131 protein-coding genes (1 of these 131 running past the window's edge) are annotated in these 106,937 nt (G+C 69.8%); 75 read left to right on the plus strand and 56 right to left on the minus strand.

Going from position 1 to position 106,937, the window contains the following annotated elements:
• Positions 1-213: 213 nt before the first annotated feature.
• Positions 214-1,464 (minus strand): M12 family metallopeptidase, encoded by a 1,251-nt coding sequence (locus ACPCHZ_RS18750; protein WP_423486107.1) that lies wholly within the window; start codon positions 1,462-1,464, stop codon positions 214-216.
• A 184-nt stretch (positions 1,465-1,648) separates the two neighbouring features.
• Between ACPCHZ_RS18750 and ACPCHZ_RS18755 the strand changes: the two genes are divergently transcribed.
• A complete protein-coding gene (locus ACPCHZ_RS18755) occupies positions 1,649-2,563 on the plus strand; it encodes an MBL fold metallo-hydrolase (protein ID WP_423486108.1) in 915 nt (304 codons plus the stop codon).
• 41 nt (positions 2,564-2,604) lie between these two features.
• Here the strand turns inward: ACPCHZ_RS18755 and ACPCHZ_RS18760 are convergent, their stop codons facing one another.
• Complete coding sequence (locus tag ACPCHZ_RS18760; protein ID WP_423486109.1) at positions 2,605-3,237, minus strand: TetR/AcrR family transcriptional regulator; 633 nt, start codon at positions 3,235-3,237, stop codon at positions 2,605-2,607.
• 98 nt (positions 3,238-3,335) lie between these two features.
• On the opposite strand from ACPCHZ_RS18760, the gene ACPCHZ_RS18765 reads away from it, so the two are divergent.
• On the plus strand, positions 3,336-4,622 hold the full coding sequence (locus ACPCHZ_RS18765; RefSeq protein ID WP_423486110.1) for an NAD(P)/FAD-dependent oxidoreductase: 1,287 nt from the start codon (positions 3,336-3,338) through the stop codon (positions 4,620-4,622).
• A 78-nt stretch (positions 4,623-4,700) separates the two neighbouring features.
• Here ACPCHZ_RS18765 and ACPCHZ_RS18770 read toward each other — a convergent pair whose 3' ends face one another.
• Positions 4,701-5,543 carry an alpha/beta fold hydrolase gene (locus ACPCHZ_RS18770; protein WP_423486111.1) on the minus strand — a complete coding sequence of 281 codons (843 nt, stop codon included), beginning with the start codon at positions 5,541-5,543 and terminating at the stop codon, positions 4,701-4,703.
• A 78-nt stretch (positions 5,544-5,621) separates the two neighbouring features.
• On the opposite strand from ACPCHZ_RS18770, the gene ACPCHZ_RS18775 reads away from it, so the two are divergent.
• The 5 genes from ACPCHZ_RS18775 (at position 5,622) to ACPCHZ_RS18795 (ending at position 8,876) form a co-directional block, all read left to right on the plus strand.
• The gene (locus ACPCHZ_RS18775; RefSeq protein ID WP_423486112.1) at positions 5,622-6,131 is read left to right on the plus strand and encodes a hypothetical protein; all 510 of its coding nucleotides are present in this window, start codon (positions 5,622-5,624) and stop codon (positions 6,129-6,131) included.
• Positions 6,132-6,277: 146 nt separating this feature from the next.
• Complete coding sequence (locus tag ACPCHZ_RS18780) at positions 6,278-7,135, plus strand: transglutaminase-like domain-containing protein (protein WP_423486113.1); 858 nt, start codon at positions 6,278-6,280, stop codon at positions 7,133-7,135.
• Between the two features lie 87 nt (positions 7,136-7,222).
• Positions 7,223-7,708, plus strand: a complete 486-nt coding sequence (locus ACPCHZ_RS18785) for a carboxymuconolactone decarboxylase family protein (RefSeq protein WP_423486114.1) — start codon at positions 7,223-7,225, stop codon at positions 7,706-7,708.
• Positions 7,709-7,794: 86 nt separating this feature from the next.
• Positions 7,795-8,445 carry an FKBP-type peptidyl-prolyl cis-trans isomerase gene (locus tag ACPCHZ_RS18790; RefSeq protein ID WP_423486115.1) on the plus strand — a complete coding sequence of 217 codons (651 nt, stop codon included), beginning with the start codon at positions 7,795-7,797 and terminating at the stop codon, positions 8,443-8,445.
• 65 nt (positions 8,446-8,510) lie between these two features.
• Complete coding sequence (locus ACPCHZ_RS18795; RefSeq protein WP_364984091.1) at positions 8,511-8,876, plus strand: RNA-binding S4 domain-containing protein; 366 nt, start codon at positions 8,511-8,513, stop codon at positions 8,874-8,876.
• A gap of 41 nt (positions 8,877-8,917) precedes the next feature.
• Here the strand turns inward: ACPCHZ_RS18795 and ACPCHZ_RS18800 are convergent, their stop codons facing one another.
• Positions 8,918-9,364: a hypothetical protein gene (locus ACPCHZ_RS18800; protein ID WP_423486116.1), complete on the minus strand. Its 447-nt coding sequence runs from the start codon at positions 9,362-9,364 to the stop codon at positions 8,918-8,920.
• Between the two features lie 209 nt (positions 9,365-9,573).
• Between ACPCHZ_RS18800 and ACPCHZ_RS18805 the strand changes: the two genes are divergently transcribed.
• The 4 genes from ACPCHZ_RS18805 to ACPCHZ_RS18820 all read left to right on the plus strand — a co-directional run bounded on the left by ACPCHZ_RS18805 (position 9,574) and on the right by ACPCHZ_RS18820 (position 12,168).
• Positions 9,574-9,861: a DUF732 domain-containing protein gene (locus ACPCHZ_RS18805; protein WP_423486117.1), complete on the plus strand. Its 288-nt coding sequence runs from the start codon at positions 9,574-9,576 to the stop codon at positions 9,859-9,861.
• A 26-nt stretch (positions 9,862-9,887) separates the two neighbouring features.
• The gene (locus ACPCHZ_RS18810; protein WP_423486118.1) at positions 9,888-10,694 is read left to right on the plus strand and encodes a DNA-formamidopyrimidine glycosylase family protein; all 807 of its coding nucleotides are present in this window, start codon (positions 9,888-9,890) and stop codon (positions 10,692-10,694) included.
• A 42-nt stretch (positions 10,695-10,736) separates the two neighbouring features.
• The gene (locus ACPCHZ_RS18815; protein ID WP_423486119.1) at positions 10,737-11,279 is read left to right on the plus strand and encodes a hypothetical protein; all 543 of its coding nucleotides are present in this window, start codon (positions 10,737-10,739) and stop codon (positions 11,277-11,279) included.
• Between the two features lie 109 nt (positions 11,280-11,388).
• Positions 11,389-12,168, plus strand: a complete 780-nt coding sequence (locus ACPCHZ_RS18820; RefSeq protein WP_423486120.1) for a DUF6498-containing protein — start codon at positions 11,389-11,391, stop codon at positions 12,166-12,168.
• Here ACPCHZ_RS18820 and ACPCHZ_RS18825 read toward each other — a convergent pair.
• Positions 12,165-12,470 (minus strand): hypothetical protein, encoded by a 306-nt coding sequence (locus ACPCHZ_RS18825; protein WP_423486121.1) that lies wholly within the window; start codon positions 12,468-12,470, stop codon positions 12,165-12,167. The genes ACPCHZ_RS18820 and ACPCHZ_RS18825 overlap by 4 nt on opposite strands.
• 12 nt (positions 12,471-12,482) lie before the next feature.
• Positions 12,483-12,920: a VOC family protein gene (locus ACPCHZ_RS18830; RefSeq protein ID WP_423486122.1), complete on the minus strand. Its 438-nt coding sequence runs from the start codon at positions 12,918-12,920 to the stop codon at positions 12,483-12,485.
• Between the two features lie 103 nt (positions 12,921-13,023).
• Between ACPCHZ_RS18830 and ACPCHZ_RS18835 the strand changes: the two genes are divergently transcribed.
• On the plus strand, positions 13,024-13,431 hold the full coding sequence (locus ACPCHZ_RS18835) for a nuclear transport factor 2 family protein (RefSeq protein ID WP_423486123.1): 408 nt from the start codon (positions 13,024-13,026) through the stop codon (positions 13,429-13,431).
• Here ACPCHZ_RS18835 and ACPCHZ_RS18840 read toward each other — a convergent pair whose 3' ends face one another.
• Positions 13,432-14,544, minus strand: coding sequence for a spore photoproduct lyase family protein (locus ACPCHZ_RS18840; RefSeq protein WP_423486124.1), 1,113 nt, complete (start codon positions 14,542-14,544; stop codon positions 13,432-13,434).
• A 66-nt stretch (positions 14,545-14,610) separates the two neighbouring features.
• On the opposite strand from ACPCHZ_RS18840, the gene ACPCHZ_RS18845 reads away from it, so the two are divergent.
• The 3 genes from ACPCHZ_RS18845 to ACPCHZ_RS18855 are packed head-to-tail and all read left to right on the plus strand — an operon-like array spanning position 14,611 to position 17,388.
• Complete coding sequence (locus ACPCHZ_RS18845; protein WP_423486125.1) at positions 14,611-16,185, plus strand: class I adenylate-forming enzyme family protein; 1,575 nt, start codon at positions 14,611-14,613, stop codon at positions 16,183-16,185.
• A 9-nt stretch (positions 16,186-16,194) separates the two neighbouring features.
• Positions 16,195-16,968, plus strand: coding sequence for an enoyl-CoA hydratase/isomerase family protein (locus ACPCHZ_RS18850; RefSeq protein ID WP_423486126.1), 774 nt, complete (start codon positions 16,195-16,197; stop codon positions 16,966-16,968).
• 45 nt (positions 16,969-17,013) lie between these two features.
• Positions 17,014-17,388, plus strand: coding sequence for a nuclear transport factor 2 family protein (locus tag ACPCHZ_RS18855; RefSeq protein ID WP_364984059.1), 375 nt, complete (start codon positions 17,014-17,016; stop codon positions 17,386-17,388).
• Between the two features lie 10 nt (positions 17,389-17,398).
• Here ACPCHZ_RS18855 and ACPCHZ_RS18860 read toward each other — a convergent pair whose 3' ends face one another.
• Positions 17,399-17,836: an SRPBCC family protein gene (locus ACPCHZ_RS18860; RefSeq protein WP_423486127.1), complete on the minus strand. Its 438-nt coding sequence runs from the start codon at positions 17,834-17,836 to the stop codon at positions 17,399-17,401.
• Complete coding sequence (locus tag ACPCHZ_RS18865) at positions 17,833-18,165, minus strand: ArsR/SmtB family transcription factor (RefSeq protein WP_423486128.1); 333 nt, start codon at positions 18,163-18,165, stop codon at positions 17,833-17,835. The genes ACPCHZ_RS18860 and ACPCHZ_RS18865 overlap by 4 nt, the downstream gene beginning before the upstream one ends.
• A 115-nt stretch (positions 18,166-18,280) precedes the next feature.
• Here ACPCHZ_RS18865 and ACPCHZ_RS18870 point away from each other — a divergent pair, with 115 nt between their 5' ends.
• Genes ACPCHZ_RS18870 through ACPCHZ_RS18880 form a run of 3 tightly spaced genes read left to right on the plus strand, consistent with a single transcriptional unit; the run spans position 18,281 to position 20,522 of the window.
• Positions 18,281-19,072: a DUF899 domain-containing protein gene (locus ACPCHZ_RS18870; protein ID WP_423486129.1), complete on the plus strand. Its 792-nt coding sequence runs from the start codon at positions 18,281-18,283 to the stop codon at positions 19,070-19,072.
• Entirely contained in the window at positions 19,069-19,812 is a 744-nt protein-coding gene (locus tag ACPCHZ_RS18875; RefSeq protein WP_423486130.1) for a DUF899 family protein, read from the plus strand. Before ACPCHZ_RS18870 ends, ACPCHZ_RS18875 begins: the two co-directional genes overlap by 4 nt.
• 50 nt (positions 19,813-19,862) lie before the next feature.
• Entirely contained in the window at positions 19,863-20,522 is a 660-nt protein-coding gene (locus ACPCHZ_RS18880; protein WP_423486131.1) for a sensor domain-containing protein, read from the plus strand.
• Here the strand turns inward: ACPCHZ_RS18880 and ACPCHZ_RS18885 are convergent.
• Positions 20,517-21,086, minus strand: a complete 570-nt coding sequence (locus tag ACPCHZ_RS18885) for a class I SAM-dependent methyltransferase (protein ID WP_423486132.1) — start codon at positions 21,084-21,086, stop codon at positions 20,517-20,519. The two genes, ACPCHZ_RS18880 and ACPCHZ_RS18885, sit on opposite strands and share 6 nt — an antisense overlap.
• A 168-nt stretch (positions 21,087-21,254) precedes the next feature.
• Between ACPCHZ_RS18885 and ACPCHZ_RS18890 the strand changes: the two genes are divergently transcribed.
• Positions 21,255-21,968 carry a lysostaphin resistance A-like protein gene (locus tag ACPCHZ_RS18890; RefSeq protein ID WP_423486400.1) on the plus strand — a complete coding sequence of 238 codons (714 nt, stop codon included), beginning with the start codon at positions 21,255-21,257 and terminating at the stop codon, positions 21,966-21,968.
• 17 nt (positions 21,969-21,985) lie between these two features.
• Entirely contained in the window at positions 21,986-22,711 is a 726-nt protein-coding gene (locus ACPCHZ_RS18895) for a phosphotransferase (RefSeq protein WP_423486133.1), read from the plus strand.
• A 5-nt stretch (positions 22,712-22,716) separates the two neighbouring features.
• On the opposite strand, the gene ripD is transcribed toward ACPCHZ_RS18895, so the two are convergent.
• The 4 genes from ripD to ACPCHZ_RS18915 all read right to left on the minus strand — a co-directional run bounded on the left by ripD (position 22,717) and on the right by ACPCHZ_RS18915 (position 26,752).
• Entirely contained in the window at positions 22,717-23,241 is a 525-nt protein-coding gene (gene ripD / locus ACPCHZ_RS18900; RefSeq protein ID WP_423486134.1) for an NlpC/P60 family peptidoglycan-binding protein RipD, read from the minus strand.
• A 274-nt stretch (positions 23,242-23,515) separates the two neighbouring features.
• Positions 23,516-24,016, minus strand: a complete 501-nt coding sequence (tpx, locus tag ACPCHZ_RS18905) for a thiol peroxidase (RefSeq protein ID WP_423486135.1) — start codon at positions 24,014-24,016, stop codon at positions 23,516-23,518.
• Between the two features lie 61 nt (positions 24,017-24,077).
• Entirely contained in the window at positions 24,078-25,187 is a 1,110-nt protein-coding gene (locus ACPCHZ_RS18910; protein WP_423486136.1) for a spore photoproduct lyase family protein, read from the minus strand.
• 41 nt (positions 25,188-25,228) lie between these two features.
• Positions 25,229-26,752, minus strand: a complete 1,524-nt coding sequence (locus ACPCHZ_RS18915; protein WP_423486137.1) for a hypothetical protein — start codon at positions 26,750-26,752, stop codon at positions 25,229-25,231.
• Positions 26,753-26,850: 98 nt separating this feature from the next.
• Between ACPCHZ_RS18915 and ACPCHZ_RS18920 the strand changes: the two genes are divergently transcribed.
• The 5 genes from ACPCHZ_RS18920 to ACPCHZ_RS18940 are packed head-to-tail and all read left to right on the plus strand — an operon-like array spanning position 26,851 to position 29,821.
• The gene (locus ACPCHZ_RS18920) at positions 26,851-27,144 is read left to right on the plus strand and encodes a hypothetical protein (protein ID WP_364984022.1); all 294 of its coding nucleotides are present in this window, start codon (positions 26,851-26,853) and stop codon (positions 27,142-27,144) included.
• 29 nt (positions 27,145-27,173) lie between these two features.
• Positions 27,174-28,364, plus strand: a complete 1,191-nt coding sequence (locus ACPCHZ_RS18925) for an NAD(P)/FAD-dependent oxidoreductase (RefSeq protein WP_423486138.1) — start codon at positions 27,174-27,176, stop codon at positions 28,362-28,364.
• Between the two features lie 25 nt (positions 28,365-28,389).
• Positions 28,390-28,821 (plus strand): MOSC domain-containing protein, encoded by a 432-nt coding sequence (locus ACPCHZ_RS18930; RefSeq protein ID WP_423486139.1) that lies wholly within the window; start codon positions 28,390-28,392, stop codon positions 28,819-28,821.
• A gap of 41 nt (positions 28,822-28,862) precedes the next feature.
• On the plus strand, positions 28,863-29,558 hold the full coding sequence (tenA, locus tag ACPCHZ_RS18935; protein ID WP_423486140.1) for a thiaminase II: 696 nt from the start codon (positions 28,863-28,865) through the stop codon (positions 29,556-29,558).
• A 47-nt stretch (positions 29,559-29,605) separates the two neighbouring features.
• Positions 29,606-29,821, plus strand: a complete 216-nt coding sequence (locus ACPCHZ_RS18940; protein ID WP_364984013.1) for a hypothetical protein — start codon at positions 29,606-29,608, stop codon at positions 29,819-29,821.
• Position 29,822: 1 nt separating this feature from the next.
• Here ACPCHZ_RS18940 and ACPCHZ_RS18945 read toward each other — a convergent pair whose 3' ends face one another.
• Entirely contained in the window at positions 29,823-31,193 is a 1,371-nt protein-coding gene (locus tag ACPCHZ_RS18945; RefSeq protein WP_423486141.1) for an amino acid permease, read from the minus strand.
• Between the two features lie 90 nt (positions 31,194-31,283).
• Positions 31,284-32,255: an o-succinylbenzoate synthase gene (locus tag ACPCHZ_RS18950; protein ID WP_423486142.1), complete on the minus strand. Its 972-nt coding sequence runs from the start codon at positions 32,253-32,255 to the stop codon at positions 31,284-31,286.
• Positions 32,256-32,278: 23 nt separating this feature from the next.
• Here ACPCHZ_RS18950 and ACPCHZ_RS18955 point away from each other — a divergent pair, with 23 nt between their 5' ends.
• On the plus strand, positions 32,279-33,268 hold the full coding sequence (locus ACPCHZ_RS18955) for a haloalkane dehalogenase (protein WP_423486143.1): 990 nt from the start codon (positions 32,279-32,281) through the stop codon (positions 33,266-33,268).
• A 10-nt stretch (positions 33,269-33,278) separates the two neighbouring features.
• On the opposite strand, the gene ACPCHZ_RS18960 is transcribed toward ACPCHZ_RS18955, so the two are convergent.
• Positions 33,279-34,622: an aldehyde dehydrogenase family protein gene (locus ACPCHZ_RS18960; RefSeq protein ID WP_423486401.1), complete on the minus strand. Its 1,344-nt coding sequence runs from the start codon at positions 34,620-34,622 to the stop codon at positions 33,279-33,281.
• A gap of 61 nt (positions 34,623-34,683) precedes the next feature.
• Complete coding sequence (locus tag ACPCHZ_RS18965) at positions 34,684-35,352, minus strand: M15 family metallopeptidase (protein WP_423486144.1); 669 nt, start codon at positions 35,350-35,352, stop codon at positions 34,684-34,686.
• An 84-nt stretch (positions 35,353-35,436) separates the two neighbouring features.
• Here ACPCHZ_RS18965 and ACPCHZ_RS18970 point away from each other — a divergent pair, with 84 nt between their 5' ends.
• Positions 35,437-35,955: a hypothetical protein gene (locus ACPCHZ_RS18970; RefSeq protein WP_423486145.1), complete on the plus strand. Its 519-nt coding sequence runs from the start codon at positions 35,437-35,439 to the stop codon at positions 35,953-35,955.
• Positions 35,956-35,965: 10 nt separating this feature from the next.
• Here ACPCHZ_RS18970 and ACPCHZ_RS18975 read toward each other — a convergent pair whose 3' ends face one another.
• On the minus strand, positions 35,966-36,670 hold the full coding sequence (locus tag ACPCHZ_RS18975) for an anti-sigma factor family protein (RefSeq protein ID WP_423486146.1): 705 nt from the start codon (positions 36,668-36,670) through the stop codon (positions 35,966-35,968).
• Complete coding sequence (locus tag ACPCHZ_RS18980; protein ID WP_364983993.1) at positions 36,667-37,206, minus strand: sigma-70 family RNA polymerase sigma factor; 540 nt, start codon at positions 37,204-37,206, stop codon at positions 36,667-36,669. Before ACPCHZ_RS18980 ends, ACPCHZ_RS18975 begins: the two co-directional genes overlap by 4 nt.
• 178 nt (positions 37,207-37,384) lie before the next feature.
• Between ACPCHZ_RS18980 and ACPCHZ_RS18985 the strand changes: the two genes are divergently transcribed.
• From ACPCHZ_RS18985 to ACPCHZ_RS18995, 3 genes are all read left to right on the plus strand, one after another.
• Entirely contained in the window at positions 37,385-38,074 is a 690-nt protein-coding gene (locus ACPCHZ_RS18985; protein ID WP_423486147.1) for a hypothetical protein, read from the plus strand.
• Between the two features lie 42 nt (positions 38,075-38,116).
• A complete protein-coding gene (locus ACPCHZ_RS18990; protein ID WP_423486148.1) occupies positions 38,117-39,034 on the plus strand; it encodes a hypothetical protein in 918 nt (305 codons plus the stop codon).
• Positions 39,035-39,203: 169 nt separating this feature from the next.
• Complete coding sequence (locus tag ACPCHZ_RS18995) at positions 39,204-40,133, plus strand: esterase family protein (RefSeq protein WP_423486402.1); 930 nt, start codon at positions 39,204-39,206, stop codon at positions 40,131-40,133.
• A 9-nt stretch (positions 40,134-40,142) separates the two neighbouring features.
• On the opposite strand, the gene ACPCHZ_RS19000 is transcribed toward ACPCHZ_RS18995, so the two are convergent.
• A complete protein-coding gene (locus ACPCHZ_RS19000; protein ID WP_423486149.1) occupies positions 40,143-40,574 on the minus strand; it encodes a PPOX class F420-dependent oxidoreductase in 432 nt (143 codons plus the stop codon).
• 225 nt (positions 40,575-40,799) lie between these two features.
• On the opposite strand from ACPCHZ_RS19000, the gene ACPCHZ_RS19005 reads away from it, so the two are divergent.
• From ACPCHZ_RS19005 to ACPCHZ_RS19015, 3 genes are read left to right on the plus strand one after another with little or no spacing between them, the layout of a single operon-like run.
• Positions 40,800-42,008, plus strand: a complete 1,209-nt coding sequence (locus ACPCHZ_RS19005; RefSeq protein ID WP_423486403.1) for a PP2C family protein-serine/threonine phosphatase — start codon at positions 40,800-40,802, stop codon at positions 42,006-42,008.
• Positions 42,005-43,651, plus strand: coding sequence for a sensor histidine kinase (locus ACPCHZ_RS19010; protein WP_423486150.1), 1,647 nt, complete (start codon positions 42,005-42,007; stop codon positions 43,649-43,651). Before ACPCHZ_RS19005 ends, ACPCHZ_RS19010 begins: the two co-directional genes overlap by 4 nt.
• Positions 43,648-44,088: a response regulator gene (locus ACPCHZ_RS19015; protein WP_364983978.1), complete on the plus strand. Its 441-nt coding sequence runs from the start codon at positions 43,648-43,650 to the stop codon at positions 44,086-44,088. The genes ACPCHZ_RS19010 and ACPCHZ_RS19015 overlap by 4 nt, the downstream gene beginning before the upstream one ends.
• Before the next feature lie 7 nt (positions 44,089-44,095).
• Here the strand turns inward: ACPCHZ_RS19015 and ACPCHZ_RS19020 are convergent, their stop codons facing one another.
• Positions 44,096-44,920 carry a hypothetical protein gene (locus tag ACPCHZ_RS19020; protein ID WP_423486151.1) on the minus strand — a complete coding sequence of 275 codons (825 nt, stop codon included), beginning with the start codon at positions 44,918-44,920 and terminating at the stop codon, positions 44,096-44,098.
• A gap of 79 nt (positions 44,921-44,999) precedes the next feature.
• Here ACPCHZ_RS19020 and ACPCHZ_RS19025 point away from each other — a divergent pair, with 79 nt between their 5' ends.
• The gene (locus ACPCHZ_RS19025) at positions 45,000-45,587 is read left to right on the plus strand and encodes a class I SAM-dependent DNA methyltransferase (RefSeq protein ID WP_423486152.1); all 588 of its coding nucleotides are present in this window, start codon (positions 45,000-45,002) and stop codon (positions 45,585-45,587) included.
• Between the two features lie 38 nt (positions 45,588-45,625).
• On the plus strand, positions 45,626-46,306 hold the full coding sequence (locus ACPCHZ_RS19030; RefSeq protein ID WP_423486153.1) for an alpha/beta hydrolase family protein: 681 nt from the start codon (positions 45,626-45,628) through the stop codon (positions 46,304-46,306).
• 7 nt (positions 46,307-46,313) lie between these two features.
• Here the strand turns inward: ACPCHZ_RS19030 and ACPCHZ_RS19035 are convergent, their stop codons facing one another.
• Positions 46,314-46,745 (minus strand): type II toxin-antitoxin system Rv0910 family toxin, encoded by a 432-nt coding sequence (locus ACPCHZ_RS19035; protein ID WP_423486154.1) that lies wholly within the window; start codon positions 46,743-46,745, stop codon positions 46,314-46,316.
• A gap of 329 nt (positions 46,746-47,074) precedes the next feature.
• Between ACPCHZ_RS19035 and ACPCHZ_RS19040 the strand changes: the two genes are divergently transcribed.
• From ACPCHZ_RS19040 to yaaA, 4 genes are read left to right on the plus strand one after another with little or no spacing between them, the layout of a single operon-like run.
• Positions 47,075-47,671 carry a peptidoglycan endopeptidase gene (locus tag ACPCHZ_RS19040; protein ID WP_423486155.1) on the plus strand — a complete coding sequence of 199 codons (597 nt, stop codon included), beginning with the start codon at positions 47,075-47,077 and terminating at the stop codon, positions 47,669-47,671.
• Between the two features lie 42 nt (positions 47,672-47,713).
• Entirely contained in the window at positions 47,714-48,850 is a 1,137-nt protein-coding gene (locus ACPCHZ_RS19045) for an alkaline phosphatase family protein (protein WP_423486156.1), read from the plus strand.
• A gap of 51 nt (positions 48,851-48,901) precedes the next feature.
• Positions 48,902-49,381 (plus strand): MSMEG_6728 family protein, encoded by a 480-nt coding sequence (locus ACPCHZ_RS19050; protein ID WP_423486157.1) that lies wholly within the window; start codon positions 48,902-48,904, stop codon positions 49,379-49,381.
• A 34-nt stretch (positions 49,382-49,415) separates the two neighbouring features.
• Positions 49,416-50,162: a peroxide stress protein YaaA gene (gene yaaA / locus ACPCHZ_RS19055; protein WP_423486158.1), complete on the plus strand. Its 747-nt coding sequence runs from the start codon at positions 49,416-49,418 to the stop codon at positions 50,160-50,162.
• A 3-nt stretch (positions 50,163-50,165) separates the two neighbouring features.
• Here yaaA and ACPCHZ_RS19060 read toward each other — a convergent pair whose 3' ends face one another.
• Genes ACPCHZ_RS19060 through ACPCHZ_RS19070 form a run of 3 tightly spaced genes read right to left on the minus strand, consistent with a single transcriptional unit; the run spans position 50,166 to position 52,607 of the window.
• Positions 50,166-50,882, minus strand: a complete 717-nt coding sequence (locus ACPCHZ_RS19060; protein ID WP_423486159.1) for a mitomycin antibiotics/polyketide fumonisin biosynthesis protein — start codon at positions 50,880-50,882, stop codon at positions 50,166-50,168.
• 54 nt (positions 50,883-50,936) lie between these two features.
• A complete protein-coding gene (locus tag ACPCHZ_RS19065) occupies positions 50,937-51,299 on the minus strand; it encodes a VOC family protein (RefSeq protein WP_423486160.1) in 363 nt (120 codons plus the stop codon).
• 45 nt (positions 51,300-51,344) lie between these two features.
• A complete protein-coding gene (locus tag ACPCHZ_RS19070; RefSeq protein ID WP_423486161.1) occupies positions 51,345-52,607 on the minus strand; it encodes an amidohydrolase family protein in 1,263 nt (420 codons plus the stop codon).
• Between the two features lie 25 nt (positions 52,608-52,632).
• On the opposite strand from ACPCHZ_RS19070, the gene ACPCHZ_RS19075 reads away from it, so the two are divergent.
• The 3 genes from ACPCHZ_RS19075 to ACPCHZ_RS19085 all read left to right on the plus strand — a co-directional run bounded on the left by ACPCHZ_RS19075 (position 52,633) and on the right by ACPCHZ_RS19085 (position 55,612).
• A complete protein-coding gene (locus tag ACPCHZ_RS19075) occupies positions 52,633-53,475 on the plus strand; it encodes an AraC family transcriptional regulator (RefSeq protein WP_423486162.1) in 843 nt (280 codons plus the stop codon).
• Positions 53,472-54,143 (plus strand): (2Fe-2S)-binding protein, encoded by a 672-nt coding sequence (locus ACPCHZ_RS19080; protein ID WP_423486163.1) that lies wholly within the window; start codon positions 53,472-53,474, stop codon positions 54,141-54,143. Before ACPCHZ_RS19075 ends, ACPCHZ_RS19080 begins: the two co-directional genes overlap by 4 nt.
• A gap of 86 nt (positions 54,144-54,229) precedes the next feature.
• On the plus strand, positions 54,230-55,612 hold the full coding sequence (locus ACPCHZ_RS19085; RefSeq protein WP_423486164.1) for a pyridoxal phosphate-dependent decarboxylase family protein: 1,383 nt from the start codon (positions 54,230-54,232) through the stop codon (positions 55,610-55,612).
• Here the strand turns inward: ACPCHZ_RS19085 and ACPCHZ_RS19090 are convergent.
• Positions 55,609-56,124 (minus strand): hypothetical protein, encoded by a 516-nt coding sequence (locus ACPCHZ_RS19090; RefSeq protein ID WP_423486165.1) that lies wholly within the window; start codon positions 56,122-56,124, stop codon positions 55,609-55,611. The genes ACPCHZ_RS19085 and ACPCHZ_RS19090 overlap by 4 nt on opposite strands.
• Before the next feature lie 184 nt (positions 56,125-56,308).
• Here ACPCHZ_RS19090 and ACPCHZ_RS19095 point away from each other — a divergent pair, with 184 nt between their 5' ends.
• Both ACPCHZ_RS19095 and ACPCHZ_RS19100 read left to right on the plus strand, forming a co-directional pair.
• The gene (locus ACPCHZ_RS19095; RefSeq protein WP_423486166.1) at positions 56,309-57,202 is read left to right on the plus strand and encodes a fructose bisphosphate aldolase; all 894 of its coding nucleotides are present in this window, start codon (positions 56,309-56,311) and stop codon (positions 57,200-57,202) included.
• 131 nt (positions 57,203-57,333) lie between these two features.
• Complete coding sequence (locus tag ACPCHZ_RS19100) at positions 57,334-57,660, plus strand: hypothetical protein (protein ID WP_423486167.1); 327 nt, start codon at positions 57,334-57,336, stop codon at positions 57,658-57,660.
• Positions 57,661-57,673: 13 nt separating this feature from the next.
• Here the strand turns inward: ACPCHZ_RS19100 and ACPCHZ_RS19105 are convergent, their stop codons facing one another.
• Positions 57,674-58,942, minus strand: coding sequence for a competence/damage-inducible protein A (locus ACPCHZ_RS19105; RefSeq protein WP_423486168.1), 1,269 nt, complete (start codon positions 58,940-58,942; stop codon positions 57,674-57,676).
• 62 nt (positions 58,943-59,004) lie between these two features.
• The gene (locus ACPCHZ_RS19110; protein ID WP_364983925.1) at positions 59,005-59,256 is read right to left on the minus strand and encodes a CsbD family protein; all 252 of its coding nucleotides are present in this window, start codon (positions 59,254-59,256) and stop codon (positions 59,005-59,007) included.
• Between the two features lie 191 nt (positions 59,257-59,447).
• Between ACPCHZ_RS19110 and ACPCHZ_RS19115 the strand changes: the two genes are divergently transcribed.
• Positions 59,448-60,107, plus strand: coding sequence for an MBL fold metallo-hydrolase (locus ACPCHZ_RS19115; protein ID WP_423486169.1), 660 nt, complete (start codon positions 59,448-59,450; stop codon positions 60,105-60,107).
• On the opposite strand, the gene ACPCHZ_RS19120 is transcribed toward ACPCHZ_RS19115, so the two are convergent.
• Positions 60,085-60,309 carry a hypothetical protein gene (locus ACPCHZ_RS19120; RefSeq protein WP_423486170.1) on the minus strand — a complete coding sequence of 75 codons (225 nt, stop codon included), beginning with the start codon at positions 60,307-60,309 and terminating at the stop codon, positions 60,085-60,087. The genes ACPCHZ_RS19115 and ACPCHZ_RS19120 overlap by 23 nt on opposite strands.
• A 104-nt stretch (positions 60,310-60,413) precedes the next feature.
• Positions 60,414-61,151 (minus strand): glucose 1-dehydrogenase, encoded by a 738-nt coding sequence (locus ACPCHZ_RS19125; protein WP_423486171.1) that lies wholly within the window; start codon positions 61,149-61,151, stop codon positions 60,414-60,416.
• Positions 61,152-61,226: 75 nt separating this feature from the next.
• On the opposite strand from ACPCHZ_RS19125, the gene ACPCHZ_RS19130 reads away from it, so the two are divergent.
• On the plus strand, positions 61,227-62,303 hold the full coding sequence (locus ACPCHZ_RS19130) for a diacylglycerol kinase (protein ID WP_423486172.1): 1,077 nt from the start codon (positions 61,227-61,229) through the stop codon (positions 62,301-62,303).
• An 11-nt stretch (positions 62,304-62,314) separates the two neighbouring features.
• On the opposite strand, the gene ACPCHZ_RS19135 is transcribed toward ACPCHZ_RS19130, so the two are convergent.
• The 4 genes from ACPCHZ_RS19135 to ACPCHZ_RS19150 form a co-directional block, all read right to left on the minus strand.
• Positions 62,315-62,776, minus strand: coding sequence for an ATP-binding protein (locus ACPCHZ_RS19135; protein ID WP_423486173.1), 462 nt, complete (start codon positions 62,774-62,776; stop codon positions 62,315-62,317).
• A 54-nt stretch (positions 62,777-62,830) separates the two neighbouring features.
• On the minus strand, positions 62,831-63,223 hold the full coding sequence (locus ACPCHZ_RS19140) for an STAS domain-containing protein (protein ID WP_423486174.1): 393 nt from the start codon (positions 63,221-63,223) through the stop codon (positions 62,831-62,833).
• 275 nt (positions 63,224-63,498) lie between these two features.
• Positions 63,499-63,843: an aminopeptidase gene (locus ACPCHZ_RS19145; RefSeq protein ID WP_423486175.1), complete on the minus strand. Its 345-nt coding sequence runs from the start codon at positions 63,841-63,843 to the stop codon at positions 63,499-63,501.
• A gap of 94 nt (positions 63,844-63,937) precedes the next feature.
• Positions 63,938-64,717 (minus strand): HAD family hydrolase, encoded by a 780-nt coding sequence (locus ACPCHZ_RS19150; protein ID WP_423486176.1) that lies wholly within the window; start codon positions 64,715-64,717, stop codon positions 63,938-63,940.
• A gap of 144 nt (positions 64,718-64,861) precedes the next feature.
• Here ACPCHZ_RS19150 and ACPCHZ_RS19155 point away from each other — a divergent pair, with 144 nt between their 5' ends.
• From ACPCHZ_RS19155 to ACPCHZ_RS19170, 4 genes are all read left to right on the plus strand, one after another.
• Positions 64,862-65,995, plus strand: a complete 1,134-nt coding sequence (locus ACPCHZ_RS19155) for a nitronate monooxygenase (protein ID WP_364983903.1) — start codon at positions 64,862-64,864, stop codon at positions 65,993-65,995.
• A 64-nt stretch (positions 65,996-66,059) separates the two neighbouring features.
• The gene (locus ACPCHZ_RS19160; RefSeq protein ID WP_423486177.1) at positions 66,060-66,503 is read left to right on the plus strand and encodes a hypothetical protein; all 444 of its coding nucleotides are present in this window, start codon (positions 66,060-66,062) and stop codon (positions 66,501-66,503) included.
• Positions 66,504-66,604: 101 nt separating this feature from the next.
• Positions 66,605-67,195 (plus strand): TetR/AcrR family transcriptional regulator, encoded by a 591-nt coding sequence (locus ACPCHZ_RS19165; protein ID WP_423486178.1) that lies wholly within the window; start codon positions 66,605-66,607, stop codon positions 67,193-67,195.
• Complete coding sequence (locus tag ACPCHZ_RS19170; RefSeq protein WP_423486179.1) at positions 67,182-69,431, plus strand: molybdopterin-dependent oxidoreductase; 2,250 nt, start codon at positions 67,182-67,184, stop codon at positions 69,429-69,431. The genes ACPCHZ_RS19165 and ACPCHZ_RS19170 overlap by 14 nt, the downstream gene beginning before the upstream one ends.
• Here ACPCHZ_RS19170 and ACPCHZ_RS19175 read toward each other — a convergent pair.
• Positions 69,428-69,883 (minus strand): hypothetical protein, encoded by a 456-nt coding sequence (locus ACPCHZ_RS19175; RefSeq protein ID WP_423486180.1) that lies wholly within the window; start codon positions 69,881-69,883, stop codon positions 69,428-69,430. The genes ACPCHZ_RS19170 and ACPCHZ_RS19175 overlap by 4 nt on opposite strands.
• 228 nt (positions 69,884-70,111) lie before the next feature.
• On the opposite strand from ACPCHZ_RS19175, the gene ACPCHZ_RS19180 reads away from it, so the two are divergent.
• Positions 70,112-71,362, plus strand: coding sequence for a cytochrome P450 (locus tag ACPCHZ_RS19180; RefSeq protein ID WP_423486404.1), 1,251 nt, complete (start codon positions 70,112-70,114; stop codon positions 71,360-71,362).
• Here the strand turns inward: ACPCHZ_RS19180 and ACPCHZ_RS19185 are convergent.
• Positions 71,332-71,670: a hypothetical protein gene (locus ACPCHZ_RS19185; RefSeq protein WP_423486405.1), complete on the minus strand. Its 339-nt coding sequence runs from the start codon at positions 71,668-71,670 to the stop codon at positions 71,332-71,334. The two genes, ACPCHZ_RS19180 and ACPCHZ_RS19185, sit on opposite strands and share 31 nt — an antisense overlap.
• A gap of 123 nt (positions 71,671-71,793) precedes the next feature.
• Here ACPCHZ_RS19185 and ACPCHZ_RS19190 point away from each other — a divergent pair, with 123 nt between their 5' ends.
• From ACPCHZ_RS19190 to ACPCHZ_RS19205, 4 genes are all read left to right on the plus strand, one after another.
• Positions 71,794-72,570 carry a helix-turn-helix domain-containing protein gene (locus tag ACPCHZ_RS19190; RefSeq protein WP_423486181.1) on the plus strand — a complete coding sequence of 259 codons (777 nt, stop codon included), beginning with the start codon at positions 71,794-71,796 and terminating at the stop codon, positions 72,568-72,570.
• Positions 72,571-72,643: 73 nt separating this feature from the next.
• A complete protein-coding gene (locus ACPCHZ_RS19195) occupies positions 72,644-73,060 on the plus strand; it encodes a lipoprotein LpqH (RefSeq protein WP_423486182.1) in 417 nt (138 codons plus the stop codon).
• Between the two features lie 49 nt (positions 73,061-73,109).
• Positions 73,110-73,832, plus strand: a complete 723-nt coding sequence (locus ACPCHZ_RS19200; protein WP_423486183.1) for a FadR/GntR family transcriptional regulator — start codon at positions 73,110-73,112, stop codon at positions 73,830-73,832.
• Positions 73,829-74,518, plus strand: a complete 690-nt coding sequence (locus ACPCHZ_RS19205; RefSeq protein ID WP_423486184.1) for a sterol desaturase family protein — start codon at positions 73,829-73,831, stop codon at positions 74,516-74,518. Before ACPCHZ_RS19200 ends, ACPCHZ_RS19205 begins: the two co-directional genes overlap by 4 nt.
• On the opposite strand, the gene ACPCHZ_RS19210 is transcribed toward ACPCHZ_RS19205, so the two are convergent.
• Both ACPCHZ_RS19210 and ACPCHZ_RS19215 read right to left on the minus strand, forming a co-directional pair.
• Complete coding sequence (locus tag ACPCHZ_RS19210; RefSeq protein ID WP_423486185.1) at positions 74,502-75,254, minus strand: L,D-transpeptidase; 753 nt, start codon at positions 75,252-75,254, stop codon at positions 74,502-74,504. The two genes, ACPCHZ_RS19205 and ACPCHZ_RS19210, sit on opposite strands and share 17 nt — an antisense overlap.
• 126 nt (positions 75,255-75,380) lie before the next feature.
• The gene (locus ACPCHZ_RS19215) at positions 75,381-75,995 is read right to left on the minus strand and encodes a Pr6Pr family membrane protein (protein WP_423486186.1); all 615 of its coding nucleotides are present in this window, start codon (positions 75,993-75,995) and stop codon (positions 75,381-75,383) included.
• A 96-nt stretch (positions 75,996-76,091) separates the two neighbouring features.
• On the opposite strand from ACPCHZ_RS19215, the gene ACPCHZ_RS19220 reads away from it, so the two are divergent.
• Positions 76,092-77,558: a peptide MFS transporter gene (locus tag ACPCHZ_RS19220; protein WP_423486187.1), complete on the plus strand. Its 1,467-nt coding sequence runs from the start codon at positions 76,092-76,094 to the stop codon at positions 77,556-77,558.
• A 3-nt stretch (positions 77,559-77,561) separates the two neighbouring features.
• Here the strand turns inward: ACPCHZ_RS19220 and ACPCHZ_RS19225 are convergent, their stop codons facing one another.
• Positions 77,562-78,512, minus strand: a complete 951-nt coding sequence (locus ACPCHZ_RS19225; RefSeq protein ID WP_423486188.1) for a threonine ammonia-lyase — start codon at positions 78,510-78,512, stop codon at positions 77,562-77,564.
• A 115-nt stretch (positions 78,513-78,627) separates the two neighbouring features.
• On the opposite strand from ACPCHZ_RS19225, the gene ACPCHZ_RS19230 reads away from it, so the two are divergent.
• The 5 genes from ACPCHZ_RS19230 to ACPCHZ_RS19250 all read left to right on the plus strand — a co-directional run bounded on the left by ACPCHZ_RS19230 (position 78,628) and on the right by ACPCHZ_RS19250 (position 82,416).
• Positions 78,628-79,077, plus strand: coding sequence for an acyl-CoA thioesterase (locus ACPCHZ_RS19230; RefSeq protein ID WP_423486189.1), 450 nt, complete (start codon positions 78,628-78,630; stop codon positions 79,075-79,077).
• 66 nt (positions 79,078-79,143) lie between these two features.
• Positions 79,144-80,133, plus strand: a complete 990-nt coding sequence (speB, locus tag ACPCHZ_RS19235) for an agmatinase (protein ID WP_364984191.1) — start codon at positions 79,144-79,146, stop codon at positions 80,131-80,133.
• A 7-nt stretch (positions 80,134-80,140) separates the two neighbouring features.
• Complete coding sequence (locus tag ACPCHZ_RS19240; RefSeq protein WP_423486190.1) at positions 80,141-80,638, plus strand: GNAT family N-acetyltransferase; 498 nt, start codon at positions 80,141-80,143, stop codon at positions 80,636-80,638.
• A gap of 57 nt (positions 80,639-80,695) precedes the next feature.
• Positions 80,696-82,165, plus strand: a complete 1,470-nt coding sequence (locus tag ACPCHZ_RS19245; protein WP_423486191.1) for an MFS transporter — start codon at positions 80,696-80,698, stop codon at positions 82,163-82,165.
• Positions 82,162-82,416: a hypothetical protein gene (locus ACPCHZ_RS19250; RefSeq protein ID WP_423486192.1), complete on the plus strand. Its 255-nt coding sequence runs from the start codon at positions 82,162-82,164 to the stop codon at positions 82,414-82,416. The genes ACPCHZ_RS19245 and ACPCHZ_RS19250 overlap by 4 nt, the downstream gene beginning before the upstream one ends.
• On the opposite strand, the gene ACPCHZ_RS19255 is transcribed toward ACPCHZ_RS19250, so the two are convergent.
• Positions 82,413-83,297, minus strand: a complete 885-nt coding sequence (locus ACPCHZ_RS19255; RefSeq protein WP_423486193.1) for a cyclopropane mycolic acid synthase family methyltransferase — start codon at positions 83,295-83,297, stop codon at positions 82,413-82,415. The genes ACPCHZ_RS19250 and ACPCHZ_RS19255 overlap by 4 nt on opposite strands.
• A 182-nt stretch (positions 83,298-83,479) precedes the next feature.
• On the opposite strand from ACPCHZ_RS19255, the gene ACPCHZ_RS19260 reads away from it, so the two are divergent.
• Positions 83,480-83,683, plus strand: a complete 204-nt coding sequence (locus tag ACPCHZ_RS19260) for a hypothetical protein (RefSeq protein WP_423486194.1) — start codon at positions 83,480-83,482, stop codon at positions 83,681-83,683.
• A 35-nt stretch (positions 83,684-83,718) separates the two neighbouring features.
• Positions 83,719-84,276, plus strand: coding sequence for a chorismate mutase (locus ACPCHZ_RS19265; protein ID WP_423486195.1), 558 nt, complete (start codon positions 83,719-83,721; stop codon positions 84,274-84,276).
• A 15-nt stretch (positions 84,277-84,291) separates the two neighbouring features.
• On the opposite strand, the gene ACPCHZ_RS19270 is transcribed toward ACPCHZ_RS19265, so the two are convergent.
• Positions 84,292-84,579, minus strand: coding sequence for a putative quinol monooxygenase (locus ACPCHZ_RS19270; protein ID WP_423486406.1), 288 nt, complete (start codon positions 84,577-84,579; stop codon positions 84,292-84,294).
• Positions 84,580-84,685: 106 nt separating this feature from the next.
• Here ACPCHZ_RS19270 and ACPCHZ_RS19275 point away from each other — a divergent pair, with 106 nt between their 5' ends.
• Positions 84,686-85,522: an SDR family oxidoreductase gene (locus ACPCHZ_RS19275; RefSeq protein WP_423486196.1), complete on the plus strand. Its 837-nt coding sequence runs from the start codon at positions 84,686-84,688 to the stop codon at positions 85,520-85,522.
• Between the two features lie 5 nt (positions 85,523-85,527).
• A complete protein-coding gene (locus tag ACPCHZ_RS19280) occupies positions 85,528-86,025 on the plus strand; it encodes a DUF6653 family protein (RefSeq protein WP_423486197.1) in 498 nt (165 codons plus the stop codon).
• A gap of 6 nt (positions 86,026-86,031) precedes the next feature.
• Here ACPCHZ_RS19280 and ACPCHZ_RS19285 read toward each other — a convergent pair whose 3' ends face one another.
• The gene (locus tag ACPCHZ_RS19285; RefSeq protein WP_423486407.1) at positions 86,032-86,910 is read right to left on the minus strand and encodes a TIGR03854 family LLM class F420-dependent oxidoreductase; all 879 of its coding nucleotides are present in this window, start codon (positions 86,908-86,910) and stop codon (positions 86,032-86,034) included.
• Between the two features lie 87 nt (positions 86,911-86,997).
• Here ACPCHZ_RS19285 and ACPCHZ_RS19290 point away from each other — a divergent pair, with 87 nt between their 5' ends.
• Genes ACPCHZ_RS19290 through ACPCHZ_RS19300 form a run of 3 tightly spaced genes read left to right on the plus strand, consistent with a single transcriptional unit; the run spans position 86,998 to position 89,292 of the window.
• A complete protein-coding gene (locus tag ACPCHZ_RS19290; RefSeq protein ID WP_423486198.1) occupies positions 86,998-87,459 on the plus strand; it encodes an SRPBCC family protein in 462 nt (153 codons plus the stop codon).
• 53 nt (positions 87,460-87,512) lie between these two features.
• Complete coding sequence (locus ACPCHZ_RS19295) at positions 87,513-87,956, plus strand: hypothetical protein (protein WP_423486199.1); 444 nt, start codon at positions 87,513-87,515, stop codon at positions 87,954-87,956.
• A 37-nt stretch (positions 87,957-87,993) separates the two neighbouring features.
• Complete coding sequence (locus ACPCHZ_RS19300) at positions 87,994-89,292, plus strand: cytochrome P450 (protein ID WP_423486200.1); 1,299 nt, start codon at positions 87,994-87,996, stop codon at positions 89,290-89,292.
• Here ACPCHZ_RS19300 and ACPCHZ_RS19305 read toward each other — a convergent pair.
• Positions 89,190-90,587 carry an FAD-dependent oxidoreductase gene (locus tag ACPCHZ_RS19305; protein ID WP_423486201.1) on the minus strand — a complete coding sequence of 466 codons (1,398 nt, stop codon included), beginning with the start codon at positions 90,585-90,587 and terminating at the stop codon, positions 89,190-89,192. The genes ACPCHZ_RS19300 and ACPCHZ_RS19305 overlap by 103 nt on opposite strands.
• 56 nt (positions 90,588-90,643) lie before the next feature.
• On the opposite strand from ACPCHZ_RS19305, the gene ACPCHZ_RS19310 reads away from it, so the two are divergent.
• A complete protein-coding gene (locus ACPCHZ_RS19310; protein WP_423486202.1) occupies positions 90,644-91,288 on the plus strand; it encodes a TetR/AcrR family transcriptional regulator in 645 nt (214 codons plus the stop codon).
• A 58-nt stretch (positions 91,289-91,346) separates the two neighbouring features.
• Positions 91,347-92,447: a hypothetical protein gene (locus ACPCHZ_RS19315; RefSeq protein ID WP_423486203.1), complete on the plus strand. Its 1,101-nt coding sequence runs from the start codon at positions 91,347-91,349 to the stop codon at positions 92,445-92,447.
• Here ACPCHZ_RS19315 and ACPCHZ_RS19320 read toward each other — a convergent pair.
• The 6 genes from ACPCHZ_RS19320 to ACPCHZ_RS19345 all read right to left on the minus strand — a co-directional run bounded on the left by ACPCHZ_RS19320 (position 92,432) and on the right by ACPCHZ_RS19345 (position 97,019).
• Positions 92,432-93,124: an HAD family hydrolase gene (locus ACPCHZ_RS19320; RefSeq protein WP_423486204.1), complete on the minus strand. Its 693-nt coding sequence runs from the start codon at positions 93,122-93,124 to the stop codon at positions 92,432-92,434. The two genes, ACPCHZ_RS19315 and ACPCHZ_RS19320, sit on opposite strands and share 16 nt — an antisense overlap.
• Positions 93,121-93,639, minus strand: a complete 519-nt coding sequence (locus tag ACPCHZ_RS19325) for a hypothetical protein (RefSeq protein WP_423486205.1) — start codon at positions 93,637-93,639, stop codon at positions 93,121-93,123. Before ACPCHZ_RS19325 ends, ACPCHZ_RS19320 begins: the two co-directional genes overlap by 4 nt.
• Before the next feature lie 101 nt (positions 93,640-93,740).
• Positions 93,741-94,139 carry a cupredoxin domain-containing protein gene (locus ACPCHZ_RS19330; RefSeq protein WP_423486206.1) on the minus strand — a complete coding sequence of 133 codons (399 nt, stop codon included), beginning with the start codon at positions 94,137-94,139 and terminating at the stop codon, positions 93,741-93,743.
• A 67-nt stretch (positions 94,140-94,206) separates the two neighbouring features.
• Positions 94,207-94,890 (minus strand): YoaK family protein, encoded by a 684-nt coding sequence (locus tag ACPCHZ_RS19335; protein ID WP_423486207.1) that lies wholly within the window; start codon positions 94,888-94,890, stop codon positions 94,207-94,209.
• A 29-nt stretch (positions 94,891-94,919) separates the two neighbouring features.
• Entirely contained in the window at positions 94,920-96,026 is a 1,107-nt protein-coding gene (locus tag ACPCHZ_RS19340) for a glycosyltransferase (RefSeq protein WP_423486208.1), read from the minus strand.
• Positions 96,027-96,107: 81 nt separating this feature from the next.
• The gene (locus tag ACPCHZ_RS19345) at positions 96,108-97,019 is read right to left on the minus strand and encodes a dienelactone hydrolase family protein (RefSeq protein ID WP_423486209.1); all 912 of its coding nucleotides are present in this window, start codon (positions 97,017-97,019) and stop codon (positions 96,108-96,110) included.
• Between the two features lie 64 nt (positions 97,020-97,083).
• Between ACPCHZ_RS19345 and ACPCHZ_RS19350 the strand changes: the two genes are divergently transcribed.
• From ACPCHZ_RS19350 to ACPCHZ_RS19360, 3 genes are all read left to right on the plus strand, one after another.
• Positions 97,084-98,028 (plus strand): SDR family oxidoreductase, encoded by a 945-nt coding sequence (locus ACPCHZ_RS19350; RefSeq protein WP_423486210.1) that lies wholly within the window; start codon positions 97,084-97,086, stop codon positions 98,026-98,028.
• 100 nt (positions 98,029-98,128) lie between these two features.
• Positions 98,129-99,916, plus strand: a complete 1,788-nt coding sequence (locus ACPCHZ_RS19355) for an N-acyl-D-amino-acid deacylase family protein (RefSeq protein ID WP_423486408.1) — start codon at positions 98,129-98,131, stop codon at positions 99,914-99,916.
• Positions 99,906-100,349, plus strand: a complete 444-nt coding sequence (locus ACPCHZ_RS19360) for a nuclear transport factor 2 family protein (RefSeq protein WP_423486211.1) — start codon at positions 99,906-99,908, stop codon at positions 100,347-100,349. The genes ACPCHZ_RS19355 and ACPCHZ_RS19360 overlap by 11 nt, the downstream gene beginning before the upstream one ends.
• 3 nt (positions 100,350-100,352) lie before the next feature.
• Here ACPCHZ_RS19360 and ACPCHZ_RS19365 read toward each other — a convergent pair whose 3' ends face one another.
• The 4 genes from ACPCHZ_RS19365 to bfr all read right to left on the minus strand — a co-directional run bounded on the left by ACPCHZ_RS19365 (position 100,353) and on the right by bfr (position 105,021).
• Positions 100,353-101,714, minus strand: a complete 1,362-nt coding sequence (locus tag ACPCHZ_RS19365) for a glutamine synthetase (RefSeq protein WP_423486212.1) — start codon at positions 101,712-101,714, stop codon at positions 100,353-100,355.
• 67 nt (positions 101,715-101,781) lie between these two features.
• A complete protein-coding gene (locus ACPCHZ_RS19370) occupies positions 101,782-102,264 on the minus strand; it encodes a carboxymuconolactone decarboxylase family protein (RefSeq protein WP_423486213.1) in 483 nt (160 codons plus the stop codon).
• Between the two features lie 41 nt (positions 102,265-102,305).
• A complete protein-coding gene (locus ACPCHZ_RS19375) occupies positions 102,306-104,378 on the minus strand; it encodes an MDR family MFS transporter (RefSeq protein WP_423486214.1) in 2,073 nt (690 codons plus the stop codon).
• Between the two features lie 151 nt (positions 104,379-104,529).
• Positions 104,530-105,021 carry a bacterioferritin gene (gene bfr / locus ACPCHZ_RS19380; protein WP_364983795.1) on the minus strand — a complete coding sequence of 164 codons (492 nt, stop codon included), beginning with the start codon at positions 105,019-105,021 and terminating at the stop codon, positions 104,530-104,532.
• Positions 105,022-105,262: 241 nt separating this feature from the next.
• On the opposite strand from bfr, the gene ACPCHZ_RS19385 reads away from it, so the two are divergent.
• Positions 105,263-105,901 carry a fatty-acid--CoA ligase gene (locus ACPCHZ_RS19385; protein WP_423486215.1) on the plus strand — a complete coding sequence of 213 codons (639 nt, stop codon included), beginning with the start codon at positions 105,263-105,265 and terminating at the stop codon, positions 105,899-105,901.
• A gap of 4 nt (positions 105,902-105,905) precedes the next feature.
• A complete protein-coding gene (locus ACPCHZ_RS19390; RefSeq protein ID WP_423486216.1) occupies positions 105,906-106,097 on the plus strand; it encodes a (2Fe-2S)-binding protein in 192 nt (63 codons plus the stop codon).
• 1 nt (position 106,098) lies between these two features.
• On the opposite strand, the gene ACPCHZ_RS19395 is transcribed toward ACPCHZ_RS19390, so the two are convergent.
• Both ACPCHZ_RS19395 and ACPCHZ_RS19400 read right to left on the minus strand, forming a co-directional pair.
• Complete coding sequence (locus ACPCHZ_RS19395; protein WP_423486217.1) at positions 106,099-106,863, minus strand: enoyl-CoA hydratase/isomerase family protein; 765 nt, start codon at positions 106,861-106,863, stop codon at positions 106,099-106,101.
• Between the two features lie 39 nt (positions 106,864-106,902).
• Positions 106,903-106,937: the 3' end of a hypothetical protein gene (locus tag ACPCHZ_RS19400; protein ID WP_423486218.1), read on the minus strand. Its footprint extends 673 nt past the window's final position; the window shows 35 of its 708 coding nt (coding positions 674-708); its start codon lies beyond the right edge, outside the window — the gene reads right to left on this strand; the stop codon is at positions 106,903-106,905.

Raw genomic sequence — 106,937 nt, forward strand, 5'->3', positions numbered from 1 at the left:
CGGCGGGGCCGGCGAGGCCGACGAAGGCGGCGGCGAAGGCGCTGGCGGCGAGGGTGGCGAATCCGAACTTGTTCATGGTCTTGCTTCTTTCTTGGATGCTTCTCGTTGTCTTCTGACTCCTTGAACTCGCAGGTCAGGGGTTTAATTCCGCTGGCAGAAATTGATGGCCGGGTGGCAGGAACTGCTCTACGAGTCAGGTCGGCAACGTCGGCGTCATCCCTGCCACCAGGAGGTGTAGGCCCGCCCGTCGTTTCCAGTGATGAAGGCATCGAGGTTCCTCGCCGAGCGGGAAATCGCGGTCACCTTCCGTCCCGCGGGGAAGAACCCGCCGATGGAGCGCCAGCGGTCGCCCAGTCCGGACCAGTCGGCGCCCTGGTACCACCAGGAGGTGTAGACGCGGCCGTCGTTGCCGGTGATGAACAGGTCGATGCTGTTGGGCGACTTCGCGATCGCGGTGACCGGTGCGCCTTTCGGGAAGACCCCGCCGATGTTGCGCCAGGTGTTGTTCAGTCCCGACCAGTCGGCGCCCTGGTACCACCAGGAGGTGTAGACCCGGCCGTCGTTGCCGACGACGAACAGGTCAAGGTTGCCTGCGCTGCGCGAGGTGACCGAGATCGGCGCACCCGCGGGGAAGAACCCACCGATCGAGCGCCAACGGTCGCCGATCCCCGACCAGTCCGGGTACATCGTGTGCACCGCGTTGATGTCGCCCTGCGACAGAGCCGTTCGCTGCCCCATCGTGACGCCCGCAGGCAACGGCACTCTCGGAACGATCGTGTCCTCGCCGCTGGTGCTGAACGCGGTCCGCGAGTAATGCATGATCGACCCGAAGTCGTAGGTGCCGAGATCGTCGCCGAGTTCGATCTGCTGATCGAAGTTGTGCCGGTTGTCGACCGGGACGGTGCCGAGGCGGATTTCGACGAACCTGTTGCGGTCTTCGCGGCTCTGTTCGTGCCAGAGCCCGACCGCGTGACCCATCTCGTGGATGACCGTGCCGGTCGGCGCGGTGGCGGTCAACTCGATGTCCTGACGTCCGGTCCGTTGCCGGCCGACCGGCGACCGACTCGCCGTGCTCGGCACGAAGCGGACGAAATCCGCCTGCCCGTTGCGGGGCACGAACCGGATCCTGGTGTTGTTGGTCCAGTGAGCGACGGCATCGGTCACGCGTTGCCGGTTCGGCAGCGCCGGGTCCACCTCGAAGGGCACGACACCGTTCGGCCAGCGGAATTCATTGCCGGTACGGCCGATTCCCTCGAGTCCCGCCCGGCCCCGCACCTCCTCCACGGTGCCCAGGACGATGTCTCCCTCGAACACCGCCAGCCCGTCCACGTCGGCGTAGCGCACCTCGCGTTCGCCGCCGTCGAATGTGCCGACGAGCGCTGTGCCGGCTTCAGGACCGGTCCGGTACTCCCCCGTGGCCTCGTCGTCGTGAAGTTCGACCTGCTTGATGTCCTCGACAGTCATCGTGTCCCCCTTGTTGATCGATCAGCTCTCGGTAAGAACTGTCCGGCCGTCGGGACTCGAACACACGGGTAGTGCAATACGTCAGTCGGTCCGCTCATGGATGAATCCGGCCGCCGGGAAACGATCAACGAGGAGACAGGTTATTCCCCACTGTCTTCTGACAAGCCCTCAGGAGGAGAAGAACATGAGCTTGGTCGACATCTCACACCCGGCCGGGACGGCGCACGACGAGTTGGTTCCTTCGCGGTACGCGCTGAAGGTCGGCGACATCGACGTTCTGGTGATCAGCGACGGGGTGCTGCCGATCACCGCCGTGACGATGGCCACCAACGCCGCTCCTGCCGACCTGTCGGCGTGGCTCGAGGACATGTACCTGCCGCCCGAGGTGCTCGACTGGCCGTTGAACGTTGCCGTGGTCCGCAGCGGAGGCAAGACCATTCTCATCGACTCCGGTCTGGGAACGGAGTTTCCCGACTTCCCGCGGGCCGGACAGTTGGCCATGCGACTCGTCGCCGCCGGAATCGATCCTGCCTCCGTGACCGACGTGGTGCTCACCCATCTGCACATGGATCACATCGGCGGGCTGCTCGTCGACGGGCTCCGGAATCAGCTGCGGCCCGATCTGCGGGTCCACCTCGCCGCGGCCGAAGCCGAGTTCTGGGAGGCGCCCGACTTCTCCCGCACCGTCATGCCCGCCCCGATCCCGGACGTACTGCGACGGACCGCCGCGCAGTTCCTCGACCTCTACCGCGGCCGGCTGCGGCCGTTCGAGACCGAATACGAGGTCGCACCCGGCGTGCTGCTCCGCCGCACGGGCGGCCACACCCCGGGACACAGCATCGTCCGCCTCGAATCACGGGGCGAGGCACTCACATTCGCCGGCGATGCGGTGTTCCAGCCCGGATTCGACAACCCTGATTGGCAGAACGGATTCGAACACGACCCCGAGGAAGCGACACGCGTCCGGATCGCACTGCTGCAGGAACTGGCGGCGAGCGGCGAGGCGCTGGTGGCCACCCACCTGCCGTTCCCGTCGGTCTGCCACGTGGCGGTCACCGGCGACGGCTTCCGCATGGTGCCCGCTGTGTGGGATTACTGACCAGCCGGGATTACCGACCAGCCGGGATTACTGACCAGCCGTCACTTCTGGTCCGTGCTCGGCTCGTCGAGAGTGGCGAGGTAGCGGCCGGCGAGATCGCCGAGTTCGGCGATCCCCTCGGCGATCTGCCGGGCGACCTGGGCCGGGTCGTCGTCGATCCGGCCGCGCAGGTTGCCGGTGCGCCAGAGTGTGGCCAGTCCGTGCGACATCGACCACCCGGCGACCACGACGCCCGTCACGTCCGAAGTGGTCGGTGCCGCCACGCTCATCCTGGCGCTGTCGTAGAGGAGCGCGAAGGCTTCGTCGCGGGCCTCGATGAGGTGCGGATCGTCGTCGCCGTACAGGTCGGGGCGGAACATCACCTCATAGTGCCCAGGATGGGTGATGGCGAACATGACATAGGCCATGCCGCCCCTGAGGAATGCGTCGGGGCCTGTCGCGGCGGGCCGGATCGCGTTGACTGCCAATCGGAATCCCTCGGTGGCGACCGCGGCGAACAAGCCGGCCTTGTCGCCGAACTGGTATGCCAGCGCCGCGTGCGTCACCCCGGCGCGGCGCGCGATCTCACGCATGCTCACTCCGGCGGCGCCGACCCGCTGCACCTCCGCGACCGCGGCCTCGATCGCAGCTTCGCGTAGACGGCCGTGGTGGTAGGAACGGGAGCCACCTGACATGGGAGAAGCCTAACGCAGGATCTGACCATTGATAAGTTCGCGCTTTCGATGCAGACTGGCCATTGGTAAGTTCGTTGCTGCGAGCGCGGGACGGTTCGGTGCGGATCTTCGATGTGGTGGTGGTGGGCGCGCGCTGCGCGGGCTCCCCGCTGGCCGTGATGCTCGCGCGCCGGGGGTTCAGCGTCTGCGTGGTGGACAAGGCACAGTTTCCCTCCGAGACCCCGTCCACTCACGTCATCCAGCCCTGCGGAGCAAGCGTTCTCGAACGTATCGGCGCACTGGAAGCGGTGTTGGCGGCCGGCGCCGTGCCGATCGATCGCATCACGCTGGTCAACGAGGACGTGCGTATCGACGGCGGGCTCGACCCCGCGGTGTTCCCTCGGCCGGGCTTGTGTGTGCGGAGGCTGACCCTCGACGCACTGCTCGTCGAGGCGGCAGGCGCGGCGGGTGTCGACGTGCGGACAGGAGTGAAGGTCGCCGGGCTGCTCACCGACGGCGGGCGGGTGGTCGGTGTCGAGACCGACCGCGGACCGATCAGGGCGCGCCTGGTGGTCGGCGCCGACGGCCGGCAGTCCAAGGTGGCCGTGACCGTCGGGTCCCAGGAGTACCTGACCACCCCGGCCGGCCGGATGCCGGCGTGGGCCTACTTCGAGGGAGTCACCGCTCGGGAGGGGCGCCTGCGACTCGCACGCCTCGGCGAGCACGGGTATCTGGCCTGCCCTACCGATGGTGGTCTGTACATGGTCACCATCGCCACCGGCGCCGGTCTGCGCACGGACCGCGATGCGGAGTTCAGCGCAGGCATTTCCGGCTGGCCCGAACTCGACGAATTGCTCACCGGCGCAAGCCGAGTCGGCCCGATCCGGGTGATGACGAAGTGGCACGGCTACTTTCGTCAGGCTGCGGGGCCGGGCTGGGTCCTGGTCGGTGACGCCGGGCACTTCAAGGACTTCACGCCGGCACAGGGTATCGCCGACGCACTGCGGCAGGCCGAGCGTCTGGCCGATGTACTGCCCGCCGACCTCTCCGACGGCCGGGCCGTCGACGCGGCGACCCGGAGGTGGTGGCGCTGGCGTGACCGCGACGCCTACCCGATGTACTGGTTCGCCACGGACATGGGAGCGCCCGGACCGCCGACCCCACTGGTCACGGAGATGCTGCGCGACATCTCCATCGATCCCGTTGCGACGCAGACGATGCTGCGCGTACTCAATCACGAAGTCGGCCCGCAACGGCTGATGACCCCGAGACGGCTGGCAGTCGCCTGCACACGGGCACTTCGTCGTCGTCCCGGCGCGACGACCGCGGAATTGGCGAGCACATTGGGCCACCGGTTTCGCCGCGCACTCCTGAGCCGTCGAGCATCGCCGCGCATTGCCGGCTGATTGGTTCGCGCTCATCCGTTTTCGGCGCCGAACCACCTCCGTGGGTCGATCTGCTGACCCTGGCTGTCGGCACCGGGTTCAGAAGAGGTCCGGGGTCTCCGGCGGCACGTCGTCGAGAAAAGCCGTGATCATCGGCACCAGTACCGCTGAGGCCCCCGAGATTCCGATGTGTGACATCGCCGGGAGCACCACCAGTCGTGCGGCCGGAACGTCGGTCAGCGTCCCCGATGCCGCTGCCTGCGCGTCGCCTCCCCCACGCAGCGTGAACATCGCCAGCGCGTGCTCGGGCGTCACTCCGTCCGCGTCGCCGACGATGACCATCGTCGCGGCGGAGATCGACCGCATCGCCTCGTCGCTGATGTCCTGATCGTTGATGTTGAGGGTCTTCATCTTGTCGACATAGGCATCGAAGGCCGAGGGGTCGGCGGTGTGTTCCTTGAACGCCGCCTCCACCGGCGTGCCGGCGAACGCATCGGCGGTGAGACCGCCGAGGGCCTCGAACACCGACGGATACCAGCCGTCCTTGCGGAAGGTCGCCGACATCGACACCAGCTTGTTCACCAGCGAGCCGTGCCGGATCGCGAGCTGCAGCGCGACCCCACCGCCCTGCGAGTAACCCATCACGTCCGCGCGCGCCACCCCCAGCGCGCGCAGCAGCGCGGCGGCGTCGTCGGCGAATTGCTCGTAGGACATCGCCCGCGCGGTGTCCGGGGTGCGGCCGTGCCCCTGTTGGTCGAACACGATCACCGGGCGGTCGGCGGCCAGGGCCTCTGCCCACACCGTCATGGAACCGGTGGCCATGAACGCGCCGGGAATCAACAACAGCGGGGTCTTCGACGCACCGAAGTCGCCATACACCTCGTGGTAGAGGTTCAGTCCGTTGATCGGCAGGTGACCGCCGCGCGGAGGCTTGTTCTCCATCAGTTCTCGCCTTCCCTCATCGGTTCGTCTCAGGACAGACCTCCTGGGCGGCAGCAACTCATCGTGGATACTCCTCCCATGCCGATGTACGTGCGACACACCCGCGCGGTGCAGATAGACGAACTGGCACCCCACGTCCGCGAGAAGCTCACCGACCACGCCGAAGCGCACCAACTCGACCTCACCGCAGTGCGGATGTGGCTCACCCACAGCGAGAACCCGCCGGCCGAGAAGGGCCTCGCGAAGCTGATGCGGCGCCGGGCCAACTCCGCGGATCCCGACGCCGAGCACGACACCGTCGCGATACTGCACCCGACCCACCTCCTCGTGGCCATCGACGGCGCCGTCCGTGGAACCTCGGTCCTGTCGCTGCCGCTGACGCAGGCATCGATCGCCGCAGGCACCGGCCTGGGCGCCGCACTGGGCCAACTGGCCGGTGAAACCGCCGGGTTCACGATCACCGGCTTCGCCGGCGGTGAGCGGCCCGGCAGCTTCTACGTCGGACTGGGCACCGAACCCACTGCGGCAGAATGCTTCACGGCCATCGAGTCGGCGATCGTCGCGGCCAAGAACCCCACCGCCCGGTGATCCGCGACACCGGCGGCGACCCGATGCGACCGGCTCGCCGAGCGACCGCCACCGACCGCCGCTAGGGTGTGCGCATCGTCGCCGCGGTCAAGAAGGTGTGCCGTTACCCATTGCGATGACGAATCCGTCGACGAAAGCGGTGCGTGATGTCCGTGTTGCCAGGCGAACAGTCAACAGGGTCCGTCGATGCCCCGCCTGCGTTCAAGCGCGACGTCGGCGCAGACCTCGAAGTCGACATCATCGCCGCGACCACCCTGGAGTTCCAGATCGCCCTCGCACCCCAGCCCGGGGCGCAGGTCACCGAGTCTCTCGAATTCCGCTGCAACGGCTCGGCCGTCGAAGCCCAGGAGCTCATCGGCGAGCACGGCACGCGCATCCATCGCTTCGACGCGCCCGAAGGAACCGTCACCGCCTCGTACCGGGCCACAGTCCTGGGTCGCACCGATCCGGCGGACGTCCGTGACATCGACACGTCGACCTATCTGCGGCCGAGCCGTTACGCCGAGGCGGACAAGTTCTTCGGCTTCGCCGCCACCGAGTTCGGCGAGTACGCCGACTCGGCGACTCTGCTGGAGAAGGTTTCATCGTGGGTGGGAACGCGGCTCGCCTACGTGCCGGGGTCCAGCGACCCGATCGACGGAGCCGCGGACACCCTGCTGGCCGGTTCCGGGGTGTGCCGCGACTACGCCCACCTGGTGATCGCGCTGCTGCGCGCGGTCAACGTCCCGGCGAGGATGGTCGCCGTCTACGCACCGGGCTGCGACCCGATGGATTTCCACGCGGTGGCGGAGGCTCTCATCGACGGTGTCTGGCGCGTGGTGGATCCGACCTGCCTGGCGCCGCGCCAGTCGATGGTGCGCATCGCCACCGGGCGCGACGCCGCCGACACCGCGTTCCTGGACAATCACAAGGGATCGATCAACCTGCGGTACATGGAGGTTCGCGCAGTGGTCGACGGCGATCTGCCTCGTGACTCCGTGCACGACCTGGCCGTGCTGAGCTGAGAAGGGCGTCGATTCTCGGCGACGTGTCACAAAACGCCCGCCGCCGGCATCTAGAGGTCGTCCAGCACCACAGCACAGGAGGACGACATGGATGCACGGTTCGATCTGTTCGGCAACGAACTCGCCACGAAGTTCGCCAAGCGGTTCACCACAGCCGCCAGGGTGATCGAAGAATCGACGCTGCCGGACACCACGAAGGAGTTGGTCAGCCTGCGGGCGAGCCAGATCAACGGCTGCGCCTTCTGCACCGACATGCACACCAAGGAGGCGGCGGCCGCCGGTGAGACCGCGCTGCGGTTGCACATGGTGGCCGCGTGGCGAGAGGCCACCGTCTTCACCGAGGCCGAACGGGCCGCGCTGGCGTTCGCCGAGGAGGGAACCGGGCTCGCCGACGCCCACACCGGCGTGTCCGACGACACGTGGGACCAGGTTCGCAAGCACTACGACGACGACCAGGTGGCGGCCCTCATCTGCCTGGTCGCCCTCACCAACGCCGCCAACCGGATGAACGTCATCGTGCGGAACCCCGGCGGCTCCTACGAAGCGGGCATGCTCGCACGGCTGTCGGGCTGAGCGAGAGCCCCGGGACCGGGCCGCGACTCGCGGCCCGGCCACCGGGCCTTCGGTCGACGGCCGCGCCGCCGGTAGCGTGGCCGATCGTGAACTCCTCTCGTCTGCCCTCGTCCATCGCGCTCGCCGCGTGTGCCGCATCGCTCCTCGTCGGGCTCACCGCGTGCGGGTCCGACACGAGCACCGCGTCGACGAGCTCCTCGTCGACACGCACACCGGTCGAATTCTTCCCGCCGTCCCCCGCGGCGCCACCGACCCCCGAAGCGCCTGCCACCGCCGCGGCGTGCCCGTCGGCGCCGCCCGCAGAGGGTGCGGCACCGGAGTGGACACTCCCCGGGAACACGGGCAGCGTGGCCGTCACCGGATCGACCGACGCGGCGGCTCCGCTCATCACCGTGACCGCGCCGTTCAGCGTCGGTGAGACCCAGGTGAAGACGCTGCAGGCGGGCGACGGACCGGTCGTCGCGGACACGGCATCGGTGTCGGTCTGCTACATGGGCGTCAACGGTCGTGACGGCTCGGTGTTCGACAGCAGCTACGTGGGCGGTCCCCCGGTCGAATTCTCGCTCGACGGCGTCGTGACGGGCTTCCAGAAGGCCATCGCCGGGCAGAAGGTCGGTTCCACCGTCGGTGTCGCGATGACTCCGGCCGACGGCTACCCCGACGGTCAGCCCAGCGCCGGGATCGAGAAGGGCGACACGCTCGTCTTCGCGATCAAGATCCTCGACGCCTCGAGCTGAGTCGCGCCGTCCACTTCTCCTGGTCCCGCTGGATGAGTGCGCGCCGAGCCGCCATGATGGGTCTCGTGGAGGCGACGCGCGTGGACCGCTGGCTGTGGTCGGTGCGGTTGACGAAGACCAGGCCGGACGCCGCGGCGGCCTGCCGCGGTGGCCACGTCCGCGTCAACGACCGGATCGCCAAGCCGTCGACGATGCTTTCCCCCGGTGACCAGATCCGTGTCCGGATGGCCGACACCACGCGGATCGTCGAGGTGCTGCGGGTGATCCACAAGCGGGTCGGTGCGGCCGAAGCCGTGACGTGCTACCTCGACCGCACACCGGCCCGCCCCGCCGAGCCGGTGGTCGCGGTGGCGGTCCGAGACCGCGGGGCCGGGCGGCCGACCAAACGGGACCGACGGCTACTCGACAGGTGGCGCGCGGGCCTCGGTTAGCCCAGAGCGCGCTCACCACCCATGAGCGGCTGCTCCCTCCGTCACGAACGCCGCACCGACCCGGGCGGCATGTCGACGCCGATCTCATCGCAGATCGGCGGGATGATGATCAACGATCCGCGCGGGCTGCAGAACGGCGTGCCCGGCGGCAGCGGCGGCGGTGGAGGCGCCGGATGGAGCGCCGGCGGCGGCGTGGCCGGATGCGGTGCGCCGGACCACGGGTAGATCGTCCACGTGGTGACGTCGACGATGCCCTCGGAATTCCAGTACCAGTCATGGCAGACGTTGCGGTCCCACGTCAGCACCTGTCCGCCCGGGATGGCCGGGTCCCCGGGACACCAATGCGTACAGGTCTGTCCCACCGGGCAATTCCCGCCCTGGTAGCTGGGGCCCTGGGCGGCCGAGGTGCCCGCGCTCAGCGCGAAGCCGGTCAACGCCACCCCGCCGGACACCGCGGCCGCCGTCACGAACCGTGTGAGTCGGTTCAAGGTCGGATCCTCTCGTCGGGCACCGCCCCCTTGGCGTTGCTCGTGCTCGAGTACACGGCGCGCGGCCGGCTACCGATCCCAACATCTCGCAGCGTGGACGACCGGCGGCGCCACTTTCCGATGTTTGAGCGCACCCGTGGTGGACAATGACCAGCGTCAGCGTCCGCCACCTCGATCGAGCGATCCCGCCGCAAGCCGAAGGAAGTCCCATGGTCCGTTCATTCGCAGCCCTGGTCATCGCCGCATCCGCGGGGCTGGCCTTCGCATCGCCCGCGGCCGCCGGGGAGGCCGACTTCCTGCGGCTACAGGAGAAGTTCCCGTTCCTGTCCCAGGCGCAGCTGCTCACCACGGGCTATCAGGCCTGCCAGGCCTCGCGCAACGGCATCGGCTCGGCGACCATCGTCAGCATGGTGCAGAAGGAACTCGACCCCCTTGGCGTCACCGTGGGATCCGCGACGGACATCGTCTCCACCGCCATCGTCCAGCTCGACTGCTGAGTCGCCGCCGCGAGGAGCGCTGACGCGTGCCCGAGGGTGACACCGTGTACGCGCTGGCGCAACGCCTCGACCGCGCGTTGCGTGGTCGCACGCTGACCCACGGCGAGCTGCGGGTACCGAGCCACGCCACGGACGACCTCGCCGGCCGGAGCGTGCAGGCCCACATCACGCACGGCAAGCACCTGCTCACCCGGCTGTCGGGCGACCTCACCCTGCACACCCACCTCCGGATGTCCGGCTCGTGGACCATCTCGGAGACCGGCCGCTGGTTGCCGCGCGCGGTCATGCCCGACGTCCGGGTCGTCATGCGCACCGACGGGCCAGCCGCCTACGGCGTAAAGCTGCCCGTCGTCGAGCTGCTGCGCACCCGCGACGAACCCGATGTCGTCGGACACCTCGGCCCCGATCCGCTGCGCGACGACTGGGACCTCGAGGAGGCGGCGCGCCGCATCGCGGCCGAACCGGATCGCCCGCTCGTCGCCGCCCTGCTCGACCAGCGCTGCGTGGCGGGATTCGGCAACCTGTGGGCCAACGAGCTCTGCTTCCTGCGCGGCCACAGCCCGTGGACGCCGGTCGGACTCGTCGACGTACCTGCCCTGCTCGACCTCGGGGCGCGGGCGCTTCGACACTCGGCCACAGTGCCGGGCGCGATGCAGGTGACGACGGGGGTGCGCCGCAAGGGTGAGCAGCACTGGGTGGCGGGTCGCGCCGGCCGGCCGTGCCTGCGCTGCGGAACCACGGTACGGGTGGTCGCCGAGGTGCCCAACGATCCGGAACGGCGACGCACCTGGTGGTGCCCGCACTGTCAGCCGGGCCCGGCCGGGCCGCCGTAGGGGTGCGGAACACCCAAGCCGAAAAGCGGGTATCTCCCCTCCATGGCGGAGTACACCGATCCCGAACTGCGGGAGCGCATCAAGGAAGAGATCAAGGCCTCGGACAAGGGCGGCAGGAAGGGACAGTGGTCGGCACGCAAGAGCCAGCTGCTGACCCAGGAGTACGAGCGGCAGGGCGGCGGCTACCGAGGCCCGAAAGACGATCGGCAGAAGTCGCTGGAGCAGTGGGGCAAGGAAGACTGGCAGACGAAGGACGGCGGCGCGCGCGCCCGCGGCGACCGTGGTGAGACGAAGAGGTACCTGCCGAAGAAGGCATGGGATCAGCTCTCCGAGAGCGAGAAGAACGCCACCGACACCAAGAAGCGCGGCGCGTCGGCCGCCGGCAGGCAGCACGTGTCGAACACCAAGGCCGCCAAGGCCGCACGCACGGTCGGCCGGCTCGACGAGCTGCCGGTCGCCCAAGCCGTCAAGCTCGTCGGGGAACTCGACAAGCGCCAGCTCACCTCCGCCCTGCGGCGCGAGCGCGACGGCAAGGCCCGCAAGACGCTGATCGAGCGGCTGGAGGCGGAGCTTTCCCGACGCTGATCCCGGCGGCGCCTCGGTGGCCGGGCTAATCTCCGACGGGAAACGCGCACTCCGCGGTGCGCGGCTGTCCGCGGAGAGGAGCGACCATGCCGCCGACCGGGGCGACCACGTGACGCGTTTCGTCCACCCGCTGAGCTTGCTGGCGGTGATCGCGGTACCGATCGTCGGCTGGTTCTTCGAGGACTGGTCCGGACCCACGACGCTCGCGGTCTACTGGTTCGAGAACGTCGCGATGTGCGCGTTCATCGTGGCCCGGATCCTGTTGCACCGGCGGTGGTCTCCACGCAGCGGCCACTTCCGGTACACGGCGCCGAGTGCGGACCGGCGGAGTTCGCGCAACAGCTCCTCGTTCGTCACCGGCTTCGCCGTCACCAGTTTCGCGTTCTGCGCGGCGCACGCGGTGTTCCTCGCGGCGATCCTGTTCCTGCTCAATCGCAACGGCGAGGGCCGCCTCGCCGACGTCGACTGGCGCAGCGTCGGATTCGGATGCCTGAGCGTGCTCGCCTTCCTCGCGCTCGACTTCTTCGCCGACCTGTTCAGCCTGCGCAGCTGGTCGTTCTGGCAGCTCGAACAGACCGCCCAGCGGGGGCTGAGCCGCGTCGTCGTCGTCCACCTCACCCTGATCTTCGGATTCATCGGCATCGCCCTGACCGACTCGCCCAGCGCGTTCTTCGGGGTCTTCGTCGTCCTCAAGACGCTCGCATCGCTGAGCGCCGTGCTCCCCCAGTGGGAGCCCAAGACGCCGCCGAAATGGTTCAGCAACATCATGAACCGCGTCCCCAACGTCCGCCCGGGCGAGCGATTCGAGGACTTCTGGGCCGAGGACCGCGCCGACGAAGCGGAGCGGCGGGACCGCAACGAACGCCCGTGGACCGCTCGGCGACGCTAGCCCAGTGACCCGTCATCGGGTGCAGGGACGTGGGTCTCCCACCGTGCCCGGCGCTGCTCGTCGGTCTGCTCCCACCACGGCGTGCCCCGCTCCCCCAGCGCGACCTTGGCCGCGTGCACACCCGCACGCACGGTCGGTTCGCGATCGGTTCCGCGGGCCTGGCGCACCTTTCGCCGCCACGCCATCAGGATGCGGGTGAGTTCGGCCCGACGCTCCTCGGGGATCGCCGGGTCGGTCGCCCGCCACTTGCGTCCGTCGACGACGATGTGGTGCCCGTCGTCAGTTCTCGGCGGATCACTCATCGGTGCGGGCGGTCAGTCGAGGCAGAACTCGTTGCCCTCGGGATCGGCCATGACGATGTGGCCGCCCTGCAACGGGGGTGCCGGGTCGTGCCGGCCGAGCCGGGTGGCGCCGAGTCCTTCCAGTCGTTCGCACTCGCGCTCCAATACGGTCATCCGCTCGTCCCCGCTCGATCCGGGTGCCACGCGCACGTCGAGGTGCACCCGGTTCTTGGCGGCCTTGCCCTCCGGCACGCGCTGGAAGTAGACGCGCGGCCCGTGGTCATCCGGGTCGACGAGGGCCGAGGCGTCGTTGCGCCGTTCGGGCGGCACGCCCATCGCCTCCAGCGCGTCGTCCCAGGTGTCGAACCCGCCCGGCGGTGACTGGACGACGAAACCCAGGACCTCAGCCCAGAACCGGGCGAGGGCAGCCGGATCGGCGCAGTCGAACGTCACCTGGAGCTCGCGACCCATCCCGGCAGTCTATCGACCGTGACCCGACGGCGTCCCGAGGTCGAATGTGTGACGAACAGCTGACGTGCCGCATGGTCGGGGTAGTTGGGGGTACCTCGGCACCATGCATGATCTGGCGCAGAAATTCGTCAACGCACTGGACCGGCTGCACCGGGACCGCGACGTCGATCCGCTGGTGGAGCTGTTCGGTGACGACGCGACGCTGAACAAGGCCGGCCTCCCGCACGGACAGCGCGGCAAGGACGGCGCCCGGGCGTTCTGGCAGCAGTACCGCGATGTCTTCGGTGACATCGACGCGGCGTTCCGGCACCGGGTCACCGACGACGACGTGACGTTCCTGGAGTGGACCTCGGAGGGCACCCTGCGGGACGGGACGGCGTTCTGCTACGACGGGGTGAGCGTGCTCGAGGCGAAGGACGGCCGCATCACGGCGTTCCGCACGTACTACGACACCGCCGCGTTCCTCGACACCGACCTGGCCAGCGCGGTCGGCGGCCCGAAGCGCGGATAGTCAGAACGCGTACCGGATCCTGCAGTCCGGCAGCGTCGTGGCGATCAGGTCGGTGAGCTGCTGCACCCAGCGGCCCTTCCACGGCGTCTTGTACCGGACGTTCCACTGGCCGCTCTGACTCGGCTTGAGCTGCTGCAGGTCCGGCCGCCACAGCAGATCCTCACCCCTGGGGTGCCAGCCCATGTTGACGTCGTGCAGGCCCTCGTTGTGGGTGAGGAAGATGATCTCCGCGGCGAGTTGTTGCTTCGTCCGTTCGTTGGTGCCCTCGGCGATCTGCTCGAGCAGTTCCGCCCAGTCGGCCAGCCAGCTCTCGTGCACGATCACCGGGCTGAAGTTGAGGTGCACCTCGTAGCCCGCATCGACGAAGTCGTCGAGCGCGGCGATGCGGTCGGCGATCTTCGACGTGCGGATGTCGACGGTGCGCGACGTGTCGGCGGGCATCAGGCTGAAACGCACCCTGGTGCCGCCACGCGGGTCGTAGTCGAGCAGGTCGCGATTGACGAGTTTCGTCGCGAAACTCGCCTTGGCATTCGGGACCCGGGCGAACAAATCGACGAGATCGCGGACGTTGTCGGACACCATCGCGTCGACGGAGCAGTCACTGTTCTCACCGATGTCGTACACCCAATCGACGGGATCGCACTGGTTGGGCTCCGGCTTGACGCCTTGGCGTGCCGCGTGTCGCTCGAGGTAGCCGGTGATCTTCTCGATGTTGGCGAACACCGTGATCGGGTTGGCGTAACCCTTGCGTCGCGGCACATAGCAGTAGGAGCAGGCCATCGCGCAGCCGTTGGCGGTGGACGGCGCGATCCAGTCACTCGACCGTTCGTTGCGGCGTGCCGCCAGACTCTTCTTCTCGCCGAGCACCAGCACCTCGCGCTTGATGCGCACCCAGTCCTCGACGTTCCCCTCATTGCCGTACAGCCCCGGAATGGCCTGGTGCGACGCAACCTCGATCCGTTCGGCGCCGGCGTACCGGTCGAGCACCTGATGGGCGCGCGGTAACCGCTCGATACCCGGCTCGTGATAGATCCGCTTGATGTCGAGGAGGCGGTCGGCCAGCTCGGCCGGGGTCCGGCGGCCCGCTACCCCGTCGTGAAGCGTCGACGACATGCCTGTTTCAACGCGGTGCGGCGGCCGGGCGTTCCGCGATCGCCGCCGTTGGGCAGGATCGGCACTGTGACATCCCTCCCTGCGATTCCGCCGACCGTTCCGGCGCTGCTGCGGCGCAGCGTGCGTGACCACGGGGCGCACCCCTACCTCGTCACCCCCACCGACCGGCTCAGCTACGACGACGCCGACCGGCGCTCCGCCCACATCGCGCGGTGGCTGCTGCGCCGCGGCGTCGGCAAGGGCGCCCGTGTCGGGCTGTTCTTCCCCAACGGCGCCGAGTGGATGCTCTGGTGGCTCGCCTGCTCCCGAATCGGCGCGGTCGTGGTGCCGTTGAGCACGCTGTACGCGCCGGCGGAGATCGCCAAGGTGCTGCGCCTCGCCGACGTGGGACTGCTGGTGGCGCCGCCGCAGGTGCTCGCCACCGACACCTCGGACCGCCTGGAGGCCGCGCTGGCGGGGCTGGCCGCGCAGCGCGACGGCGACATCGCGGTGACCGCTGCGCCGTACCTGCGCCGCGTCGTGCTCACCGGGCCCACCGACCGCGCATGGGCCACCCGCTGGGACGACGACATCGCCGACGGGGTGGCGCCCGAGATCCTGGCCGCGGCCGAGGCCGAGGTGTCACCCGCCGACCTGGCCATCATGGTGCACACCTCCGGGTCCACCGCGGACCCGAAGGGCGTGCTGCACACCCACGGCACGCTGGCCCGCCAGACCTCGACGTGGCCCGCCGCGGTCAGGGCGATCTCGCGGTCCTCCGGCCCGCCCCGGATCCTCTGTGCGATGCCGTTCTTCTGGATCGGCGGCGTGCTCGCGGCGACAGGCGCGTTGCACGAACCGACCACGGTGCTCACCATGCCGCGGCTCGACGCGGGCACCGCGCTCGACCTCATCGAGCGGGAGCGGGCCACCGGCGTCGTGGGCTGGCCTGCGTTCACGCAGCGGCTGCGCGAACACCCCAGCTTCGCCGGCCGCGACCTCAGCAGTGCGCCCATGCTGCGCGACGGACCGCTCGACATCGCGATGACCGACGTCCCGGACGGTTACCCGGTGCACCGCGCCATGTCCGAGACCGCGGGCGGCTTCGTCTTCACCGACATCGCGATCGTCGACGACGACGGCGTGCCCGTACCCGACGGGAGCACCGGGGAACTGCTGATCCGCGGCGTCGGGGTGATGGCCGGCTACAACAAGAAGGAACGATGGGAGACCTTCGACCGCGACGGCTGGTACCACACCGGTGACCGGGTGTACCGCAGGACCGGCGACCCTCGGCTGTTCTACGTCGGCCGCACCGGTGACCTCATCAAGGCCGCGGGCGCCAACGTGTCCCCGCTGGAGGTCGAGGCGGTGATCGAGTCGTCGGCCGACGTGGCGCAGTGCGTGGTCGTCGGGGTGGACCATCCGCAACGCGGCGAGGAGGTGTGCGCGGTCGTCGTCCCGGCGCTGGCGGGCCCTCCGGACTTCGCCGCCCTCGCGGCGTTCGCGCGCGACCACCTGTCGGCCTACAAGATCCCCACCCGGTGGGCGTCGGCCGCGAGTGACCGCATCCCGACGCTCGCCAGCGGCAAGCTCGACCGCCGGACCCTGCGGACGATGATCGCCGACGGTGCGCTGGAGTCGACACACCTGCACACCTAGTGTTCAGCCATGGGATTCGTCACCTATGAGCTCGACGACCACGTCGCGACCATCACGATGGACCGCCCCGAGGCGCGCAACGCCATCAACGGTGCGCTGCGCAGTGACCTCAACGCGGCATGGAACACGTTCCGTGACGACGAGGACGCCTGGGTCGCGATCCTGACCGCCAACGGCGACGTGCACTGCGCCGGCGGCGACCTGAAGGACAGCGAAGGCGTGGTGGGCACCTTCGGCGGAACCTTCTGGGAGAAGCCCACCATCAACTCCTTCGAGAGCGGCATGGAACTGTTCAAGCCCACCATCGCCGCGGTGCATGGTCCCTGCATCGGTTACGGATTGACCGGAGTGCTGTTCTGCGACTTCGTGATCGCGAGCACCGAGGCCACCTTCTCCTATCCCGAGGTGGCGATCGGCGTCCCGACGATCGTCGGGGCCATCCGGCTGCCCCAGCGCGTCGGATGGGCCAACGCGATGGAACTGCTGCTGACCGGCAAGCCGATGAGCGCGCAACGCGCGAAGGAGATCGGCCTGGTGTGGAAGCTGGTGGAACCCGATGTGCTGCAACAGGAGGCCCGCGCCTGGGCGCGGACGCTGACCGAGGCGGCACCGCTGGCCCAGCGGGCCACCAAGGAGGTCGCCTGGCGCTCGGCGGACATGGGTTGGATCGAGTCGGTCCGGTTCGGCGAGACGATGCGCAAGGTGGCCGGTGCCACCGCGGATGCGGCCGAAGGCCCGAAAGCCTGGCTGGAGAAGCGCAGACCCACCTGGCGCGGCCGCTGATCGGTCCCGGTCTTGAACGTCGCCGCGCACGGGTATCCCGTCCGGATGACTGATGAAGTGCTCGATCTGCTCCTGGAACTCGAACGTGCCGGCTGGGACTCGCTGTGCAACAGCACCGGGTCCGAGTTCTACGGCGGGGTCATGCTGCCCGACGCCCTGATGGTGCTCGCCAACGGCATGGTGATGGACCGCGACGCGGTGGTCGAGGCGTTGTCGCAGTCCCCGCCGTGGAGCCGCTACGAGATCGGTGACGTCCGCCTCGTACGCCCCGCCGACGACACGGGAATCCTCGTCTACACCGCGACCGGATATCGCGACGGCGACGGTCCGGCGTTCGTCGGCGCGATGTCCAGCGTCTACACCCGCACCGACGCCGGCTGGAAACTCGCGCTCTACCAGCAGACCCAGATCCCCGGCTGACGTCCCGGCGTCAGCCGCCGGCGAGCGCCTCGGCGAGTTGTTCGCAGATCGCAGTCCAGCCGCCGTGGAAGCTGTCGTACTCGTGGGGCGGCAGCATCGCGTGTTCGATGGCCATCACCGTCTCGTCGTCACCGGTCGGCGTGAACGACACCTCGACCACGCTGCGCACCGTCGGATCCGGCCAGTCGGAGTTGCTCCACGTCAACCGCAGCAGCCGCGGCCGCTCGATGACGAGGAAGCGGCCGGTGATGAGCACCAGCGTGCCCGCGTTGTCGACGTCGAACCGGAACCGGCCGTCGACGCGTGGGTCGATGAAGACGTGGATGCACCGGTCTGGGCGCGGACACATCCACTCCGCCAACGATTCCGGATCCAGCCACTGGTCGAACACCACATCGGGCGGGGCGGGCATCACGCGTTGCACCCGGACGACCGGCGCCTCGGTCACCGTGTCGTCCCCTTCCTGCGCAAGCGGTCGTGCAGTGCGTCGGCGCGTGCGGTCCAGAAGTCCGTCTGCTGGTCGAGCCACCGCTGCGCCAGTGTCAGCCCGTCGGGACGCAGTGACACCCAGTGCTCGCGGCCGCGAACCTCGCGTTGCACCAGGCCCGCCGACTCGAGCACGCCGATGTGCCGCGACACCCCGGCGAACGTCATCGGCAGGGGCGCCGCGAGGTCGGTGATCCGCGCATCGCCACCGCGCAGCGCCTCCAGCAGCCGGCGGCGGGTGGGGTCCGCCAGCGCACCGTAGGTGCGGTCGAGCACCTGATCTTCAACCATCTTGTTGACTATAGCGGGCGGCTGTGTTGTGGTGGAGTCCGAATGTTCAACCGATCTGTATAACGTTTGGCGCGGTCGTCGACGCCGACGCCGTGGTGGAGAGAGGGGACGGGCGATGCACACGCCTCCGGTAGTGGCCGCACAGCAGTGGGAGGCTGCTCTGCAGGAGATGCTGGTCAAGGAGAAGGAGATGACCCGCGCGAGGGACGCCCTCGCCGCGCAGCGCCGACGGATGCCGTGGATGGCGGTCGACCAGGAGTACGTCTTCGACGGGCCCGACGGCGAGGTGAGTCTGCTCGACCTCTTCGCGGGACGGCGCCAGTTGATCGTCTACCGCGCGTTCGTGGATCCCGGGCTGCACGGGTGGCCGGACCACGGCTGCGTCGGGTGCTCCCTGATGGCCGACCACATCGGCAACCTCGCGCACCTCAACGCCCGTGACACCACGCTGGTGTACGTGTCGCGCGGTTCGCAGGCCGACATCGCCCGCATCAAGGCCCGGATGGGATGGGACATCCCCTGGTACACCATGATCGCCGAACCGGACAGCGGTTTCGACGTCGACTTCGGGGTGCACGAATGGCACGGCACCAACGCCTTCATCCGCGCCGGCGACACCGGCGAACAGGTGTTCCGCACCTACTTCATCAGCAACCGCGGCGACGAGGCCTTCGTCAACACCTGGAGCTTTCTCGACATGACAGCGCTGGGCCGGCAGGAGACGTGGGAGGACTCGCCGCAGGGGTATCCGCAGAGCCCGGCCCATGAATGGTGGAGCTGGCACGACGAGTACGGCCGTCGCGAGCCGTCGCGGTGGTTCGGCGAGCCCGATCCCGACGACCCGAACGACATCCGCCCCGCGCCTGAGCCGCAGGCCTGCGCACACTGCGCCCCGTCGAATCCGTGACCGGCATTCCGCCGGGAGCGCCGCTGCCCCCGCCCGTCGACCGTGCCGCGTTCGAGGCGCAACTCGCCGAACTGAGGGTCCGGGAGAAGGCGCACATCCGGCAGGGCGACGCGATCGCCGCGGCACGCCGTCGGCTGCCGATGGTCGAGGTGGACGCCGGACTCGAGATCGCCGGCCCAGGTGGCCCCCTCACCCTCCGCGACGCCTTCGACGGACGCACTCAGCTCGTCGCCTACTACTTCATGTGGAACCCCGGGCGGCCGGCTCCCGAGCAGTGCGAGGGCTGCACCTGGGTGACCACGCAGGTCACGGAGCTGTCGTACCTGCACTCGCGGGACATCACCTACGCCGTGTTCTGTCAGGGTCCGCTCGACGAGAGTCTGCGCTATCGCGAGTTCATGGGCTGGGACGTGCCGTGGTACTCCGCGCTGCCGTCCCTGGATCGGCTGCTCGTCGGGCGGCAGGCCGGAATGATGCACATCGTCTGCTACGTACGCGACGGTGACCGGGTGTTCGAGACCTACTGGACCACACTGCGCGGTGTCGAGGCGATGGACTACAGCCTCGCGCTGATGGACCTCACCGTCTACGGGCGGCAGGAGCCGTGGGAGGACTCACCGTCCGGCTGGCCGCAGTCCTGGCAGGTCGACGGCTCCAACACGCGCAGCGACGGCCGGCCGACAGCTCAGTGGTCCCGCATCGAAGCCGGACGGTCCGACGATCTCGGTGCGGGCCGCTGACGGCCTGATTCGTGCAGTGGGCCCCCGGCCGCGCAGCCTACGATCGACTCATGCGGCACGGTCGAATCCGCGCAGTCGTGGTCGGTGCCGCGGCCGCCGTGGTGATGGCGGGATGCGGCGCCGAAGTCGGAGAAGCCGGTCCGCCGCCGGTGGATCCGCTGACGAGCATGTTGCTCAGCGAGACGGAGGTCAACGCGATCGTCGCGCCTGCGGTGCTGACGACGACGTTCACCTACCGCAAGCTCTTCGCGCTGCGCGCGGGCAAGGCCTACGCGCCTGCGGAATGCCTTGCCGTCGAAGCCAACACGATGAGCGAGGTGTACCAGGGCAGCCCATACCGTGCGGTGCGCGGTGCGGTGCTCGACGCCGACGACGAGAGCGCCGACCTGGACCAGGGAGTGATCGAATTCGAATCTCCGGCCGCGGCAACCGCATTCGCCGACAGGACGGTGGCCACCTGGCAGCGCTGCGCGGGTGGGGTGCTGACCGTCACCGACGAGGACCCGCAGCCGTGGGTGCTGTCGATGGACGAGCCGCAGCGCGACGACGGCGTCGAGCTGGTTCGCGTCCGGTCCGACAACGGTTACGTCAGTACCCACGCGATGCGCGTGGTCGGCGATGTGGTGGTCGACGTCCGCGCGTCGCACGAAGGCGTCAGCGAGCACGCGGTGGCGCTGGTGAACGCGATCTCGGGGCGCAGCAGTCTATGAGGTGACCGCTCGGGCGGTGGCGGTCCACCCGTAGGGATTCGTGCGCACCTCGATCTCCTCGAAGCCCGCCGCAGCGAGCCTGGACGCCAGCGAGTCGGGGTCGACGGGGTTGTAGGTGTCGCCCTCGTGGTGGGCCTCGAGTTCGTCGCCGGCCAGGCTGTCACTCGCGACCAGTGCCGCCCCGGGGGCGAGCACCCGAGCGATCTCGGCGAAGAGCCGATCCTGCAGTTCCGCCGTCGGGACGTGGTGCAGCATCGTGAAACACGCCGCGCCGGTGAACCGGTCCCCTTCGTAGGGCAGCGCGGTGGCGTCGCCGTGCACGATGTCCACCGAGGGCGCCGCAGAGAAGCGCTCGGTCAGCATCGCGGCCAGGTCGGCGTCGATCTCCACCGCCGTCACGTGGCCTGCAGCCCGACTGAGCACGTCGGTGGTCGCGCCGTATCCCGGTCCGACCTCGAGGACGTCGTCACCGAGATCGGTAGTGCCCAGGGCCCACGGCAGGATGACCTCCCGGATCATCTGCCGCCACTCGTCACTGCCGCAGCGCTCGTGTGCCTCGTTCACCCGCTCACTCCTGCCCGATCGGTGTGCTCGTCGCAGAGTCTGACACATGCGCGCCCGCCTCTGAGTCGGGTCGTGGATTGGCGGCCGGCGCTGCCGCGGAACTGCAGTAGCGTCGAAGACGTGAATGCCGAACACAATCCGGTTGTGGTGCCCGGACCACCCGAGGCCATAGTCCCGCCGCCGGTCCTGCCCGCGGCGCGGCCGCACCGCTGGGGCGTCGGCGCGTACCTGGTGGTGGTGACCACCTACGTGGCGGTCGGGCTCCTGTTGCTGCTGGCGTTGCGCGGCGGCGAGGCGTCGGTGGGGAAGATCGCGACGGTTCTGGTGGTCCCCACCGTCTGCGCCGCCGGTCTCGCGGTCCTCATCACGCGGTGGCGGGGCAACGGGCCACGCATCGACCTGCGGATGCACTGGACGTGGCGCGGCCTCGGATGGGGTGCGTTGTTCGGATTCGGCGGGCTGTTCATCACGCTGCCCGCCGCGGCGCTCTACCTGAAGATCGTGGGGCCCGAGGCGAATTCCGCGGTGGGCGCGGTGTTCGGGGACGTCCGGACGTCATGGGCATGGGCGGTGGCCATCTTCTTCTGTGTGGTGCTGGTCGCACCGGTGTGCGAAGAGATCGTGTACCGCGGGCTGCTGTGGGGCGCAATCGACTGGCGGTGGGGCCGGTGGGTGGCCTTCGCGGTGACGACCGTGCTGTTCGCGCTGGCCCACTTCGAATTGATGAGGACGCCACTGCTTCTCATCGTCGCGATTCCGCTCGGACTGGCCCGGCTGTACACCGGGAGCCTGGTCGCCAGCATCGCCGCCCATTCGGTCACCAACCTGCTGCCCGGCATCGTCATCATGCTCACGCTGGTCGGCCGGATGCCCACCGTCTGACGCGCGGGACTGGAGCCATGAGCGCACCGACCGGCCCGACCCCGGTGCCGCCCGTGGTCGACGCCATCGCCGCGGGCAGGCCGGTGGCCGCGGTGTGGGTCAACGAACTCGGCGGCGTCACCTTCCAGATCGGCACCGGCGATCGTCGGGAGTTCGTCAAGATCGCACCTGCGGGCCGACCGCACCTACTGGCCGCCGAGGCCGAGAGGATGCGCTGGGCGGCAGGCTTCGTCCGAGTCCCCCGAGTCATCGGTGCCGGCGCCGGGTGGCTGCACACCGCGGGCATGCCCGGACGCTCGGCGGTGGACCCGCATTGGCTCGCCGCGCCGCGAACGGCGGTCCGCGCCATCGGTTCCGGGCTGCGGCGCCTGCACGACACCCTGCCCGTCGCCGGGTGTCCGTTCGACTGGTCGGTGCAGACGCGGCTGCGCCGCGAGGTGCCGCCCGAGACCCGCGCGAGCATGGGCGAGGTGCCGCCCGTCGGCCGGATGGTGGTCTGTCACGGCGACGCCTGCGCGCCCAACACCCTGATCGACGACGACGGTGTGTTCGCCGGACACGTCGATCTCGGCGACCTCGGGGTCGCGGACCAGTGGGCCGACATCGCCGTCGCACTGCTGTCGCTGTCGTGGAACTTCGGACCTGCCGACTGGGAGGACGAACTCCTGGCGGCCTACGGCGTGGCGCGCGACGCGACGCGCATCGACTACTACCAGCGACTGTGGCGGGCCGGCGACACCTGACCCGGTCAGGCGATGAAGCGGCCGAGGTACGGCATCATGTTGGCGGTGCGCACGGGCGTCACGGCCACGGCCGGGTCGGTCGCCTCCAGCATCTGCCCGTTGCCCAGGTACAGCGCCACACTCTGCGTCCCGTTCGGACCGTAGAACAGCAGGTCGCCCGGCAGCGCCTGCGCAGGCGCCACCTTCGCCGCAGCCAGGAACTGGTCTCCCGACGAGCGCGGGATCTTCACGCCGACACCGGAGAACGCGTAGAGCATCAGGCCCGACGCGTCGAAGCCCGCCACGTTGGCGGTCGGGTCGAACGCCAGCACGGCGGGGTCGGCATCCTTGCGGGCGGCCTTGCTCGTCGGACCGGTGGCGTCACCGCCGCCGTAGACGAACGGCACGCCGCGTTGTGCGAGCGCGCGGGCGATCACGTAGTCGATGGCCTGCTGATGCGCCGTCGAGCGGGTGTAGGGCTCGGCCGAGGCGTGGCCCGCGGTCACCAGCAGCATGGCCACACCGATCACAACGGCATAGAAACGCCTCATCGAACTCCACTCCCTGCACTGCGAGAACTGCCGCGTCGGAACCGACGCGTTGGTTGACATCTGTCACCACAGTCACTTCTACAACTTCGGGGCGACGGAACGCCAACTGGGCGGACCGCACAGCGAAGGAGATGCCGTACCGATACCGAAAGGTGATCAATGCCAGGTCAGAGGCGGTTCCGACGTGTTCTGGCTCACCACGCCGAACGTGCGATCACTGCGAGAATCGAGGCGATTCTTCGCAGTGACCGCACGTTCGCGGCAGAGGAGGTGCCTAGGCGGACTTCAGCGCGGCGAGCGCGGCGTCGTAGTCGGGTTCGGTGCCGATCTCGGGCACCAGTTCGGCGTACGCCACCTTCTGATCGGCGCCGATCACCACGACGGCGCGCGCGAGCAGGCCTGCCATCGGTCCGTCGGCGATCGTGATCCCGAAGTCCTCCCCGAAGCTGTCGCGGAATGCCGAGGCCGTCTTGACGTTCTCGATGTCCTCGGCGCCGCAGAACCGCTTCTGGGCGAACGGAAGGTCCTTCGACACGCAGAGCACCGAGACGCCGCCGGCCGCGGCGCGCTCGTTGAACGTCCGCACGCTGGTGGCGCACACCGGGGTGTCGACCGACGGGAAGATGTTGAGCAGAACGGGGGCGTCGCGGAAGACGTCGTTCGTCACCGCGCCGAGATCGGTTCCGGTGAGGGTGAACTGCGGTGCCGCTGAACCCACGGCGGGCAGCTCCCCGACCGTGTTGATCGGATTTCCACGCAACGTTATCTGTGCCATGACCACAGTCTGCCAAGGTGTGACCGTCGATCGGGAGCCAGGGTGCGCGGGCCCGCGGCGCTCAGGTCCAGTACAGGACCCGCGCGACGGGCAGCACCTCGGCCAGCTCCGCCTCGAACCAGGACCGCATCTGCGCCATGGTGTCCTTCGGATAGACGTACTTGGCGGAGCCGAACTTGCCGAACTTGCGGGTGCGGCCCGATTCGTCCATGTCCAGCTTGGTCCGCGGGTACCACCCCAGCAGCACGTCCTTGCTCGACGCGGTGAACCGGTGGGTGATGCATTCGACGGTGAGGTCGGGATCGGGGACGCCGGCGAGCGCGGCGGCGACGTCACGCAGCGGGGCCGCATATCCGTCGCGCCACTGCGGCGTGGCCATGATCGGCGCGATGGTCAGCCCGACGGGATAGCCGGCCAGCGCGAGCGTGCGCATCGCCGCGAGCCGGCGCGCCAGCGGCGCGGTGCCGCCCTCGAACCGGCGGGCGACGTCGTCGGCGTTGACCGAGAACCGCACCCGGGTGCGTCCGGCGTGCGGCAGGCCGGTCAGCGCGGCGACGTTGTCGAACTTGGTGGTGAAGCGCAGCCCCACCGGACCCGCCCAGTCGCGGGTGCCGACATGGGCGACCGCCGTCGACAGCGAGCCGGTGAGGTGCTCCAACGCGAGCGGATCGGTGTAGCAGGAGGCCTCGAACGTGGTGCCCTCGCCCGAGCGCGCCTCGGAGGCCGAGGTGATCGTGCCCTGGCCGACGTGCTCGTCCATCGCCGCGAGGATCTCCGGAAGATTGGCGTAGACGCGGGTGATCGGCGGACCCGACAGCGAGCCGGCGAGATAGCAGTACTGGCAGTGCGCCGGGCAGCCCTCGGCGAGGTCCATGCGCCAGTCGGCGCTGGGCGGGATGGGCTGCAGCCGACGCTTGCTGGGCGGCGCGACCACGACGGCGAGCGTGCGCTTGGCCAGGGCGTAGGCCGCCCGGTCGTTCTCCGCGCGCACCGGCGGCAGCCGATCGCCGGACAGCACCGTGATGTCGATGACGCCCGCGGCGTCACACCGGTCGATGATGGCGGCCCCGTGCGGCGTCTCCGACGCCGAGCGCGTCACCAGTACGCGTTGAGGAGTCCACAGCGTCGGGGTGGCGGGGGCATGGTCGGCGGGGATGCTGGCAGTCGTCATATGCCCTGTTCAACGCCGTACACGGGAGGCGAATTTCCCGCTCACGGCGTCGTGGTTGTGGGGATGGTCACGGGCTCGCGCGCGGCGAGGTACGGCCGCGCCAGGGCGAGCGCCGTGCCCGTCGCCGCGACGAGGACGTAGACCGGCAGCAGGTGCCCGAAGTCGGTGTAGCCGATCGAGAAGTGGATCACCAGCACGGGCAGGGTGCCGAAGGCGCACCCGATCAGCAGTGCCCACCACACCCAGGTCTCGCCGCGCCGCCAGCCCCACATGCTGATCAGCAGCACGGCCAGCCCGGCGCCGATCAACGCGCCGCCGAAGCCGGCCCGATCGTGGGCGATGAACGACAACAATTGCGGGCCCGCCGAGTCGAGTGTGTGCGCATCGGTGCCCATGAAGGTCAGGTCGGTCGGCACGAACACCGACGTGAGGCCGACCGTGGAGATGACGGCGCCCGCGACGAAGAGGCCACCGCCGACCCCGATCATCAGCAGCTGGCCCCACAACGCCCGGCGCCGTTCGGATTCCGGGCCCTCGGCCGGGGCGCGCCACGACGGCGGCGCACCGCCGCGGCACACCGCGAGAAGGAACATCGGGAACAACACGATGACGACGAGGGTGTGCAGCGGCTCGAAGAACCCGGTGCCGAGAAAGTACAAGTAGGTCAGGAACGTCACCAGGCCGGAGATCAGCAGCGCGTTGCGGGCCCATCGGCGCCCCAGCCGCATTCCGCCCCACGCCAGCCCCAGGTAGAGCACGCCGATGCCGATCATGTTGCCGGCCATGGTGATCCGGTCGTGCTGCAGGAAGCCGACCAGATGATGGTTGACGGCGTGCAGGTCGGCGACGGACGCCCCGAGGTAGTCCCGGTCGTACCACAGCAGCACCGGCCAGAGCGCGATCATCGCAGCGCCTGCGCCGGCGACGATCATGCCCAGCCCGACGAGGACACCCCACAGCCAGCCCGGCCAGCGGCGGGGGTCGCCCGGTGCGTCGCGCAGCGTCGGCGGCGGCGGTGACGTCTCCGCGGCCGCCTCGATCACCCGGTTGAACCAGCCCGGGCCCGCGGCGAGCAGCACCGCCGGAGTGGCGAGCACCCTCGACCCCTGCCGCAGCGCCTCGACGGCGCCGGCAATCGCCGGGTCGTCCAGGCGGACTGCCGCCCGGTCCTCCCCCACGGTGACCTCGTCGGCGTAGGGGGCGGCCGCCCGCGCGGTGGCGTCGTCGACGGCGACGGCGACGACGCGGCAGGCCCGACCCGCGGTGGCGGCCCGCAGGCCGTCGATGTCGGCGGCGCCCACCGGGCCGATCTCCACGATCCCTGCGCCCTGCACCGGCAGAACGGTGACCGAGTCGCGGGCGACGGACAGCGGCACGGACGCGCCGAAGCGGCCCGCCCACTCAGGCGGCGACCGCGGGTGGTCGAACACCCGCGGGATCCAGCGTCGGCCGCCGGCGAACCGGATGAGTGCCGCGAGCAGGCGCAGCGCCAGCACCCGCGTCCGGTGCGCACCCAGCACGGCCCCGGCGACGGGACTCAGCGGGTGGTAGGTCCAGTCCGGCACCTCCCGATCGTCCCACGGCCGACGACCGTGACCGGGCGGCGAATTCGCCCTCGAGGCGAGGCGAGGCGCTGCGCGGCCGGCGCTGGTTTACTTCACCCATGTTCCGCATCGACGGGCTCAACGGGGAAAGCATCGTGGTCGACGGCAACTGGGTCGAGAAACTCAGGACCGGATCGTCGCGGGGCCGCAACCCGGCCGACCAGTACTCCGACACCCGGGTCGACGAGCTCACCCGCCGCAAGAAGTTGTTCGGCCGTGAAAAGGAGCACCTGCTGCAGGTGACCGTCAGCGTCGGCACGTTCTACTCGCTGCTCGTGCCCGCCGAGCGGCGCGCCGAGGTGGACGCCCTGATCGCCGAGCTCGAACAGGCCAGGACCCGGGCGAAGGGTTGACCGCCGCCGTCTGAGGGTAGAGCGCGGGCATGGTTGCCGACGGTTCGTACGACGTCCTGGTCATCGGCGGCGGCAACGCGGGCATCAGCGCCGCCGCCCGCCTGATCCGCCAGGGTGTCGAGGACGTCGCCGTCATCGAACCGCAGCAGGTGCACACCTACCGTCCCCTGCTGTCCTACGTCGGCGGCGGGGAGGCCGCCCTGCAGAGTGCCGAACGGACCCAGCGGTCCGTCACGCCCCGCGGCTGCGACTGGATCCGCGACTCGGCCGTCGGGGTGGACGCCGCGCAGCGCGTCGTGGAGTGCGCCTCCGGGCGGCGCTACGGGTACCGGGACCTGATCCTCGGACCAGGCTTGGTCCCCGACAACGACGCGCTACCCGGCGTGGACGCCGCGATGGCCACGTCCTCGGTCGCGAGCAACTACCTGAACCAGGCCGAGGAGACCTGGCGACTGGTGCGCGACCTCCCCCCGCACAGCCGGGCCGTCTTCACGGTGCCCCGGCCGCCGGTGAGTTGCACGGGCACCACCGTCAAGCCGCTGTTCCTGGCGGCCGCCCACTGGCACAAGACCTCTCGACCGGTCGACATCACGCTGGTGATCGACCGGCCCCGGCTGCTCGGCGTGCCGGAACTCGACGACCGACTGCTCGGCCGCTGCGATGAACTGGGCGTGCACGTCATGCACGACACGGCGGTCACCGCCGTGGATCCCGGTGAGCGCCGAATCACGGTCGCGGACAAGGCCGGACAAGTCAGTGAGGTGCCCTACGACATGCTCCACCTCGTGCCGCCGTTCCGGGGGCCGCAATGGATCGAGGCCTCCGGCCTCGGCGGCCGGGCGCCGCACGGCCTCATCGACATCGATCCGCTGACGCTGCAGCACCGCGACCACGCCAACGTGTGGGCGGCCGGCGACGCCGCCGCCGTGGACACCGACCCCTCCGGTGGCGCACTGCGGCGCCAGATCTCGATCCTGGTGGACAACCTGCTCGCCGCGCGCGCCGGCCGACGCCTCGACACCTACGACGGCTACACCGTCGCCCCCGTCACCACCTCGGCGCACCGCCTCATCCCCGGCGAGTTCGACCGCAGCGGCGCGATCACCTCGTCGCTGCCGTCGTTCATCGACCCGCTCGCCGCACGGCGCAGCGCCTGGGCGTTCGACCGCTACGGACTGCCACGCAGCTATTGGAACCTCATCCTCAAGGGGCGGCTGTAAGCGCCGCGGTCCTACACTCGCGTCGGTGAACGTAGTCGCCATCAACATCGCCCCCGGCCGCCGGCTGCCTATGCGTTCGGTCGAGGCGGTCGTCGCCGAGGAAGGCCGGGGCCTGATCGGCGACCGTTATCACGGCACCCGGCACAGGCACGTCACCATCCAGTCCCAGACGTCGCTCGACGCGGCGGCCGACGACCTCGGACACCCTTTCGAGGCCGCCGCGACGCGCCGCAACATCACCGTCGACGCCGGCGAGATCCCTACCGCGCCCGGCACCTTGGTGCGCATCGGCGACGTCGAACTCGAGGTGGTGCGGGTGGTGGCACCGTGCCGGCTGCTCGACGATGAGATCGGTCCCGGCGCCGCGGCGGCATTGCGTCGCCGCGGCGGCTCGGCCTGCCGGCTGCTCGGCTCGGGCACCATTCGCCTCGGTGACGCCGTCGTGTTCGCGCACTGACCGCACGTCGACATCGGCCCGCGCCTGCGAGGATGGTCGTCGTGACGACACCAACCATCGGCGCGTCGGATCCGCACTCCTGGTCGGCGCGGCTGTGGCGCGATATCGCGCCGACGTTCGGCGCCATCCTCGACCATCCCTTCCTGACCGGCCTGACCGACGGCAGCCTCGACGCAGGCGCGTTCGCCGAGTACGTGGCGCAGGACGTGCACTATCTGCGTGACTACGCCCGGGCGCTGGCGCTCGTCGGTGCCAAGGCGCCGACACTGACCGACACGGCGATGTTCAGCAGGCACGCCGCGGAGGTCTTCGACGTCGAGCTGGAACTGCACAGCTCGCTGCTGCCCGACCTCGGCCTCGACGCGGCCGCCCTGGCCGAAATCACCGCGAGCCCGACGACGGTCGCCTACACCAGCTACCTCATCGCCACCGCGTACGGCGGGAGCTTCGCCGACGGACTGGCCGCGGTCCTGCCGTGCTACTGGATCTACGCCGAAGTCGGTGCGGCCCTTGCCGATCGGGGGTCGACGGATTCCCGCTACCAACGCTGGATCGACAGCTACGGCGGTGATGAGTTCGCCGCGACCGTCACGCAGGTGCTCGACCTCACCGACCGCATCGGACCGGCGCTCACCGCCGAGGAAGAGACCGTCGCCCGCGCGCACTTCGCGACCACCGCCCGCTACGAGTGGATGTTCTTCGACGCCGCGTACCGGCGTCAGGAGTGGCCGGTCTGACCTGCCGGAATGCGGTGGATTCGCATGAGGGGTAGAAACGGCGGGACATGAACGTCCTGCTGATCACCGGGTATCTCGCCGGATGGGTGCTCACCACCTTCCTACTGCTGCGCCCGGACGTCGCGGCCGACCCGCAGCACCGGGGACACCGGGCCGTGCTCAACCTCGTCGGCGTGGCCTGCGCCATCGCGCTGGCCGCGGTCTGGCCGCTGTCGGGATGGCTGCTGCCGATGATCCGGGCCGCGCTGCGCGAGCAGGAGTGAGCTACACCGGTGTGGTGTCGTGGCTGCGCCGGCGGTGCACCAGCACTCCGGCACCCACGATGAACAACGCCGACACCGTCGAGAGCAGGATCGCCTGCTGCTGACCGGGATCGAACGCCATCAGCACGAGCACCGCGATGATGCACACGATGACGATCCCGGTCAGATAGGGGAACAGCCACATCCGCAAGGGCAGCTCCTCGCCCTCCGCGCGCATCCGCCTGCCCAGCACGAACTGGCTCGCCGCGATGGCCAGGTAGATGAACAGCGCCACGGCGCCACTGGTCGCCAGCAGGTAGGCGAAGATCTTCTCCGGCAACAGGTAGTTGCCGATCACCGTGAGGAACCCGACGAACGTCGACGCCAGCACCGCCACCCACGGCGCGCCGTTGCCCGCGACCTTGCGCACCACCTGTGGCGCGTCGCGGCGATCGGCCAGTGAGAACAACATCCGGGACGCGGTGTAGAGCGCCGAGTTCAGGCACGACGCCACCGCGGTGAGGATCACCAGGTCCATGATCAGCTTGGATCCCGGGATGCCGATGGCCTCCAGCGTCGACTGGTAGGAACCGTCCTCGAGTTGGTCATAGGGCATCAGGGCGACGATCACGAAGATCGAGCCCAGATAGAACAGCGAGATTCGCCAGATCACCGAGTTGACCGCCCTGCTGATCCCCTTGGACGGGTTCGGCGACTCGGCGGCCGCGATCGTCACGATCTCGGTGCCCATGAACGAGAACATGGTGATCAACATGCCGGCGATCACCGCGCCGAAACCGTTGGGCATGAACCCGTCCGGCTCCCACAGCTGCTGGACCCCGCTCACCTGTGAGTCGGGGATGATGCCGAAGATCGCGGCCAGGCCGATCCCGATGAATGCGACGATCGCGACGACCTTGATCAGGGCGAACCAGAACTCGAACTCACCGTAGTTGCCGACGCTGGCGAGGTTGGTCACCGTCAGCAGCAGCGTGACCGCGAGCGCCCAGAACCACTGGGCGCCACCGACGAGGTTGGACAGGATCTCCGCGGCGGCCGTCGCCTCCACCGGGATCACCAGCACCCAGAACCACCAGTACAGCCAGCCGACCGAGAAGCCCGCCCAGCCGCCGAACGCCCGGTCGGAGTACACCGAGAAGGACCCGGTGTCGGGATTGGCGGTGGCCATCTCCCCGAGCATTCGCATCACCAGCACCACCAGGGTGCCGGCCAGGAAATACGAGATCAGGACCGCAGGCCCGGCCTCCTTGATCGCATTGGCCGACCCCACGAACAATCCGGCGCCGATGACGCCGGCGATCGAGATCATCGTGATGTGCCGCGACTTGAGGCTTGTGCCCAGGCCGTTGGCCGTCGTGGTCTGCTCACTCATCACATCGCCGCCTTTCGGGGAGGGATGCCCGGCGTGCCGTCCCCACGACGGCAGATCGACAGTCTGCCCGAATCGCTTTTCCGCGAAACGTCAGCTGCCCACTGCGCGACGCAACCGGTCCCGCCACCAGGTGACGCGGGCGGGATCGGTGATCGCGAACCTGTCGAGGAGCGCACGGTCGGGTCCCGCGGGCATCGGCGCCACCGGCAGGTACCCGTCGGCCGGGATCAGGCTCCTGCCGGCGACGACGTCGCCGCCGCGCAGCAGGCCGGTGCCGAGCCCGCACGCGAATCTCAACTGCGGCAGCACGCCGGCCAGTGCCAGTCCGGCGGCCAGTCCCACGCTCGTCTCACCCGCCGATCCCACGGTGCACGGCAGGCCGGTCGCCTCCGCGACCCGAAGCGCGCGTCGCACACCGCCCAGCGGCCCGCACCTGAGCACGGCGAGGTCCGCGGCGTCGGCGAGCGCGGCAGGCGACCACCCGGCGAGGTCGACCACCGACGCGTCCACGGCGATGAGCACACCGACCGTGCGGTGCACCGCGGCAAGCTCTTCGATTGTGCGGCAGGGATGTTCGACGAACTCCAGGCCGCCGGCGGCGTCAGAGAGCTCCTCGATCGCCCGCACCGCGGTGTCGGCGTCCCACGGCCGGTACGGGATGCAGCGCAGCGCCCCGGTCGCGCCGATGGCGTCGCGGACGGCGGTGACCCGGGCGACGTCGCCCGCGAGTGAATCGGCGGTTCCGACGACGGTGACGTCGGCGGCCCGGCAACCGGACGAGGCGGCCATCGCGTGTGCGCGATCGGCACCGACGGCGGGAACCGGAACGGCGATGGGCACCCGGCCGCGCACCGGGTCGGGCCACCCCACGGTGCCCGGTTCGGCGGCTGCGGTCAGCCAGCGCGCCACCTCGGCGTCATCGCAGTCGACGGGCGGGCCGAACTCGCCCCACCCCTGCGGGCCCTCGATCAGCATGGCTTCGCGCACCGTCGGTTCACCCCCGGCATCGATCGCCGGGATGGCGAACGCGGGCGCGGTGTCGAAGTCGATTAATGTTCTCACCAGCAGACCAAGCTACGGGTTCGGTGTCCGACGACGGAGCGGGACGGGTGAAGATGGACGTCTTGAGGACACCGGACCACCGTTTCACCGACTTGCCGGGGTTCGACTTCGCGCCGCACTACGCCGACGTGCGATGCCGCGGATGTGAACCGGTGCGGATGCACTACGTCGACGAAGGCCCGCCCGACGGGGCCGTCGTGCTGCTCCTGCACGGACAGCCCACCTGGTCGTACCTCTACCGGACGACGATCCGGGTCCTCGTCGACGCCGGCCACCGCGTCGTCGCGCCGGACCACATCGGCTTCGGGCGCTCCGACAAGCCAACGCAGAGAACGGATTACACTTTCCGCCGACACGTCGAATGGGTGCACAGCCTGGTCACCACCCTGGACCTGCGCGACGTCACCCTGGTGGCTCAGGACTGGGGCGGCCCGATCGGACTGAGTGTGCTGGCCCGCGACCCGGACCGGTTCGCCGGCGTGGTGGCCAGCAACACCATCCTGCACACCTGTGATCCCGCGCTGGCGGGTGCGCTCGCGTGGCCGCATCACGGTGTCGGCGACGATGCGGTGCTGCTCACCGAGACGCTGCTGGACTACGTGTCGTACTACCAGCGCAGTCCGACCATCACGGCCAGCATGTTCCTCGACGCGGTCGCCGGGCCGCTGGACCCCGACGTGCTGGCGGCATACGACGCACCGTTCCCGGACCCGTCCTATCAGGCCGGCCTGCGACAGCTCACCGCGCTGATCCCGTTGACGCGCAACGATCCCGGCGCCGCCATCGGCCGCGCCACCATGGCCGCGCTCGAGCGGTGGAACCGGCCGTTCCTGACCGCCTACTCCGATGGCGATCCCGCGACCGCCGGCTGGGACCGGGTGTTCCAGGACAGGGTGCCGGGGGCGCGGGGTCAGGCCCACGTGACCATCGCCGGCGCGGGCCATTTCGTGCAGGAGCAACGCGGGGCCGAACTCGGCCGGATCGTCGCCGATTTCGCCGGGACCGGCCGCTGAGCCGGCCCGATCACGCCGGTGGCGGCGACCAGTGCACCACCTTCATGGCGGTCATCTCGTCGAGCAGTTCCGGGCCGTAACCCATGCCGCTGCCACTGGCGCGCCGCGGCTCCGCGGCCCCGCCGGGCGCCCCGCCGAACACCGCGTTGATCTTGACCGTGCCCACCGGTAGCGTCCGCCAGGCCTCCTGGGCGTGCGCCATGTCCGGCGTCAGCACGGTGGCGGCCAGGCCGTAGCGGTCGTCGGAAGCCTCCGCGAGCGCGGTGCCGAAGTCCGGGACCACCCGCACCGGGGCGACCGGTCCGAACGTCTCCTCACGAAACACCAGCATGTCCGGGGTGCAGTCGGCCAGCACGGTCGGTGGATAGAAGGTGCCGGGCCCACGGCCCTGCTCTCCCCCGGCGAGCACCCGCGCCCCCTCCTTGACCGCCTCGGTGACGTGTCGGTGCACCACTTCGCGCTGTCGCTCGTCGACCAGCGGCCCAATCCGGTCGGCCCAGACGCCGGCCTGCTCGACGAGCGCGTCGAGGAACGGCTGGGCGACAGACTCGTTGACGTAGATGCGTTCCACGGACACGCAGATCTGGCCGGCGTTCGCGAAGGCGCCCTGTGCCGCCTGTTCGGCGGCCCACCGCGGATCGACGCCGTCGTCGACGAGCAGCGCGTCGTTGCCGCCGTTCTCCAGTACGGCCTTGGCGCCGCGCTCGGCGCAGGCCCGGGCGATCGCGCGACCGGTGACGCTGCTGCCGACGTGCGCGACGACGTCGACCTCCTCGGCGGCGGCGAGCCGGGCCCCCACCGTCGCGTCGCCGTCGACGATCTCGAGGACACCGTCGGGCAGCTGGGCGGCCATCAGTTCGGCGAACCGGCGGCCGGTGCCCGGGCACCGCTCGCTGGGCTTGTGCACCACCGTGTTACCGGTGACCAGCGCAGCGCCCAGCAGCCCGGCGGCCACGGCGACCGGGTCGTTCCACGGCGTCAGCACCGCCACCACACCGCGCGGCTCGGGGATCATCAGGTCGGTGGCCGACCAGCCGCCGTGCAGGCTCCGGCCCCGGTGCAGCGGGCCGAGTTCGGCGTACTGGACGAGTGTCCCGGCGCCCGCCTCCACGCCTCCGCGCGCATCGGCGACGAGCTTGCCGGTCTCGCGTTCGTTGAGGCCGGCCAGCTCGTCGGCGGCGGCGCGCACGGCGGTGGCTGCGGCGCTCAGCGCGGCGGCGCGCTCGGCGGCCGGGGTGCGGGCCCAGCCCGCCGCGGCCGCGTCGGCCCGCCGCACCGCGGCGTCGCAGGCCGACGCGTCGGCGATGGGAACCTCGGTGGCGATGTCGCCGGTGCGGGGATCTCGGATGGTCATGGTCTCGGGCACGGTTGCGGATACCCCGGCCGTCGGTGATTACACGGCGTCGTCCACCGCGTCAGCCCGCCGCGTTCGGGCGCAGCGGCGGGCAGTCGCCGCGCTCGTCGGTGGCGAGCTCGAAGTGCCAGTTCTCGTTGGCGAAGATCTGGCACAGCCCGAACTGGCGGCCATTGGCGATCATCCAGTCGGCGGCTGCGGTCGGCCCGATGTCGATCGCCTCGCCGTCGACGTGCCTGGACACCTCGGGGGTGGCGACGAACTGCCGTGCGGCGTCCAGGCCGCCGTAGGTGCGTACGCCGTCGTCGAGCAGGCGCTGCTGGAACCCGCGGGACCGCCACCCCGAGGTGATCTTCATGTCGACGCCGTCGGCGGCGGCCCGGCGGGCGGCCCTCTGCACCGCGTCGAGCAGCGCGGAATTCAGACGTTCGAGGATCGGCGTGGACACCTCGAACGGGCTGAGCATCGTGTCACCCGGCAGCATGCCGCCCACCGTGTCCGAGGCGGCGTCACCGATGGTCAGGGTGTCGTTGACGGGGCGGTCGGCGTTCGGATGCTGCGCCGCCGGGCCGATCAGCAGCGCGGCACCGGGCGGCCCCGATTCGCCGGTGACCGTCGGCACCGGTGGGGCGGCCGGGCCTGCGGGCGGCTCCGGGTCATTCACCGCGGGACTGCACGCGCCCAACGCGACGGTCGCCACGGTTATCGCGATGAGCACGGGCAGCCGCATGTGCCGATCCTATTTCGCTTCCGGACACATCGGCGCACGGCCGTCGATGCGGGACTCAGCGCTGTCGCGGCTACGATCGCCGACATGTCGCAGCCTTCCCCCGCTGAGATGCCGGACAAGGCGGTTCCGCAGCGCTCACGGTGGGTGTCGGGCATCGCGCTGGTGCTCGCCGTCGCGGCGCTCGGCCTGTCCGGTTGGGCGCTGTGGCGCACGTTCCCGGGGTCGACCACCGATGCCCGGTATCCGCAGGAGCAGCGCGACCAGGCCAAGCAGAAGGTCTGTGCCGCAGCAGAGCTGGTGCGCACGGGCGTGTCGTTGAACACCGGGGAGCCCGCACCCGTCGCCGCTGACGACGTCGCAGGCTCGCTCGCCGCGGCCGCCAACGCCCGGCTGTCCCTCTTCGACGGCGGCCAGTACCTGCTGGCGCGCCTCGACCCGGCGACACCGGCAGAGTTGTCGGATGCGGTGCACCGCCTCGCCGACGGGCTGATGGACATCGCGGCCGCCGCGACGGCAGGCGCGCAGAACTCCGATCCCGATCAGGCGGGCCGGCTGCGCGACGCCGACGCTGCCGACGCCGAGGTGCGCCGCCTCTGCGGATGAGCCGTCCCCGTCAGGTGTTCACCGTCGTCACCGCCAGCTTGGTGTCCGTTCCCGCAACCCGGATGTCGACGGTGCGGATCTGCGAGGTGGGAATGACGGTGGCGGCGGCGAGGCCGGTCGCTTCGTCGCCCGCCGGACTCCACGACGCCACCGTCGACTGTGCGCCGTCGACGGTGGTGACCACCAGGTCGTAACTCGCGACGTCGGTGGCCCATTCGGCGGTGTACTCGCAGGTCCAGTCGAACCGGGTGCCCCAGCCCTTCTCCGACACCGCCAGCGCGGCGCTGACACCGCCCCGGGAGCCCGGCGACATCGCCTGCAGCGTCACCTCTCCCGTCGACGTGGCCTGCCGCGGGATCACCGCGTAGCCGACGAAGCCGCCGATGAGCAGCAGCGCCGCGGCGGCGGCGAGCGCGCTGGTCCACAGTCCCGTCCGCGAGCGGCTCTTCCGCTCGGCGCGGGCGTCGGCAAGAGAGGTCACCGGGGCGGCACGCTCTCCCGGTCCGTCGCCGGCGTCGACGGGCTCGAGCAGCGCGTAGGCCTCCTCGGGGGTCAGTGCATCGAGCAGTGGCGGGATCACCCGCAGCTCGTCCACCTGGGCACGCCGTGCGGGATCGGCGGCGAGATACCGCTCGTACTCCTGCTGTTCGGCCGGCGTCAGGGCGCCGAGCACATAGGCCGCATCCCACTCGGCCAGGTTGTCGTCCGTGCTCATCGGACCACTCCCCTCTCCTCCAACGCCGTTCGCAACGCCCGCACCGCGTAGTGCAGCCGTGATTTCACGGTGCCCGGCGGCACCCCCTCGTGCGCCGCGATGTCGCCGATGGTCTGACCCAGGTAGTACGTGCGGACGATCGCGGCGCGGTGATCCGGACTCAATGACCGCAACACGTCGGCCAGCACCATCTTGTCGACCGAGGGGCCGAAGATGTCGGGCGTCTGCCGCTCCGGCATCTCCTCGGTCTGCTGTTCACGGGTGAAGCGCGCGCTGCGGCGATCGTCGATCACCAGGTTCTTGGCCACGGTGTTCAGCCAGGCACGCACCGACTCGCTCGGCCGGGCCAACACCTCCGGCTTCTGCCAGAGCCGCAACAGTGACTCCTGCACCACATCCTCCGCGAACTGCTGATCACCGCGGGTCAGCCGTAGCACATAGCGCTGAAGCGGCAGGCTGTGCGCATCGTGCATGGCGCGCAACTGCTCGGCCTGGCCGGCGGTGCGCGCTGTGGGTGGCGTCTCCGGGCTTGTCATCTCTCACCTGTTCGACGGGTGGGACTGCGATCCGGTTCAACCCGACACCGGTTGTGCCCGATTCTGTCAGGCTTGGCACCGCGGCGCGGACGTCACCGCGAACCGCGCTGAACCTTTTCCACTCCCCGCCCGTCGAGGGGGTGACCGCTCCGCCGGGAGCGCACAGAAAGGACCCATCATGGCCGGATACCGCCGGATCGTGCTCACCTGCTCCGGTGCGCTGGTCGCACTGGGCACCCTGTCGGCCTGCGGCGGATCCGAACCCGCGAAACCGGATGCCGCGCAGACCTCGTCGGCCACGTCCGGCACCGCCTTTCCGCCGTCGGCCACCTTCGTCGCCGACATGAGCAAGGACGGTGACGCGATGACGATCGGCATCACCGTCGACGGCAAAGACGTCACCGCCTACGCGTGCAACGGAACCGACGACGAAGCCTGGTTCTTCGGCGAGCAGACCGCCGGCGGCATCGAGATCACGTCCCGGTTCCGCGACACACTCACGGCGTCGTTCGACGGCACCGATGTCGAGGGCGACCTGACCATGGACGGGACGACCTACGAATTCACCGCCGCACCCGCCGAACCGCCCGCCGGCATCTACACCGCGGACGCCGGCGGCACCCGCGCATCCTGGATCGTGCGTGCCGACGGGTCGTCGCTCGGCGTCCAGTTCACCGGAGACAACGACGACCTGACCGTGTTCGAGAAGCAACAGCTCAAGCAGGCAGAGTTCCGCGAGAAGGTGCGCAACCAGCGCAAGCTCGAGCAGGCGGAGCGCCTCGAGCGCACCGGGAACGGGTCGATGAGCTCGACGATCAACGGCACACCGGTCGCCCCGAACCGGGTGAACGGTTCCTTCCGGCCCTGAAATCGGTTGCCGCGGCGGGCGGCATCTGATCGGGTCACCCGTATGTCCCCGACCCGGTGGCCCTCGCTCGCCGACCAGTACGCACTTGCGCAACTGATGTACGGCGACGAGGGCCGCCGCGTCGTCGACGACTGGCTGTCGGAGCAGACGGCTCGGGTCGACGATCCCGAATTCGCGGCGCAATTCAGCGAGGTGCGATTGCCGGGCATCTCCCCCGGCGAGTTCGCGCACCGCCTCGTCGGCTCCTCCCGGGGCGCCCTGCTCGGCGGCATCAGGTTTCGCGGCCGCGACATCGCACGGCCGTTCATCGAGGTCGTCGCCCACGACTTCTCAGACCTCGACGACCTACGGGACTGCGTGCGGTCGGAATGGGCGGCGTTCGCGCCGGGCGCGCTGCGCCTCTACGCCGCCCCCGGCCGGCTCACCGGTGCCCGAGTTGTCACCGACCTGACCGTGCACGCCGCACGCTGCAGGGACATGGCCGCCGCGGACGGCCGGGTGGAACTGGATCGCTTCGCCACCGGCGACGAGGCGGTGCAACTCGTGGCCCGCGCGTACCGCGGACTCGCATCGACCGATCCGGCGTTGCGCCGCAACATCTTCCCCGCCGATGCGGAGGCGTTGACCGCCTGGTGCGCGGCAGGCCGGGCGCACGCGGCGCGCGCAGGCGGGCGCACCGTGGGACTGCTGGCGGTGGCCCCGGGCCGGGTGCACTGGCTCGAGGGCGACGAGATCCAGGAGGAGGTCATCGACCCCGAGCACGTCGGCCGCGGCTATGCCGCATCGGCGCAGGCACGGTGGGCGCGGCTCTACGGCGCCCCGAACCGGCTGCTGCTGGGGACGATCGACCGCCTCAACACCGCGTCACGCCGCACCGCGCTGCGTGCCGGCAGGCCCGCGGTGCTAGAAGCCGTGTTCGTCGCGCTCGGACACGGTGAGGCGCAGCGCCGGATCCCCTGATCACAAGCCGATCACGGCGCGGCGTGGGCGGCACGCCGGACACCCGCGACGGCGATACCGTGCGCGGTGCACTGCCCACGAACCGAGACGGATACCGATGATGGCTTGTTCTGACTCCAGGTCGCGCGCACGGACACCCCGGGCGTCGGTCGTCGTCCTGCTCGCACTGATGCTGCCGGGCCTGCTCGGGATCGCCGGCCAGTCCGCCACCGCCGCGGCCTTCTCGCGGGAAGGACTGCCGGTGGAGACGCTGGCGGTGCCGTCGCCGTCGATGGGCCGCGACATCCGGATCCAGTTCCAGGGCGGCGGCCCCCGCGCGGTGTACCTGCTCGACGGCCTGCGGGCCCAGGAGGACGCCAACGGGTGGGACATCAACACCGCGGCGTTCGAGTGGTTCCACCAGTCGGGGCTGTCGCTGGTGATGCCCGTCGGCGGGCAGTCGAGCTTCTACACCGACTGGTATCAGCCTGCCGCGGGCTCCAGCGGCACCGTCACCTACAAGTGGGAGACGTTCCTGACCCAGGAGCTGCCCGCCTGGCTGGCGGCCAACCGCGGTATCTCACCGACCGGTAACGCCGTTGTCGGCGTGTCGATGTCGGGCGGATCGGCGCTGAACCTCGCCATCTGGCATCCCGCCCAGTTCATCTTCGCGGGCTCGCTCTCGGGCTACCTCAATCCCTCACTGGGCCTGTGGCCCACCATGATCGGACTGGCGATGAAGGACGCGGGCGGTTACAACTCGACGAACATGTGGGGACCGGCCCGTGACGTCGCCTGGCGGCGCAACGACCCGACGGTCAACATCGCCCGGCTGGTCGCCAACGGCACGGCGGTGTGGGTGTACTGCGGCACCGGCACGACATCGGATCTGAGCACTGCGGGCGGCAACTTCGGCGGGACGTTCTCGGCCGGCTTCCTCGAGAACATCACCTTGAACACGAACAAGGCGTTCCAGGAGAGCTACGTCGCCGCGGGTGGGCGCAACGCGGTGTTCAACTTCCCGCCGGACGGCAATCACAGCTGGGGGTACTGGGGCGCGCAGCTGCAGGCGATGAAGCCCGACCTGCAGAAGGTGCTCGGGGCGGCTCCCCCCGCGTGAGCCGAGCTGTCAGCGCAGGCGTTCGCCGTAGACGTGCGCGACGGTCATCGTCATCAACACGCGCCGGTCCGAGACCATGACGCTGCGGTACTCGTCCCAGTCGGGGTGCTCGCCCGCGGCCTTGCGGTAGTAGTCGACCAGCGCCTGCACCTCGGGGCCGTGCGGGTCGGTGCCCGGACCGGTCAAGCCGACCGTGCCCTCCGCGGTGGCCCACGACCACCCGTCGGGGCTCGTCACCTCCAGCGCCGCACGCGGATCCCGGCGCAGATTGGCGGTCTTGGCCCGGCCTTCGGTCATCGACACGTACAGGACGTCGGCGTCGCGGTCGTAGTACGGGGTGACAGGCGACAACTGCGGGCGGCCATCTGCTTTCAGCGTCGCGAGCACTCCCAGCCGGCTCTGCGCGATCAGCGCACGCGGGTCGAACGAGTTGTCGGTCATGTCGACAGCCAACCACTCGCCTGGCCCCGGCTATTCCGCAGCGGTCCGGACGAGTGCCAGGTGGCGGCCTCGGGCGGGCGATCCTGACACCGCCGGCGCCGCGCCCGACCCAATAGGTCGGTATCGGCGCGCCTGCACCGGACGCGCTGAGTATTGTCGTCAGCGTCGCTTCGGACAGAAGCCGACGCGGCCCGCGTGATCTGTGAGGTGAAGGACGACTTGCCGATGCGCGCCCCGTACGACTCGGGACCGATGCCCGTGCTCCCACCCCCGATCGAGCGTCAGACGTTGTCCTTGCTGTTGGTGGAGGACGACCGCGGTGACGCCGTGCTCGTCGAAGAACTGGTGGCCGACGCCGACGCCGACTTCCACGTCGTCTGGGCCGAGTCGATGGCGCAGGCTGAGCACGCGCTGACCGTGGCGCGACCGGACTGCGTACTGCTCGACATGCACCTGCCCGACGTCAACGGCATCGAGGCGCTCGACCGCATCGCCGCCCGGGACGCCACCATCCCGGTGATCGTGCTCACCGGTCGCAACGACGAGCACTTCGGCGTCTCCGCCGTCGCCTCCGGCGCCCAGGACTACCTCGTCAAGGGCCGGGTGGAACCGGAGATGCTGCGTCGGGCGGTGCTCTACGCCATCGAACGCAAGCGGGCCGAGTTGACGGCGGTCGAACTGCACGCCAGCCGGCTGCGGGCCCGAGAGAACTCCCGGCTCGAACGAGGCCTGCTGCCCTCGCCGCTGCTGCTCGACGATCCCGGCGTGGAGATCGTCGCCCAGTACCGGCCAGGCCGGGAGAATGCCCTGCTCGGCGGTGACTTCTACGACTTCGTGCAGACACCGGACCGAACGGTGCACGTGATGATCGGCGACGTCGCCGGCCACGGCCCTGACGAGGCGGCCCTCGGCGTCGCGTTGCGCATCGCGTGGCGGGCATTGACCTTCGCCGGGCTGCGGGGCAGCGAGCGGATGCGCCAGCTCGAACGGATCCTGCACGCCGAGCGCGCCAGCAGGAGGATCTTCGCCACCGTGCTGAGTCTGGCGATCCCCCCGGACAAACCGCTCATCACCGCGGTGCGTGCCGGACATCCCGGGATGCTGCTGCACGGCCAGGGGACGGTCGACTGGGTGGAGCCACCCGGTGGCCCCGCCCTCGGCCTGCATTCCGGTGACTGGGCGCCCCAGCAGGTCGAACTCCCTCCCGGCAAGGGCCTGGTGCTGCTGACCGACGGCCTGTTCGAGGGCCATTCCGGCCGCGGCAACGAACGACTGGGCGAGGACGGGCTACTCGAGCTGGCCCGCTCGCTGGCGCACCTGCCCGGGCCGGAGTTCGTCGAAGCCCTGATCAACGGCGCGGAGGACATGGCGCGCGGCCACGGCGGGATCACCGATGACATCGCGGTGGTCCGGGTGGAACGGACGGCGCTGTGACGGCAGAGTCGCAGCCCGTCGCCGACCGGCACCGGGGCTCGCAGCTCACGGTGGCGGGCTGGCAGACGCTGGTGCTGGCCGTCATCGGTTTGGTCGTACTGACAGGTGCGGTCGCCACGGTGGTGCTGCTCAACCGCACCGACGGGGTGGCCCGCGACCTGGTCGACGGCATCCAGCCGTCCCGGGTGGCGGCCTATCAGCTGCAGGCGGCGCTGCGCGATCAGGAGACAGCCGTGCGCGGATACGCCATCGCCGCCGATCGTCAGTTCCTCGAGCCCTACTACGACGGACAGCGCGCGGAGCGTGACGCGGCGGACGACATCCGTGCGCGGCTGGGTGACCGGCCCGACCTGCTGGCAGACCTGGACGCGATCGAAGACGCCGCGCAGGCGTGGCGGACCACCTACGCCGAGCCGTTGATCCGCAGCATCACCCCCGGCCAGCCGAGCTTCATGGACAGCGCGACCGCCGAACGCGGCAAGGTCGAGTTCGACAACCTCCGTGCCCTGTTCAACCTCCAGAACGAGCAGTTGTCGGCCGCGAGGGCCACCGGCGTGCAGGAACTCGCCGAGGTCCGCACCTGGCGGGACCGGGTGCTCGCCGCGATCGTCGTGGCATTCGTCGCCGCGGCGGCAGGGTTGGCGGTGTTGGTCCGCAATGCCGTGTCCCGGCCCCTGGCACGTCTGGCCGAGACCTGCCGCCGCATCACCGAGGGCAACTTCACCGAACGCATCGTCCCCCGGGGACCGAAGGACATCCGCGGCATCGCGGTGGACGTCGAGAACATGCGGCAACGCATCGTCGACGAACTCGACTCGTCGCGGTCGGCGCGCGAGCGGCTCATCCTGCAGGCCGAGGCGCTCGACGAGCAGGCCGTCGACCTGCGTCGGTCGAACGCCGAACTCGAGCAGTTCGCCTACGTCGCCTCGCACGACCTGCAGGAGCCGCTGCGCAAGGTGGCTTCGTTCTGCCAGCTGCTCGAGAAGCGGTACGGCGATCAGCTCGACGAGCGCGGGATCTCCTACATCGGGTTCGCCGTCGACGGCGCCAAGCGGATGCAGGTGCTGATCAACGACCTGCTGACCTTCTCGCGCGTCGGCAGGCTCAACGCGACATACGCCGAGATCGACCTCGACGCCACCCTCGACGCCGCGCTGTCCAATCTGGAGACCTCGATCGAGGAGGCGGGCGCGCAGATCGACCGGTCATCCCCGCTGCCCCGGGTCGTCGGCGATCCGACGCTGATGGCGATGCTCTGGCAGAACCTGATCGGCAACGCGGTGAAATTCCGGCACGAGGACCGGCCCCCGCACGTCGTCATCGACTGCGAGGCCGGCACCGGCGACGACGACGGGCAATGGCTGATCACCGTGTCGGACAACGGCATCGGTATCGCCCCCGAATTCGTCGACAAGGTGTTCGTGATCTTCCAGCGGCTGCACGGCCGTGACTCCTACACCGGCACCGGCATCGGCCTGGCGCTGTGCAAGAAGATCGTCGAACACCACGGCGGCGCCATCTGGATCGACACCGCCTACACCGACGGCACGCGGTTCCGCCTCACCCTGCCCACTGCGCTCGACGCACCTCACGCCGCAACCGACGAACTGGCGGCGGCCTCACCGGAAGGAACACCCTCATGACCACGGCCGGCCGCGCCATCGACGTCCTGCTGATCGAAGACGACCCGGGCGACGAGTTGATCACCCGGGAGGCGTTCGAGCACAACAAGATCAAGAACAACCTTCATGTCGCGCACGACGGCGAGGAGGGCCTCGACTTCCTGTACCGGCGCGGCGCCTATCCGGACGCGCCCCGTCCGGACCTGATCCTGCTCGACCTCAACCTGCCCAAGTACGACGGCAGGCAGCTGCTCGAGACGATCAAGTCCGATCCCGAGCTCTCCCACATTCCCGTCGTGGTGCTGACCACGTCGTCTGCGGAGGAGGACATCCTGCGCAGCTACAAGCTGCACGCCAATGCGTACGTGACCAAGCCGGTGGACCTCGACCAGTTCATGAACGCGGTCCGCCAGATCGACGAATTCTTCGTCCAGGTGGTGCGGCTGCCGCAGTTCTGACTCGGCGTCAGCGTGGGGGCAGCGCGCCGTTGCCGGACTGGCGGGCGTTGTTGTCGATGGAATTGATCCACTGCCGGAACTGCAGACCGGCCACGATCGGCGGCAGCGGCTTCGCGGGTGCCGCGGAGTCCGACCGCTGCCACGGCTGACAGCCGGACGTGCTGAACGCCCGGTCGGTCGCCTCGATCGCCACCGTCTGCGGCTTCTTCGTCATCGCGTTGTCGAGGATCTCGCCGTGGTCGCCGGCGCCGAGGCGCTTCCAGTAGCAGACCTTGCCGTCGACCGGGCCCGACGTCACGTACGTCCCCGGAACGATCTGGGTGCCCACGGCGAAAGAGCCGTCCCCACTCATCGCGGTCTGCGGCTCGGCCGGCGGTGCGCCTTCGGCAGGCGCGGCGCCTTCGGCCGGCGGTGCGTCCTCGGCGGGCTCGGATTCCGCCGGAGCTTCGGCAGGCGGTCCGGCCTCCGCAGGCGCTGCGGCCTCCGCGGGCAGAGCGGCCTCCGCGGACGGAGCGGTCTCGGCGGACGGTGCGGACTCCGACGGAGCGACTTCCTCGGCGGGCGCGGCGTCCCCTGCCGGTGCCGGAGCCTCGGCAGGCAAGGTGTCCTCGGCCGGTGCCGGAGCCTCGGCCGGCGCCGATGCGGGACCCGGCAGGCGCCCACGGGGCGGCGCAGGGGCGGGTACGACTTCGGCGGCCGGCGCAGGGTCCGGCGCGGGACCCGGGAGCGGTCCGGGCGTCGCGGGCTGGGCGCCGGCGAAACCCGTGGATCCGCCGGCGCCCACCAGCACAAGCAGCATCGCCGTCGCGGCGATCCTCCTCGTCGACCTCATAGTTTGCCAGCCTAGATGATTCCCGCGGCGGGACGCACATCGTTGGCGCCGATCAGCGCCGATCTGAGACCCTGGCCCGGTGAGCACCCGATGGCAGCACACCGACGCCCCGCGAGGCGATGACTACGACGCGCGATGGCGATCGCTGGCCGCCGAGGGGCGCAACGTGCACGGCGAGGCCGACCTGGTGTCGGCACTGCTCTCCGAATACGGCGGCAGCCGCGTCCTCGACGCCGGATGCGGCACCGGGCGGGTGGCGATCGCGCTGGCCGACCGGGGCCACACCGTGGTCGGCGTCGACGTCGACGCAGGCATGCTGTCGGCGGCCCGTGCCAAACAGCCCGAGCTGACATGGGTCGAAGCCGATCTCGCCGAGCTGGGAGCGCATGTGGCCGACGCCTTCGACCTGGCCGTCATGGCAGGCAACGTGATGATCTTCGTCGAGCCGGGGACCGAGGGCCGGGTGCTCGAAGCGGTCGCCGGCCGCCTCGTCACCGGCGGTCTGCTGGTCGCGGGATTCCAGATCCGTCCCGACCGGCTGACCCTGGCCGACTACGACCGACTGGCCGAATCGGCCGGCCTGCGGCCGATCGCCCGCTGGGCCACGTGGGACCGCGAACCGTTCACCGGCGGTGACTACGCGGTGTCGGTGCACCGGCGGACCTGATCGTGGCGGCCGCCCGGCCGCTGCGGCAGACTGGCGCCGTGCAGACTGCGGAGTACGCACCCGGCCGACATGCCGACCTCTTCGGCACCGGCGCCGAGCCGACGGTGCTGATCTGGCACGGCATGCAGACCGACTCGCGCGGCGCCGTGCGTGCACTGGCGCAGATGGTGGCCGACCACGGGCTTGCGGTGGTGGCAGCGGACTGGGACGCCCATGCCGACGACGCAGGCAGGGCGGACCTGCTCGGATCCGTGCGTTTCGCGCAGCAGCGCTCCGCGGGGGCCGACGATCTCGTGGTGGTCGGCTGGTCCATGGGCGGTCTCGCGGCTGCCGGGCTGGCGTTGCAGGCAGCCGAACTCGATCTGCGGATCGGCCACACCGTCTGCCTGGCCGGAGCGTTCATGGCCCCGGAACCGTTCACGGGAGAAACGCTGCCGGCGAGCCTGCCCCGCGTCGGCCGTCGCTCGCCCTTCCTTCTGCTGCACGGCACCCGCGACGACGTCGTGCCGGTGAATGCGAGCCGGGAGTTCGCCGCCGCCCTACGGCGTGACGACTGGCCGGTCGACCTCGTCGAACTCGACACCGATCACGCCGCCATCGCCGGCGCCACCTACGACCCCGTCGCAGACCGGTACGAGGCGGCCGACGACGCGGCCGCCCTGGCGGTCGCCGCCGACGTGGCGGCCCGCATCGCGGCGGTCGCCACGCCCCGAAGCTGAGCGGGCGTCAGCCGTACAACTCCTCGAAGCGCTCGATCGAGCGCTCGATGTCGCCCTTGACGGCACGGGCGGCGGCGGCGCCGATGGGCCCGAACAGCGGTCGGCCGCCGAGATCGATCAGCACGGTGAACGTGCAGCCTTCGGCCGCGGGCTTCACCGACATCGTCAGCGCGTACTTCGTACCTCCTACGCCGTCGCCGGTGACCTTGAGCAGTTTCGGTGGATCGAAGGTGCGGATCGTCCACGTCACCCGGTTGCGCATGCCCTTGGCGCCTGCCACGCCCACCAGCGTGGTGCCCTCGCTGAGTTCGGCGGGCACCTCGCCACGCCACCCCTGATGCATCGTGAGCCAGTCGCCCAGCTCGGACAGATTCGACGCATGGCCCCATGCCTGCTCGGGAGAGATGGACAACGATCGGGTCAACTCCAGTTTGGCCACCGGCGAATGGTAACGGCGGCGGTGACAGGGCCGGCCCGAATCGGTCGAAGGCGGGTCGGCGCACGCCGGGCCGGGCCACCGCTCTCCGCACCGGCGCGATCGCCGTCGTCGCCTCGAAAGTTCGCCTGGTCGGACGGATTTGATCGTCTTCGGGCGTTGATTTGCTGCGCGGATGTGTGATTCGCGGGCGATCGTGGAACTCCTCCCGTAACGGGCCCGGATGTTGCCGGATCTGCGCCAGATTGGTGATCTTGGTCATAGAATTCCCGTATTGTGGCCGGTATCACCGCTTTTGGCGGGTCACGGGCGTTCTGTTAATGTCCGGCCGCATGTTTGCTCTAGCGACGATGTTGACGCTCATCAACCAGGTCTCGGGCACGCCGTACATCTCCGGCGGTGACAGCCCCGCAGGTACGGACTGCTCAGGTCTGGCCTCCTGGGTGAGCAACGCAGCCACCGGACGACCGATCTACGGCGATCGCTTCAACACCGGGAACATGGAGAGCGCGCTGCTGGCCCGCGGCTTCAAGCACGGCTCGGAGCCCGGGGCACTGGTCATCGGGTGGAACAGCGGCCACGCGGCGGTGACACTGCCCGACGGCACCCCGGTCTCGTCCGGTGAGAGCGGCGGCGTGAAGATCGGGGGCGAGGGCGCCCACCAGCCGCAGTTCACCAAGCACATGTTCCTGCCGATGCCTGCCGAGCAGCCACTGCCGCCCGCGCCGCCCGCCGGGCCGAACGTCATCTCGGTCAGCATGCCGCCGGCGCCGGGTGCCCCCGTTCCGCCTCCGCCCGGTGCGCCGCTGCCTCCCCCGCCGCCGCCCGTGGGCGCGCCGCTGCCCCCGCCGCCCGGTGCGCCGCTGCCGCCTCCGCCCCCGCCAGGCGCGCCGCTGCCGCCACCGCCCGCGCCTGTGGTCGCCGCGTAGAGCCATCGACCGGACCGCGGCAGCTGTGGCAGGCTCGGCGGCGTGGACCTGCCGCGTCCGGACCCGGCCCGCGCGCACCTCGCCGACGTGGTGCCCTCGGTTCTGGCGGCGATGAACGTCGCCGGCTTCGACCGCCGGATACCGCTGCCCGATGATGTGACCGGCGCCTGCGTCCTGTTGATCGACGGCCTGGGCGCCGACCTGCTCGACGCCCACACCGCCGACGCGCCCGTCCTCGCCGGACTGCGCGGACCCACGCTCGACGTCGGCTTCCCGTCCACCACAGTGGCCGGCCTGGCCGCGGTCGGCACCGGAGTCCGTTCCGGCGAACACGGGCTCGTGGGCTACTCGTTCGGGCTGCCGCAGGTGGGCCTGATCAATGCGTTGCGGTGGCGGGTCCACCCCTTCGGCGCCGACCTGCTCGAGGACGTGCCGCCCGAGCAGCTGCAGCCGATGGCGACCACCTTCGAGCGGGCCGCCGCGGCCGGGTTCGCGGTGAGTGTCATCTCCGCCGCACAGTTCACCCATTCGGGAATGACCCGCGCGGTGCTGCGCGGCGGGCGCTACGTCGGCGTCCACGGTCTCGGCGATCTCGCCGCGGGCATCCAGTCCGCCATCGCCGACGGCGGACTCTGCTACGGCTATCACGGCGACCTCGATCTGGTCGGTCACCTGTACGGCCCGGGGTCGACGGCGTGGCGAATGCAGCTGCGACAGGTCGATCGCCTGGTCGAGTCGGTGGTCGAGGCGCTGCCTGCCGGCGGGCTGCTCGCCGTCGTCGCCGACCACGGCATGGTGGAGGTCGATCCGGCCGACGTCATCGACGTCGATGCCACGGAGTCACTGCTCGACGGCGTCTCGGCAGTGGCCGGCGAGGCGCGGGCGCGCCACGTCTACGTCCGCGACGGCGCGGCCGACGCGGTCTCGGCGGCGTGGCGCGAGACGCTGGGCCACCGGGCCTGGGTGGTGACGCGCGACGAGGCGATCGACGCAGGCTGGTTCGGCGACGTGGTGGCCGACGCGGTGCGGCCACGCATCGGTGACATCGTCGCCGCGGCGCGCGGCAACGCGGCCATCGTGCGGCGGGCGGCCGAGCCCATGGAGTCGTCGCTGGTGGGTCACCACGGCTCGCTCACTGCGGCTGAACAGCGGGTGCCCCTGTTGCTTGCGGTCGGCTGAGCCGACGCGCGCTCGCGTGTCGGCCCTCCGCCCACCGGGTATGCGCGCGCCGTGCAGACCTTTCTGCCCTATCAAGGATTCGCCGAGTCCGCGGTGGTGCTCGACGCACGTCGCCTGGGCAAGCAGCGGGTGGAGACCATCCAGGTGCTGCGGGCGCTGACCGTCCCCGGCTACGGCTGGCGGCGCCACCCCGCCGCCGCGATGTGGGCCGGTTACGAGGAAGCACTCGTGCGCTACGGCCTCGACGTCTGCGCGCAGTGGTGCCTGATGGGCCACGCCGACACCTGCGCCGACACCCTGGTTTCCGACCTTGCCGACACCACCGGCCTGGTCGTGGTCCGGAGCCGGCAGGAGCTTGCGGCCGCCGGTGAGCTACCGCCCTGGCTCGGCGACGCAGACCTGCACCGCAGTCACCAGTCCGCCCTGGTGCGCAAGGACCCGGCGCACTATCGCCCGTATTTCGCCGAGGTGCCCGACGATCTGCCCTACGTGTGGCCGGATTCCGATCGGGCCCGCCGCATCCCGTTGTGACGATGGCCGCCGGGCGGTTGTTAACGTCGGCGCTGTGATCGTGCTGCTGCCTCCGTCGGAGACGAAACGAGCCGGCGGCGACGGCCCACCGTTGCGGCTCGAGACGCTGCGCTCCCCCGAGCTGAACCCGGCCCGCGGTGACCTCGTCGACGACCTGGTGGCGCTGGCGGCGGACCGCGCCGCCTCCCGGTCCGCCCTGGGTCTGTCGGAGAAGCAGGACACCGAGATCGACCGCAACGCGGCGTTGCGCACCGCCCCCACCCTGCCGGCCCTGGTCCGCTACACCGGTGTGCTCTACGACGCACTGGATATCGGATCCCTCGGCGGCGCAGCGGCTTCGAGGGCCCGTGCCCGGCTGGCGGTCGGGTCGGCGCTGTTCGGTCTGCTGCGCGCCGACGACCAGGTGCCGGCCTACCGGTTGTCGGCCGACTCGAAACTGCCGGGCCGCAGCACCCTGGCAGCGCATTGGCGGCCGTCGCTGGAACCACTGCTCGCCGAGCTCGCCGTCGACGATCTGATCGTCGACCTCCGGTCCGGATCGTATGCGGCGCTGGGGCGTCTGCCCGACGCGGTGCGGGTGGACGTCGTCTCGGAGCGCGCGGACGGGAAGCGCTCGGTGGTCAGCCACTTCAACAAGGCGCACAAGGGCCGGCTCGCGCGTGTCCTGAGCGGCAGCAGAGCCGAACCCGACGACGCCGGGAAGGTGGCGGCCGTGGCGAGGCGGGCCGGCATGCGGGTCGAGCGCGAGGGCAACGACCTGACGGTGATCATCGCCGCCTGAATGTCAGTCCCACACGCGGGCCAGTGCCGACTCCGAACCCGGGGTGAGCGGCCCGGTCAGCATGACCGGTGCCTGGGCCATGAATCGTGGTGTAAGGCCTCGGTGTTCGTCGGCGGCGTGCACCGTGAACGGGTGCACGAGATACATGTCGCCGGGGCTGCCGGTGGCATACCCGACCGGGCATCCGGCGCTCGCCTCGTCGACGATCGGCGCCGAATCCTGGAAGGAGAACCGACGCTCCCCCAGCGCCGCGGCCACCTCGCGATGTGAGCCGATCCGGATGCGCGTCGGCGCGTCATCGGCCCCGACGTCGGACAGCAACGTCAGCAGCAACAGGGTGTGCGGTCTCCCGCTGACCGACCACGAGCCGTCGGGCGCCGGCGTATTGGCGTCGATGTGCCAGCCGCGGTCTTCTGCGGGCGGCTGCGCCGGGAAGCGGACGGGGATGTTGCCGAGTGCCCCCCGCGGTGACCAGCCACCGCGGCCGCACACGCGGTCCAGTGCGTCGGCGAGGCGGGCGCTGCGCGCGATCTCGCCGAACGGGCCGTCACCGGTGAGGTCGGCGGCCCACTTCACCGGCGCGTCCCACTTCCCGGGTTCGTCCGGGTCGAGTCCGATCTGCCGCCACAACAGTTCTCTTGCGGCGTCAGCGGTTTCGCGCGGAGCCGCTCCGGTCAGCCGGGCGAAACCGGCACGGATGAAGTCGTCGACGTCGAGCACGTGTCACAGGGTGCCGCACGGAACTCCGCTCCGGCCACCGATTTTCGGCGGGATCTATTCGGTGATCCCCCAGACCAGGCAGAACGTGTGCCCTGCCGGGTCCCGGTACACCCGGAAGTCGCCACCCTCGATGCCCATGTCGGTCGCGCCGAGTGCGAGCACCTGCTGCTGCGCGGCCTCGACGTCGTCGACCTGGATGTCGAGGTGGAACTGCTGCGAGCCGTGCGGATCCGGGAACCGCGGTGGCTCGTGTTCGGGTGAGAGCTGGAAGGCCAGCCGTCGCCCGGAGGACTCGGTGAGCACGATGAACGTGTCGTCCTCGGCTTCGATGTTCCCGCCGAGTACACCGGCGTAGAACTCCGCCAGTGCCTGCGGGTCTTTGGTGTCGACGACGACGGAGCGCAGTTTCCCGATCATGGCTGCCGGGTTTCCGGTGCGGGTCGGCGGTAAACGGCCCGGCCGTCAGGCCTTGGCGAGCTGCTTCTGCTCGTAGATCCGCGCCCATTCCTTGCGTGGCCGGATCGCCACGTCGACGTCAGCGCCCTTGGCGCGCAACGCACCGACCTTGGCCTCGTCGCGCGGGGTCAGCTTGAACGGGTCCCAGCCGAAGAACCGGCAGCTGTTCTGCCAGGTGATCTTGTCGATGTCGCTGTCGTCGGCGCCGGCCGCGAGCAGTTCGGCGTGCACCTGTTCGGGCGCGTCGGGCCAAAAGCAGTCCGAGTGCGGGTAGTCGCACTCCCAGGCGATGATGTCGATGCCGATCTCGTGGCGCAGCTTGAGCGAGGTCTTGTCGGTGACGTAGCACGCCAGGGAGTGCTCGCGGAACACGTCACTGGGCAGCTTGTCGCCGAAGTCGCGGCGCAGCCACTTCTGATTCGTGTAGTGCCGATCACTGCGATCCAGATAGAAGGGGATCCAGCCGATCCCGCCCTCGGAGAACGCGAACTTCAGATCCGGGTAGTTGCGCATCGCGGGTCCCCACAGCAGGTCCTGCGCGCACATCGCCGACACCTGGGTGGCGAGGATGATCAGGTTGTCGATCGGGGCGTTCGGCGCCATGCTGATCGCCCCGAAACCCGTGCCGATGTGCAGGCACATCACCACGTTCTCCTCGGACAGCGTCCGGAAGACCGGGCCCCAGTACTCCTCGTCGTGGTAGCTCGGCAGCCCCTCGAGGTGCGGCAGTTCCGGCATCGTGACCGCCCGGCAGCCCTTGGCCGCGACCCGGCGGATCTCCTTGCACATCGCCTCGGGGTTCCACGTCGGCAGCACCGCGATCGGGATGAACCGGTCGGGGTAGCTGCCCGCCCACTCGTCGATGTGCCAGTCGTTGTACGCCGACACCATGACCAGCGTGACCTCTTCGCGGTGCATGTTCAGGTGCCGCGCCGAGAAGCCGGTGAACGTGGGGAAGCACATCGACGCGAGGATGCCGTTGCGGTTCATGTCACGGACGCGCTCGTGGACGTCGTACACCCCGGGCCGCATCTCGGCGAAGCCCGCCGGGTCGCGACCCCACTCCTCTGGCGGCCAGGACACCACCGCGTTGAGCCCGCTGACGCCCTGCGGCCTGCCCTGGTACATCCACTGGTCGACGCCCTTGTCGTCGGTCACGACGACCGGTGCGTCGGCCTTGTACTTGGCCGGCACGTGGTTGAGGAACATGTCGGGCGGTTCCACGACGTGGTCGTCGATGCTCACCAGGATCAGGTCGTCGGTGTTCATGACTCAACTAGTACCCTCGGAAACCGTGACCGTCTCTGCGCGTCCGGCCACAGGTTTGGCCGTACCGGCCAACCTTGGCCATGTGGTCGGCCATGTCGACCTGCGCCGCGGCGGCCGTGCCCTCGGCGGCAGTTACCTCTACGAAGGCGAAAAGCTGGTCACCGGCTGGCACTCCCACGACGTCCACCAGATCGAGTACGCCACCGGCGGCGTGGTCGAGGTGGAGACCGTCGCCGGCCATCACCTGGTGCCCCCGCAGCAGGCGGCGTGGTTGCCCGCCGGCCTCGAGCACCAGACCACGATGAGTCCCGCCGTGCGCACCGTCGCCGTCATGTTCGATCCGCAGCTGATCACCCGCGGCGGCGATCGGGCCCGGATCCTGGCGGTGTCGCCGCTGATCCGCGAGATGATGCTCTACGCCCTGCGATGGCCGATCGGCCGACCGGACGGCGATCCGGTCTCCGACGGGTTCTTCCGCACGCTCGGGCACCTGGTGTCCGACGCGCTCGATCACGAGACGCCGTTGACCCTGCCGACGTCGGAGCACCCGATCGTCGCCGCGGCGATGGCCTACACCAAGGAGCATCTGCAGTCCGTGACCGCCGAGGAGGTCAGCCGCGCCGTCGCGGTGTCCGAGCGGACCCTGCGGCGTCAGTTCCAGGACGAACTCGGGCTGAGCTGGCGGACCTATCTGCTGCACGCGCGGATGCTGCGGGCGATGGCTCTGCTGGCCTCTCCGGGGCAGTCGGTGCAGGAGACCGCATCGACCGTCGGGTTCGACAGCCTGAGTTCGTTCACCCGGGCGTTCACGCAGTTCTGCGGCGAGACCCCGTCGTCCTACCGCCGACGGGCCGCACCGACAGGGTGAACATCACCTCGGCACTGGCCGACATCTCGTCCTACGGAATGTTCTTCACGATCGCGGTGGGCGACGGAAACGTCGACGCGCAGAACTGGCGGCCGATCGCCGACTGCTACCGCGACGGCTGCGCGGACCTTGTCGATCTGACCGTGACCCGGTACCACACCGACGACCGCCGGGTCGGTTCGTCGCTCGTCCACCTCGGCCACGCCGCCCGGTTGTGGTCGCCCGTGCTGGCGTGCGTGGTCGCCCACGGCGTCCTTCCCGACCTGACGTCGTTGCAGCGCGCACGCCACGGCCCGCAGTTGCGTCTGACCGACCCCGTCGGCGAATCGGCAGGCGCACCGGGCTTCTCCCCCGGGCGGCTCTACGACGCGGTGGTGGACGGCCAGCTGAGCCGACTGGCGGCCGGTATGCCGGTCGGGCTCGCGCCAGGACTGCTGCGCGGCAACATCGCCTCCGCGCTCGTGGGCAGCGCCGCCGCGCTCGCGGCGGCACGTCCGGACCTGCGCCGCCCGGTGGTCGGGTTGACGGCGGCGCTGCTGGACTCGACACCGTTGGCCGGGTCGGGCCGGTTCAGCCCCGTGGACATGACGTTTCGGCGCCGCAGCTGCTGTCTGTTCTACCGCGCGCCCGCCGGCTCGATGTGTGGCGACTGCTCGTTGCGCGGCTAGAAGCCGAGGGCCGCGGCTGCACCTCCTTTTCCGCCTCATCGCGCCGAACCACGTTGTCAATGAACGGCATTGAGTAGGGTCGAGCCATGCCCGACCGCACCGCCGGACTGCAGAGCGCCGTCCGGCACGCGACCGCGTTCCTCGCCGGGCTCGACGAGCGGCCGGTCGGCGCCCGATCGTCGGCGGCCACGGTGCGCGACCATCTCGGCGGACCGCTGCCCGAGCGCGGTGAGGACCCCGCCGCCGTGATCGAGGCGCTTGCGCTGGGCGCCGAGCCCGGTCTGGTCGCCAGCGCAGGCCCGCGGCACTTCGGTTTCGTCGTCGGCGGCGCGGTGCCCGCGGCACTGGCCGCCGACTGGCTGGTCTCGGCGTGGGACCAGTGCGCCGCGTTCCACGCGCTGTCGCCCGCAGGTGCGGCGATCGAGGAGATCGCGGCGTCGTGGGCGCTGGAACTGCTCGGGCTGCCGGCCGGTGCCAGTGTCGGGTTCGTCACCGGCGGGCAGGCGGCGAACACCACCTGCCTGGCCGCCGCCCGCCATGCCGTGCTGGCTCGCGTCGGCTGGGACGTCGAGGACCGCGGCCTGATCGGTGCGCCGGCTCTGCGAGTGTTCTGCGGTGAGCAGGCGCACGTCACCATCCACACCGCACTGCGGCTCCTCGGACTCGGCGCCGGTACCGCGACCCGGGTGCCCGCCGACGGTCAGGGCCGGCTCGATCCCGGTGCGCTCGGCGACGCGCTGTCGCGCGCCGAGGGTCCGGCGATCGTCTGTGCGCAGGCGGGCAACGTCGCCACCGGATCCTTCGATCCGTTCGGTCCCATCGCCGACGTGTGCGCCGACCACGGCGCCTGGCTGCACGTCGACGGTGCCTTCGGACTGTGGGCCGCCGCGGCGCCCGGCACGCGGCATCTCACCGCCCATGCCGACCGCGCCGACTCCTGGGCGGTCGATGCCCACAAGTGGCTGAACGTGCCCTACGACGCCGCCCTGGCGGTGGTCGCCCATCCGGACGCGCACCGGGCGGCGATGAGCCTGACCGGTCCGTATCTGGTGGCCGACGCGGGCGAACGCGACAACACCAGCTACGTGCCGGAGAGTTCGCGCCGCGCCCGGTCGGTGCCGGTCTACGCGGCGATCCGGTCGCTGGGCCGGGCCGGCGTCGCCGAGCTGATCGAACGCAACTGTGCGCAGGCACGGCGGATGGCCGGGCTGCTCTCGGCGATCCCCGGAGCGCAGGTGCTCAACGAGGTGGTGCTCAACCAGGTGCTGCTCCGGCTTCCCGGCGGCGACGCGGCCAACCGCGCCGCCATCGCCGCCATCCAGCAGGACGGCACCTGCTGGCTGGGCGGCACCACCTGGCGGGGCGAGCATGTGCTGCGCATCAGCATCGCGAACTGGGCCACCAGCGACACCGACATCGACCGGTGCGCGGCGGTGATCGCCTCCGTCGCCGGGCGGATCGCCGGCTAGATGTCCACGATCCGGTCGGAGGTGTAGAACTCGTCGGGAACCTGGGAGAACGGCTGGGGTTGCTCGATGGAGATCCAGGCACCCGTCGCACCCGGCGCGATCGGACCGCGCAGCGTGACGAAGCCCGACCCGGCGGCGTCGGTGTTGATCGCCCCGACCGCGGTGCCCTCGGACCCGGGCTCGCAGCTCGCCGCCGACGACCGTGGCATCTGGATCACCTTGACCTCGTAGAAGGTGAACGGTTCCGCGACCGCCAGGTCGACGTCGGCCACCAACTGGCCCGAGCCTTCCGTGCGGATGTGTGCGGTCGCCCGACCTTCGCCCGCCGCCGACACGTACTGCATCGGGCTGGCGTCGCAGCGACGCAGGATGTTCGAGAACGTGACCAGTGATGGGTCGACCCCCGGCGGCAGAGCGGCCGCACCCGGGGCGCCGACGATCATGAGTACCGCCGGTCCCACCGCCGTCGCCATGGCCGCACCCACCGCCGCGAACCGTTTCAGCTGACGCATTGCCCGAACCCCTTCGCCTTCCGACCCGACCCCGCCGTCGGTACCGACAGCTGGTTCACAGCCAACCATGGCACCTGCCGGAGCGGTCTCGTATGGGCCGAATATCCTCGGACGCGGACCGCGCTCGCCGGCGACCGGCGGACGTGGCCGACGACCACCGTCTTCAAGGGAGTAGGCAGCGCAGATGGCGAACGACAAGCAAGCGGACAAGGTGTCATCGGGCAAGGGATTCATCGCCGCGCTCGATCAGAGCGGCGGCTCGACCCCCAAAGCGCTGCGGCTCTACGGCGTCGAGGAGAGCGCGTACTCCTCGGAGCAGGAGATGTTCGACCTGATCCACCAGATGCGGTCCCGCATCATCACCTCGCCGGTCTTCACCGGCGACCGGGTGGTGGGCGCCATCCTGTTCGAGCAGACGATGGACCGCGAGGTCGAGGGCAAGCCGTCGGCGACCTACCTCTGGGAGGACAAGGGCGTGGTGCCGTTCCTCAAGATCGACAAGGGTCTGGCCGACGCGTCCGACGATGTGCAGCTGATGAAGCCGATGCCCCAGCTCGACGACCTGCTGGCGCGGGGCGCGCGGGGCGGCATCTTCGGCACCAAGGAGCGCTCGGTCATCGGCGGTGCGAACGCCGCGGGCATCGCCGCCGTGGTCGAGCAGCAGTTCGAGGTGGCACGACAGGTGCTCTCGCACGGCCTGGTGCCGATCATCGAGCCCGAGGTGACGATCTCGATCGACGACAAGGCGCAGGCCGAAGAGATCCTGCGCGACGAGATCGCCAAGCAGCTCGACAACCTGCCCGACGACCAGAAGGTGATGCTGAAGCTGACGCTTCCGACGGAAGCCAACCACTACCAGCCGCTGGTGAACCACCCGAAGGTGCTCAAGGTCGTGGCGCTGTCCGGCGGTTACCCACGCGACGAGGCCAACACGCTGCTGGCGAAGAACAGCGGCGTGATCGCCAGCTTCAGCCGTGCACTGACCGAGGGCTTGTCCGCCCAGCAGTCCGACGCCGAGTTCGACGCCACCCTCGACAAGGCGATCCAGTCGATCTACGACGCGTCGGTGGCCGGATAGCGCGGGCGCCGGACCTACCGGCTCACGTATCAAAGTTGTTGAGCAGCAATGTGTCACCGGCGGTCATCGGCCGCGGTGTCACATGCCGCGCGCTGTACAGCACCCAAGCGGATGGCTAAGGTCAACCGATCATGACCGGACCGGTGCGTCGCAGGTTGCGCGAGGTGCTTCGGCTGGACCGACTCACCGCGCTGGTCACCGGCCGCGCGTCGCGTCCGCACTGCGAGTTCATCGGCGTCTACTTCGATCGCAATGACACCCCGGTCTACGACGTGTGCCGGCGGCCTGCCGCATACGTGATGACCAGGCGGTGCTGCGGCAACACCACCGTGCTGTGTGCCCGGCACGTGAAGGTGGCCAAGGAATCCGAATGGACCGAGTGCCAGGCCTGTCAGCACATCGCGCTGTCGTGGGACGAGTCGACGTCCAGCCTCGAGCGGATCCGGCGGTCCCGCTGAGCAATTCGGGTCGTCAGCCTCCGCCGCTGAGGGCGCGCAGCAACATGTGCATCGCCACCGTCGTCGAACGCTCTCGGATGTCGCTGCGGTTGCCCGGCAGCCGCAGCGTACGGGTGACCGTCGGACCGTCCGCCAGCCGCACGCAGAAACACACGGTGCCGACCGGTTTCTCCGCCGTCCCCCCGCCCGGGCCGGCGATCCCGGTGATCGCCACCGCGGTGTCGGCCGCGAAGCGGCGCAACGCACCGTCGGCCATGGCGACCGCCACCGGCTCCGACACCGCTCCGTGCGCCTCGATGAGTTGCGGATCGACGCCGAGCAGCTCGTTCTTGGCGGCGTTGGCGTAGGCGACCACGCCACCGGCCACGTGGGCGGACGAACCCGGCCGTTCGGTGAGCCGCGCCGTGAGCAGGCCCGCCGTGCACGACTCCGCCGTCGCGATGCGGCGGCCCGCCAGCCGGTCGGCGACCAGGTCGTCCACCAGGGCGCCGTCCTCGGAGAAGACGGCGGTGCCGTGCTGCTCACGCAGATAGTCCGCGAGTGCGGAGTACGCATCCGCGGCGTCCGGTTCGTACCGGGTGACGATCTCCAGCTCGCCCCTGCGCAGGCAGGTGGTGATCTCCAGGCGGTCGAAACCGGCGACTTCGCGCTGCGCGGCCCGCAGGGTCTCGGCCAGCCCCGACTCGGGGAGTCCGAACATCCGCACGGTCTGCTGCTCGTATCGCGTCCGCCCGGCGACCGCCTGCTGAAACGCTTCGGTGTCGACGGCGGTGTGCCACATCGGCTGCAGCTCGCGCGGCGGGCCGGGTAGCACCACCACCGTCGGGGCACCGGGCACCACCACCCCGGGAGCCGTGCCCACCGGATCGAGTACCTGTGCTCCCTGGGGAACCATCGCCTGCTTGCGGTTCGCGGCCATCACGGCCTCGAAGTCGACGCCGTCGAATCGGGACATCAGCTTGCGCAGGATGTCGGCGATCTTCTGCTCCAGCGCCGCGTCGAGCACGAGGCTCCGGCCGCAGAACCGGGCCACGGTGGCCACCGTCAGGTCGTCGGCCGTCGGTCCAAGGCCTCCGCTGGTGATGACGAGGTCGACACCCTGGCCGGCGAGGAAGCGCAGCGCCGCCTCGATGTCGTCGGGCCGGTCACCGCAGAGGGTGATGTGCGCGAGGTCGACACCCAACTCGAGGAGACGATCGGCCAGCCACGGACCGTTGCGGTCCTGCACCCGGCCGGTCAACACCTCGGTCCCGGTCACCACGATTCCCGCACGCACACCCACGGTTCACGACACTACGCAGCGTGCCAGGAGCCCCGGGTGGCCGGTGCGACGGACCGTCGGCGTCAGTCCTTGTCGGGCCGTTGCGCCGCGCGCTGGCGCTGCTCGTCGACCTTGGCGTTCGCGCGGGCCTTCTCGGCCTCGGCTTCCTTCTGTGCCGCCTCACGCTGGGCCTCGGCCTTGTCCTGCTGGGCCTGCCCTTCGCGAACCAGGTCGTCGCGGCCGGCGACGGTCCCGACCGCTTCCTTCGCCTTGCCCTTGACGTCCTCGACCACGCCGCGGATGCCCTCGGCGGGCCCGCTGTTGTTCTCAGCCATGCTGTTGTCCTCTCCGTCGACGGGGCCACGCAGGAATCTGCGGGCCCCGGAGTGCCGGATCTTGATTCCCTTTTCCGCGATGCGTCAAACCAGCGCTCGGACCGGCCTGGAAGCAGCTGTGCGACAACACATCCGAAATCGACCGCCGAGTTCCTTGACCTCAACAAATATTCAGGTTCGACACTGAACGCATGGACACCCGACTGCGGCGCATCCGCGCCGACCTCTACGAAACCCGGACCGACTCACCCTTCCCCGGACTGACCACACACGCCTATCTGTGGACCAGGCCCGGGGGCAACGCCCTGTTCTACTGTCCCGCGACCGACGCGCAATTCGACGAGATCGCCGCACTCGGCGGCGTGGCCGACCAGTACCTTTCCCACCAGGACGAGGCCGGGCCGATGCTGGCGGCGCTGGCCGCCCGGTTCGGGGCGACGCTGCACGCGCCCGCGGCCGAGCTCGCGCGGATCGGCCGGCATGCCCAGGTGCACGTGCCGCTCGACAGCCGGTACGTCGATGCGCTTGGCGTGCAGGTCATCCCGACCCCCGGTCACTCCCCCGGCAGCACCAGCTACCTGGTGCCGGGTGCGGACGGCGAGACGTACCTGTTCACCGGCGACACCCTCTTCCCGCGCGGGGACGGCACCTGGGGCACCTTCGTCATCCCGGGTGTCGGCGACACCGACGCGCTGAAGACGAGCCTGCGGCTGCTCGAAGCGCTCTCCCCGGATCTGGTGGTCTCCAGCGCATTCGCCGGAGACAGCGGCTACGAGTCGATGACCGGACCGCGCTGGTCCCAGTCCGTGGCGGCGGCCCTCGACGAGCTCAGCGCTTCAGCCAGCCACTGACGTCGGTCAACTGCCGGGTGTAGGTGGTCATGACGTCGTCGTGGTAGAGCGACGCGCCGCTGATCGCACTGTCGCCCCGCCAGATCACCCGGACCCGGGTCGTGCCGCGCGCGTAGATGTCGATGCGGTCGCGGTCGATGCGCTGCCAACCCTTGTCCTCGGCGAGCTGCTGCAGGCTCTGCCGCTCCTCGACTGCGGTCATGTCCCTACCTCCTGTGGCGCCTTGCGGAGTCTCCTGCGATGGCTGATCCGAAGAGACTACGGCCCCGGCAGAGGTGACCTCGACCACAGCGCGCGGACGGGAACTCAGAGCTTGTGCGGAACGTCGTTGACCAGTCCGCCGTCCATCACGAATTCGGCACCGGTGGCGTAGGCCGAGTCGTCACTGGCCAGGAACACCACGAAGGTCGCCACTTCGTCGGACTGGCCCGGCCTGCCGAGCGGGATGGTGAGCATGTTGTCGGGGAAGTGCTTGGTCATCGGTGTGCGGATGAAGCCCGGGTGGATGGAGTTCACCCGGATCTTGTGCGCGCCGAGTTCCAGGGCCGCGGACTTGGTGATGCCGCGGACCGCCCACTTGGACGCCACGTAGGGATGCACCATCACCGCGCCGCGCATTCCCTCGATCGACGACACGTTGATGATGGAACCGCCGCCTGCGGTCTTCATCGCCTCCACGCTGGCCTGCATGCCGAGGAACGTGCCGGTGAGATTGACGTCGATCACCTTCTGCCACTTGGCCATGTCGAACTTGCCGATCTGGCCCAGCGCGACGATGCCCGCATTGTTGACGAGGACGTTGAGCAAACCGAAGTCCGTGACCGCGAGATCGACCGCGGCGGCCCACTCGTCGGCGGAGGTGACGTCGAGATGGACGTAGCGGGCCGAGTCACCGATCTCGTCGGCGAGCGCCTTGCCCTCGTCGTCGAGAATGTCGCCGATCACCACTTTGGCGCCCTCGGCGACGAGCATCCGCGCATGCGCAGCGCCCATGCCGCGAGCGCCGCCACTGATCAGTGCAACTTTTCCATCTACCCGTCCCATGACGGGTCAGGCTACCCTAGGGGCTCGCTCAACTAGAACCTGTTCCAGTTTTGTCGCTCGATACGAGGAGAATCAATGGCGATTCGCGTGGCCCACGTCGGCACCGGCAACGTCGGCCGGCTGGCGCTGACCGGACTGCTGACCAACCCGGAGTACGAGCTGACATCGGTCTGCGTGTCGACACCGGAGAAGGTCGGCCGAGACGCCGGTGAGCTTGCCGGACTTGACATCTCGACGGGAATCACCGCCACCGACGACCTGGGCGCGCTGCTGGAGACCAAGCCGGACTGCGTCGTCTACTGCGCGATGGGCGACACCCGCGGGCCCGACGCGATCGCCGACGTCATGCGGCTGCTCGCGGCCGGAGTCGACGTCGTCGGTTCCGCCCCGGTGGTGTTGCAGTTTCCGTGGAAGCTGATGCCGAGGAAGTACATCGACATGGTGGAGGACGCCGCGCGCCAGGGTGGTTCCAGCCTCTTCATCACCGGCGTCGATCCCGGCTTCGCCAACGATCTGATCCCCTTCGCGTTCGCCAGCACCTGCCAACGCATCGAACAGGTGCGCTGCATGGAGATCGCCGACTACGCCACCTACGACGGTGCCACCGTGATGTTCGACGTGATGGGCTTCGGCAAACCCCTCGACGATCTGCCCATCCTCTTCCAGCCCGGGGTGCTCAGCATCGCGTGGGGCACCACCATCCGGCAGCTGGCCGCCGGCCTCGGCGTGGAGATCGACGACATCACCGAGAGCTACGAGCGCGAGCCCGCACCCGAGGCGTTCGACATCGCCGCAGGCCACGTTCCCGCAGGAACCGTCGCGGCAATGCGCTTCGAGATCCGCGGCATGGTCGGTGGCCGTCCGGCCATCGTGGTCGAACACGTCACCAGGCTCCGTGGTGACCTCCGCCCGGACTGGGCGCAGCCCGCCCAACCCGGCGGCTCGTACCGGGTCGAGATCACCGGCGAACCGTCCTACACCGTCGACATCTGCCCCACCAGCGACCGGGGCGATCACAACCACGCCGCGATCGTGGCCGCCGCGGGCCGGATCGTGAACGCGATCCCGGCGGTGGTGGCCGCACCGCCCGGCATCCGCACCACCCTCGACCTGCCGTTCATCACCGGCAAGGGGCTGTTCGCCGCGAACTAGCGGCCGGCCCGTCAGGAGCCGGAGACTCCGTCGCGACCGTGCACCCCGGTCCACTCGAGGTGCACCCTCGTGCCCTCGGAGGTCGGCGTGATCGACGCATTGTCGCTGAGCGCATGCATCAGCGGGATGCCGCGCCCGCGCAGCCGGTTCTGCGGCGCCGGATTCGGCGGCCGCCAGGTTCCGTGATCGGTGATGGTCACGCTGAGTTTGCCGTCGCGCGCGTTGAAGTTGGCGAGGATGTCCATCGTCCCGGCGCGCTCGGCGTTGACGTAGGCGAATTCCGCGGCGTTGGCCAATGCCTCGTTGGTCGCCAACAGCAGATCGTTGACGCGGGTCTGGTCGAGCTCGAAATACTGATCCAGCCAGCGGGCGAGTTCTTCCCGGGTGTGGGCCGCGTTGTGCGCGTCGGCGGTGAGGCCGACGCGCACGAAATTCTCGGCGTTGGCGACGTCAGCCGGAACAGAATCGATCATGGCAGTTCTGCTGTACCCGTTCGGTCCTCGTCCTATGCGGTGTCCTGTGCGGCGTCAGCCACTCAGTGCGGCGACGGCCTCGTCGACGGTGCTGTAGAGCGGGATGATGTCCGCGATGCCGAGCAGTTTGAGCGGACGACTGGTCGCGGGTCCCTCGGCCACGACGCACAGCGTCACCTTCGGCGTCACCTCGTCGTGCACGGCGACGAGGATGCCCATCCCGGCCGAGGCGAGGAAGTCGACCGCGGTGAAGTCCACGACCAGACCGGAGGGTTCCTGGGACACCGCCTTGCGGATGGCGTCCTCGAGTTGCGGCGCGGTCAGCATGTCGACCACGCCGGCTACCGATACGACGACCACCCGGTCCACCCAGCGTTCGCTGGTCTGGCAGTTCGTCGCCTCGGTGGCGGTCGAGTGCTCGACCGCGGCTTCGCGCTGTTCCTCCACTGATCCACCTCCCGCGTGAGCCGCCTCGTTGACGACGGCGGCGCGCACGCAAACATAACGCTCGCAAGGCTGTGGGCTGAACCTGGCAAGTCCTCTAGCGGCAGTTCGCCCGCCGCCGGGAGCGCCGAGGACGAGACGTCTGCCGACGCAACCGGGACCAGAGTAAACCAGATTTCGCGCGAGCCGGCCCACGACGCCGACCCATGCGGCCGGCTGATCGGGGTGGACAGGCGGTATTGACGGAGTTCAGCGCGCTGTCTAGACGTGCTAGGCGATCACAGGCCCGCGGGACTGCCGCGCCTGCCCCGCAGCAGCACCGCGCCGACCAGCACCACCGCGCCAACCACCGCGAGCGGGATCGTCCACGACCGCCTGCTGGACACCGCGGAGTCGCACAGCGCCACGAAGTCGGTGTGCGGGACCAGCTGGTTGAGTACCGGCACTCCTCCCACGCCGCTGTTGTTGGCGGACTGAGCGGCCGACTTGTCGGCCACCGCCGCATTGCCGCAGCCCACGCTCTTGCCGTCCGAGTCCGACACCGAGACCGGCACCAACAGCCCGATCACACCGGCGACCAGAAGGATCGCTCCGATGAGCATTGCCAATCGTCGTGCCGTCACGCACCGCTCCCTTGTCGAGGTTGTCGAGAACAGCGCGAGGCTACCCACCGCGACCAGCGGCCAAACCGCGGCGAACCCGTTGCCGGCGAGGCAGTCATCGAGGTCGTCGCGCGCCGCGCCGGACGCCGGCGAGCTGCAGCACCGGCCAGCCCTGCCGTCGCGCCGCGGCCGCGAGGCCGGGCCGCGGATTCACCGGCCGGGGGTGGCCGACCAGCCGCATCAAGGACTCATCTTCGTCGCCGTCGGCGTAGAACCAGCTGTCCCGCAGGCTGATACCGCCGGCGAGGCAGAACTGTTCGACGGCGGTGGCCTTCTGCGGTCCCCACACCACCGGCCGGACGATGTCACCGGTGAGTCGGCCGAGGCCGTCCACCTCGAAGTGGTTGCACACCACATGGTCGATGCCGAGGAAGCGGGCCACCGGTTCGGCGTGGATGGTCAGCGCCGAGGAACTCATCACCACCGTGTGGCCGCGCTGTTGATGCGCCGAGACCACCTCGCGCATGTGCGGGTACACCCAGGCCGCGACTCTCGCGACGAACAGTCTCTCGCCGAGGTCATCGAGTTCGGCCAGCGATTCGCCGCGCAGATAGCCCGCAGCCCTGACGACGAGCCGCTCGAACTGCATCCGGCCGAGCCGGTACCGCACCGCGGCCTCCATGACGCCGAGCACCTCGCCGACGCCGGCCTGTCTGCGCCGGATGCGGTCGCCGGCGTGCGCCGTCGCGGTGAATCCGTCGACCAGGGTGCCGTCGAGGTCGAAGAACGCCCCCACCGTGGCGCCGCCCGGCCCGCCGCCGATCTCGGCCACCGACTCGGCCGGTGACAGCGGCCGGCCCGCCGCATCCCGCTTCGGTTCTTCTGAGGAGTTCACGTCCGGCCCAGTACACCACTCGGTGCCGACACCGTCGGTCGCCACTCATGGTGGTCGGCTTCCCCGACGCACCTCGGACGGGGTACCGTCGACAGAACTAGAACACGTTTCAGTTCGCTGACCGGTCCACCCTAGGAGCGCCGAATGCACACCGCCCTCTGCGACGAACTCGGAATCGACCTCCCGATCTTCGCCTTCACCCACTGCCGGGACGTGGTCGTCGCGGTGAGCAAGTCCGGCGGCTTCGGCGTGCTGGGCGCCGTGGGCTTCACGCCCGAGCAGCTCGAGATCGAACTGAAGTGGATCGACGAGCACATCGGCGACCACCCCTACGGCGTCGACATCGTGATCCCCAACAAGTACGAGGGCATGGATTCCACAGATCTGTCGCCGGAGGTGCTCAAGAAGACGCTCAACGATCTCGTGCCCGACGAGCATGTGGAGTTCGCCCGCAAGATCCTCGCCGATCACGGGGTGCCGGTCGATCACAGCGACGACGATGCGATGCAACTGCTCGGCTGGACCGAGGCGACCGCCACGCCGCAGGTCGAGGTGGCGCTGCAGCACCCGAAGTGCACGCTGATCGCCAACGCGCTCGGCACTCCGCCGGCCGACATGATCAAGCACATCCACGCCGAGGGCCGCAAGGTCGCGGCGCTGTGCGGTTCCCCGTCGCAGGCACGCAAGCACGCCGATGCCGGTGTCGACATCATCATCGCCCAGGGCGGAGAGGCCGGCGGCCACTGCGGTGAGGTCGGGTCGATCGTGCTGTGGCCGCAGGTGGTCAAGGAGGTCGCGCCGGTCCCTGTGCTGGCCGCGGGCGGGATCGGCAGCGGCCAGCAGATCGCCGCAGCACTGGCTCTCGGCGCGCAGGGCGCCTGGACCGGTTCGCAGTGGGTGATGGTCGAGGAGTCCGAGCACACCCCGGTGCAGCACGCGGCCTACGCCAAGGCATCGAGCCGCGACACCGTGCGCAGCCGGTCGTTCACCGGTAAGCCGGCGCGGATGTTGAAGAACGACTGGACCGAGGCGTGGGAGAATCCCGACAACCCGAAGCCACTCGGAATGCCGTTGCAGTACATGGTGTCCGGCATGGCGGTGGCCGCGACCCACAAGTACCCGAACGAGAGCGTCGACGTCGCGTTCAACCCGATCGGTCAGGTGGTGGGCCAGTTCACCAAGGTCGAGAAGACCGCGACGGTGATCGAGCGCTGGGTGCAGGAGTACATCGAGGCCACCAGTGCGCTCAACCAGCTCAACGAGGCCGCAGGCGTCTGACTCCCCCACCGCGACACGCGTTCGTGCTGCAGGGTTGCCGGCGCCGACCGGGTTAGCCTGACGAATGGCCGAAATGTCATCGTCGGCGCGCCTCCGGTGCGGCACCGTCGGCGCACTGCTCTGCCTGGCCGCCGCGGCAGGCGCGACGTGGCCGGCTGCCACGGCGATCGCTCAACCGGAGTCTGAATTCACTACGGACGAACGGGGTTTCGTCGACACGGCAGCGCACTGCCAGGGTGCTGCGGTGGCGGTCGCGTATGGCCGGACCGCGGAGTCGCTGGTGGCGATCTGCGCGGGCGCGGGCGGTCAGCTCCAGTTCCGTGGTGTGCGGCTCGAGGACGACGCGGCGCTGATGCTGGCCGCGGAACCGACGACCGGTGGCTACGTCGCGGTGAACGACGGCGTCACGTACACCGTCACCCCCACCGCGCTGACGGTCGCCTCGGGCGTGGACACCGTGATCCGGCAGCCGATGGTCGACTACCGCGGCGCCGGACAACCCGGATAGCAGCCCCACCCCTTCCCGTTCCGTCACCCCGACGGCGCCGGGTCTGGCGCTGCGCACTCCCGTTATGTAGGTTCACATACATAACGGCGGAAGGAGCCGGTGTGTCCAGTCCTCGTGAACGCATGGTGGCCTCCGCGGCCCTGCTGATCCGGGAGCGTGGCGCGCACCCGACGGCCATCGCCGACGTGCTCGCCCACAGCGGCGCACCGCGCGGCTCGGCCTACCACTACTTCCCCGGCGGGCGGAATCAACTGCTCTGCGAAGCGGTCGACTACGCCGGTCAGTACATGGCGGACCGGATGTCGCGGGCCACCAGCGCCGTGCAGATGCTCGACGCCCTGATGTCCGGATATCGCAGACAACTCGTCGACACCGACTTCCGGGCCGGATGTCCGGTGGTCGCGGTCTCCGTCGAGGCGGGAGACCCCGAGCAGCCGGATCCGCAGCGTGCGGTGATCGACCGCGCGGCTGCGGCGTTCGCCCGGTGGACCGATCTCATCAGGACCCGGCTGGAGCTCGACGGCGTGCCCGCGGGGCAGTCGGACGAACTGGCCATGCTGATCCTCACCGCCTTCGAAGGCGCCATCGTCGTCGCCCGCGCCGGCCGCGACGTCACACCGCTGGACCTGGTGCACCGCCGGCTGCGGGCACTGCTGGAGACTGCGACAGGAGACCACCGTGACGACGACTGAATGGCAGCCGACCGCCTGCATCCTCTGTGAGTGCAACTGCGGCATCGTGGTGCACACCGAGGACCGGACGCTGGCGAAGATCCGGGGCGACAAGGACCACCCCGCATCACAGGGCTACACCTGCAACAAGGCGCTGCGCCTCGACCACTACCAGAACAACGCCGGCAGGCTGACCTCACCGATGCGCCGGCGCGCCGACGGCAGCTACGAGGAAATCGACTGGGACACCGCCATATCGGAGATCGCGGACGGATTCCGGCGGATCCGGGACGCCTACGGCGGCGACAAGATCTTCTACTACGGCGGTGGCGGGCAGGGCAACCATCTCGGCGGCGCCTACAGCGGTGCGTTCCTCAAGGCGCTGGGGTCGCGCTACCGGTCGAATGCATTGGCGCAGGAGAAGACCGGCGAGCACTGGGTGGACGCGCAGCTGTACGGCGGCCACACCCGCGGGGAGTTCGAGCACGCCGAGGTGGCGGTGTTCGTCGGGAAGAACCCGTGGATGTCGCAGAGCTTTCCGCGGGCCCGGGTGGTGCTCAACGACATCGCCAAGGACCCCGACCGCGCCATGATCGTCATCGACCCGGTGGTCACCGACACCGCGAAGATGGCCGAGTTCCACCTGCGCGTCCGGCCCGGCACCGATGCCTGGTGCCTGGCCGCGATGGCGGCCGTGCTGGTTCAGGAAGACCTCTGCGACGAGACGTTCCTGGCCCAGCACGTCGACGGGGTGGAGCCGGTGGTCGCGGTTCTGCGTGAGGTGCCGGTGAGCGAGTATGCCGCCCGCTGCGGTGTCGCCGAGGAGTTGTTGCGCGCCGCGGTGCGCCGCATCGCCGCCGCCCGGAGCGTCTCGGTGTTCGAGGACCTCGGCATCCAGCAGGCGCCCAACAGCACGCTGTGCTCCTACCTCAACAAGATGCTGTGGATCCTCACCGGGAACTTCGGCAAGCGCGGTGGCCAGCACCTGCACTCGTCGTTCGCGCCGCTGTTCGGCGCGGGCGGCGTCGGCCGCACCCCGGTGACCGGCGCGCCGGTGATCGCCGGGCTGGTGCCGAGCAACGTCGTACCGCAGGAGATCCTCACCGACCACCCGGACCGCTTCCGCGCGATGGTGGTCGAGAGCAGCAACCCGGCTCACTCGGTGGCCGACTCCGCCTCCTGCCGCGCCGCATTCGAGGCACTCGAGCTGCTCGTGGTGATCGACGTGGCGATGACCGAGACGGCCCGGCTGGCGCACTACGTGCTGCCCGCCGCCACCCAGTTCGAGAAGCCGGAGGCCACGTTCTTCAACCTCGAATTCCCGCACAACACCTTCCACCTCCGCCACCCCCTCTTCCCGCCGCTGCCGGGCACGCTGCCCGAGCCGGAGATCTGGGCGCGGCTGGTCCGTGCGCTCGGGATCGTCGGCGACGACGAGTTGCGGCCGCTGCGGCGTGCGGCCGAGGAGGGTCTGGAGGCCTATACCGAGGCGTTCCTGACGGCCGTCGGCGCCAACCCCGGGCTGAGCCGGGTGCTGCCGTTCGTGCTCTACGAGACCCTCGGGCCGACGCTGCCCGAAGGACTTGCCGGGGCTGCGGCGCTGTGGGGACTCGCGCAGAAGACGGCGATGGCCTACCCCGACGCGGTCCGGCGCGCGGGCCACGCCGACGGCAACGCGCTGTTCCGTGCGATCCTCGCCGGCCGCTCGGGCGTCACCTTCACGGTGCACGAGTACCTCGACGACTTCGGCCTGATCGGTCATGCCGATCACCGGATCGCCCTGGAGATCCCGGAGCTGCTCGACGAGGTGCTGGCCCTGCGTCCCGAACGAGACCCGCTGACGTCGGTCGACTTCCCCGTCGTGCTCTCGGCCGGGGAGCGGCGCGCCTACACCGCCAACGACATCCTGCGCGACCCGGCATGGCGCAAACGCGACGCCGACGGGGCGTTGCGCATCAGCCCGCAGGACGCCGCTGCGTTCGGCCTGTCCGACGGCGGACGGGCGAGGATCACCACGGCGGCGGGTACCGCAGAGGCCGGTGTCGAAGTGACCGACATGATGCTGCCGGGCCACGTGTCGCTGCCGAACGGCTACGGCGTCGACTACCGCGACGAGGGCGGCGTCCAGATCCCCGGTGTCGCGCCCAACGCGTTGACCTCCACCGACTGGCGCGATGCATTCGCGGGCACGCCATGGCACAAACACGTTCCGGCCCGCATCGAGCCCGTCGCCGAAGCGGTTGCCGCGGCCGATTAAGCCGGTGGTGAGGGCGGCGGCGGCACCGGCGCAGGGGCGGGTGGCGGCACGGCCGCGACAGGGGCCTGCGGGCCTGCGGGCAGATGAGGCGGCGGTACCGCATCGGGGTTGAGTGGACGCTGGGTCAGCAGGAGCAGGGCGTCACGCCCGCTGACCTCCTGCGTCTGCATCGCGTGCCAGAGGTCCTGCAGGTAGGACAGTCCGCGACCCGGCGCCGGGCCGGTGGGGACGTCGGATGTTCCGGGCGGCAGGTTCTCGGGGCTCGGCAGGTGCGGCACGCCTTCGGCAGGCGCCGGGGCCGCGGCCGCCACCACGGGTTGAGCTTCGACGCCGGGCGCCGGTGGACCGGGTGGCGCGGGCGGTCCCGGTTGCGCCGGCGCCTGCGCCGACATCACGATGGCCAACGCCGCACCTGCGGCGGCGAGCACTGCCCCACGCTCGAAGAGACCCATACCGACCGCCCTTTCCCTGCGTCCCGGTGTCATCCCATTGTCTTCTCTGACCTTGATTTTGTTACCAAAGTGGCCGATGTTCTCCGACGGATCACGGCAGCGACCGTCGGCGGTGCGGTGCCGGCCGGATTACCCGAACCAGGGGTGACCGTCGCATCCGTGGTGTAGCAATGGATTACCGGCCTGTAGACGATGTCGTTTCCGAGGGAGCCGCCCGTGACCATCAGCGTGCCCGTCCCCGGCCTGCCTCCCGGGTTCGACTTCACCGATCCCGACCTCAACCGCGAGCGACTGCCGGTGCAGGAGCTGGCCGCGCTGCGGCGCACCGCGCCGATCTGGTGGAACGCGCAGCCCGACGGGATCGGCGGATTCGACGACGGCGGCTACTGGGTGGTGACCAAACACCACGACGTCAAGGAGATCTCCAAGCGCAGCGACGTGTTCTCCAGTCTCGAGAAGACCGCCCTGCCGCGCTATCCCGAGGGGTCGACGGGTGAGCAGCTCGAGACCGGGAAGTTCGTGCTGCTGAACATGGACGCCCCGCACCACACCCATTTGCGAAAGATCATCTCGCGCGGCTTCACCCCACGGGCGGTCGAACGGCTCCGTGAGGACCTCGCCCACCGCGCCCAGAACATCGCCAAGAACGCGACCGCCGAAGGCACGGGCGACTTCGTCGAGCAGGTGTCGTGCGAGCTGCCGCTGCAGGCGATCGCGGGACTCCTCGGTGTACCGCTCGAGGACCGCAAGAAGCTGTTCGACTGGTCCAACCAGATGGTCAGCGACGACGACCCGGAGTTCGCCCACCACGACAATCGCAACGCCGCAGTCGAACTCATCATGTATGCGATGCAACTGGCCGCGATGCGCGCCGAGCAACCCGGCGAGGACATCGTCACCAAGCTCATCGAGGCCGACGTCGACGGGCACAAGCTCACCGACGACGAGTTCGGGTTCTTCGTGGTGCTGTTGGCGGTCGCAGGCAACGAGACGACCCGGAACTCCATCACCCACGGCATGATCGCGTTCACCGAGTTCCCGGAACAGTGGGAGGCCTACAAGAAGGAGCGGCCGGCCACCGCGGTGGACGAGATCGTCCGGTGGGCGACGCCCGTGACGTCGTTCCAGCGCACCGCACTGGTCGACTACGACCTGTCCGGGGTGCGGATCCAGAAGGGCCAGCGCGTCGTGATGTCCTACCGGTCGGCGAACTTCGACGAGGAGGTGTTCGACGACCCGTTCTCCTTCGACATCTTCCGTGATCCCAACCCGCATGTCGGATTCGGCGGCACCGGCGCGCACTACTGCATCGGCGCCAACCTGGCCCGGATGACGATCGACCTGATGTTCAACGCGATCGCTGACCACCTGCCGGACCTCAAACCGGTCTCACCGCCGGAACGGCTGCGGTCCGGCTGGCTCAACGGCATCAAGCACTGGCAGGTCGACTACACCGGGGGCGGGGCGGGCGCGCGCTGACGGGACGCCGTTGCGGAGGGATAGTCGATGATCGACCGCCAGTAGTCCTCCGGGATCTCCGTGTTCGATCGGAGCACCATCGCCAGGCCGGTGGCCATCGCCAGGCCGAGCACTCCGAGCCACAGTCCGGCGAGGCCGATGACCACCCACAGCGCCGTCGTGACCGCGGGCCACGGGGACACCAGCGTGAGTGCGGGCGCGAAGAAGAAGCCGGCGCCGATGTACCACGCGGAACCCGCGCGGTCGGACGCCAGCACGAAGCGCAGCCACCGCGGGATGGCACGGTCGGCGCCGGTGGTGTGCGGCATCAGATCTGGCATCGGTGCTCCTCAGCTCGGCGGGACACCGTCAACGGTGCCGCGTTCGGGTAAGCGGGGCAATTACCTCAGAGGTAGTCGCCGGCCGGCGGCTCGTGCGGTGACACTGTGGTGATGACGAGCGCGCACACCTCGACACCGCCGTTCGGAACGCTGCTGCGGACCTGGCGGGAGAGACGCCGGCTCAGCCAGCTCGACCTCGCGAATCAGGCCGACGTGTCGGCACGGCACGTCAGCTTCATCGAGACGGGCCGTTCGGTGCCCAGCCGGGCGATGGTGCTGAAACTGGCCGACGCCATGGACGTCCCGCGCCGCGAGCAGAACCAGCTGCTGACCGCGGCCGGCCTGGCGCCGGTGTACACCGAGCGCGCGCTCGAGGACCCCGACATGGCGGCGGTCCGCGCGGGCATCACCCGGGTGCTGGACGCCTATGACCCCTTTCCGTGCGTGGTGGTCGACCGCCGGTGGAACATCGTGGCGGCCAATGCGGGTGCCGGTGTGCTGCTCGACGGGGTCGCGCCACATCTGCTCGCCGAGCCCAACGCGCTGCGCATCGCCCTGCACCCGGACGGACTGGCGCCCAGGATCCGCAATCTGGGTCAGTGGCGGCACCACCTGGTGACCCGGTTGCGCCGCGAGGTGGCCGCAGGCGGCTCCGCCGCCTTGACCGAGCTGCTCACCGAAATCGGGTCCTACGGCGCGGATTCGACGCAGGCACCGGACCTCGGCGGTGTCGCGGTGCCGTTGGAGCTGACCACGCCGCAGGGGGTGCCGCTGACCTTTCTGAGCATGGTCACCACCTTCGGCACCGCTCTGGACCTCACCGCCGCCGAACTGAGCATCGAGGCGTTTCTGCCGGCAGACGAGCAGACCGCCGCCGCTTTGCGCTGACCGACGGGGTTTGTCCGGCGACTGTGCCGGGAAAGCGCCCGTGCGGACGGGACGACGTGGATAAGGTGACGACGTGGACAGCCGGATCATCGCAGTTGCTGGAGCAGTACTGGTCGCCGGACTCGGCGCGTGCTCGACGCCGCCTGCGGCGGTGGGCACACACACCGCGCGGGTGAGCATCAACGGCAAGAACATCAATCCCCCGCCGGCGATCCGGTGCATACAGCAGGGCTGGAACTGGCTCGTCGAGACGCCGGACAAGGAATCGGGTTTCCGTGCCGCGATCTCGACCGGCGACAAGATCACCGCGCAGTCGGTCGAGATCCGTGGACTCGACGGTTTCACCGGCGCGTTCTGGGAAGGCACGAACGGCGACGGCAAGGCGACCGTCGACAACGGCCGCATCACCATTTCCGGCACGGCGCAGGGCGAGTTCGAGGGCAATTCCGACGAGGCGACCGCCACGTTCGACATCGAGACGAAATGCTGACTGGTCTGACCACTTGACCTCTGGCCAATAGCCATGTCAGGCTGGCGGCATGCCGCTGCAGCCTGTCCACCGCCGATCCGTCCCTGAGGACGTCTTCGACCAGATCATGTCCGGCGTCCTCACCGGCGAGATGGCGCCCGGAGACGCCCTGCCGAGCGAGCGGCGGCTCGCCGAGGTGCTCGGCGTGTCCCGGCCTGCGATCCGTGAAGCGCTCAAACGCCTCGCCGCGACCGGCCTCGTCGAAGTGCGGCAGGGCGACACCACCACCGTGCGCGACTACCGCAGACACGCCGGGCTGGACCTGCTTCCCCGGTTGCTGCTGCACGGGGGCGATGTCGACGTCTCCGTGGTGCGCAGCATGGTCGAGACCCGCCTGCACAACGGCCCGAAGGTGGCCGAACTGGCGGCACGGCGGCGCCCCGACGACCTCCCGGACCGGCTCGACCAGGCGGTCCACACGCTGGACGTCGAGGAGGACCCGATCGACCGGCAGCGCCACGCACTGAGTTTCTGGGATCTGGTGGTCGACGGCGCGGACTCCATCGTGCTCCGGCTGATGTACAACACGCTGCGCGCCACCTACGAACCGGCACTGCCCGCGCTCGCCACCCTGATGGCCGACGAGGTCGGGCGTCCCGACGCCTATCGCGCCGTCGCCGACGCCGTCCGCCTGCGTGACCCGGCCGCCGCAGCGGAGGCGGCGCACCGGCTGCTCGAGCCGGCATCCACCGCCCTGCTGACCGCCCTCGACGCCCTGGAGGAGACACGATGAACACCACCGCCGGCCGCCGCCCGCGCAACGGGTTCACCCTCTCCGACGGCGCGCGGGAGTTCACCAGACATCCTTCGCCGTGGATGATTGCGGCGCTGCTGCTGAGCGCCGCCGCCGCCCGGGTCATGACCGGCGACTGGCGGATCACCGACGCGGTCGTGCCCGTGGTGATGGTCGCGCTCTTCCCGTTCCTGGAGTGGGTGATCCACGTGTGCGTCCTGCACTGGCGGCCCAGGCGCGTGGGCCGGCTCGTCGTCGACCCCCTGCTGGCGCGCAAACACCGTGAGCACCATGTTGATCCGCGCGACATCCCTGCCGTCTTCATCCCCTGGCGCGCACTGCTGTGGGTGCTGCCCGCCGCAATCGCCGTCGCGCTGCTCGCGTTCCCGCGGCTCGGGATGGGGCTGACGTTCCTGACCTGCCTCGCGGTGCTGGGCATCGGTTACGAGTGGTGCCACTACCTGATCCACAGCGATTACAAGCCCAGAACGGGTGTCTACCGGGCGATCTGGCGCAACCACCGCCAGCACCACTTCAAGAACGAGCACTACTGGTTCACGGTCACCAGCACCGGCACCGCTGATCGCCTGCTTGGGACGCATCCCGATCCCGCAGGCGTGCAGACGTCACCGACAGCCAAGAACCTGCACGCACAGCTTGACGAAAGCGTCAGGCCTGCACGATGATCGGGTCGCCGATGCGGACCATGTCGAAATACCACGCGGCGTTGTCCGGGCTGAGGTTGATGCAGCCGTGGCTCACGTTGCTGTTGCCCTGGGATCCGACCGACCAGGGAGCAGAGTGCACGTACACCCCGCCCCAGGTGACCCGGACGCCGTACTCACCCTTGATCAGGTAGCCCTCGGGATCGTCGAGGGGGATGCCGATCGTGCGTGAGTCGAAGGTGACGTTGCGCTGTTTCTCCAGCGCCGTGAAGGAGCCGGTCGGCGTTGCGAATCCCGGCTTGCCCATCGAGGCGGGCATCTCGCGCAGCACCTCGTCGTCCATGCTCACGGTGAACGTGTGCGCGCTGATGTCGGCCACAGCGACCACCGCGGCCGAGGTCTCGAAGCTCGCCGGCGCACCGCCCACGGAGAGCGAGATCGTGGAGTGCGCCGGCCAGAAGCCCTCCGGCTCCCAGGAGACCACACTGTTGCTCCGCCAGACGAAGTCACCTGAGGGAGTCCGCGGCGAGTCGAACACGATGGAGCGCTCCGCCGCCCGGCGGTCGGTGACCGGAGCATCGAAGGACACGACGACCGGATGCGCCACGCCGACGACGGCGCCGGGCGCGGGTTCGACCTTGGCGACCCGCAACGTGGTGTCGACCGCCGCCGAACCGACGGAAACCGATCCGGCCAGCGCGGTGATGGCAATGCCGGCAACCACGGCGAATCTTCGGACCGCTTTGCGCACCGTCATGCGCCCAGTGTAGTTCGTTACACGCGGCCCGGCCGAGAAGCGCTGGCCCGCACGTGGGTACACGCCCGCGGCGACGACATCAGATTCATCCACGTCTCCTTCATCGTCGCACGCCGTCGAATCGTTTCACCCGGACCGCAACCGTGCTGGTGGCGCCGTGCGGCCGAGCGCCATCACGCCGTAGCCCAGGGCCAGGAAAACGGCGGCGAGCAGGGCGATGTTGGCGACCACGGTCGACAGCCCGACGCTCTGCGGATCCAGGAAGTAATAGGGCGCGCGCCGGCCGGCGTGGTTGAGCACCACGAGCGCCAACACCACGTACACCGCCGGATAACCCAGCCAGAGCAGCGGCTGCCACCACCTGATCCCGGACCGCGCCAGCAGCCACTCGGCCAGCACCAGCATCGGGACCACCACATGCAGCAGGAAGTTCGCCGGCGTGTATCCCATGCTGTAGTCGGTCAGCACGAGATTCCACACCAGCCCGGCGACCACCACGTAGACCACGACGGCGCCGCGCAGTCCGGCGCGGGCGTCGGCACGCGCCGACACCAGGGTGCACAGATAGAACGCCGCGGCAAGCAGGTTGGCCTGGTAGGTGAAGGTGATCAACCGCCACAGGACACCCGAGCGCGACGACAACTCCACCACGACCACCGCGGCCACCACCGCCGCCACGATGGCCACCCGCAGGACAAGCCGCACGATCTGCGATACGTGCCGTGTTCTGGTGCCCTCCACCCCCGCGAGGTTAGCGGCTGCCCGGCGTCACCCGCCGCCGCCGGGAGCGGTTCTGATTCCCGCGCCCACCGGCCGGTGCCGTGGCAAGGTGTCGGCATGACAGCGGTGGACGAGGCCCAGGAGCGGCCGGCCGGACGGACGCTCTTCGGGCACCCCGTCGGCCTGGCCAATCTGTTCGGCGTCGAACTGTGGGAGCGATTCTCCTACTACGGGATGGTCACCATCCTGGGTTACTACCTCTACTACGAGGTCACCAAGGGCGGGCTGGGTCTGCCGCAGGCCACCGCGACAGGCATCGTCGGCGCGTACGGCGGATTGGTGTATCTGTCCACCGTGCTGGGCGGCTGGGTCGCCGACCGGCTGCTCGGCATGGAGCGCACCGTGTTCTACGGCGGTGTGGTGGTGATGCTGGGGCACATCGCGCTGGCGCTGCTGCCCGGTCTCGCCGGGGTCGGGACCGGTCTGGTGTTCGTCGCACTCGGGTCGGGAGCGCTCAAGGCCAACGCCTCATCGCTGCTCGGCACGCTGTACGCGAAGGGCGATCCGCGCGCCGACGGCGGGTTCACCCTCTTTTATCTGGGCATCAACCTCGGCGCATTCATCGGCCCGCTCATCACCGGCCTCCTGCAGAACAGCCTCGGTTTCCACTACGGCTTCGGAGCCGCGGCGATCGGGATGGCCCTCGGGTTGATCCAGTACGTCGTCTTCCGCCGCAATCTGGGGACGCACGGACGTGACGTTCCGAACCCATTGCCACACAGTAAGATCGGCGTTTTCGTCGGATTGTTCGTCGCGGCGGCAGCCGTAGTCGCGGTCGGCCTCGGCACCGGACTGGTGACGCTGGCGAATCTGTCCCAGGTCACCACGGTGGTGATCGTGGCGGCATCCATCCTGTACTTCGTGGTGATGCTGACCAGTAAGAAGGTCGAGCCCATCGAGAAGACCCGGGTCCGGGCCTTCATCCCGCTGTTCATCGCCAACGCGGTGTTCTGGTCGCTGTTCCAGCAGATCTTCACCGTGCTCGCGGTGTACTCCGACGAGCGGATGAACTGGTCGATCTTCGGGTGGACCGCACCGTCGAGTTGGATCGGCTCCATCGAACCGGTGTGGATCATCCTGCTCTCACCGGTGTTCGCGGTGATGTGGACCCGGTTGGGCACCCGCGCGCCGACCACCCCCCGCAAGTTCGCCTACGGCGTGATGGGAATGGGCGCCGCGTTCCTGTGTTTCCTGCCGATGGCAGGCACCACGGGCCGGACGGTCCCGGCGCTGTTCGTGGCCGGAGTCCTCGCCGTGTTCGCGGTGTCGGAACTGCTGCTGTCGCCGATCGGCCTGTCGGTCACCACGAAGCTCGCGCCCGAGGCGTTCCGGGCGCAGATGATGGCGCTGTACTTCTTCTCCGTCGGGCTCGGCACCGCGATGTCGGGCGTGCTCGCCGGGTACTACGACCCGGCACGCGAATTCGCGTACTTCGGGATCCTCGGGGCGGTTGCCATCGCGGTGGGTGCCGTCGTCTTCGCGGTGTCAGGACCGATCAGCCGGCTGATGGAGGGTGTGCACTAGCGGTCAGCCGGCCAGGATCTGTTGCAGCGCGGCGGGGTCGATGTTGCCGCCCGACACGATGACGACCGTCCGGCCGGGTGGTGCCACGCGGCGGCGGTGGGCGGCCAGCGCGACCGCGCCGCTGGGCTCGGCCACCAGGTGCGCCCGGAACGTCAGTTCCCGCACGGCGGAACGGATCTCGTCCTCGGACACGGTGAACACGTCGTCGAGCACGTGCTGCAGATGGGCGAAGGTGAGCTCGGAGGGCTGGGAGCGCAGACCGTCGGCGATCGTGCGGTTGCGACGCTCGATGGGCCAGTCGACGCGGTGGCCCAGCCGCAGCGCCTCGGCCGTGTCGGCGGCCAGTTCCGGTTCCACGCCGAACACCCTGGCGTGCGGGCAGAGTGCCTTGATGGCCGTGCCGATGCCCGACGCCAGCCCGCCGCCGCTGACCGGGACGAGCACGTTGTCGACCTCGGGCAGGTCCTCGGCGATCTCCAACCCGATGGTGCCCTGGCCGGCGATGATGTCCGGGTGGTCGAACGGCGGCACCAGCACGCCGCCGGTGCGCTCGACCAGCTCGGCGGCGACCGCCTCACGCCGGCCCGGTCCGCACAGCACCACCTCGGCGCCGTGGCCGCGGGTCGCCTCGACCTTGACCGCCGGTGTCTCCTCGGGCATGACGATGTGTGCCGGGCAACCGAATCGGGCGGCGGCGAACGCGACCGCCTGCGCGTGGTTGCCGCTCGAGTAGGCCACCACACCGCGGGCCCGCACGTCGGGGTCGAGGCGGCCGATGGCGTGGAAGGCGCCGCGGACCTTGAACGCCCCTACGGCCTGCAGGCTCTCGGGTTTGAGCCACAGTGGGCGGTCCGGGTCGCCGGCCCAGCCTGCCGGCACCAGCGGGGTACGGAGGACGGCGTCACGGATCCGGTCGGCCGCGGCGCGGATGTCGTCGATCGTGACGAGTTGCACCCACCCAGTGTGCCCGCGACCCGGGTCGGCCCGTGCGGCGGGCGTGAAGCCCGTGTCGCGGCCAGGTCCGTTGTCGCCGGAAAGCCCGTCGGCCCACGCGGTTAGGGTGAGCCTCGTGTCCACCGATCCTTCGCCACCGGGCTTCTCACTGCCGATCGTGCCGCGCTACGCGGAGGTCGACCAGCAGGGTGTGGTGTTCAACGGTCACTACCTCACCTGGTTCGACGAGGCCTGTACGGGTTTCCTCGACCACCTCGACGCGACGGAGTCCGCGCTGTTCGGCACGGGCCACGACCTGCAGGTGGTGCACACCGAAATCGACTACCTCGCACCGGTCCGGTGGCGCGACCGCGTCCGGGTGGCGGTTCGCTGCGATCGCATCGGCACGACGAGCTTCACGCTCGCCTTCATGGTGTTGCACAGCCGACCGGATCTGGCCGAGCGGGCCGCGGTGCTGGGTCGCACCGTCTATGTCGTGGTGGCGACCCAGGATTGGGTCAAGCGGCCGGTTCCCGACGAACTGCGGGCCGCGCTGACGGGATCGGGCGCCGGCGCGCCGTCGTAGCGGTACCGTCGTCGAATGGGCGATGCCGGTTCCGATGGCGGGCCGCGGCGCGAGCTGCCGCCCGGAATGGTCGAGCAACTCGAACTCGCCTACTCGGGCATGGTGTCCTTCGGCCAGCGGCCGGTGCTGACCGAGACCGGTCAACTCGAGGAATGGCGACCCGACGTCGCCATCGTGGGGGCGCCCTTCGACATCGGCACCACCAACCGGCCCGGCGCCCGGTTCGGCCCGCGCGCCATCCGGTCCACCGCCTACGAGCCCGGCACCTACCATCTCGATCTGGGGCTCGAGATCTTCGACTGGCTCGAGGTGGTCGACTTCGGTGACGCGTACTGCCCGCACGGTCAGACCGAGGTGTCGCACAACAACATTCGAGAACGGGTGCACGCCGTCGCGTCCCGCGGGATCGTGCCGGTGGTGCTGGGCGGCGACCATTCGATCACCTGGCCGGCCGCCACCGCGGTGGCCGACGTGCACGGCTACGGCAACGTCGGCATCGTGCACTTCGACGCGCACGCCGACACCGCCGACGACATCGAGGGCAACCTCGCCAGCCACGGCACACCTATGCGCCGCCTGATCGAGTCCGGTGCGGTACCGGGCACGCATTTCGTCCAGGTGGGCCTGCGCGGCTACTGGCCGCCGCAGGACACCTTCGAGTGGATGCTCGAACAGGGCATGACGTGGCACACCATGCAGGAGATCTGGGAGCGGGGATTCAAGGACGTCATGCGCGACGCAGTCGGCGAGGCGCTGGCCAAGGCCGACAAACTCTATGTGTCGGTCGACATCGACGTCCTGGACCCGGCACACGCCCCCGGCACGGGAACCCCTGAACCGGGCGGCATCACAAGTGCCGACCTGCTGCGGATGGTGCGACAACTGTGTTACGAGCACGACGTGGCGGGGGTCGACGTGGTCGAGGTCGCGCCCGCCTACGACCACGCCGAACTCACGGTGAACGCGGCCCACCGGGTGGTCTTCGAGGCGCTCGCCGGGATGGCTGCGCGCCGCCGCGATGCCGCAGGCGCGACGCCGGGCCCGCCGTCGAGGTGAGCCGGTGGTGACCGTGCGCCCGGCGGTCGAATCCGACCTCGCCGCCGTCGCCGAGATCTACGCCGAGCACGTCCTCGACGGCGTCGCCACATTCGAACTGGAACCACCCGACATCGCCGAATGGCGAAGGCGCCTGCGGACGGTGCGTAGCGCCGGCCTCCCGTTCCTGGTGGCCGCGGTGGCCGACGAGGTCGCCGGGTACGCGTACTGCGCGCCGTGGAAACCGCGTCCGGCCTACCGGCAGACCGTCGAGGACTCGGTCTATCTGGCGCCGGACGCAGCCGGGCGCGGCATCGGTGGCCGAGTGCTCGACCATCTCCTGGCCGACTGTGCGGCTGCGGACATCCGCCAGGTGATCGCCGTCATCGTCGATGCGGACGCGGCGGCTTCGGTTGCGCTGCACCGCAGCCGGGGCTTCGTCGAAGCCGGCAGGCTGACGGCGGTGGGCTTCAAGCACGGCCGGTGGCTCGACACCCTGCTGCTGCAGCGCGATCTCGGCGGGTGAGACGGCCGAACCTGGGTACTCCTGGCCTCGTCTCACCAACGACGGCAGGAGGCGGCCATGGGTTCGGGCACGATCACCACCGCGGTACCGGGACGGCTGGATCGCCTGCCCTGGTCCAAGTTCCACTGGCGGGTGGTACTCGGTCTGGGCGGGGTGTGGATCCTCGACGGGCTCGAAGTCACCATGGTCGGCAACGTCGCCTCGCGGCTGACCGAGGAAGGCAGCGGCATCGAACTCGGCGCCGGTCAGATCGGGATCGCCGCCGCGCTGTACATCGCGGGCGCCTGCCTTGGTGCGTTGTTCTTCGGTCAGCTCACCGACCGGTTCGGCCGCAAGAAGTTGTTCATCCTGACGCTCGTGGTCTACCTCGCCGCGACCGTGGCGACGGCGTTCTCGTTCGCGCCGTGGTACTTCTTCATCTGCCGGTTCCTGACCGGCGCCGGAATCGGCGGTGAGTACGCGGCGATCAACTCGGCGATCGACGAGTTGATCCCGGCCCGGGTCCGGGGGCGGGTGGACCTCGTCATCAACGGGTCGTACTGGTTGGGTGCCGCGGGCGGGGCTGTGGGGGCGCTGTTGCTGCTCAACACCGACATCTTCCCCGCCGACATCGGCTGGCGAATCGCATTCGGGATCGGCGCGGTGTTCGGGCTGGTGGTGCTCGTCGTCCGCCGCCACGTGCCGGAGAGCCCGCGCTGGCTGTTCATCCACGGCCGCGAGGACGAGGCCGAGCGCATCGTCGGCGACATCGAGGCCGAGGTGGAGCGCGAGACGGGACAGAAACTCGCCGAACCCGATGGCTCGCTGCGCATCCGGCAGCGCAAGACCATCTCGTTCGCCGAGATCGCCCGGGTGGCGTTCACCCGCTACCCCAGGCGCGCAGTTCTCTGCCTGGCCCTGTTCGTCGGTCAGGCGTTCCTCTACAACGCCTTCACGTTCAATCTCGGCACGCTGCTCAACGGGTTCTACGGGGTGGCCTCCGGTTCGGTCCCGGTGTTCTACGCCCTGTGGGCGGTGAGTAACTTCGCCGGACCGGTGCTGCTCGGGCACTTCTTCGACTCGGTCGGGCGAAAACCGATGATCGCGCTGTCCTATCTCGGATCGGCCGCGGTCGCCGTAGTCCTCGCGGGACTCTTCGTCATGGAGGTGGGCGGCGTCTGGGTCTTCCTCGCCGTGCTGATGGTGTGCTTCTTCCTGGCATCGGCGGGCGCGAGTTCGGCCTACCTCACGGTGAGCGAGATCTTCCCGATGGAGACGCGGGCCATGGCGATCGCCTTCTTCTTCGCGGTGGGCACCGCCGTCGGTGGCATCACCGGACCGCTGCTGTTCGGGCAGCTCATCGAGTCATCCGACCGCGGTCTGGCGGCCATCGGCTTTCTCGTCGGCGCGGCGGTGATGGCACTGGGCGGCATCGCCGAACTCGTGCTAGGTGTGAAGGCCGAGGGTCGGCGACTCGAGGACATCGCCGCGCCGCTGACCTCCGCCGACGACTCGCCTGAAGAGGCAACGGAGGGAGCCCGCCCGTGACCGTCGCCTGCCGCGTCTTCGGTCACAACCCGAGCTTCCGCGCCGAAGGACCGGTGATGCGCTGGGCCTGTGCCCGCTGCGGCGGCGATGCGGGCGAGAAGGAGTACCCGACCGCTGCGCACGCGACGCGGTACGCCACGGCGTTCAACCGGCGCGACGCCGACGACCTCGGTCGGCGGGCGCCGCTGCTGGGCCTGCTGCCGCTGCGGCTGTGGCGCAGGTTGCGCCGCCGCGACGGAACCGGTGATTAGCCCTTGGTCAGGGTGAACTGGCAGACGTCGGTGTAGCCCTCGCGGAACAGGTCGGCGCATCCGGTGAGGTACCTCATGTACCGCTCGTAGACCTCTTCGGACTGGATGGCGATCGCCTCGTCCTTGCGGGACTCGAGTGCGGCCGACCAGATGTCCAGCGTGCGGGCGTAGTGCAGCCGAAGCGGCTGCACCAGCTTGACCTCGAAGCCGGCCTTGCGGGCCCGCTCCTCGACGGCGCTGACCTGGGGCAGGTCCCCGCCCGGGAAGATCTCGTCCATGATGAACTTGAAGAACCGCAGCTTGTTCATCGTGATCGGCAGACCGCGCTCGGCGAACTCCTCGTTGCTGGGCTTGACGATGGTGTGCAGCATCATCACGCCGTCGGCGGGCAGCGCCTCGTAGGCCATCTTGAAGAACTCGTCGTAGCGGTCGCGGCCGAAGTGCTCGAACGCTCCGATGGAGACGATCCGGTCCACCGGCTCGTGGAACTGCTCCCAGCCCTGCAGCAGCACGCGCCGGTTCCTGGCGGTCTCCAGGCCGTCGAGCACCTTCTGCACGTGGGCCTGCTGGTTCTTGCTCAGCGTCAGTCCGACGACGTTCACGTCGTAGCGCTCGAGGGCACGCTTGATCGTGGTGCCCCAGCCGCAGCCGACGTCGAGCAGCGTCATGCCGGGCTGCAGCCCGAGCTTGCCCAGCGACAGGTCGATCTTCGCGAGCTGCGCCTCTTCCAGCGTCATGTCGTCGCGCTCGAAGTACGCGCAGCTGTAGGTCTGGGTCGGGTCGAGGAACAGCCGGTAGAACTCGTCGGACAGGTCGTAGTGGTGCTGGACGTCCTCGAAGTGCGGCTTCAGGTCCTGGGTCTCACTCGGTGTTTCTGGCAAGGTGCAACCTCTGAACGTTCGGTCTTCGTGATGTTGTCCGGCGCTCCGCTTGTCTCGAGAGCCGCCCCCGTTGACAGCGCAGTCTACGCACAGCACCCGCGGCGACCTGCATCGGTGAGCCGCCGCACTATCGTGGAGGCACGTCAGAGCGGACCGTTCGCAAGGTGAAGGGGGAACTGACCATGACCGATCCCGCATTCGACCGCGATGCCGCGGAAGCCGACGTCGCCGAACAGTCGATCCCCGTCGAGGTGAGCGACGACGATCCCGACCTGGCCGACGCGCGCACGGCGATCTCGCGCGACCAGGACGGAAGCGAGGCCGACCTGCTGGATCAGGCCATCGCGGTCCCCCTGACCGACGACGAACCGGACGTCGACCGCTGACCGCCCGCACTGCGGCCACGGGCCGCAGCCTCCGAATGGGCCTGTGTGCGGTCACGGTCCTACCGGTGGCGTGCGGGCTGTGGCCCGTCGCCACTGCGTCGGCGGACCCCACCTCGCCGTTGACCGCCCTGGTCGACACCGCGGCGCAGCGGCTGGCGGTCGCCGAGCCGGTGGCCGCGAACAAGTGGCACACCGGTGGGCCTATCACCGACCCCGCCCGCGCACAGCAGGTGCTCGACCAGGTGGCCGCCGATGCCGCAGCCCGTGGCATCGATGCCGGTCGAGTCCGTCGTATCTTCACCGACCAGATCGACGCCACCGAGGCGATCGAGTACAGCCGCTTCGCCCAGTGGAAGCTCGATCCGGTGTCGGCTCCCGAGCACAGCCCGGACCTGGCGGCGTCGCGTGCCACGATCGACGGCTTCAACCGCGCGATGGTCGCCGAGTTGGCCACCCACTGGACGCTGCTGCGCTCCCCTGACTGCGCCGCCCGGCTCGGGGAGGCCAGGGCCGGAGTCGGCGACGCCCGCGGGCTGGACGGGATGTACCGGCAGGCCCTCGACGCCGCCACCCGGTCGTACTGCGACCGCTGAAGGCCTGGGGCTCGCTCAGCTCAACGAGCGGGTGCCCGCGACGTCGTACTCGGCCACCGACGCGGACAGCATCGCCGCGCCCTGCTCTTCGCTGGGGCCGCTGCCGCGGAACGCCTCGACCGCCTCCTGCGACGCCCAGCGTTCGTAGACGTTCACCCGGCCGGCGTCGACGAGGTCCGCCGAGATCACGAAGTCCAGGCAGCCCGTCGCGGCACGGGCCTGCCTGACCACGTCGAGGCATCCGGCCAGGTAGGTGTCACGCTGCCCGGGCTCCACCGTCAGGTGTCCTGCCACGATGACCATGCGTCCTCCTCTGTTGCCGTCCATGTGCAGACCACGCTGCCGGGGCCGACTCATCGGTGCCAGGATGATCTCCGACAGCGAGGTCGACACGGCGAGGAGCGGACGGATGCCGGCAGCGGAGAAGTCGATATTCATCACCGGCGCCGGTAGCGGGATGGGTCGGGAGGGCGCGAAGCTGTTCCACCGCGAGGGTTGGCGGGTGGCCGCGGTGGACCGCAACGAGGACGGGCTGTCGTCGCTGCGTGCCGATGTGGGTGCCGACCGGCTCTGGACGGCGAGGGTGGACGTCACCGACAGGTCGTCCCTGGACGCGGCGCTGGCCGAGTTCTGCGGAGGCAACCCCGACGGCGGGCTCGACATGATGTGGAACAACGCAGGCATCGGCGAGTCGGGGTGGTTCGAGGACGTGCCCTACGACGCCGCGCTGCGGGTGGTCGAGGTGAACTTCACGGCCGTCCTCACCGGCGCCTACGGATCACTGCCCTATCTGAAGAGGCGGCCGGGCAGCCTGATGTTCTCGACGTCGTCGTCGTCGGCCACCTACGGCATGCCGCACATCGCCGTGTACTCCGCGACCAAACACGCCGTGAAGGGCCTCACCGAGGCGCTCAGCGTCGAGTGGCAGCGCCACGGGGTCCGGGTCGCCGACGTGCTGCCAGGGCTCATCGACACCGCCATCCTCGCCGAGACCCCCAACCACTCGGCCAACGGCCGGACCTCGACGCCGCAGGACGTCACCGCCTCCGCGCCGAAGAAGGGCATGTTCCGGCTGATGCCTGCGTCCAGCGTCGCCGACGCGGCGTGGGCGGCCTACCGGCATCCGCGTCGGATGCACTGGTACGTGCCCGAAAGCATCCGCTGGATCGACCGCCTCAAGGCCGTCAGCCCGGAGTGGGTGCGCGGCCGGATCGTCAAGGAACTCCCCACGATCACCGAGCGGTAGATCCGGTGACGCTGCAGGCCCGGCTGTCCGCGGTGTTCGGACTCCGAGATCCGGACTCGTGGCGCAGGCACGCCAACCCGTTCAGCGTCTACACCAGGATCCCGATCACGGTCGCGCTCGCGCTCGCGGTGTGGAGCCGGCTGTGGCTCGGCTGGTGGTCGCTCGTCCCCGTCGCCGCAGTGGTGGTGTGGACGGCGGTCAACCCGCGGGTGTTCCCGGCGCCCCGGACGTTCGACAGCTGGGCGTCGCGGGCGGTACTCGGCGAGAAGTACTGGGGCGAGCGAAAAGTCAGGCCAGTCCCGAAGCGGCACCGGACGGCGCCACTGGTACTCGGTGCGCTCAGCGCCGCCGGGCTGCCGTTCCTGGTGTGGGGTCTGCTGGTGTACGACCCGTGGCTGACGGCCTTCGGCGTCGCCGTCCAGACGGCAGGCAAGCTGTGGTTCATGGACCGGATGGCGCTGCTCTGCGACGACATGACGGTCGTCGACACCGACGCCGAATAACGGCCCTCAGTTCTGCCGGGGCAGGAGTTCGGTGGCGAACCGGTCGACGAACGATGCGAGGTCGCCGCCGCCCGACGGCCGGATCACGAACTTGCTCAACCCGGCCGCCACGTAGTCGTCGAGCTGGCGGTGCAGCTGCGGCCAGTCGGCGGCGATCAGCGCGGCCGGGTCGACGTCGGGTCTGCGCTTGCGCACCACCGCCGCCACGTCGTCGGGGATGGCGCCGTCGCACACCGCCAGGCTGATGCCGAAGTGGTCGGCTTCGATCTCGCGGCCGGCGGCCGCGGCGGCGCGCTCGATCTGTTCGCGGGCCTCGCGCGCCTCCGACGCGGTCACGAAGCTGCCCAGCCAGCCGTCGGCGAGCCGGCCGATACGGCGGAACGCCGCGGGGGCCGAGCCGCCCAGCCAGATGTCGAGCGGCGGGTCCGGCAGCGGGGCCACCGCCAGTGCACGCACCGCGTAGTGCTCGCCGTCGAAGGCGCCGCCACCCCGGAGTGCGTTGCGCAGCAGCAGCAGCGCCTCGTCGAACACCTCGGCGCGCTTGCCCTCGGGCACGACGAACAGGTCCCGCTCGGCGGGGATGGCCGACGTCAGCCCGAACGCGGGCAGCACCCGCTTCGGCGCCAGCGCCGCCAGCGACGCCAGCTGCTTGGCGACCAGCACCGGATGGCGGCCGGGGAGGATGGCCACCGACGTGCCGACCTTGAGCCGGGTGGTGCGCCCCAGCGCGTAGGCCATCCCGACGAACGGGTCGACCGCCGGGGTGTAGACGAGTTCGGAGAACCACAGGGAGTCGATCCCGACGGCCTCCAGCTGGTCGACGACGCCGGCAAGCCGGCCGGGGGCGGTGTCGGCGCCCAGCCCGACGCCGAAGCGGATCTTCACAGCCACCCCGACGATGCTACGGAGCGGGCACTGGGTCGTCTGGCACGCTGAGCCCAGAACCGTCGACGAGCGACTGGAGGGAAAGTCATGCACGCTGCTGTGACCGTGACGATGTCCGCACCTGCCGACCGGATCTGGGAGCTGGTCGCCGACGTCCGCAACACCGGCCGGTTCTCCCCCGAGGTGATGGAGGCCGAGTGGCTCGACGGCGCCACCGGCCCGGCGCTGGGCGCCCGCTTCCGCGGGCACGTCAAGCGCAACGAGATCGGCCCGGTCTACTGGACCGTCTGCCGCGTCACGGCCTGTGAACCGGGCCGCGAGTTCGGCTTCGAGGTGCTCATCGGTGACCGGCCGGTCAACAACTGGCACTACCGGTTCGACCCGGTCGACGGCGGCACCGACGTCACCGAGTCGTTCCGGATGACCGAGGGACTGCTGGCGACCGTGTTCGGCATCTTCGGCGGTCAGCTCCGCACCCGGCGCAACAAGCGCGACATGCGCAAGACGCTGGAACGGATCAAGGCGGTCGTCGAAGAGCCCGCGACGTAGCGAAGCCGGGAGGGGCGCGATTGGCCGACGCGCGCACGGGTATCCGAACCGCTGTGAGCGAGCAGCCCGACACCCCCGCGGACATCGACCGAAGGCCCTCCGGGGTCAGCGACGACACGATCGAAGCGGTCGGGTCGGTCTCCGAGGCGCTGGAATGGGTGGAACGGGCCCGCGGCCACCTGTATGAGTTCCATCAGCTGATGGGGCATGCGGACCTGCTCCTCGGCGAGGCGTGCGACAAGCTCCGCGACGCCGGGCACGACGAGGTGGCCGACCGGCTGAGCACCGAGATGGTCGGCCGCAACGTGCTCTACGGCCGGTGGACGTTCCAGATCGTCGAGGACTTCGACGACAACTACTGGTCGGTGTTGCGCGAGCACGAGCGCCGCGTCCGCGACGAGTTGCAGCAGGGCATGCGGCACGTCTTCGAGGCCCGGATGAAGGAGGACCGGCGCACCCGAGGCAGGTCCGGTCACGAGGGTCGTCCGCAGGACTAGGCTCGGTGCGGGACTCCATCATCGAGCGGCGGGCGACGTGAAACTGGGTGAAGCGCAGGTACCGGGGCGGGTCAACGGGGCGGCGCCACCGGACATCCCGTTGGAAGACGTCAACCTGGGTGCATGGGACTTCTGGTCGTATGACGACGACATCCGCGACGGCGCCTTCGCGACGCTGCGTCGCGAGGCACCGATCTCGTTCCATTCCTCCTTCGTCCTGCAGAACGCCCACCCCATCGCCGGCCACTGGGCGTTCACCCGCCATGACGACGTCTTCCACGCGAGCAGGCATCCCGAGATCTTCAGTTCGGCAGGCGGCATCACCGTCGGCGACCAGTCGCCGGAACTCGCCGAGTACTTCGGTTCGATGATCGCGATGGACGATCCGCGGCACACCCGGCTGCGCAACATCGTCCGCAGCGCGTTCACCCCGCGGGTGCTGACCCTCATCGAGGACGCGGTGCGCGACCGCGCGCGCCGGCTGGTCGCGGACATGGTCGCGGCTCATCCCGGCAGCGAGGCGGACCTGGTGAGCGAGTTCGCCGGTCCCCTGCCGCTGCAGATCATCTGCGACATGATGGGCATCCCCGAGAGCGACCATCAGCGGATCTTCCACTGGACCAACGTGATCCTCGGCTTCGGCGACCCTGACATCACCAACGACTTCGACGAGTTCGTCACGGTGGCGATGGACATCGGCGGTTACGCCACCGCACTGGCCGACGACCGGCGCAGCCATCCGGGTGAGGACCTGACCACCAGCCTGGTGCAGGCCGAGGTCGACGGCGAGCGGCTGACGTCCAGTGAGATCGCGTCGTTCTTCATCCTGTTGGTCGTCGCGGGCAACGAGACCACCCGCAACGCCATCAGTCACGGGGTCCTGGCGCTGAGCCGGTATCCCGAACAGCGCCAGATCTGGTGGGACGACTACGCATCGGTGGCGCCGACGGCGGTCGAGGAGGTGGTGCGGTGGGCGTCGCCGGTGGCCTACATGCGGCGGACGCTCACCCAGGACGTGGAGATGCGCGGGGTGCGCATGGCCGCCGGGGACAAGGTGACGCTCTGGTACGGCTCGGCCAACCGGGACGAGGCCAAGTTCACCGACCCGTGGATGTTCGATGTGCGCCGCCACCCCAACCCGCACGTCGGATTCGGCGGCGGCGGCGCCCACTTCTGCCTCGGCGCCAACCTCGCGCGGCGTGAGATCACCGTCGCGTTCGAGGAACTGCACCGTCAGGTCCCCGACCTCACCGCCACCGCCGAACCGGACCGGCTGCATTCGGCGTTCATCCACGGCATCAAGCGGTTACCGGTGGCCTGGGCGCCGACGCGCTGACAGAGTTCGGCGAGCTCGCTCCGCGTCGGCCCGTCCGGCACGTCGGGGCGCCAGCCGGACGCGAAGATCTCCCTCGCGCGCGGCTCCACCCGCCTGAGCGTCGCGGGCAGCGCGCGCATCGACTGATACGGCGCGACCACGTCGCGCAGTCGCGGGTCGGCGTCGGCGGCGGCGACGATCAGATCTGACGGCAGCCGGCTACTCGGGTCGACGTCGCCGCTCTTCCAGCGGCGCACCCGGGCGGCGTCGCAGAGCCGGTGGTCCTCGAACCACGGCCTGATTTGAGCCGTGCACCACTGATCGAAGTCTGTTGTGGCGGAATCGATGTCGTTACCGTGCCGGTCGATCGCGGCGATCAAGCGTCGCACCTGGAGCATCGCCAGTGCGACACCGCGCCCGGCCAGCGGCGTGGTGGTGCACACCGCGTCGCCCATCGAGACGAGTCCGGGCAGGACCGGACGGTCGGTGTCGTCGAGTTGGCCGCGGTAGGCGTTGTACAGCCGGCCACCCGCCAGGGCCGGCGAAAGGGGTTGTGCGCGTTCATCGTCGATCCACTCGGCGAGCCGGGGAATGGCGCGCACGGCCTCTTCGAACACGGCGTCGTGGCGGAGCAGCCGCAACCGCCGGTCGCCGCCGTCGTGGGTGACGGTCACCGAGAACGTGCGGTCGTCGTGGACGAAGGCGATGGCGAAGTGGGTCGGAAAGTTCAGCGACAGCCCGATCGGCGAGTTCGTCGGCCCGGGTGGCGCCCCGTCGCGCAGCCGGTACTGCCGGGTGACGTAGACGGCACCGCAGTCCTCGCCCTCGGCGGGCGGACGGATGCCCTCGGTGAAGCGACTCGCCCGACCCGACGCGTCGACCACCACGTCGGCCGACACCACGCGACCGTCGACGACCACCCCGGCGGCCCGTCCCGCGCGGCGCCACACGGCGTCGACGTGCCCGGTGCGCAGCGTCACGGCCGGCTCGGCGACGGTGTGGCGGCGCAGGACCCGCTCGAAGGTCGAGCGGCGGCATCGCAGTGCGGCGGGACGGCCGTCGGCGTCCACCGGCACCGAGGCGCCTCCCGCCAGGAGGGCGATGAGCACGTCGGGTGCCTCCTGCGAGAGCGCCTCGACGACCTGGGGCCGAAAGGTGTGGGCGTGCTCGAACTGCATCACTCCGCGGCGCCGCCACGGTCCGGAGGCCGGCGGTCCCGGATCACGGTCGACGACGGTGACCCGGTGGCCCCGCCGGGCCAGCGTCAGGGCGGTGAACAGACCGGTCGGACCGGCCCCGACCACGAGGATGTACATGGTGAACTCACTTCAGGTAACGTCTAGTGTAATGAATACACACAGAGTCACCTGAAATGGACGGTGCTGTCAAGCGGGGCTATCGCTCGGAGGTTCGCGCAGCCCAGGCGCGCGACACCCGCCGCGCCGTGGTCGCCGCCGCCGACCGGCTGTTCGTGGAACGCGGTTACGGGGCGACGACCGTCGACGCCGTGGCCGCGGCGGCCGGGGTCAGCCGCAAGACGGTGTTCACCGCCGTGGGCGGCAAGCTCGACCTGCTCAGGACGGCGATCGAGTGGGCGGTCGCCGGGGACGACCTGCCGGTGGCTGTCGCCGACCGCGCCGGTCTGCGGGAGGTGTTGAACCACTCCGATCCCCGTGCGCTGCTGCGGGGTTGCGCTCAGGTGAGTTCGCAGATCAACGGCCGGGTTGCCGCCCTGAGCCTGGTGCTCGACGGTGCGGCGGGTGCTGATCCCGAGGCGCGGGCACTCGCCGACGAGGGCCATGCGCACCGCCTTCAGGACGCACGGACCGTAGTCGAACGGCTGCGCACGCTCGGCGCGCTGACGGGGCGCCTGCCACCGGAGGAAGCCGCCGACGTGGTCTGGCTGGCGATCGACCCCGGGCTGTACGACCGGCTGGTACGGATCCGCGGGTGGGCGCCCGAGCGTTTCGAGAGCTGGCTCGCCGACAGCCTGGTGGCCGCACTGCTCGACGAGTGACGGTTTGCCGCACGGTGTCGCGGGCACCCAGATTCGGAGACGAACAGGACGGAGGACCATGCACGCCGAGAGTTTCCGCACACTGACCGAGTCGAAGGGCCCGTTCGCATCGGTCTACTTCGACGACTCGCACGACACCGAGGACGCCGCCGCTCAGCGAGAGTTGAAGTGGCGCGCGATCCACGAAGAACTCGAACAACAGGGCGCCTCGGCCGATGTGGTCGGCACGCTGCAACGCACCATCCTGGACACCCCGCCCGCCGTAGGCCGCAGCGGCAGAGGTGTGGTGGCCAGTGCCGACGGCGTGCTGCTCAACGAACACCTGATCCGCCCCGTCGAGACGCCGGTGGTGCGGGTGTCGACCCTGCCCTTCGTGGTGCCCGTGGTCGAACACGGGGCGCTGCACCCGACCTACGTCATCGTCGCGGTCGACCACGCGGGCGCCGACATCGCCGTGCACCGCGACCGCACAGTGCGGTCCGACTCCGTCGACGGCGGTGGCTACCCGATCCACAAAGCGTCCGGCGCGGAGACGCCCGGCTACGGGGACCCCCAGCGGCGGAGCATGGAGGCCGGGCGCAAGAACCTGCGTGCGGTCGCCGAGCGGCTGGCCACCCTGGTCGACGAGCTGTCCCCCGACGTGGTCTTCGTCGTCGGTGAGGTGCAGTCCCGCTCCGACCTCATGCCGACCCTCGAGCAGCGGGTCGCCGACCGGATCGTCGAACTCGAGATCGGCGCCCGGCACAGCGGCTTCGACGACGCCGAGTTGCACCACGCGATCGACCAGGAATTCCTCAAGCGCCGTGTCGACGTCATCGATCATGCAGCGCAGCAGTTCTCACAGGCCATCGGGCAGCAGTCCGGGCTGGCGGTCGAAGGATTGGCCGCGGTGTGCGCGGCGCTGCGCGCCGGTGCGGTGGAGACGTTGATCATCGGCGATCTCGACGACGCGACGGTGGTGGCCGGAGAAGAACTCCTGACGGTCGCACCGAACGAGAACGTGCTGTCCGAACTGGGCACCGCGCCGACCCAGACGCTGCGCGCGGACGAAGCGCTGCCGATGGCCGCGATCAGCACCGCAGCGGCGCTGGTCCGCACCGACGAACGGATCACCCCTGACGACGGTGTTGCCGCGGTACTGCGCTATCCGCTGCCCTGATCCGTCAGCGTGGCGATGGGACTCCGGTCGATCTGCGCGAGCAGGTCGGCCGGATTCTCGAATACCGCACGCGCACCGGAGTTCTCGAGTTCCTCGCGGGAGACGCCGCCGCTGAGCAGACCGATCGCGGTCACCCCGGCGCGTTCGCACGCGACGATGTCCCAGACCGCATCGCCGACGAACACCGCCCGGTCGGCGTCGACTCCTGCTTTTTCGAGCGCCACCGCCACGATGTCGGGCTTGGGCTTCGCGGTCTCGACGTCCTCCGAGGATGTCACCGCGGACACCACGTCCTCGCTGTCGAGGACGTCGCGCAGGATCTCCAGTTCGTCCTCCGGAGCCGACGTGGCGAGCACGACCTGCAGGCCGAGCGCCTTCACCCGTTCGAGGAGGTCGCGCGTACCGGGCAGCATGCGCAACAGCCCGGTGGTCTCCTTGTAGTACTTCGAGTGCAGTTCCTTGGCCCGCTTGCGGGTGTCGTCGTCGACGTCGCCGGCCAGGGACTCGAGCAGCGTCGCACCGTCCATCCCGATGCACCGGTGGATCCGCCAGGCCTCCACGTCCACCCCGGCCTCGGTGAAGGCCCGGATCCAGGCGTGCACGTGCAGATAGTTCGAGTCGACCAGCGTGCCGTCGATGTCGAAGAGCACCGCGGGCGCGTTGTCCCCCACCGTCACCGCGGGCGGTGTTCGGCCGGCGTGCGGCCCTGATCGGGCTGGCCGAACCGGTCGGCCTGCGTGGGTCCGTCATGATGCGGGCCCGCGGTCGTCGGCTCGGCCTGGTTCCAGGAGTCCGGCTGCTTCTCCGCGACGGGGGCGTCCGGCTGCATGTCCTCGGCCTTGGGCGTGTGCGGGTCGAGCGCGTCGGCGTGCTCGCGGCGGGCGTCGAGTTCTTCCCGCGAGGTCGTCACCGCATCCCGGTGCGACGACGCGACGTCGCGCAGCCGAGCGGCTTCGGCAGCCTTGGCCTCGGCTTCGGCGGCGGCCGCACGGGCCTTCGCCTCGGCCTCGTCGGCGACGATGGCGCGCTTCTCGACCCGCTGGCTCTTCTCGGCGACCTCTTCGCGGATCTGTTCGGCCTGCAGATGTCGCCGTTTGTGGCTTTGCTTGCGGGCCAGCACCGCGAGCAGCGCGATGACGGCCACGGCCACCACGACGGCGACGACGATCCAGATGACGGTGTTGGTGGCCACCACGGGCTCCTTCGTTCGGTGCGGGCGTGGTCACCAAATCTGACGATCCCGCTATTTCGCCGGAGTGCCCCTCGTGGCGGTCCGCTAAACCGGCGCAGCCGTCAGGTGACGATCAGCGAACCCGTCATGTTCGGGTGGTAGGTGCAGAAGAACTCGTAGGTTCCTGGCTCGGTCGGCGCGGTGAAGGTGGCCTTCTCGTTGCCGTCGACGTGCACGTCGAACCGGTCCGGCGTCCGCGAGGTCACCGAGTGCTCCGCCCGGTCGGTGTTCGCCACCGAGATCAGCGCACCGGGGGGCACGGTGATCGGTTCGCCGAACGCCATTCCGCTGATGGTGATCGTCGGCGCGGTGCCCGCGCTGGCGTCGGTGGTCGCGGTCGCACTGGCGGTCCCCGCGTCGCGTTCCGCGGTCGAGGTGTCGCCGCTGGGACTCTCGGACTGCCCGCACGCCGCCGTCAGTGCGATCAGGCACCCGATCAGCAAGATCTTGATGGTCTTCATGGTCCGCCCCTCACTCGTGGACACCGATTGTCCTCGCCGTGCGGGGAGCCCGGGCGGCTTCGGCCGATCAGCGCAGCGCGCGCCTGTCGACGACGAACAGCACGAGCGTCACCGCCAGGAACGCCGCAGGCAACCAGACGGCGTGCACACCCAAGGCCCGGCTGGCGACCGCACCGGCCACGGCGCCCGTCGCGAAGGCGGCGATGAGCGCCCCGTACACGCCGAACGCCCTCCGCGATGCGGCCTGGCGCTCGACGAGTCCGTCGTAACCGGCCTCGACGAAGCGATACAGGTTCCCGGTCGTCGCCACCGGGAGGTAGGCCAGCTCGCCGATGTTGCGGAACAGGCCGATCTGCACGGCCGCCAAGAACGAGATCGGCACCGTCACATAGCTGTGCGGCACCGACGCGGGGACGAACCCGATCACGGCCAGCGCCACCGCCTGCACGGCCATGGTCCACCGCAGCGGGTGCGGGACGATGCGTTCCACCCGCCCGGACTTGATGTGGGCGGCGAGCACGATGCCGGCGATGAAGGCAAGCAACGGCCACACGTGGGCCATCGCGGCCGCCCAGTGATCGTGGGCCACGTCGATGGCGAAGAAGATCACGTTGCCGGTCTGCACATTGGCGAACACCCCGCCGCGGGACACATACGTGTAGGCGTCGAGGAACCCGTTGGCGGTGGTCAACAACAGCGCGAACCACAGCGTCCTGGACCGCTCGGTGTCTGCGGGTCCCGCTTCGACCATCCGGTCACGTTAGCGTGCGGCGCGTCCCGTCACCGGGCGCCGAGCGCGTCGAGCATCCCCGCGGCGGCGCGCGGCCAGGTGAACTGCTCGGCGCGGCGCCGGGCGTTGTTGCGGCGCAACGGTTCCGGTGTGCCGATCACCGAGGACACCGCGGCGGCGATGGCATCGGGGTCGTTGTCGGCGGTGGCGCCGCTGTCCGAGGTGAGGATCTCGGCGAGTGCGGAGGTGCGGGACACCACGGCGGGCGTTCCGCACGCCAGTGCCTCGAGTGCGGCGAGGCCGAAGGTCTCGTGGGGACCCGGGGCCAGTGCGACGTCGGCGGAGGCCAGGATGGCCGCGACGGTGTCGCGGCAGCCGATGTAACCGGTGAAGGACACCGGCAGCCGCGCGGCCTGACGCTCGAGCCGCGCCCGCATCGGCCCCTCCCCCACCACGACCAGCCTGGCGTCCACGCCGGAACGCCGCAGCGATGCGACCGTGTCGATGCTGCGGTGGGCGTGCTTCTCCACCGACAGCCGCCCGCAGTGCACCAACAGCGTCTGCCCCGGGTCCGCCCATTGCCCGCGTACCTGAACGGATCGCCGGCTCGGATGGAACTGGTCGAGGTCGACGCCCAGCGGAACCGTGACGACGTTGCGGGCCTCGATGCGGTCGAACTCCTTGCGCGCGAACGCCGTGGTGCACACCACCGCGTCGTAGCCGGCGGCGGTCCGGCGGTTCGCGACGTTCGCGACGGCGCGCGCCATCGGGCCCGGCAGCAGCTGGCCGACCAGCCGGTCGAGCCGTTCGTGGGAGATCATCACGCTGGCGACGTTGTTGCGCCGTCCCCACCCACCGAGCGAGCGCAGCGTCAACCGGTCGGAGACCTCGATCGCGTCGGGCGCCAGGTCGCGCAGCAGTCTGGTGACGGGGCCGGGCAGCACCGCCCGGTAGCCGCCGGTGAACGGAATCAGCGGCGCGGGCAACGAAATCCGGGTGACACCCGACGGCAGCGTGTGCTGTTCGGGATGGCGTCCGGGTACCACGAGATACACGTCGTGGCCTGCGGCGCTGTACTCCGCGCCGAGCCTGTCGACCGCGGTGCGCAACCCGCCCGACCGTGGACCGTAGAAGTTCGCCACCTGGACAACCCGCATGACACCGATGCAAATCGCAGCGCATGTGCGGTCAACAACGGCACCGGGACCATTGTCTGAACGACGCGTGAACTCGGCGGCTCAGTCGACGTAGCGGGTGAACCAGTCCTGCACCCTGCGCCAGGCGTCGGCCGCGGCGGCGGGGTTGTAGCGGTCGCCGGTGTCGTTGAAGAACGCGTGGTTGGCGTCGGGTTCGGTGACGAGCTCGAACACCAGCCCGGCCTTCTCGAGCGCCGCGCGGGCGACCGGTTCGGTCGCGTTGACCCGCTGGTCCTGTGCCGCGTAGAGGCCCAGCACGGCAACGTCTTTGGAGCCGGCGAAGTCCGGGTTGTCCGGCGTGGGCCCGTAGAACGGCACCGCCGCCGCTAGCCGGGGTTCACCCGCTGCCAGCAGCCGCCAGACCATGCCGCCGCCCATGCAGAAGCCGACGGCGGCCAGCCGCTTTCCCGGCGCCCGGCGCGCGAGTTCGTCGAGTCCGGACCTGAGGTCGGCGACGGCCTCGGCCGGGGGCAGCTTGCTCAGCGCGGCGGTCGCCTCGGCCGGGTCGGCGAACGTCGCGGTGCCGCCCTGCCCGGACAGCAGGTCGATCGCCAGCGCGGAGTAGCCGATGCCGGCGAAGCGCCCGGCAACCGAACGGATGTAGTCGTTGAGGCCCTTGTTCTCGTGGATCACCAGCACGGCGCCGCGGGCTCCTGGCGCCTCGGCCCACGCCGCCTGCAACTCGCCGCGCGGCCCCGCCCAGGTGACCGGTGTGGTGGGCACGGCCTTTTCGGCTCCCGGGGGCGGCGCACTGGCGGTGACCGCTCCGCTCGAGGTGACCGGTGCCTCGGCCGTCGGTTCCTTGTTCTCGCTGCACGCCGCGATCAGCGAGGTCGCCGCGGCGGTGCTCAGGCCGAGCAGCCCGAGCCTGCGCACGGCTTCACGCCTGGACAGCAGGCCGTCGACGTGGTCGGTGGCGATTTCCTCGGCGATGTAGCGCTGCAGTGGAGTCACCCTGGCGAGTATGCGCCCGTGGTGCCTGCGGCGGCAGCGAGACCCGCCCGCGCATACTCGGCTCATGAGCGCCTGGACGCCCGATCCCGATGCGCTGCGTGGCCGCGTCGCCGTGGTCGCCGGTGCGACCCGCGGTGCGGGGCGGGGCATCGCCGCGGCGCTCGGTGAGGCCGGCGCCACGGTGATCTGCACCGGTCGCACCAGCAGGTCGGGACCGGCCGGTCCCGGCGGTATCCGGTCGGACTACGACCGCCCCGAGACCGTCGAGCAGACCGCGGAACTGGTGACACGGCTCGGTGGCGCCGGCGTCGCCGTCCAGGTCGATCACCTCGACATCGCGCAGGTGCGCGCGCTCGCCGACCGGATCGCCGACGACTACGGAACGATCCACATCCTGGTCAACGACATCTGGGGCGCGGAACTGCTCAAGGGGCCGCCGCCGAGCTGGAACCGGCCGGTGTGGGAGCACGACCTCGACGCGGGGCTGCGGATTCTGCGCCTGGGTCTCGACACCCATCTCATCACCTCGCACTGTCTGCTCCCGCTGCTGGTGCGGGCGCCTGGCGGACTCCTGGTCGAGGTCACCGACGGCACGGCCGAACACAACGCCGACCGATACCGGCTGTCGGTGTTCTACGACCTGGTCAAGGCGGCGGTCAACCGGCTGGCCTTCTCCCACGGCCACGAGTTGTCGCCGTTCGGCGCCACCGCCGTCGCCGTCACGCCCGGATGGCTGCGCTCGGAGATGATGCTCGACAACTACGGCGTGACCGAGGACGACTGGCGGGTCGCGCTGGAACCCGATCGCCCCGCGGGTCGCCCGACCGCACCGCCGGGCTTCTCGGACTCCGAGTCGCCCCGCTTCGTCGGGCGCGGGGTGGCCGCCATCGCCGCGGACGAGAACCGGGCGCGGTGGAATCAGCGCTCCGTCAGTGCGGCCGACCTGTCCCGCGAATACGGCTTCACCGACCTCGACGGTCGCAGGCCCGACCCATGGCGCAGCGTATAACCGCAGGTCGAAGCCGCTTCGGTCAGTTCAGTAGACAAACATCGAAATCTGTTCACTGATTTCGTTGACAGTACGCGACCGCGGGCGGTTCTATGACGAGGTGACCTACGACACGATCATCCGCAACGGCCGCTGGTTCGACGGCACCGGCGCCGCGTCCGCGGTGCGCGACATCGGCATCCGCAACGGCCATGTCGTCGCGATCTCGCCCGATCCGCTCGACGACGCGGACTGCCCGCAGGTGATCGACGCCACAGACCGCTGGGTGCTGCCGGGCATGCTGGACATCCACACCCATTACGACGTGGAGGTGCTCGACGGCCCGGCCCTGTCGGAGTCGCTGCGCCACGGCGTCACCACCGTGATGCTGGGGTCCTGCTCGCTGTCGACCGTCCACGTCGACGGGGAGGCCGCCGGTGACCTGTTCGGCCGGGTGGAAGCGATTCCCCGCGACCATGTGATCGCTGCGGTGGAGCGGCACAAGTCGTGGTCCTCGTGCGAGGAGTACGTGTCGGCGCTGGAGTCGCGGCCGCTCGGGCCCAACGTCGCCGCGTTCCTCGGGCACTCCGACATGCGCACTGCGGTGATGGGCCTCGACCGCGCCACCCGCAGCGACGAGCGCCCCACCCGGGCCGAGCAGGCCGAGATGGAACGGATGCTCAAGGCGGCGCTGGACGCCGGCTTCGTCGGGATGTCCTCGATGCAGCTGCTCTTCGACAAGATCGACGGCGACACCTGCCGTTCGCGGACCCTGCCGTCGACCTATGCCAAGCCACGCGAACTGCGCAGGCTCAAGTCGCTGCTGCGCAGGACCGGGCGAATCCTGCAGTCCGGCCCGGACATCCAGAACCCGTTGAATCTGGTGTCACAGCTGGCCCAGTCGTTGGGCGTCTTCCGCAATCCGCTCAAGACCAGCCTGCTGTCGGCCGCCGATGTGAAGTCCAACCCGTACGCCATCGTGGCCCTGGGGCCGATGGCGCGCGCCGTCAACGCCCTCGGCGGTGATTTCCGCTGGCAGCACCTTCCCGTGCCGTTCGAGGTGTACGCCGACGGCATCGACCTGGTGGTGTTCGAGGAGTTCGGATCCGGTGCGGCCGCACTGCATCTGCGCGACGAGGTGGAACGCAACGAGCTGATGCGCGACGAGTCCTACCGCAGGCAGTTCCGCAAGGACTACGAGAACAAGATGGGCCTGCGGGTGTGGCAGCGCGACTTCTTCGACGCCGAGATCGTCGGCTGCCCGGACGCCTCGATGGTCGGCAAGTCCTTCGGTGACGTCGGACTCGAGCAGGGCCTGCACCCGGTCGACGCGTTCCTCGACCTCGTGCTCGCCCATGGCACCGCGCTGCGCTGGCGCACCACCATCTCCAATCACCGGCCGGATGTGCTCAAGAAGCTCGCCCGCGACCCCGGCATCCAGCTCGGCTTCTCGGACGCCGGCGCCCATCTGCGCAACATGGCCTTCTACAACATGGGCCTGCGGTTCCTGCGCCACGTCCGCACGGCGGAACGGGCCGGGCGCCCGTTCATGACCGTCGAGGCCGCGGTGCACCGGCTGACCGGCGAGCTCGCCGACTGGTACCGCCTCGACGCCGGGCACCTGCGCATCGGTGACCGGGCCGACGTTGTCGTCCTCGACCCGGCACGGCTCGACGACACGCTCGACGCCTACGCCGAGAATCCCGTCCACCACTACGGCGGGCTGTCGCGCATGGTGAACCGCAACGACGACACCGTCACCGCGGTTCTGGTCGGCGGCACCACGGTGTTCCGCGACGGGGCGCCGACCGACCTCGTCGGCAGCAAACGGACGGGCCGCTTCCTGCGGGCCGCCCACCGCGCCCCGGCGGCCGCCGCGACCGAGAAGGAGTTGTCCAGTGCCCGTTGACGAAACGGTGCTCGGCATGTGGAAGGCGCTGTCGGCGCGGGACTGGGAGCTGCTCAAGACCCACCTGGCCGACGACTGCATCTACGCGGACATGCCGGTCGGCCCGGCGCTCGCGGCACGCGGCCCCGACGACATCGTCAAGCGACTCAAGGTCGGCCTCGAGCCGCTGGCGAGCTACGAGAACCACGACGGCACGCTGGTGAGCAACGGCGCCGACGTGATGTACGAGCATTCCGAGACCTGGGGATGGCACAGCGGGGAGACCGCGGTGCTGCGCTTCGTGACCGTGCACCGCGTCGAGAACGGCAAGGTCACGGTCTGGAAGGACTACTGGGACATGTCCGGGCTGACGGCCACCGCGCCGCCGACCTGGATGGAGGAGTTGATGAGCGCCGACATGTCGTGGGTGTTCGACGCGACCGGGCTCATCTAGAACCTAGACGCTCCACGCCATCCGGAACTTGTCGCACAGTTCCTCGGGTGCCAGGTCGCCGAAGTTCTGCTGCTCGTAGCGCCGGACCGCCAGCACGGAGTCGACCACCTCGTCGCCGAGGATGCCGCGCAGCAGCGCCGACCGGTCCAGCCGGTCGAGTGCGACGTGTTGCTCGGCGGCCAGCAGCACGGTGCCGTCGCGGTCGCGTTGCTCCTCGCTGAGTGTCGCGGGGTCGACGGTCGTCTCGGTCGGCAACGCCAGGCCACGCTCGATGCCGTCGAGTGCCAGTCCGAGGATGGCGGCGGAGGCCAGATAGGGGTTGGCCGACGGGTCGATCACCTTGACCTCGACGTTGCCGCCGTGCGGGTTGCCCGGTCCCCCGGCGAGGAAACGCACTGCGGCTTCCCGGTTCTCGGTGCCCCAGCAGACGTAGGCGCCCGACCAGTGGCCGGGTTGCACGCGCAGGCCGGACAGCACGGAACCGCAGAGCGTCGCCTGCGCATCGGGCAGGCCGGCGACCAGGCCCGCGACGGCGGATTCCCCCGCCGGTGTCATCCCGTGCGCGCCGGTCCCGCCGGAGAACACCGGTGACTCGCCCTCGCGCAGCGAGAAGTGTTGGTGGGCGCCGGATCCCACACTGTCGGCGAACGGCACCGGCGACAGGCTGACCCGCAGCCCGTACCGGCGGGCCACCCGGCCGACGATGATCCGCATCAGCACCAGGTGGTCGGCGGCGGCGACGGGTGACTGCGGGGCGAGCGAGATCTCGAACTGGTTCGGGCCGTACTCGGCGTGGAACTGTTCGATGGCCACCCCGGATCCGGTGGCCGCCTCGGTGACGTCACGGACGAACCCCTCGTACTCGAGCACGCCTGCCAACCCGTACTGCGCCCAGGAGTGCGCCGGCAGCCGGGCGCCGTCGGGCCCGACCAGAAGGAACTCCAGTTCGTGTCCGACCGCCGCGGACAGCCCCGCGTCTTCCAGCCGCTGTTCGACGCGGCGCAGCGCACCCCTGGTGCAGTAGGGATCGGGCGCGCCGTCCTGATCGAAGAACGCCCCCGGGGCCCAGGCGAGTCCGTCGCCGAGGATGCGCAACGCGCCGAGGTCGATGCGGATCCGCTGATCGCCGACGGGACCGATGGCGTCACTGACCGCGATGCCGACCTGGTCGATGGTGAAGGCGTGCCAGACGGGGCTGGCGCCGAGGCCCGGGTCTGCGAAGGCGCCCATCCTGCGCAGCGGCACCGTCTTGGCGTGCGTCAGGCCTGCGGGATTGACGACGGTGCCGATCAGGGTGGCGACTCCGTCGGACTCGAGCTGGGCGATGGCCGCTGCGGCCAGCGGTTTGGCTGCCATGCCCGTCATTGTGCATGGCGCGGGTGCACCACGGCGGCCGGAACTGCGCCGCGGTCAGATCTTCGGCGAGCGCCTGCTACAGGGTGATCCGGCAGGACTGGCCGATGTCGAGGGTCCGCAGCACGCGGCCCATCCCCAGCCACATGGCGCACGAGATCGCGAGGTCGGTGATCAGATCGCCGTCGAAGTGCTCGCCTGCCCGCTGCCAGAAGTCCTCGTCGTCGCGCAGGCCGGTGTGGTCGGTGACGAACCGGTGGGCGAACTCGGCGGCGATCCGTTCGGCCGGGCTGTAGCCGGGCCACGTCCGCCACTCCGACGCGTGGGTGTAGAGGTCCTCATCGACGCCTGCGGCGGCGCCGTCGGAGTCGCGGGTGTTCAGGCAGACAACGCACTCGTTCGAGTCGGCGATGACGATCCGCGCCAGTTCGCGCACGCGCAGCGGCAACCGGCCCTTGGCGTAGACCGCCTGGGCGAAGTTCGCCATCGCCGAGCCGAGGTCGGGTGACCGGACCGCGAAGGCGGTGACGTCATCGTCGGCGAAATCTCCGATTCGGCTCATGGACGGATCGTACGGCGCATCGGCCGGAATTGGAACGCGTTCTAGTTTGTCGGCGCCGCGGGTCCGGCCGGGACGAGTTCGGCGGGCTCGTCACCCCACTCGCGCTGCACCAGCATGCGGTGCGCGATGCGCTCCAGCGCGGCCTCGACCTGCAGCCGGTCGGGCCGTCCCTCGAACGTCGGGGACTGCGCCAGCTTGTCGACGATGAGGCTGACGAGCGCGGCGGAGGCGGCGTCGACCTGTCGCGCGCCGCGCTGGGTCAGCCACAGCCGGTTGCCCGTCCGCAAGGCGTATCCCGTGTCGACGAGCCGGCCGAAGATCGGTTCGATCACCTCGCACGGGATGCGCAGCCGGTCGGCGATCGTGGTCAGCTCGGCGGTGCCGAAGGCCTGGTTGTGCCGGTAGATCTGCAGCAGCGCCCACAGCCGGGCGACGTCCAGTTCACAGCCCTGGCAGCCGGCGACGTTGCGCAGCCGGATGTCGGGAGAGTTGCGCATCAGCCTGCCGATGGTGCTCTCCAGCAGCTTCTCGGGTGTCTCGGTGCTGGGCATGCCGAAGCCCTCGCCGAGATCGACCGCGACGCCGGTCTCCATCTCGCGCAGTGGCACCTCCTTGAGCAGCAGCGCGACGAAGAAACCGACCAATGCCACCGGTGAGGCGCACAGGAAGACCAGCCCCAGCGAATCCGCGTACGCCGTGACGATCGGCGCCGCCTGCTGCGCCGTCAGCGCGTGCAGCGCCTGCGGCGACTCGGCGGCGGCGGGCGGCGCTCCGCTGGCCGCGATGGCCGCGACGATGCGGTCGTCGAGGAAGTTGGCGAACAGCGAGCCGAAGATGGCCGCGCCGAACGAGCTGCCGATGGTGCGGAAGAACGTGACGCCCGAGGTCGCGACGCCGAGGTCGTCGAACGCCGAGGTGTTCTGCACGGTCAGCACGAGCACCTGCATGCACAGCCCGATGCCGGTGCCGAGCACGAACAGGTAGAGCGACTGCAGCAGCAGCGGTGTGGCGGCGTCCATCCGGGACAGCAGCACGAAGGCCACCGCCATCACGGCGGTGCCGACGACGGGGAAGATCTTGTACCTGCCGGTGCGGCTCACGAGGATGCCGCTGCCGGTCGACGTGATCAGCAGGCCGGCCACCATCGGCAGTGTCCGCAGACCCGATTCGGTGGCCGACACCCCGTCGACGAACTGCATGAAGGTCGGGAGGAACGTCAGCGCCCCGAGCATCGCGAAACCCACGATGAACGACAGCACGCAGCACACCGTGAAGACGGGACTCGCGAACAGGCGCATCGGCAGGATCGGCTCTGCGGCCCGCCTCTCCGCCCACACGAAGGCGGCCAGCGCGACGGCCGAGCCGGCGAACAATCCGATGATGACCGGTGACGACCAGGCGTACTCGCCGCCGCCCCAGCTGGTGGCCAGCGTCAGGCCGGAGGCCCCGAGGCCGACCAGGACGATGCCGGCGTAGTCGATCGCCGGCCGCGCGCCGCGGGCCAGGGCCGGGATGGCGGTGGCGGCGACGATGAGCACGACGATGGCGACCGGCACGTTGATCCAGAAGGCCCACCGCCACGTGAGGTGGTCGGTGAAGAATCCGCCGAGCAGCGGTCCCACCACCGTCGTCACGCCGAACACGGCACCGAGGGCGCCCTGGTAGCGGCCGCGGTCGCGCAACGGGATGACCTCGCCGATCAGCGCGGTCGCGGTGACCATGATGGCGCCGCCGCCGATGCCCTGCAGCGCACGGGAGGCGACGAGCATCGTCATCGACTCCGACAGCCCGCACAGCACCGAGCCGCCGAGGAAGAACAGGATCGCGGCCTGGAACACCAGCTTGCGACCGAACAGGTCGCCGAGCTTGCCGACGATCGCCGTGGCGATCGTCGACGCCAGCAGATAGCTCGTGACCACCCAGGACTGGTGCCCGGCGCCGCCGAGATCCGCCACCACGGTGGGCAGGGCGGTGGCGACGATGGTCTGGTCCAGGGCCGCCAGCAGCATCCCGAGCAGCACGGCGACGAAAACCAGGTTCCGGCGCCGGGCGCCGAGCATCACGCTGCGGTCCTCGGGATCTGCAGCCGTCGTGGTCGCGGTGGTGGTCGTCATACCTGCCTTTCTCGCCGCCTGACGCCTTATCGTTAGCTAGGCTAGAAAAGTTACGGCCGACGCAGATCAGCCGCAGGACGGGGCTTCCCGTTCCTGCGGCCGGCTACCCGGACAATCCGGTGTGAGATGTGGCGGGCGGCGCCGCCGGTGGCTACTCGGCCGTGCTGCCCGGCGGGCGGGACACGCACTGCGCCGCGTACAGCTGCTCCCCGAGCCTGTCCATCAGCTGCAGTTGGGTCTCGAGGTAGTCGATGTGCTTCTCCTCGTCGGCGAGGATGTACTCGAAGAGGTTGGCGGTGGTGTGGTCTTCCTTCTCCCGGCACAGTGTGATCCCCGGCTTGAGCCGGGCCATCACCTCGTACTCGACGGCCAGGTCGGCCTCGAATTGTTCGCGCAGCGTCTGCCCGACGCGCAGCGAGAACAGTCGCTGGTAATTCGGCAACCCGTCGAGAATGAGAATTCGATCGGTGATCGACTCGGCGTGCCGCATTTCTTCGAACGATTCGGCCCGGGTGTGCGCAGCCAATTCTGTGAAGCCCCAGTTGTCCTGCATCTTGGAATGCAGGAAATACTGATTGATTGCTGTCAATTCGCTCGTCAACTGCTCGTTGAGCAATTTGAGGACTTCGGCATCGCCTTGCATGTTCGCTCCTAAACACCTTGAGGGCCGATCAACGTGTCGCCATCTGCGTCGCGCCTTCAATCTAGTGCAGAAGTCGCCGGATCGGCACGTCATTACGCCTGTCTGGGGCGTGTTTTCGACCGATTCGGCGTCGTTCGGAAGACAGGCTCACCTTCCAGGCGGGGGCTCTCTGGACTGCCTGTCCTAACTAAGGTTAGACTGCGCTAACGCGTCGGCCGGTATCTCGGACAGGTGGAAATCAATGGGTGAGTACGACCTCCACTCGCTCATTCTCGCGTGCGATTTCAGGGTCGACGACGTCGATCGAATGTGGCGCTGGCTACAGAAACACGAATCCGGCCTGGATACGATCGGCGCACACCACGTCGTTCTCTACAGGTCGATTTGGGAGCCCGGCCGTGTGTTGGTGACGATCGGTCTGCGCAACCCCCTGTCGATGCGCGAGTTATTGCGATCTCCGACCATTTTCGAATGGTTCGACATCTCCGGGGTCGAGGACATCCCGCCGATCTTCGGCGGTGAGGTGGTCGAGAAGATCGACCTGTGCGGGCCGACCTCGGAGGAACACGTCGGCCGCACCGTCGTCGGCGTCATGTCCTCGGTCGACGACGTGCCGGCCCTGATGGTCAAGATCCACGAGGGACTCGACCGGTTCAAGCGTGGCGGTGTCCGCAAGATCTGGGTGTACCGGGCGCTGGACGACGGGCAGGAAGTGATGATCCTGCAGGAGATCCAGGACGAGGCCAGCGCGCGGCACTGGATCGAGCATCCCGACGCCGCGGCGGAGTGGATGTCGCACGCCGGCCTCGGCGCGTATCCCACCCAGTTCGTCGGGCGTTTCGCGGGCCTGATGAGCATCGACGGCGGAACGAACGGGTGAGCTGATGTTCGTCTGCCTGTGCCTCGGCGTCACCAGTCATGTGGTGGACGACGTGGTGGCCGCGGGGGCGACGACGACCAAGCAGGTCGCCGAGGCCTGCGGCGCGGGCAGCGACTGCGGCCGGTGCCGGCGCACGCTGCGCGCGATCATCGCCGCGCACCAGGTCAACGACTCCGCGACCCCGGCGGGACGCTGACCTACTCCCCCTGGTCGCGCCGGTCGGCGAAGGCTGCCAGCGCCTCGGAGTTGGCGACGGAGCCCAGCAGTTCGGCGAACTGGTCGTACTCCCGGGCGATCGCGTCACGGACCGCCGCCCGGGTGGGCTCCACCATGGTGTGCTTGACCGCCATCAGGCTCGTCAGCGGGCGCGACGCGAGCAACTCGGCGTGCCTGCGCGCCTCCGCCAGCAGCTCCTCGGGCTCGCACACCCGCCACGCCACGCCCATCCGCTGCGCCTCGGCGGCGTCGATCCACTCCGAGGACAACAGGATCCACGCCGCGTTCTGCCTGCCGACCAACTGCGGCAGCAGGTAGGACGACGCCGCCTCCGGCGCCACACCCAGGCTGGTGAACGGGCACTTCAGCCGCGCCGCGCTCGAGATGAAGACCAGATCGGCATAGCCGAGGATGGTGGTGCCGATGCCGACGGCCAGGCCGTTGACCGCACACACCAGTGGCTTGCGCAGGGTGAGCAACGCCTCCATCATTCCCGGGAAGCCGTGCTCGCCCGACTGGAAGTCCGGATCGGTGACCCGGGCGGCCATCTCGTTCAGATCGTTGCCTGCACTGAACGCCCGGCCCGCCCCGGTCAGCAGCACCACCGACACCTGCGGGTCCGCGTCGGCCTCGCGCAACGCGATCGTGGTCGCATCGTAGAGGGCCTCGTTGAACGCGTTGAGTGACGCCGGCCGGTCGAGGGTGAGCGTGCGGACCGCGCCGTCATCACTGATCTGCAGTGTCACGGCGAGCAGAGTACGCAACCGCGCCGTGGGCGGGTGCGCTCAGGTGGTCGCTGCGAACGCCGTGCGGAACACGT

Source organism: Mycobacterium sp. NPDC050041 (assembly GCF_049541695.1).
Classification (GTDB): domain Bacteria; phylum Actinomycetota; class Actinomycetes; order Mycobacteriales; family Mycobacteriaceae; genus Mycobacterium.

Bases quoted from the DNA above. Each gene is read 5' to 3' on its own strand.
- ACPCHZ_RS19275 (WP_423486196.1), top strand. From the start codon at position 84,686: ATGCCGGCAGCGGAGAAGTCGATATTCATCACCGGCGCCGGTAGCGGG.
- ACPCHZ_RS18850 (WP_423486126.1), top strand. From the start codon at position 16,195: ATGGGATTCGTCACCTATGAGCTCGACGACCACGTCGCGACCATCACG.
- ACPCHZ_RS18750 (WP_423486107.1), bottom strand. From the start codon at position 1,464: ATGACTGTCGAGGACATCAAGCAGGTCGAACTTCACGACGACGAGGCC.
- ACPCHZ_RS18785 (WP_423486114.1), top strand. From the start codon at position 7,223: ATGGATGCACGGTTCGATCTGTTCGGCAACGAACTCGCCACGAAGTTC.
- bfr (WP_364983795.1), bottom strand. From the start codon at position 105,021: ATGCAAGGCGATGCCGAAGTCCTCAAATTGCTCAACGAGCAGTTGACG.
- ACPCHZ_RS19175 (WP_423486180.1), bottom strand. From the start codon at position 69,883: ATGGGTCTCTTCGAGCGTGGGGCAGTGCTCGCCGCCGCAGGTGCGGCG.
- ACPCHZ_RS18945 (WP_423486141.1), bottom strand. From the start codon at position 31,193: ATGAGTGAGCAGACCACGACGGCCAACGGCCTGGGCACAAGCCTCAAG.
- ACPCHZ_RS18825 (WP_423486121.1), bottom strand. From the start codon at position 12,470: ATGAGTGATCCGCCGAGAACTGACGACGGGCACCACATCGTCGTCGAC.
- ACPCHZ_RS19220 (WP_423486187.1), top strand. From the start codon at position 76,092: ATGACAGCGGTGGACGAGGCCCAGGAGCGGCCGGCCGGACGGACGCTC.
- ACPCHZ_RS18920 (WP_364984022.1), top strand. From the start codon at position 26,851: ATGTTCCGCATCGACGGGCTCAACGGGGAAAGCATCGTGGTCGACGGC.
- ACPCHZ_RS19000 (WP_423486149.1), bottom strand. From the start codon at position 40,574: ATGACCGACAACTCGTTCGACCCGCGTGCGCTGATCGCGCAGAGCCGG.
- ACPCHZ_RS19110 (WP_364983925.1), bottom strand. From the start codon at position 59,256: ATGGCTGAGAACAACAGCGGGCCCGCCGAGGGCATCCGCGGCGTGGTC.
- ACPCHZ_RS19090 (WP_423486165.1), bottom strand. From the start codon at position 56,124: ATGCGTCAGCTGAAACGGTTCGCGGCGGTGGGTGCGGCCATGGCGACG.
- ACPCHZ_RS18985 (WP_423486147.1), top strand. From the start codon at position 37,385: ATGGCCGGATACCGCCGGATCGTGCTCACCTGCTCCGGTGCGCTGGTC.
- ACPCHZ_RS19290 (WP_423486198.1), top strand. From the start codon at position 86,998: ATGCACGCTGCTGTGACCGTGACGATGTCCGCACCTGCCGACCGGATC.
- ACPCHZ_RS19340 (WP_423486208.1), bottom strand. From the start codon at position 96,026: ATGCGGGTTGTCCAGGTGGCGAACTTCTACGGTCCACGGTCGGGCGGG.
- ACPCHZ_RS19310 (WP_423486202.1), top strand. From the start codon at position 90,644: ATGGACGGTGCTGTCAAGCGGGGCTATCGCTCGGAGGTTCGCGCAGCC.
- ACPCHZ_RS19330 (WP_423486206.1), bottom strand. From the start codon at position 94,139: ATGAAGACCATCAAGATCTTGCTGATCGGGTGCCTGATCGCACTGACG.
- ACPCHZ_RS19315 (WP_423486203.1), top strand. From the start codon at position 91,347: ATGCACGCCGAGAGTTTCCGCACACTGACCGAGTCGAAGGGCCCGTTC.
- ACPCHZ_RS18965 (WP_423486144.1), bottom strand. From the start codon at position 35,352: ATGCGGCTGCCCGTGCTCATCGCGATAACCGTGGCGACCGTCGCGTTG.
- ACPCHZ_RS19370 (WP_423486213.1), bottom strand. From the start codon at position 102,264: ATGAGCCGAATCGGAGATTTCGCCGACGATGACGTCACCGCCTTCGCG.
- ACPCHZ_RS18770 (WP_423486111.1), bottom strand. From the start codon at position 5,543: ATGGAGAACAAGCCTCCGCGCGGCGGTCACCTGCCGATCAACGGACTG.
- ACPCHZ_RS19350 (WP_423486210.1), top strand. From the start codon at position 97,084: ATGAGCGCCTGGACGCCCGATCCCGATGCGCTGCGTGGCCGCGTCGCC.
- ACPCHZ_RS18970 (WP_423486145.1), top strand. From the start codon at position 35,437: ATGTCGCAGCCTTCCCCCGCTGAGATGCCGGACAAGGCGGTTCCGCAG.
- ACPCHZ_RS18865 (WP_423486128.1), bottom strand. From the start codon at position 18,165: ATGGTTGAAGATCAGGTGCTCGACCGCACCTACGGTGCGCTGGCGGAC.
- ACPCHZ_RS19005 (WP_423486403.1), top strand. From the start codon at position 40,800: ATGCGCGCCCCGTACGACTCGGGACCGATGCCCGTGCTCCCACCCCCG.
- ACPCHZ_RS18805 (WP_423486117.1), top strand. From the start codon at position 9,574: ATGGTCCGTTCATTCGCAGCCCTGGTCATCGCCGCATCCGCGGGGCTG.
- ACPCHZ_RS19160 (WP_423486177.1), top strand. From the start codon at position 66,060: ATGGCCGAAATGTCATCGTCGGCGCGCCTCCGGTGCGGCACCGTCGGC.
- ACPCHZ_RS19305 (WP_423486201.1), bottom strand. From the start codon at position 90,587: ATGTACATCCTCGTGGTCGGGGCCGGTCCGACCGGTCTGTTCACCGCC.
- ACPCHZ_RS19385 (WP_423486215.1), top strand. From the start codon at position 105,263: ATGGGTGAGTACGACCTCCACTCGCTCATTCTCGCGTGCGATTTCAGG.
- ACPCHZ_RS19390 (WP_423486216.1), top strand. From the start codon at position 105,906: ATGTTCGTCTGCCTGTGCCTCGGCGTCACCAGTCATGTGGTGGACGAC.
- ACPCHZ_RS19135 (WP_423486173.1), bottom strand. From the start codon at position 62,776: ATGATCGATTCTGTTCCGGCTGACGTCGCCAACGCCGAGAATTTCGTG.
- ACPCHZ_RS18940 (WP_364984013.1), top strand. From the start codon at position 29,606: ATGAACGTCCTGCTGATCACCGGGTATCTCGCCGGATGGGTGCTCACC.
- ACPCHZ_RS19040 (WP_423486155.1), top strand. From the start codon at position 47,075: ATGTTTGCTCTAGCGACGATGTTGACGCTCATCAACCAGGTCTCGGGC.
- ACPCHZ_RS19120 (WP_423486170.1), bottom strand. From the start codon at position 60,309: ATGACCGCAGTCGAGGAGCGGCAGAGCCTGCAGCAGCTCGCCGAGGAC.
- ACPCHZ_RS18855 (WP_364984059.1), top strand. From the start codon at position 17,014: ATGACTGATGAAGTGCTCGATCTGCTCCTGGAACTCGAACGTGCCGGC.
- ACPCHZ_RS19245 (WP_423486191.1), top strand. From the start codon at position 80,696: ATGGGTTCGGGCACGATCACCACCGCGGTACCGGGACGGCTGGATCGC.
- ACPCHZ_RS19365 (WP_423486212.1), bottom strand. From the start codon at position 101,714: ATGACGGGCATGGCAGCCAAACCGCTGGCCGCAGCGGCCATCGCCCAG.
- ACPCHZ_RS18755 (WP_423486108.1), top strand. From the start codon at position 1,649: ATGAGCTTGGTCGACATCTCACACCCGGCCGGGACGGCGCACGACGAG.
- ACPCHZ_RS19375 (WP_423486214.1), bottom strand. From the start codon at position 104,378: ATGACGACCACCACCGCGACCACGACGGCTGCAGATCCCGAGGACCGC.
- ACPCHZ_RS18815 (WP_423486119.1), top strand. From the start codon at position 10,737: ATGGCGGAGTACACCGATCCCGAACTGCGGGAGCGCATCAAGGAAGAG.
- tpx (WP_423486135.1), bottom strand. From the start codon at position 24,016: ATGGCACAGATAACGTTGCGTGGAAATCCGATCAACACGGTCGGGGAG.
- ACPCHZ_RS19125 (WP_423486171.1), bottom strand. From the start codon at position 61,151: ATGGGACGGGTAGATGGAAAAGTTGCACTGATCAGTGGCGGCGCTCGC.
- ACPCHZ_RS19130 (WP_423486172.1), top strand. From the start codon at position 61,227: ATGGCGATTCGCGTGGCCCACGTCGGCACCGGCAACGTCGGCCGGCTG.
- ACPCHZ_RS18775 (WP_423486112.1), top strand. From the start codon at position 5,622: ATGCCGATGTACGTGCGACACACCCGCGCGGTGCAGATAGACGAACTG.
- ACPCHZ_RS18995 (WP_423486402.1), top strand. From the start codon at position 39,204: ATGCTGCCGGGCCTGCTCGGGATCGCCGGCCAGTCCGCCACCGCCGCG.
- ACPCHZ_RS18840 (WP_423486124.1), bottom strand. From the start codon at position 14,544: ATGTCGTCGACGCTTCACGACGGGGTAGCGGGCCGCCGGACCCCGGCC.
- ACPCHZ_RS18870 (WP_423486129.1), top strand. From the start codon at position 18,281: ATGCACACGCCTCCGGTAGTGGCCGCACAGCAGTGGGAGGCTGCTCTG.
- ACPCHZ_RS19270 (WP_423486406.1), bottom strand. From the start codon at position 84,579: ATGGTCATCGTGGCAGGACACCTGACGGTGGAGCCCGGGCAGCGTGAC.
- ACPCHZ_RS18880 (WP_423486131.1), top strand. From the start codon at position 19,863: ATGCGGCACGGTCGAATCCGCGCAGTCGTGGTCGGTGCCGCGGCCGCC.
- ACPCHZ_RS19265 (WP_423486195.1), top strand. From the start codon at position 83,719: ATGGGCCTGTGTGCGGTCACGGTCCTACCGGTGGCGTGCGGGCTGTGG.
- ACPCHZ_RS18895 (WP_423486133.1), top strand. From the start codon at position 21,986: ATGAGCGCACCGACCGGCCCGACCCCGGTGCCGCCCGTGGTCGACGCC.
- ACPCHZ_RS18760 (WP_423486109.1), bottom strand. From the start codon at position 3,237: ATGTCAGGTGGCTCCCGTTCCTACCACCACGGCCGTCTACGCGAAGCT.
- ACPCHZ_RS19335 (WP_423486207.1), bottom strand. From the start codon at position 94,890: ATGGTCGAAGCGGGACCCGCAGACACCGAGCGGTCCAGGACGCTGTGG.
- ACPCHZ_RS19015 (WP_364983978.1), top strand. From the start codon at position 43,648: ATGACCACGGCCGGCCGCGCCATCGACGTCCTGCTGATCGAAGACGAC.
- ACPCHZ_RS19205 (WP_423486184.1), top strand. From the start codon at position 73,829: ATGAACACCACCGCCGGCCGCCGCCCGCGCAACGGGTTCACCCTCTCC.
- ACPCHZ_RS19115 (WP_423486169.1), top strand. From the start codon at position 59,448: ATGGACACCCGACTGCGGCGCATCCGCGCCGACCTCTACGAAACCCGG.
- ACPCHZ_RS19095 (WP_423486166.1), top strand. From the start codon at position 56,309: ATGGCGAACGACAAGCAAGCGGACAAGGTGTCATCGGGCAAGGGATTC.
- ACPCHZ_RS19210 (WP_423486185.1), bottom strand. From the start codon at position 75,254: ATGACGGTGCGCAAAGCGGTCCGAAGATTCGCCGTGGTTGCCGGCATT.
- ACPCHZ_RS18780 (WP_423486113.1), top strand. From the start codon at position 6,278: ATGTCCGTGTTGCCAGGCGAACAGTCAACAGGGTCCGTCGATGCCCCG.
- ACPCHZ_RS18980 (WP_364983993.1), bottom strand. From the start codon at position 37,206: ATGACAAGCCCGGAGACGCCACCCACAGCGCGCACCGCCGGCCAGGCC.
- ACPCHZ_RS19185 (WP_423486405.1), bottom strand. From the start codon at position 71,670: ATGCCGCACACCACCGGCGCCGACCGTGCCATCCCGCGGTGGCTGCGC.
- ACPCHZ_RS19260 (WP_423486194.1), top strand. From the start codon at position 83,480: ATGACCGATCCCGCATTCGACCGCGATGCCGCGGAAGCCGACGTCGCC.
- ACPCHZ_RS18960 (WP_423486401.1), bottom strand. From the start codon at position 34,622: ATGACCATCCGAGATCCCCGCACCGGCGACATCGCCACCGAGGTTCCC.
- ACPCHZ_RS19190 (WP_423486181.1), top strand. From the start codon at position 71,794: ATGACGAGCGCGCACACCTCGACACCGCCGTTCGGAACGCTGCTGCGG.
- ACPCHZ_RS19200 (WP_423486183.1), top strand. From the start codon at position 73,110: ATGCCGCTGCAGCCTGTCCACCGCCGATCCGTCCCTGAGGACGTCTTC.
- ACPCHZ_RS18975 (WP_423486146.1), bottom strand. From the start codon at position 36,670: ATGAGCACGGACGACAACCTGGCCGAGTGGGATGCGGCCTATGTGCTC.
- ACPCHZ_RS19065 (WP_423486160.1), bottom strand. From the start codon at position 51,299: ATGATCGGGAAACTGCGCTCCGTCGTCGTCGACACCAAAGACCCGCAG.
- ACPCHZ_RS18830 (WP_423486122.1), bottom strand. From the start codon at position 12,920: ATGGGTCGCGAGCTCCAGGTGACGTTCGACTGCGCCGATCCGGCTGCC.
- ACPCHZ_RS19100 (WP_423486167.1), top strand. From the start codon at position 57,334: ATGACCGGACCGGTGCGTCGCAGGTTGCGCGAGGTGCTTCGGCTGGAC.
- ripD (WP_423486134.1), bottom strand. From the start codon at position 23,241: ATGAGGCGTTTCTATGCCGTTGTGATCGGTGTGGCCATGCTGCTGGTG.
- ACPCHZ_RS19085 (WP_423486164.1), top strand. From the start codon at position 54,230: ATGCCCGACCGCACCGCCGGACTGCAGAGCGCCGTCCGGCACGCGACC.
- ACPCHZ_RS19020 (WP_423486151.1), bottom strand. From the start codon at position 44,920: ATGAGGTCGACGAGGAGGATCGCCGCGACGGCGATGCTGCTTGTGCTG.
- ACPCHZ_RS19155 (WP_364983903.1), top strand. From the start codon at position 64,862: ATGCACACCGCCCTCTGCGACGAACTCGGAATCGACCTCCCGATCTTC.
- ACPCHZ_RS18835 (WP_423486123.1), top strand. From the start codon at position 13,024: ATGCATGATCTGGCGCAGAAATTCGTCAACGCACTGGACCGGCTGCAC.
- ACPCHZ_RS19070 (WP_423486161.1), bottom strand. From the start codon at position 52,607: ATGAACACCGACGACCTGATCCTGGTGAGCATCGACGACCACGTCGTG.
- ACPCHZ_RS18925 (WP_423486138.1), top strand. From the start codon at position 27,174: ATGGTTGCCGACGGTTCGTACGACGTCCTGGTCATCGGCGGCGGCAAC.
- ACPCHZ_RS18910 (WP_423486136.1), bottom strand. From the start codon at position 25,187: ATGACGACTGCCAGCATCCCCGCCGACCATGCCCCCGCCACCCCGACG.
- ACPCHZ_RS18990 (WP_423486148.1), top strand. From the start codon at position 38,117: ATGTCCCCGACCCGGTGGCCCTCGCTCGCCGACCAGTACGCACTTGCG.
- speB (WP_364984191.1), top strand. From the start codon at position 79,144: ATGGTCGAGCAACTCGAACTCGCCTACTCGGGCATGGTGTCCTTCGGC.